This window comes from Pseudomonas sp. 910_23, from assembly GCF_052850795.1.
In genome coordinates, this window is the sequence record NZ_VXCZ01000020.1 from 1 (window position 1) to 112171 (window position 112171).

Consider the following 112171-nt stretch of genomic DNA (forward strand, 5'->3'; position numbering starts at 1 on the left):
GTCCACTCTATCCGCGCACGGCTGGCATCCCTCAATCGCCCGACAAAATTGCACAGTTATTTCCGAGCCAGAGCACTAGAATAGCCACCTAACTATTTTAGAGTCAGAGCCCTATCTATGCCCGATCCGGTTGATGCCGTTGAGGTGTCGGATTTACCACTGGACGACCTGGTGGCATGCCATGAGTGCGATTTGCTGATGCGCAAGCCAGCGCTCGCCCCTGGCGAAAAAGCCCAGTGCCCACGCTGTGGCTACGAGTTGTATGCTCACCGCCACAATGTGGTCGAGCGGAGCCTTGCTTTAGTACTTGCGGCCCTGCTGCTTTACATCCCGGCGAACTTTTTGCCCATCATGCAGCTCAATCTACTCGGGCAGTCCTCGGAGGACACCGTATGGAGCGGCGTTGTTGGCTTATTCGATACCGGTATGCAAGGCGTTGCTGCCGTTGTGTTCTTGTGCAGCATGGGGATCCCCTTGCTAAAGCTGCTCTGCCAATTGGCAGTGTTGCTCAGCATCCGCTGGAACATCGGTCGCAGTTACGGGCTGTTGTTGTACCGCATCTACCACCATATGAAGGATTGGGGGATGCTGGAGGTCTACTTGATGGGCGTACTGGTGGCAATCGTAAAGCTCGCCGACATGGCCTCCATCACGATCGGCCTGGGTCTGGTCTGCTTCGTCAGTTTATTAATGGTTCAAGTTCTGCTTGAGGTGGTCATGTCACCCCACCAGATCTGGCAAGCACTGTCAGGAGAGGATGACCATGCGGGCGATTGATGCAGGCATTCTGATTTGTACCGAATGCCATGAATTGAACAAGCAAGAAGCGGATACCGACGAGCAACTCTGTACCCGTTGCGGCGCGTTGATCCATGCGCGTCGCCCCAATAGCCTCACCCGTACCTGGGCATTGCTGATCACCGCAGCAATCTTGTATATCCCCGCCAACCTGTTGCCCATCATGACCGTCAACTCCCTCGGCCAAGGCGACCCGAGTACCATCATGGCGGGTGTGATCCAGCTGGTGCAGCACGGCATGTTTCCTATCGCCGCCGTGGTGTTCATCGCCAGTATTCTGGTGCCTACATTCAAGTTGGTAGGCATCGGCCTGTTGCTGTTTTCGGTGCAGCGTCACCAACCGCTGTCTGCGCAACAACGCATTGTGATGTACCGTTTTATCGAATTCATTGGCCGCTGGTCCATGCTGGATATCTTCGTGATCGCCATCCTGGTGGCGGTCGTTAACTTTGGGCGACTTGCCAGTGTCGAGGCCAATCTCGGTGCTGCAGCGTTCGCCAGTGTGGTGATCTTGACGATGCTTGCCGCAGTAACTTTCGATCCCCGACTGATTTGGGATAACACGGAGTCGGACGACGACCATGAGTGATTTGCCTAAAGCTAAAACCCGCCCGGCCTCCAATTGGTCGGCTATTTGGGTGTTGCCCCTGATTGCCCTGATCATCGGTGGCTGGCTGGGGTGGCGCGCCTACTCCCAGCAAGGTCTTGAGATTCAGGTTCGCTTTGAGAGCGGCGAGGGTATTCAAGTCAACAAGACTGAAGTGGTCTACAAAGGCATGACCGTCGGCAAGGTCAAGACCCTGGCCCTGGATGACGAAGGCAGCAATCGCGGGGTGATCGCCACCATCGAGATGAACAAGGATGTAGAGCAGTATCTGAGGACCAACACCCGCTTCTGGTTGGTCAAGCCCAGCGTCAGCCTCGCCGGCATCACTGGCCTGGAGACCCTGGTTTCGGGTAACTACATCGCCGCCAGCCCGGGCGATGGTGAGCCCACGCGCAAGTTCAAGGCGCTGTCTGAAGAACCACCGTTATCCGACGCCAAGCCGGGCCTGCACCTGACGCTCAAGGCCGACCGCCTGGGCTCGCTGAACCGTGGCAGTCCGGTGTTCTACAAGCAGATTCAGGTCGGCCAGGTCAAAAGCTATCTGTTGTCCGAAGACCAGAGCATCGTCGAGATCAAGGTTTATATCGAGCCGACCTACGCCAGCCTGGTGCGCAAGCACACGCGTTTCTGGAACGCCAGCGGCATCAGTATCGACGCCAACCTCTCCGGGGTGAAGGTGCGCAGCGAATCGCTTTCCAGCATTGTGGCCGGTGGTATCGCCTTCGCCACACCGGAGAATCGCCAAGACAGCCCACCCACCGACCCGAGCCTGCCTTTTCGCCTGTACGAGGACTTCGATGCCGCCGCAGCCGGCATCAAGGTCAAGGTCAAACTCACCGATTTCGAAGGCCTCCAGGCCGGGCGTACCCCGGTCATGTACAAAGGCATCCAGGTTGGTAGCCTGAAAACCCTGAAGATCGACCCGGACCTGTCCAGCGCCAGCGCCGAGTTGACCCTTGATCCTTTGGCCGAAGACTACCTGGTCCAGGACACGCAATTCTGGGTGGTCAAGCCGTCCATCTCCCTGGCAGGCATCACCGGCCTGGAAGCACTGGTCAAAGGTAACTACATCGCGATCCGCCCGGGTGACAAAGGCACCCCGCCACAACGTGAGTATGTGGCCCGCGCCAAGGCGCCGCCGTTAGACCTGCGCTCCCCCGGCCTGCACATGGTGCTGCTCACCGACAACCTGGGCTCGCTGGATGTCGGCAGCCCGATTCTGTACAAACAGGTCAAGGTGGGTTCGGTGCAGAGCTACCAGTTTTCACGCAAGAAGAAGCAACTCGTGATCGGCGTTCATATCGAGAAAGAGTATGAAGGCCTGGTCAACGGCTCGACACGTTTCTGGAACGCCAGCGGTGTCACTCTCACTGGTGGGCTCACCGGTGGCATCCAGGTCAAAAGCGAATCCCTGGCCAGCCTGATGGCCGGCGGTATCGCCTTCGAAACACCGGAGCCCAACGTTCCCCTGAAGCACCGTATCCCGCGCTTCCGTTTGTTCGCCGACCGTGACGCCGCGAATCAGCATGGCACCCTGGTGACGATCAAGGTCGATCGTGCCGACGGCCTGCGCCCCGGTACAGCCGTACGCTTCAAAGGCCTCGATGTTGGCAAGGTCGAGAGCGTCGACCTCAGCGCCGACATGCAGTCCGTATTGCTGCGCGCCCGTATTACTCAGGTGGCTGATCGTATCGCCCGCGCAGGCAGCCAGTTCTGGGTGGTCAAGCCGGAGCTGGGCCTGATGAAGACCTCCAATCTTGAAACCCTGGTCACCGGGCAATACATCGAGGTGCAGCCTGCGGTGAAAAATGCCGGGCCGCAAAAAAACTTTGTTGCACTGGATCAGCCACCGGAGACTGTCCAGCAGGAGCAAGGCCTGAGCCTGACACTCAGCGCCGCTCGCCGTGGTTCGCTCAAAGAAGGCGTGCCGGTCACTTACCGTGAAGTCACCGTGGGCAAGGTCACCGGCTATGAACTGGGCCAGACCGCCGACCGTGTGTTGGTGCATATCCTGATCGAGCCCAAGTACGCACCCCTGGTACGCAGTGGCAGTCGCTTCTGGAACACCAGCGGCTTCGGTCTCGACTTCGGCCTGTTCAAGGGCGCGACGGTGCGCACCGAGTCCCTGGAGACCTTGGTGGCCGGCGGTATCGCCTTTGCCACGCCGGATGGTGAACGCATGGGCAACCCGGCACGGCCACAGCAGACCTTCCCGTTGTTCGATAAGTTTGAAGATGAGTGGCTGACCTGGGCGCCCAAGATTCCACTCGGTAAATAAACCGATGCGCGGCCTTCGCGAGCAAGCCCGGCTCCCACAGGGACATGCATTTTCAGCAAGTATGCATTCCAACTGTGGGAGCCGGGCTTGCCCGCGATGAGGCCCACAAACACACCGCAAATCCCAAGCCGAAAAAAAGGCCGCGATCCAAAAGATCGCGGCCTTTTTGCATGTCAGCGCAACGCGTCAGACCTCATCCAGCTCCGGCTCATCGGCTTGCACATTTATCGTCGCCTTCACCACATCGTGGCGACGGATGTATTTCCAGTCCGCCTCATCAATGTAGATTCCGTTCGGCCCGCTGCCGCCTTCCAGGTCGATCGCCACCTGGGCGGAGACCTGCGGCTTCACACTGGCCAGGATCGGCACGAAGCCCAGTTGCAAGCTGGTTTCCAGCAAGGCAGCCTGGTTCTTCTCATCAATGTCTGCAGCCTCATCGAGGTAATACGGCAAACGCACACGGCCGGCCTGGTCACGGTCCATCAAGTGCAACAACAAGTACATGTTGGTCAGCGCCTTGATGGTCATGGTGGTGCCGTTGGACGCGGCGCCATCGATGTCGGTATGAATCACCGGCTGACCGTGCACCTTGGTGATCTCGAACGCCAGTTCGAACAAGTCCTTGAGGCCCAGCTGGTTATGGTTGGCCGCAACGAGGCGCGCCAGGTATTCCTTGGCCTCTTCGTTCTTGTTGTCCTGCTCGGCGCTCTGGCTGAGGTCGAACACCGACAGCGTTTCGCCTTCTTCATACTGGCCAGCACTGTGGATGATCTGGTCGATATGCTTGAGGGCTTCCTTGTTCGGCGCCAGCACGATGCGAAAGCTCTGCAGGTTGGAGACCTGGCGTTTGTTGATCTCGCGGTTGAACAACGCCAACTGGTGTTCAAGGCTGTCGTAGTCGCTACGGATATTGCGCAGGGTACGGGCGATATCGGTCACCGCTGCTCGGCGTGCCTTGCCCAGCGTCAACGCTTCGTCGGTGCGGTGCGCATAGGCGTTGATCAGCAGCTGCAGGCGACGCTCCATGTCATCTTCGCTGTCGAACTTGGCCACACCCTTGAGGCGCACCTGGGCGTACAGGGCTTCGATCTGGCCGTCGGCGCGCAGCAAGCCCTGCCAGCTATCCTGGTAGTCATTGAGCAGTGGCAGCAAGTTGTCCATGGAGTCGTCGACCGGGTCCATGAACGGCGTGCCGAACGGCAGGTCCGCCGGCAACAGCTGACGACGACGCAACGCATCATCCAGCGTGCGTTGCTTGGCTTCCATATCGCCGATCTGGCGGCCGACCAGTTGCAGCTTGGCCGACAATTGCTGGACTCGCTCGGTAAAGGCATCGCTGGAGCGCTTCAGCTCGTCCTGGGCGGCTTCCATCTGCGCCAGGTTTTCCAGCTTCTCGCCTTCTTCTGCACTCAGGGTCTGGGTGCGGCGGAAATCTTCCAATGCCTTCTGAGCATCCAGCACCTGCTGATACAGCGCTTCGGTCTGGGTCTTGCTCGCCGCGCGGTCGGACGCTACGGCCTGCTGGGTTTTGAGTTGCTTGAGTTCTTTTTCCAGGCGCTCCTTCTGGTCGCGCAATGCGGCGCGGTCGGCCAGGGCCTGCAACGCAGGCGGCTCGATGTGCGAGATGTCGATGGACAGCCCCGGCACTTCAAAGCGCTCGCCTTTGAAGCCATCGAGAATCTGCTCCAGGGATTTGACCCACTGGCCGTCCTCATCCAGCGTGATGCCGTGCTCACCCAGAGGCAGGCTGAACAACGAGCTGTTGAACAGGCGCATCAGACGTTCGACATCCTGTTGCGAGAACTCCTCGCGCAGCTTGGCATAGCTGTTGTTGTCGGCGTGATCGAGTTGCTGCCTGACCGACTTCAAGCGCTTTTCCAGGTCGCGCAGACGCTCGTCCAGGTCCTCGGCGCTGAACTGTCGCGACTGCGCCAATGCGCCCGCCAGTTCATCGTGTGCGTCCTTGGCGGCGAGCAACTGTTGCTCCAGCACCTTGACGTCATCCACCAGGGCAAAGCGATGCTTGAGTACCGACAGCTCGCCCAGCCAACGCTGGATACCGCTGATCTCCCGCTCCAGACGCATCAGTTCCTGAGTACCGCCACGCTGGTCGTTCTGCAGCGCGTCCTGCTCGTTGCGGTAGTGCTCGGCCTGGATGGTCAGCTCTTCCTTGCGCGCACTGGCGTAGTCCGACCAGGTGCCCAGCAACGAATCCAGCAGCGGTGACAGGCGATGCAGTTTGCCGCGCAAGGCGTCGCGTTGTTTCACGCCATTGGCCAGCGCCTCGACCAACGGCCCGGCAGCCACCAGCGAGTTGTAGTCCTGCTCCATGCGTCGCACATCACGAAAGGCTTCTTCGCACGCAGCGATGTAGTCGACACTGCCTGAACGCAAGCTGTGTTCGAACGCATCGAGGAACAGTTGCTTGAGCTTGGCCGCGGTGATTTCGCGCATGTGCAGCAGGTTGATAAACAACGCACGGAACGTCTTCAAGCTCTGTTCGCTGGTGGAGCGCAGCGGGATCAGGGTCAGGTCCAGCGGGATCGACGTATGGCCGCCCACCAGCAAGCGCCGCAGTTCATCAGGCTTGAGTTCGTAGGCTTTGAGGCCCTCGCGCTCAAGGTTGGTAAACAGCTCTTTCTGACGCAGACAGGTGTCGTTTTTCTGGTAGTGAGCCAGGTCCAGCTTGCCCGCATAGGCAAAGAACTGGTGACCGAAACCGCCGCCCGGCCCGCGTCCGACCACGCCGATGACGTGCGGGCCGTGGGGCAAGGAGACTTCTACCAGGATGTAGCTGGTATCGGTGGCAAAGTAGAAGCGCCGCGATTGTTCCAGCGTGTACTTGCCGAAACTCATGTCCGACATGCGCGCCAGGATCGGGAACTGCAAGGCGTTGATGGATGCGGATTTACCCAGGTTGTTCGCGCCGTACACCGACAGCGGCTCTTCCAGCGGGAACAAGCCCAGGCTGTAACCGGCGGTGTTCAATAGGGCGAAGCGGCGGATGCCGTAACGTTCCTTACTCATACGTCGGTTTCCTGTTCTTCGGCAATGGCTCGGGCCAGGGCGTCTTCTTCGCTTTCCTCATCGAAGGCGCTAAGGTCCAGCGGGTCATCGGTCTTCAGCAGTTTTTCATCGCTGTCTTCGTCGATGATCACTGGCACCGGCAGCGGCAATACGCTGTGCACGCTGGCGGCGAGGTCGCGGTCCTGTTGCACCGACAGGCACACGTCGAGGAAACGGTGCATTGGTGGCAGGAAGCGGTAGATACCGTTGTCTTCGCTGGCAAAACCGAGTTGGGTCATGCGACGCATGATTTTTTCTTCGAGCTCTTCCTGGGTCTGCACTTCGGCCTGGATAAACAGGTCGCGGTACTTCTCCAGCAACGAAGGCAATTCGTCGCGCCCCAGGCTGCCGCCGTCGAGCACGGCAACCGGGTCGCGGCCCTGGTCGGCCAGGTGCTCGACGAGAATGAAGGTAAACAAGGCCAGGCGCTGGGCGGTCTTGTTGACCTGCGCGGCAGCCACGGCGGTGTCCGGGACGAAGTAGTAGAAACCGCGGGTATCGCATACCAGCTCAAAGCCCAAGGCCTTGAACAGCGTGCGGTACTGGTCCTGGAAGTTCGACAGCTGCGCGTACAGCTCCGGGTCGCGGCGGCTGACGTGGTAACCCTTGAACAGCTCGCGAAAGATCGGCGCCAGCTGGGACAGTTCGGATAGATCAAGATGCATAAGGGGTGCTCGCAGAATTCTCGGTGGCGTCAACGCCGGCCGGGAGCAGGGCGAAGGAGCGCAGGCTGACCTGATGCTCGTGGGTGTGGTAATCGCGACGTTCCAGGCGCTCGCGCTTGAAGCGTTTTTCCCGGGACAGGCGTGAGAACCAGTACAGCAATTCGTCGGTGGCGCCGTCCGGCTCCTGCTCCAGCAGCCAGGTCATCAGGTCCGGCATCGGCAGGGCGTCTTCGCAGCGTTCGAGCATTTCCTTGACCGTACGCGGCGCGCGCGGGGCTTCGCCCTTGTGGGATTTGTGCGCCTTGGGGAATCGCGCCGGTTTCGGCTCGAAATTGGCCAGGGCATACACATAAGCCTCGACCTGGCTGGCGCTGCCCAGGAAGGTGCTTTGCGGTCGGGTGAACATCGGCATCGCCGCTTGCGGCACCGCGTCCAGGCCTTTACGGCGAATCGCCGACAAGGCTAGCGCCGCGCCGCGAGTCACTGCGTTATGCCGGCGTGCTTCTTCGCGCAGCGGCAACAGCAGCTCGCGCGCATGGCGCAAGGTCAACTGGGCGCTGGTCTGCATTTCGAGGATGCGCGCGTGGGTGCGCAGCAGCATGTCGTCGTCCACCAGGTGGCCAAGACGCTGTTGCTCGGTGAGCATGCGCAGCAGCACGTTTTCCACCTTGCGCACGCCTTGCTCGAAGGCGCCGTCAGCGTTCACCAACTGAATCATCGGCTCGACGTATTCGTCCCAGGTTGCCAACACCTCGGCGTAGCGCTGGCGCAACGGGATCTGGCGGTCGCTGGTCTTGGCGCGATCGGCCACGGCGGCGAGGGCCTGTTCGTCGTTGGCAAGTTTTTTCAGCACGTCGCGCACGCGCATATCCAGCAAGCGCAGTTGCCGGGCCAGGTCATGGCCGTCGCGGATGTCGAAGGCGTCCTGGATATAACCGGCCAGGCGCTCGAGGTGGCGCAGGTAGGCTTCGATTTCCAGGCACAGGCCAAGCCGGTGCTCCTTGCGAAGATAAGCGAGGAAGTCGTGGATCTGCGCGTTGAGCTCGAAACGGTTCGGGCTCTTGGCGACAGGTACCAGGATATCCAGGCGAATCCACACGTCCAGCAGGCTGGTAATGTCCTGGGGCGTGCTGTCCAGTTGTTGGGCGGCCAATTGTGCGCGCAGCTCGCTCAGGCTCAGGGTGCCTTGGTCGAAGTGTTCGCACAGAGGCTCAAGTAAGGCCCAGTGTTCGGCGAGGGCGCGCAGGACGCGCTTGGGTTCGATCATGGGAATGGCCGGCTGGTTGGCGATTAAAAGTCGCGATTGTACTGCATCAGGCGCGGGATTTATCCACAGCCGGTCAGTGCGCAGTGGGCGATTGTTGCCGAACAGCGGTAGAATCCCCGCTCTTTACTTATCCACAAGTGGCCGAGCTGTGCTTATCGAGTCCCGACGTCGCGCTTACTTGACCGCCATGCAGGTGGTCAACTGGCTGCCCCGCACCGAACTGCCGTTTGCCGCGCCGTCGCGGCCCGAGTTGTTGCAGGCGCTTGAGCCCTATGAGGCGTTCGAGTCGTCGGGGGAAGAGGCGGCCGCGCCCGTGGCGGTGGTCAAGCCCCCAGTCGAAACACGCCCGGCGGTCGAACGGGCAAAGATCGAAGTGCCACGCCCTGCGCCGGTGACCAAGGCTGCCAAGGTGGTGGAGGAGGCCGCGCCGGTGGTCAAGGCACCGGTAGTGCCGCCGCCCCGCTTTGCCCTGCAGTTGCTGCGGGCCGGGTGTTGCCTGTTGCTGGTGGAACTGCCCACCGGCGAGCGCTTCCAGTCGCGCGACCCGGCCTACCTGCTGCTCAAGGACATGCTGCGCGCCGCCGGCCTGCCCGACAGCCCGCAAATCATCGGTGAGCCGGTGCGCTGGCCGCTGCTGATACGCGGCACCATGGACCAGGGCCCGGAAGCTGCGCGGGATTTTGTCCAGGGCTTTGTCTCGGCGCGTCTGGAAGACGAACCCTGCGTGTGCCTGTGGCTGATCGGCTTGCCTGCCGTGCGGTTTGCCGGTGAAGCCAATGCCGAGGCCTGGTACCGCGAACTGCACGTCGACAGCCTGGGTTCGGTATGGGCCCTGCCGGGTCTGGAATTATTAATGGAAGAGCCACAGCGTAAGGCTGATGTCTGGCAAGCCATGCGCCGGCTGATGGCGCGCTGGAAAACAACTGATGAGTGAGGCTTTATCCTTCCGCCCGATGACCGAGGCCGACCTGGACGCGGTGCTGAAAATCGAATACGCGGCGTTCAGCCACCCCTGGACCCGTGGGATCTTTCTCGATGGGCTGGGCAAGTACCAGATCTGGCTGATGTTCGAAGGCGAGCAGCAGGTGGGCCATGGGGTGGTGCAGATCATTCTCGATGAGGCGCATTTGCTGAACATTACCGTCAAGCCGGAAAACCAGGGCCGCGGATTGGGTTTGGCGCTGCTGGAACACCTGATGTCCCGTGCCTACGCTGCCAACGCGCGGGAATGCTTCCTGGAAGTGCGGGACAGCAATACCGGGGCTTTTCGGTTATATGAGCGCTATGGCTTTAATGAAATCGGCCGACGTCGGGATTACTACCCTGCTGTGGGTGGTCGCGAAGACGCGGTCGTCATGGCCTGCACCCTCGTCGACTAAATACCGGAACCAATGTGGGAGGGAGCAAGCCCCCTCCCACATTTTGAGCTGCGTTGTGTCAGCGTTTGCCGTTGAGCGGGTCCAGATCGGCCAGTTCGGCCTCATCCAGGCCATTTCCGCCACCAATATCCTCTTCACCAACAACACTCAGATCGTAGTCCGCCGGGCTGTCTTCTCCTTCCTCCCGAGCATCTCTGGCACCGTCCTCGTGAATCAGCGTTTCCGGGCTCATATCGTCATCGGTTGATTCATGATCAGCGGTCGAGGCCCCGGTCATCCCGGCCTCTCGTACCCGTTCGTCGGGCATCAGCTGCTCGCGCTCGCCATGCGGGATTTCATCGCCAATTTCCGCTGTCTGGTCTTCCTGGTCAAAATCCAGCTCGCGCATCGAACCCATGCGGTCTTCATTATCATCAATGGGTTCCGGCTGGGTTGCGCCGTAGGGACGTCGTGATTCAGTCATGGCCAATCCTCATACTGTGGGGCTTATAGTGTGTGGACAGGCGTGGCTCCCTAAAGATTCAAGCTAATTAACACTCGGCGTGACCTGGACGAGGGGTTGTCAGTCACAAAACTGCGCATCATTCCTGAGGCTTTCCCTGATGAACGAACTACAAGACCTGCTTGATAACAACGAACGCTGGGCGAATGCGATCAAACAGGAAGATCCCGAATTTTTCGCCAAGCTTGCCCGCCAGCAAACCCCGGAATACCTGTGGATCGGTTGCTCCGACGCGCGGGTGCCGGCCAACGAGATCGTCGGCATGTTGCCCGGTGATCTGTTTGTGCACCGCAACGTGGCTAACGTGGTGCTGCACACCGACCTCAATTGCCTGTCGGTGATCCAGTACGCGGTGGACGTGCTCAAGGTCAAACACATCCTCGTCACCGGCCACTATGGCTGCGGCGGCGTGCGTGCGTCGATGCAGGACCGCCAGTTCGGCCTGATCGACGGCTGGCTGCGCACTATTCGTGATCTCTACTACGAGAACCGCGAACTGTTGGCTCAACTGCCAACTGAAGAAGAACGCGTTGACCGCATGTGTGAACTCAATGTGATCCAGCAGGTGGCCAATGTCGGTCACACCAGCATTGTGCAAAATGCCTGGCATCGTGGGCAGAGCCTGTCGATCCATGGCTGCATCTACGGCATCAAGGACGGTCGCTGGAAGAGCTTGAACACCACCATCAGTGGCTTCGAGCAACTGCCGCCGCAGTACCGCCTGCGTCCGTTGGGCGAAGCCTAGGACCTTTTGTTTTCGCGCCACCAGGCCAGGCCTTGGGCGTTCAACGGCTCTTTGCTGCCGGTGATCCAGCCCCGGCAGTTCAGCTCGCCGCAATGGCAAGCGAACTGCCGGTAAAGCGCGTCTTCAGTAATGGCGTAATCCAGGGTCAGCGGGCTGCCTGCGGTAATGGTGTTCAGGGTCCATAGTTCCATGTACGTGGTGTCCAGGAGCACGTTCGGCTTGCAGGAGTGCCGTATCAGGCCGCAGAACCACCTATCGTACAAGTGAATACGCGGCGACAGTTGCAGCGTATGCGCCCGGCGCTCGCTGACTGCGTAGCCTGAAACCAGAGCGATGCGTACTCGACTGTCAAAGTCGATGCGAGCCTTGATGCCACCCCGCTTGCCATTAGGGTATCGCACGACCTTGAATTGTGCGGTCGAGGGGTAACCCTGTTCCACCTGCAGCGTCTCAAAGGGGTAGAGGCAGTCATTCACTGCCGTTTTAGCCTTATCCATGGCTTGAGTCTTCATCACTCTCCTGAATTGGGCTGCATGGATCTGGGGTGTTCTGACTGCCAGTCTTGCAGCAAGTGGGCGCAAGCCAAGACTCGCCGAAGTTGAAGCCGGTTTCTACTGTCAGATCTGACAGTAGAAACCGCGGGTTCGCGTTAAAGCGCGGGAGAGGTAACAGTGGGGGGCGGCGCGGCGTTTTTCAGCTGCTTCAATTGCGCCTTGATAGGCGGTGTGGCGCACTTGGTATTGGCCTGCTCCGGGGTCAGGTTGCGCACCGAGGTGAAGAACAGCTCACAGGTCTGCTCCTTGCGTGTGACCTGCCAGGTATTCAAGCAGGCTTTGAGCAACACATTCGCATCGCTGGCGGGTTTCTGGCCCATGCCCGCTTGCCAGCAGGCCGCGCTTAAATCCTGCCCCATTACTTTCAATCCGGCCTCGTCGGCCTTTTGTTCATCGCCGTCATAGCTTGCCGGGTCCGCCGCGTACCAGATGTAGCTGGGGTGGTTGGCGCCCAGCACTGACACGCTCGTGCCTGGTGTCGGACTGATCTGGGTCAGCTCCAGCACGCTGACGTTCTGACCGTATTGTTGCTTGAGCCAACTGCGCACCGGCGCGCCGAACGCCACCATCGGCAGCGAGCCGTTGGCGTGCAGGCTCAGTTCCTTGACCATGCGGGTCTGATAGTCGGTGAAGTAGCTGTAGACGTTCTCAAGATCCTTGCCTGCGTTGGACGGTGCGGCGATGGGCGCGATATCGATGATGGTCTGGTAAGCCGGTGTCTCGCTGGCCGGGATGCCGTTGTCGGTAAGCAAGGCCGCCCAGCGGTCAGTGGTGGCCGACTCCAGGTAGTCCTGGGCCTGGGTGAGCGAGTAGTCCGGAGGAAAGTGCAGCAGTTCGATGCTCTTGCGGTTCTCCAGGGCCATGCCCAGCGGCAGGAACAGGTACCAGTTATAAGCCCACTTGCCATCGCTGTTGAGCCGGCTGGCACCCTGATAAGCGAGGTCGGCGGTACTGAGCAAGGTGGTCAAGGATTGGCCGTAGGTGTCCGGTACGCCGCTGAAATTCGCCCAGACCTGGCCATCGTGGGTTTTCACACTGACCCTGGCGCGGCTGTAGCCGTCACGCTGCAGGCTCTGGTTCAAGTAGTGCTCAGCGGTCTGCTCCAGCGTCCATGGCCGAAAGCAGATCACGTTGCAGTTATTGGGAAATGCGAATAACTGGGTGACGCGCTGCGTACTGCCCAGAGGCACCTCGATGTCGGCCTGTACGACCGCACTCACCAGCAGTGCGGCGAGGGTGAAGGACAGCCTGGTCGTTTTAAACATAGTTGGTTCCTTGTCAGCGACGCCCGTCTGCGCGGGATAAAAGCCCACCTGCACACAGTAGCGGCTGACCGGGAAAATCGCGTGTTAAATCGCCAGGCATGTCGTTATTGGATAAGCCTCTACGGGTGAAATTGCAAAGCGTTGGTCAGGTCGCCCATGGGCTTCTGGCCGCGGGCGATCATCGCGTCGTCACGCTGCTTGAGGCCGTCCAGAGTCTCCAATTGGAACACTCGGGTGATCAAACGCAGGATCGATGCAGTGTCGTACACCGTGTGGTCAACCGTGCCTTTGCGCGCAAACGGCGACACCACCAGGGCCGGCACCCGCGTGCCCGGGCCCCAGCGGTCACCCTTGGGCGGCGCGACGTGATCCCACCAGCCGCCGTTTTCATCGACGGTGACCACCACCACCATGTTTTTCCACTGCGGGCTCTCTTGCAGCACTTTCAGGGCGCGGGCGATATGGCGGTCGCCCGAGGCCACATCGGCATAACCGGCGTGCATGTTCAGGTTGCCCTGGGGTTTGTAGAAACTCACGGCCGGCAGCTTGCCGGCCTGGGCATCTGCGAAGAACTTGTTCGTGCTTGATTCATCCCCCAAGCCGCCGTCGCGCAGGCGTTTATCACGTTCCGCACGGTTTTGCGGACCTTGCTGCTTGAAGTAGTTGAACGGCTGGTGGTGGTACTGGAAGTTCGGGATCTTGGGGATCCCGCCCGAATCCTTGAACTGCTCCAGAGTGGCCTGCCACGCGCCGGCATACCAGGCCCAGTCAACGTTCTTTTTCGACAGCTTGTCGCCAATGTGCTCGTGGGTTTGCGGCACCAGCACATTGGGCAGGTCAGGCTTTGAGTAATCCGGGTTTTGCGGGTCGCGAATCCAGGTGGGCCAATACGGCGGGGCCAGGGTGTTTACGGCGTAACCGTCCGGGGTCAGCGCGCTGGGGCCGAACTGCGGCGGGCCGGTCATGGCGCTGGCCGGGGACGCGTCCAGCGGCTTGAGGCGCGTGTCGGTGGGGTCATCACTTTGCAGCGTGGCGATCTGCGCCTTGGCCACCGATTGCGCGGCATTGGGATAAACCGGCGCCGTGGCGCTGATCAGGTAGTGGTGGTTAAGAAACGAGCCGCCAAATGCGCCCTGGAAAAAGTTATCGCAGAGCACAAACTCCCTGGCAACGTCCCACAGGCGCAGAGAATAACGACTTTGGGCGTAATGGCCCATCACCAGGCCCCCGGCATCGCCCCAGGCGACAAAACCGTCGTTCTTGCCGCCGTTGATCTGCATCTGGTTTTGATAGAACACATGCCACAGGTCGCGGGTTACCAAGCTCAATGGCAGGTCTTCGGCGTTCGGGCCCTTGAGGGCAAACGGTGCGTTGGAAAGGTTTTCCTGGAATTGCACACCGCTGGGGTAGGTCACCCCGTCGACCGTTTGCGGGCCTACTTGCAACACACCGCCCCATGTGGGCGGCAGGCTGGCCAGCACACTACCGTCGCGGTCGCGCTGCCGGGTGTCAGTGGCGGATAACGCCGACAGTGGTTTTTCAAGCCCGGGGAAATCGGCAAACAGGTTGTTGAAGCTGCGGTTCTCGGCGTAGATCACCACCACGGTTTTAACCTGGTCGCTCAAGGCCTTGTCCAGTTCCTGGGGCGTGAGCGGCCTGGCTACCGGTGTGCTCGGCGCTTCGCTGGTATGGCCGCAGGCACTCAAAGTCGCGCCTACCCCCAACACCGCCGCACCGCCGAGGAAGCGCCGACGGCTGGTGTCGACCGGCGTTTTGGGGGCGGAGTCGGGGGTAGGGCGGTCGTTGTGCTCGTCACTCATTGCGGGGGGAGTCCTTGGCGAGATGTTGCAAGATATTTCACAGGACGGTAGCAATGGAATGTGACGGAACGAAGACACACATGTGATGTGCGGGGCGTGTCTACACAGAGTAAGCGCTGCTAGACTGGGCTTCTAATGCACACCATCGAGGTGAGTCGTGAAACCTTCAACTGCACTTGATCTACAACGAGCAGCTGTCAGAGAAGTGATAGGACGTTTCCAAATATCAAACCCGAGAGTATTTGGGTCTGTATTAACGGGTACCGACCAAGAAGGCAGTGATCTTGATTTGTTGGTTGATGTGCCACCGGGGACAACTCTTTTTGATCTTGGCGGGTTGCAGGTCGAGCTTGAGGACTTGTTAGGCGTCAATGTCGACCTGTTGACGCCTGGCGACTTGCCTTTGAAATTTCGCGCCAAGGTGTTGGCTGAGGCCCGTCCTGTATGACAGAAAATCGCTTAGGGGATTATCTGGAGCACATAAGGCAAGCTGCCCGTGACGCTATCACTTTTGTAGAGGGCTTGAGCAAAGAAGAGTTTTTGGAGGACCGGCGAACACAACAAGCTGTGGTCATGGCCTGATCATCATTGGTGAAGCGTCGACGAAAATCATGGATCAGCATCCGGACTTCGCGGCACGCCATTCACATATTCCTTGGCGCAATATGCGAGCGATGCGCAACCGAATCGCTCATGGTTACTTCGATATCAACTTGGATGTTGTTTGGGACACGATACAGAGTGCATTACCTGATCTATTGGCACGCCTTCCTGTAAATCCTTGACCGCAGCTTTTCTACCAACAGTTGCGGTCACCCGTTATTCAGGGCATCACAGGCGGCAAATACTTCAACGTCGTCCCCAGCGCCCACAACAAGAACAACACCAGCGGCGTGTGCACCAACAACTGCACAAACGAAAACCCGATCAAGTCCCGCGCCTTCAGCCCCAACACCCCCAGCAGCGGCAGCATATAGAACGGGTTGATCAAGTTCGGCAGTGCCTCGGCGGCGTTGTAGATCTGCACCGCCCAGCCCAGGTGGTATTGCAGGTCATTGGCCACTTGCATCACATAGGGCGCCTCGATAATCCACTTGCCGCCACCCGATGGGATGAAGAAGCCCAGCACCGCCGAATACACGCCCATCAGCAGCGCGTAGGTGTCGTGGGAGGCGATGGAGGTGAAGAACGTCGAGATATGGTGCGCCAGGGTCTGGCCGTCACCGCCCTTGACCACCGTCATCAGTGCGGCAATCGAGCCGTACAGCGGGAACTGGATCAGCACGCCGGTGGTGGTCGGCACCGCACGGGCCACGGCATCGAGGAAGCTGCGCGGGCGCCAGTGCAGCAGGGCGCCGACCATGATGAACAGGAAGTTATAGGTGTTGAGCCCCGAGATGGCGCTGATCGCCGGCTTGGTTGAGAACTCATGGAACAGCCAGCCGGCTGCCAGCAATGCCAGCAATATCGTCAGCAACGGGCTGTGTTCCAGCCATTCGCCAGGACGCGTCGGCGGTTGTGGCTTGGGCAGGTTAAAGGCCGGGTCGACGCCGCAGGCCTTGGCATCCCGGGCACTGTTGGGGCCTGGCGCGGTGGCGTAGGCGATGATCAGCGACACCACGATCAGCGCCAGAAGCAGCACACCGGATTGCCACAGGAAGATCGTTTCGGTGAACGGGATCATCCCGGTGATCGACAGGATCGACGGCGGCAAGCTGGCCGGGTTGGCCTGCAACTGCGCGGCTGACGACGATAGCCCCAACGCCCACACGGCACCGAGGCCCAGGTATGCTGCAGCGCCGGCGGCGCGGTAGTCCATGCGCAAATCGGTACGACGGGCCAACGCCCGCACCAGCAAACCGCCGAACACCAGGGACAAGCCCCAGTTGAGCAACGATGCCACCATGGAAATCAACGCCACCCAGGCTACCGCCGAACGACCGTTCTTGGGGATGCGCGCCAAGCGGTCGATCAACTTCACCGCGGGCGGCGAGCTGGCGACTACATAACCGCCGATCACCACAAACGCCATCTGCATGGTGAACGGGATCAGGCTCCAGAACCCGTCGCCAAATGCCTTGGCCGCTTCGGCGGGCGCTGCGCCCATGCCCAGGGTCGCCACGGCGACGATAATCACCGCGAGAGCGGCAAACACCCAGGAGTCGGGAAACCAGCGCTCGGCAAAATTGGAACAACGCAGGGCAAATCGAGCGTAGCGGCTTTCTTCGATAGCATCGGCCATGAAGCTTTCCTCTTGTATTTATTATGGGGTTTGGCAGTTTTACGGCATGTTCCTCTACCCCCATTGATTTGGGAATGTAGTTATCTTCAACGATCAATGAGTAAAACAAATATATCCGTCGTGATTGCCTTCAATGGGTTCAGCTCATAACCTGCACGCCATTTTGTTTGTCTGCCGAGCCTGCACATGACTGCCACCTTTTCCCCACGGGCGCAGCGTTTTTCCCGCTCCGACTACAAAACCCTGGGCCTGGCCGCCTTGGGTGGAGCCCTGGAAATCTACGACTTCATTATTTTTGTGTTTTTCGCGCTGACCCTCAGCCAATTGTTTTTCCCCCCGGAAATGCCCGAGTGGCTGCGCCTGTTGCAAAGCTTCGGCATCTTCGTTACTGGCTACCTCGCCCGTCCGCTGGGCGGCATCCTGATGGCGCACTTTGCCGACCACCTGGGGCGCAAGCGCGTATTCAGCTTGAGCATCCTGATGATGGCCTTGCCCTGCCTGCTGATCGGCATCATGCCGACCTACGCGCAAATCGGCTATTTCGCACCCTTGATCCTGCTGGCGCTGCGCGTGCTGCAAGGTGCCGCGGTGGGCGGCGAAGTGCCCAGCGCCTGGACCTTCGTTGCCGAGCACGCACCGCGCCATCATCGCGGCTACGCCTTGGGCTTCCTGCAAGCCGGCCTGACCTTCGGTTACCTGCTGGGCGCATTGACCGCGACCTTGCTGGCGCAAGTCTTCACCCCCGCCGAAATCCTCGACTACGCCTGGCGTTTCCCGTTCCTGCTCGGCGGCGTATTCGGCGTGATTGGCGTATGGCTGCGTCGCTGGCTCAGCGAAACCCCGGTGTTCCTTGAAATGCAGGCGCGTCGCCAGGCCGCCGCCGAAATGCCATTGCGCACTGTGCTGCGCGAGCATCGCGCCGTGCTGTTGCCGGCCATGATCCTGACCTGCGTACTCACCTCAGCCGTGGTGGTGCTGGTGGTCATCACCCCGACCATGATGCAGAAAACCTTCGGCATGGGCCCCAGCCATACTTTCGCCCTGAGCGCGTTGGGCATCGTTTTCCTGAATATCGGCTGCGTCCTCGCCGGCTTGCTCGTGGACCGCATCGGCGCCTGGCGCGCGGTGTTGGTCTACAGCCTGTTGCTGCCGGTAGGGATTTTTATCCTGTATGCCAGCCTGATCAGCGGCGGCGTGTGGCTGGGCGCGGCGTACGCGGTGGCAGGCTTGAGCTGCGGGGTGGTGGGCGCGGTGCCGTCAGTGATGGTCGGCCTGTTCCCGGCGCAGGTGCGGGTGTCGGGGATTTCCTTCACCTACAACATTGCCTATGCGCTGTGGGCGAGTACTACGCCGCTGCTGTTGATCGCGCTGATGCCGACCAGCCCGTGGGTCTGCGTGGGGTATTGCGTGGTGATGGGGGCGGTGGGAGTGGCGAGTGTGGCGTTGTTTGGCAAGCGCCACACATTGGCTGCCTGAAAATCGGTTCAGGAGAGCGCCCGCAGCTAACGACGTTCTGGCGTGCAGATGACAATTTTGCAAACCATGCCCGTGGATCTGGCCTATAGCTCTATGATCCGCTTCCTTCCAACCCACAAGGACATCCCATGAGCGCAGGACACAGCCACGCCCAAGTACGCGCCGGCCACGAACGCAAGTTATGGATCGCCCTGGGGCTGACCGGCAGCTTCATGCTGGCCGAAGTCATCGGCGCCTTTATCACCGGCAGCCTGGCACTGTTGTCGGACGCGGCGCACATGATGACCGACGCCCTGGCCCTGGCGATTTCCCTGGTGGCGATCCAGGTCGCCAAGCGCCCGGCAGATCGCAAGCGCACCTTCGGGTATGCGCGGTTCGAGATTCTGGCGGCTGCGTTCAATGCATTGCTGCTGTTCGCCGTGGCGTTCTACATCTTGTACGAGGCTTACCTGCGGCTGCAGACGCCCGCCGAGATCCAGTCCACCGGCATGTTGGTGATTGCGCTGCTGGGGCTGGTCGTCAACCTGATCTCCATGCGCCTGCTCAGCGCGGCCAGCGGCGAGAGCCTTAACGTCAAGGGTGCCTATCTGGAAGTCTGGAGCGACATGCTCGGCTCCGTCGGCGTGATCATTGCCGCGCTGGTGATCATGTTCACCGGCTGGGGGTGGGTCGATTCCGTGGTCGCGGCCGCCATCGGCTTTTGGGTCTTGCCGCGCACCTGGACCCTCCTCAAGGCGAGCATGAATATCCTGCTGCAAGGTGTGCCGGAAGGCGTCGATATCGAGCAGGTGGAGCAGGGCATCCGCAGCGTACCTGGGGTCAGGGACGTGCACGACCTGCACATCTGGGCCCTCACCAGTGGCAAGAATGTGCTGAGTACGCATTTGGTCGCGGATGCATCCCAGGGCACTGAGCAGCAGATCCTCAGCCGAGTGACGGAGTTACTGCACGAGCAATTCGATATTTCCCATGCCACGATCCAGGTCGAGGGCGAGGGTTTTCAGCATGACGATCACGACGACGTGCATGCCTGAGCCTGGCTAACGGATTTGTAATCTTTCACCCACGGCCCTGATAAGTACCGACAGCTACATTGCCCCCGCTGGGACACCTCAGCGACTTCATGGGCGTGGAACTCTCGTTATGGCAATTTCCGTTAGAACACTGTTGGGGGCGGCAGCATTGGCATTGTGGATATCCGCAAACGCCGCCCAGGCACAACCCCTCACCCTCGATGCAGCGCTGCAAACCGCCTTCGCCAACAACCCGGACCTGGCGGCCGCACAATGGGAAATCGACATCGCCCAGGGCGGCCGCCAGCAGGCCGGCTTGATCCCCAACCCGGTGGCCTCCTGGGATGCCGAAGACACCCGCCGCAACAGCCGCACCACCAGTATCAAACTCAGCCAGACCCTGGAACTGGGCGGCAAGCGTGGTGCGCGCGTCGAGGTGGCTACCCGTGCCCAGGATGCCGCCGCGCTGACTCTGGAGCAGCGCCGCAACCTGTTGCGCGCCGAGGTCATCGACAGCTACTACGGCGCCCTGCGCGCCCAGGAGCGCCTCGACCTGGCGCAACGCTCCATGACGCTTGCCGAGCGCGGCCTGGTGGTCGCCAACGGGCGTGTCACCGCCGGCAAGTCGTCGCCGGTGGAAGCCACCCGCGCCCAGGTGCAGGTGTCGGAAATCCGCCTGGAATTGAACCGCGCACAGATTGGCCTCACTGATGCCTACCGTCGCCTGGCCACCAGCACCGGCAGTGCGGCCACCGACTTCCAGGCCGTCGCCACGCCAAACACCTCCGCGCCGGCGTTACCCGCCGCCGCGCCTTTGCTGGCACGTCTTGAGCAAACCGCCGAACTGCGCCTGGCCGAACTCAATATTGTGCAGAACGAAGCCAGCGTGGGCCTGGAAAAAGCCCAGCGCATTCCGGACCTGGATGTGTCCATTGGCAGCCAGTACGACGCCAGCGTGCGCGAGCGGGTCAACCTGGTGGGCGTGTCGATGCCGATCCCGCTGTTCAACCGCAACCAGGGCAACATCCTCGCGGCCACTCGACGCGCCGACCAGGCCCGCGACCTGCGCAACGCCGCCGAGCTGCGCCTACGCACCGAAACCCGCCAGGCCCTGGACCTGTGGCAAACGGCGAACACCGAAGTGCGTGCGTTCAACCAACAGATCCTGCCTGCCGCACAGAGCGCGGTAGACAGCGCCACCCGTGGTTTCGAGATGGGCAAGTTCAACTTTCTCGACGTGCTCGACGCCCAGCGTACCTTGATCGCGGCCCGCACCCAGTACCTCGCGGCGACGGCCCAGGCCACCGACGCCTGGGTGCGTATCGAACGAATTTACGGCGACCTCGCCCGGTTTTGATTTTTCCTGGAGTTCCCTGATGAACAAAAAACATGGCATGGCGCTCGCCGTCGCCTTGGGCCTGCTGCTATCGGGCTTGGCCCACGCCGAGGAAGAAGAAGGCAAACTTGAACTCACCGAGCAGCAGATCCAGGCCGCCGGTATTCAACTGGCCCAGGCGCAACCGCGCTCGATCAGCACGGTGCTGACGCTGCCCGGCGAGGTGCGTTTTGATGAAGACCGTACCTCTCACATCGTGCCCCGGGCTGCGGGCGTGGTGGAAGCGGTGAACGTCAATCTGGGCCAGTCGGTAAAAAAAGGCGAGCTGTTGGCGGTGATCGCCAGCCAGCAGATTTCCGACCAGCGCAGTGAGTTGGCGGCCAGCCAGCGCCGGGTCGAACTGGCGCGTACCACCTTTGAGCGCGAGCGCCGGTTGTGGCAGGACAAAATCTCCGCCGAGCAGGATTACCTGCTGGCGCGGCAAACCCTGCAAGAAGCCGAAATCGCCCTGAACAATGCCCGGCAAAAGATGACCGCCCTCAGCGGCAGCGCAGTTCTGGCCGGTGGCAATCGCTATGAACTGCGGGCGCCGTTCGCCGGGGTGGTGGTGGAAAAACACCTGGGCGTGGGCGAGGTGGTCAGTGAAACCAGCAACGCATTCACGCTCTCGGACCTGTCTCAGGTGTGGGTCACCTTCGGTGTCTTTCCCAAGGACTTGAACAAGGTTCGTGTAGGCAAACCAGTAAAAGTCAGCTCGACGGAAATGGGCACCGAAGTGCTGGGCACCGTGGCGTATGTCGGCAACTTGCTCGGCGAGCAAACGCGTACCGCCACCGTGCGTGTGACGGTGCCCAACCCCGACGACGCCTGGCGTCCTGGTTTATTCGTGGCCGTGCAAGTCGCCACCGATACCTACCAGGCCAAGGTCACCGTACCACAAGCCGCCATCCAGACCGTCGAGGACAAACCCTCGGTGTTCGTGCGCACTGCAGAAGGCTTTATCACCCGCCATCTTGAACTGGGCGTCAGCGAAAACGGCTACGTCGAAGTGCGTCAGGGCCTGGAGGCCGGTGCGCAAGTGGCGACGGCTGGCAGCTTCATCCTCAAGTCCGAACTGGGCAAAGGCTCGGCCGAACACGCCCATTGATCTGCGAGTGATTCCCCATGTTTGAGCGCCTTATCCAATTCGCCATCGAGCAGCGCGTTATCGTGTTGCTGGCGGTGCTGTTGATGGCCGGTGTCGGCATCGCCAGCTATCAGAAACTGCCCATCGACGCGGTGCCCGATATCACCAACGTGCAGGTGCAGATCAACTCGGCGGCCGCCGGTTTTTCGCCGCTGGAAACCGAGCAGCGCATCACCTTTCCCATCGAAACCGCCATGGCCGGTCTGCCCGGCTTGCAGCAGACGCGTTCGCTGTCGCGTTCCGGTTTGTCCCAGGTCACGGTGATTTTCAAGGACGGCACCGACCTGTTTTTTGCCCGCCAACTGGTCAATGAACGTCTGCAAGTGGCCCGCGGGCAATTGCCCGATGGCATCGAAACCGCGATGGGGCCGATTTCCACCGGGCTTGGGGAAATTTTCCTGTGGACCGTGGAAGCTGAGGACGGTGCGCGCAAAGAGGACGGTACGCCTTACACCCCCACCGATTTGCGGGTGATCCAGGACTGGATCATCAAACCGCAGTTGCGCAACGTGCCGGGCGTGGCCGAGATCAATACCATTGGCGGCTTCGCCAAGGAATATCAGATCGCACCGGACCCCAAGCGCCTGGCCGCCTACAACCTGACGCTCAATGACCTGGTTACCGCGCTGGAGCGCAACAACGCCAATGTCGGTGCCGGTTATATCGAGCGCAGCGGCGAACAGTTGTTGATCCGCGCGCCGGGGCAAGTGGCGTCTATCGATGACATCGCCAACATTGTCATCACCACCTCGGACGGCACCCCGATTCGTGTGCGCAACGTGGCCCAGGTCGACATTGGCCGCGAGCTGCGCACCGGCGCCGCCACCGAAAACGGCCGCGAAGTAGTACTGGGCACCGTGTTCATGTTGATCGGTGAGAACAGCCGCAGCGTGTCCCAGGCAGTGGCGAAAAAGCTCGAGGAGATCAACCGTTCACTGCCCGAAGGCGTGGTGGCGGTCACCGTCTACGACCGCACCAACCTGGTGGAAAAAGCCATCGCCACCGTGAAGAAGAACCTCTTCGAAGGTGCGTTGCTGGTGGTGGCGGTGTTGTTCCTGTTCCTGGGCAATATCCGTGCGGCGCTGATCACGGCGATGGTGATTCCGCTGGCGATGCTGTTCACCTTCACCGGCATGTTCACCAACAAAGTCAGCGCCAACCTGATGAGCCTTGGTGCGCTGGACTTCGGCATTATCGTCGACGGTGCGGTGGTGATCGTCGAGAACGCCATCCGTCGTCTGGCCCATGCGCAGCAGCGTTACGGCCGCCTGCTGACCCGCAGTGAGCGCCTGCACGAAGTGTTCGCTGCTGCCAAAGAGGCGCGACGGGCGCTGATCTTCGGGCAACTGATCATCATGGTGGTGTACCTGCCGATCTTTGCTCTTACCGGGGTGGCCGGGAAGATGTTCCACCCGATGGCGTTCACGGTGGTGATTGCCTTGCTCGGCGCGATGATTCTGTCGGTGACCTTCGTACCGGCGGCGATTGCGTTGTTCGTCACCGGCAAGGTCAAGGAAGAAGAAAACTTCGTCATGCGCAGCGCACGCCGGGTGTATGACCCAGTGCTCAATTGGGTGATGACGCGCCGCCCCTTGGTATTTGGCCTGGCGCTGCTGACCATCGTCGTATCGGGCCTGGTCGCCAGCCGTATGGGCAGCGAATTTATCCCCAGCCTCAGCGAGGGCGACTTCGCCCAGCAGGCGCTGCGCGTACCTGGCACCAGCCTGACGCAATCGGTGCAGATGCAGCAGCAATTGGAAAAAACCTTGCTGGCCGAAGTGCCGGAAATCGAGCGGGTATTTGCGCGCACCGGTACGGCGGAAATCGCCTCCGACCCGATGCCGCCGAACATCTCCGACAGCTACGTGATGCTCAAACCCAAGGACCAATGGCCGGACCCGAGCAAGTCACGCGAGGCGATCATTGCCGACATCCAACGCGCCAGCGCGATTGTGCCGGGCAGCGTGTATGAGCTGTCGCAACCGATCCAGCTGCGTTTCAACGAGCTGATTTCCGGGGTGCGCAGCGATGTGGCGGTGAAGGTGTTTGGCGATGATATGGCGGTGCTCAACACCACTGCCGGGGAAATCGCCGAGACCTTGCAAAAGCTCAACGGCGCCTCGGAAGTGAAGGTGGAACAGACCTCCGGCCTGCCGGTGCTGACCATCAATATCGATCGCGACAAGGCCGCTCGCTTTGGCCTGAATGTGGGCGATGTGCAGGACACCATCGCTGTCGCCGTCGGTGGGCGTCAGGCCGGTACGTTGTACGAAGGTGATCGGCGTTTCGACATGGTCGTGCGCTTGTCCGACGCACTGCGCACAGACATCGAAGGCTTGTCACGGTTATTGATTCCGGTGCCGGCGCTGGCCGGTAGTACCTCGGGACAACTGGGCTTTATCGCCTTGTCCCAGGTCGCCAGCCTCGACCTGGTGCTGGGCCCCAACCAGATCAGTCGCGAGAATGGCAAGCGCCTGGTGATCGTCAGCGCCAACGTGCGTGGGCGTGATATCGGCTCGTTTGTCGAGGAAGCCGAAGCGGCCATTGCCACTCAGGTGAAAGTGCCCGCCGGTTACTGGACCACCTGGGGCGGGCAATTCGAGCAGTTGAAAGAAGCCTCCGAGCGCCTGCGTATCGTGGTGCCGGTGGCGTTGCTGCTGGTGTTCGGCCTGCTGTTCATGATGTTCAACAACCTCAAGGATGGCTTGCTGGTGTTCACCGGGATTCCGTTCGCGTTGACTGGTGGAATCATGGCGCTGTGGCTGCGGGATATTCCGCTATCGATTTCGGCGGGGGTGGGCTTTATCGCTTTGTCGGGTGTGGCGGTGCTGAACGGCCTGGTGATGATCGCCTTTATCCGCAACCTGCGCGAAGAAGGGCGCTCGTTAGCGGTGGCGATCCACGAAGGCGCGCTGACCCGCTTGCGCCCGGTGCTGATGACTGCGCTGGTGGCGTCCCTCGGGTTTATCCCCATGGCACTCGCCACTGGCACCGGCGCCGAAGTACAACGCCCGTTGGCGACGGTGGTGATTGGCGGGATTATTTCCTCGACCTTGCTGACGTTGCTGGTGCTACCGGCGTTGTACCAATGGGCTCATCGCCGTGAAGAAGAGGCCGAATAACAATCTTGAATGCACCACACAACCAATGTGGGAGGGGCGGTGCGACGATTCGACTTGCTCCCGATAGCGGCAGGTCAGTTGATACATGTGTTGACTGACACACTGCCATCGGGGGCGAGCCCCCTCCCACATGAGATCTCTGTTGTTTGCAAAGGAAACACCAGGCTAAACCGTGTGAAACGCCCAGGTTGGCTGGTGACATGAGCATGCCCCTGATGCAAATGCATGATCGATTTCACTATGGCCAACCCCAGCCCGTTGCCGCCTTCGGCGCGGGTACGACTGCTGTCGGCGCGGTAGAAACGTTCGAACAGGTGCGGCAGGTGGTGCGCGTCGATGCCTCGGCCGGGGTTGCCCACCGACAGCGACACGCTCTGGCCATAGGTTTCCACCAACAGCAGGATGCTCGAACCTTCTGGCGTATGGCGTATGGCATTGGAGAGCAAATTGGAAATCGCCCGCTGGATCATCAGACGATCCCCCGTCACCCAGGCCTCGCCGCGCAGGCTCAGGGTGACTTGCTTGTCTTCGGCACTCAGGGCAAACAGCTCCATCACTCGCTCGGCCTCTTGCCCCAGGGATACGTCGGTGAATGACGCCCGCGCCGCCGGATGGCTGACCTGGGCAAGGAACAGCATGTCGCTGACAATACGCCCCAGGCGCTCAAGCTCTTCGGTGCTGGATTCCAGCACCGCTTTGTATTCCTCCGGCGGTCGCTGGCGCGACAGGGTCAGTTGAGCCTTGCCCATCAGGTTGGTCAGCGGGGCGCGCAGTTCGTGGGCCAGGTCATCGGAGAATTGCGAGAGTTGCTGTACGCCCGCATCCAGGCGGTCGAGCATCACGTTGAAGCCTTGGGCCAGTTCCCCCAGTTCGTGGGGCAAATTGTCGACGGACAAACGGTGTGTCAGGTCCTGGGTGGTGACCTTCGCCGCCACCTGGCTGAATTGCTTCAACGGCGCCAAGCCGCGTTGTACCAACCACCAGGCACCCATGCCGATCAGTATCAACAGCAGCGGCAGCGCAATCAGCGTGGCGCGCAGATAGGCGCTGAGCAGTGCCTGGTCGTCTCTGCGGTCCAGGGACAGCAGCACCCGCACGCGTTCACCGCTGGCCAGGCGCATCAGGCTGGAGGCGCTGAGCACCTGGTTGCCGTCGCTGTCGGTCCAGTTCAGGTAGCCGAGGGTTTCCCGCGGTTTGAAGTCGGTGAGCAACGGCGATTGGGGCTTGGCGCCGATGTTCAGTAACACGCGGGTGTCGGGCGCGGTGCCGACGATAGTCAGGTAGAAATTGTCGTGGCCGATGACCAGGTCCAGCAGCGCATGGGGACGAGCGCGAATGGCCTGGGCGTCGAGCCCCAGGGACAGGCTGTGCTGGAGCTGCTCCATCTTGCTTTCCAGGCCCTTGCGCGCCAGTTTTTCCAGTTCATGGGTGAGGGCCAGGTAGGCCAGGGTGGCCAGCAGCAAGACCAGGCCCGCGCCCATCAGGCTGACGGTCAAACCCAGGCGCATCGACAGGCTGCCGGTTTTCATGGACGCGCCTCCAGCACGTAGCCGACGCCGCGAATGGTGTGGATCAGCTTGACCTCGCTCTGGTCGTCGACCTTGGCGCGCAGGCGGCTGATGGAGACTTCCACCACATTGGTGTCGCAGTCGAAATTCATGTCCCATACCAGCGAAATAATCTGCGTGCGGGTCAGCACTTCACCGCTCTGGCGCATCAGCACCTGCAGCAGGGCGAATTCCTTGGTGGTCAGGTCGATGCGCCGAGTGCCGCGATAGGCGCGGTGGCGACGCGGGTCCAGTTCCAGGTCCGAGACGCGGAACACTTCCGGCTGGGGGATGTGTTCGCTGCGCCGCAACAGGGTGCGCACCCGCGCCAGCAGCTCGGGGAACTCGAACGGCTTGACCAGGTAATCGTCGGCGCCCATGTCCAGGCCCTTGATCTTGTCCGCCAGCCTGCCGCGGGCCGTGAGCATCATCACCCGCTGGTTGCCGTTGCGGCGCAGTTGTTCCAGCACTTGCCAGCCATCCTTGCCCGGCAGGTTGACGTCCAGAATCACCAACTCGTAGGCATGCTGCTCGGCCAGGTGCAGGCCATCAATGCCATTGGCGGCGCAGTCGGCCACGTAGCCGCTTTCGTTCAAACCCTGTCGCAAATAGTCAGCGGTTTTTTGCTCGTCCTCAATCACAAGGATACGCATGGGGGTTACCTCTTGAATGATGGAGAGAAGGCGCCCATGTCCTTATGGCGGCTGTTATCAAAGTGGGAAAAGTCTGAAGGCTAAAGTAGCTTTAGGGTCAACTGCGACCATCGGTCGCACAGCCCGGCGCACAAAAAAAACGCCCCAAGCGGGGCGTTAAAAATTCATCTCTTTCCAAAGGAGCTACACAAAAGCTTCAGAGATGAACGTGCTCGGTAAATAAGTTGGCGCGAGTATAGAAAGTTGAACTTAACGAGAAGCTGAGGCCAATATTACAATTTTGATAACCGGCTATTTGTGAACAGATGTTAGTTAATCGCGAGCGAATGTAAGTGTCACAAAACGGCCAGTGGATATTCGGCGATCAAGCGAACTTCTTCCAGATCGGACTCAAAGGCGCTGGAGCGCACGGTGGCCTGGCGCAAGCGCAGGGACAAATCCTTGAAACGCCCACTTTGCACCACGTACTTGGCCTCGATATCCCGTTCCCAACGGCGTTGATCGGTCAGCGGGTTACCCGCCGCATCGCGACGCATGTACACGGCGTTGGCGTTGCTGTAGTCGGCGCCGGTGCCCTTGCCGTAGCGGGTCATGAACGACAGGCCCGGGATGCCGAACGCCTGCATGTCCAGGTCGTAGCGCACCATCCATGAGCGCTCCTTGGGCGAATTGAAGTCGCTGTACTGGATCGAGTTGTTGAGGAAGATCGAATCAGACTGGCGCAGGTAGTCGAAGTCATCGTCGCCATTGTTGCGCTGGTGCGACACGGCCACGCTATGGGCGCCGACCTTGACCCCAAGCCTGGCGCTCCAGATGTTGTTGTCGAATTCGCCGAGCCGTTTGCGGCCTTCGTCCACGGCCTTGTAGTAGTTGAAATCGCCGAACAGTGACACGTCGTCGGTCAGCGCATAGTTGGCGTTGCTGCCCAGGTAGTACTGATCCCAGGCGTCCTTCAAGCGGCTGCTGTAGAGGCTCAAGCCAAGGTGGCTGTTGAGTTGGTAGTCCCCGCCGAAGTAGGCGATCCAAGGCGAGTCGACCTTGCCCGCATAGAACGTCGCGAAGCCTTTGTTCATCCCGCTTTCATTGGGCTGGCTCATGCCGCTCAAGCGTCCGCCTTGCAAGCTCAGGCCATTCAGGCTGGTGTTTTGTACGGTGAAACCGCGAAAGCTTTGGGGCAATACCCGTGAATCGCCGTACGCCACTACGGGCGTCAGCGGGAATACGTCGCCGGCCTTGATCACGGTGTCCAATACACGCAGTTTCGCCGCTCCGCCGAGTTTGCTGTAGCGGTTTTCGGGCTGATTGGTGCTGTCCACCGGCAATACGCCGAACGAGCCCTTGCCGCCACTACGGCCTGCACCGGAGTCGAGCTTGAGCCCCAGCATGGCGAACGCGTCCAGGCCAAACCCCACGGTGCCTTGGGTAAAGCCGGATTCGAACCGGCTGATCAGCCCCTGCGCCCAGGCTTCGGAATAGCCGTTACCGGTGGGGCTGGATTGGCCCTTGCGATCGTCGCGATTGAAGTAAAAATTGCGCGCCAGTACGTTCAGGCTACTGCCTTCGATAAAACCGTCGGGCTTTTCCTGCCCTGCCGCCACGGCCAGGGGCAACGCGGCCATCAGTGAAAAGGGAAGGGTGTAGTGACGAATATTCATGATGCGCTCCTCGGTGATGGCAGTTATCGGCTTCTTATAGAGGCAGGCGTTCTTATTGATCTGGCCCAGGCTGATAGTTGCAAACGGCGTATAACAGGCGCATTGCATGAAGATTACGATTCTGGAAACTAACGGCCATCTAACAAATACGTAATGTTCTGGTGAACCTGGTGTCAGGGTTCGTTGGTTAGTCTCGACACTTAACTTTTAGTCGAGGACTTGGTCATGAACTTCCATACAGTGGGTTTGGGCGTATTAACGGCGGTCTTGTCGTTCGGTGCACTGGCCGAAGGCGGAGGGGATCGCACCTTTGCCCTGATGATGGAGCGCAACGAGAAAGCCATGGCCGCCTATGCGATCAAAAAAGGCAAGGCAGTGCCTCAGGTGCAGACCTATCGCTACGGCATGGATCTGGATGTCGCCAAGGTGGTCAACGTGACGCCGCCGATCCGCTCGTGCAACGCCGTGCCGTCGCGCATGACCTATGAAGACTCCAGCGGCAAGCTCAATACCCTGGAATATCAAGTGATGGGTGTGTGCCGATTCAATGGGGGCTGATGGCGCTGAAAATATAGTTCGACTTGGGCTGCAAGCTCTCTTTAGAAAATTGCGCCAGCGCCGATGCAGATTAGGACGCCCACCCCATTTGCCTAATGGTGCCCCATGTTCAATACCCGCCTGAAGCAGGAGCTGACCGCTCTGCGCGAAGAATTGTCGAGCTTGCTACAGGTGAAAGAGAGCCTGGAAAGCGAAATGCTCGTCCTGACGCTGGACGCCGAGGGCCGGGTGGAGTGGGCGAATGCCAACTTCCTGCAGGAACTGGCTTATTCATTGAGTGAGATTGTGGGGCGTGCAATCGAAGACTTGGTACCGGCCCATGTGCGCCAGGATGAGTTTCAGTTGCGCTTCAAGCACGCCCTGGCCCGCGGCGAACACTTCGCCGGCGCCGTGCGCCTTATGCGTGGCAATGGCAAGGAAGCGTGGTTGCGCTCGATCGTGCAGCCGGTGCGCAGTTCACAGGGGCATATCAAGCATTTTTCGATGTTCTCCAGCGACCTCACCCGCACCATCGAGAGTTCGCGTGAGCATGAAAACCTGATCACCGCGCTGATGCGTTCCACCGCGTTGATCGAGTTCGACCTGGACGGAAACGTGCTCACCGCCAATGACCGCTTCCTCAGCAGCATGGGGTACAGCCTGGCGCAGATCCAGGGTAAACATCACCGTATGTTCTGCGAACCGCAGGAATACAACAGCGCCGAGTACCAGCAGTTCTGGAAGCGCTTGAACGCCGGTGAGTTCGTGGCGGCGCGCTTCAAGCGCGTGGACAGCCACGGTCGCCTGGTGTGGTTGGAAGCCACCTATAACCCTGTGCTGGACGCCAACGAACGGCTGTACAAAGTGGTCAAGTTCGCCACGGTGATCACCGACCAGGTTAACCGCGAGCAAGCGGTGGCCGAGGCCGCCAACATTGCCTACAGCACCTCCTTGCAAACTGATGACAGCGCCCAGCGCGGCACCACCGTGGTCACCCAGGCGGTGGACGTGATGCGCGACCTGGCCCAACACATGCAACAGGCTGGCGAAGGTATCGAGGCGCTGAATGCCCAGTCCCAGGTGATCGGCAGCATCGTCAAGACCATCAGTGGCATCGCCGAGCAGACCAACCTGCTTGCGCTCAACGCGGCCATCGAAGCAGCGCGTGCCGGTGAGCAGGGGCGTGGCTTTGCGGTGGTGGCCGATGAAGTGCGGCAACTGGCTTCACGCACCAGCAAAGCCACCGAGGAAATCGTCGGCGTAGTGCGCCAGAACCAGGACATGGCCCGCGATGCGGTTGCGCTGATGGCCGACGGTCGCCTGCAAGCCGAGCAAGGCCTGGCCCTGGCGGCCGAGGCGGGTACGGTGATTGTGGAAATTCAGGACGGTGCGCAAAAAGTGGTGAGTGCGGTCGGGCAGTTCGCCAATCAGTTGTCGAGCTGACGGGTTGGCTCAAGAGCATGATCCAGCGCTGAACTCGGTTTTGAACACAGCAGAGCTCAATGTGGGAGGGGGCTTGCTCCCGATGGAGGTAGGTCAGTCACAGATGTATTAATGACACTCCCTCATCGGGAGCAAGCCCCCTCCCACATTGTTTTGTAGTGTTTTCAGGTGCGCGGCATGCACTCGATAGTGCGGTTTACCACGGTCTTGGCCATCTCCAGCAAATGCCACGCGGCATGGATTCTGGCGCGGTCGTGGGGTTGCAGGTGATCGCAACAGTCCCACACGGTGGCAGAGGCGCTGTGGATCAGATGGGAAATATAGAGTTGAGCGTCTTCGAAGCTGAGGTCTTCGTTGACGACGAGGCAGTCCATGGGTGGATCGGGAAGTGCTTTGGTCATGGTGTAACTCCTATTGGGCATGGGAGCGACCACCAACGCTGCTAAACGTAGGGTGGCAGCTGTACGCGGGTTAGCAGACCGGTCAATAGGAAAACCAGCGCACCCGAAGGTGCCCCGCGCACAGCCACCATAAATGCAGATGTGGACCGTGTGCCTATTGAACTCAGGCTGCTAAACCCGATCACTGAAATCCAGCGACGGACCGAAGACTAGCCATCGATTCCAACAGGCACAAGGCGGCAGGGATTGTCTCGGAAACGTCCTGCAATTTAAAGGGACACAGCTTGCTGGCCCTTTACAAACCATGACCAAATGCCAGCAACACCACTACATTCAAAATGTGGGAGGGGGCTTGCTCCCGATAATGGTGTGTCAGTCAATATATTTGTCGCTGATACACCGCTATCGGGAGCAAGCCCCCTCCCACATTGAATGCATTCCAAGTCTTGGATCAGCGTCCGAGCATCTTTACCCAACGCGACGGCGGCATGCCGTAGGTGCTGCGAAATTGCCGGGTCATGTGGCTTTGGTCGGTGAAGCCTGCGGTCATGGCCGCATCCACCAACGATTGGCCCTGGGCCAACAAGTGGCGCACCAGGTCCAGCCTGCGCATGGTCAGGTAGCGGTAGGGGCTGGTGCCGAACAACAAGCGAAAATCCCGCGATAACGCCCAGCGGTCGCGGTCGGCATGGTCGGCTATTTCATCCAGGGTGATGCTGCGGCCCAGGGCGCTGTGGATAAATTCACGGGCGCGTTCGGCGGCCACGTAGTTGAAGGATTTACGGCTGACGACGGCACCGGATGCCTCGCTCAGCGCCTGGGCCAGGTCGAACATGGCGTCCTGCTCTTGCATCGGGTCAATCGGGCAATCCAGGCTTTGCAACAACACTTCGCTGGCGCGGTGCAGCCGAGGGTCGGTGGACAGGCCGCCGGGAATGAAAGGCAAGGGTTTGCCGCCGAGGATCTGCTGGATTAGCGCCGGCTCCACATAAATCATCCGGTACTTGAAGCCTTCATCGCTGCCGGCACGGCCGTCGTGGGTTTCGTCCGGGTGAATCACCATGGTGGTGCCAGGCATGCTGTGGGTCATGCCACCGCGATAATGAAAACTCTGCACGCCGAACAACGTGCGCCCGATGGCGTAGGTGTCATGGCGATGGGGGTCGAATGCGAAACCGGCAAAGTACGCCTCGATACGGTCCAGGCCACTGGCGTGCGGGGCGCGGTGCAGCCAGTCGAGGGAGTGGGTGGGTTTGCCCATGGTGACTTGTCACAGAAGGAGGTGGGAACACGTTAACCGAGTCTGCCGCGGTTGTCTGCCTGGGGTCTTGTACGATTGTGCAGGCGTTGGGCGGGGCCTATGATCGCTGTTCGTCTACTGCGCTGGTGAACCCTCCATGGATGTTTTCAACCCTGCCTATGTGGCGCCGCTGGTCTCGCTCGCGCTGCTGTGGACGATCGCCGTGGTGACCCCCGGCCCCAACTTCTTCAATACGGCGCAGTTGGCCGCCAGTTGTTCGCGACGTCACGGTGTAGTGGCGTCGGCGGGCGTAGCGACGGGCACGATTATTTGGGGGCTGGCAGGTGGCCTGGGTATCAAGTCGCTGTTTACCGCCGCGCCCATGTTGTACCTGGCGTTCAAGATCATCGGCGGTTGCTACCTGATCTACCTTGGGCTAAAGCTGTTCAAGCGCTCGGCGCCGACAACGGGGCAGGCGGTGTTGCCCGATGAGCCGCGACGCTCGTTGTTTTCCGCATGGCGTTTCGGTTTTCTCGGCAATTTGTCCAACCCCAAGGCCGCTCTGTTCGTCGCCACGGCCTTCGCCTCGACCATGCCGCCCTCACCCTCGCCGACGTTGCTGACCTTGGCGGTCATCACCATGGCTACGTTGTCGTTCAGTTGGTATTCCAGCGTAGCCTTGGTGTTTTCCAGCGAGCGCATGGCCAACCTCTACAGTCGTTCGCGCAAGTGGCTCGACCGCTTTGCCGGCAGTTGCTATCTGTTGTTCGGGGCGCATCTGGTGGCGAACCGCTGACTACCCGTGGTAAGAAGCCTTACTTTCAACAGTGAGGCCAGGTCATGAGCAAGGTGCGGGTAGGTATTATTTTTGGTGGCCGTTCGGCTGAGCATGAGGTCTCGCTGCAATCGGCGCGCAACATCGTCGATGCCCTCGACCGTTCGCGCTACGAGCCCATCCTGATCGGTATCGACAAGGCCGGTCACTGGCACCTCAACGACACGTCGAACTTCCTGATCAACCAGGAAAACCCGGCGCTGATCGCCCTGAACCAATCCAACCGTGAATTGGCGGTGGTGCCGGGCAAGGCCAGCCAGCAAGTGGTGGAAACCTCCGGGCAGGGCTTGCTGGAACACATCGATGTGATCTTCCCCATTGTCCATGGCACCCTCGGCGAAGACGGTTGCCTGCAAGGTTTGCTGCGTATGGCCGACTTGCCTTTCGTCGGCTCCGACGTGCTCGGCTCGGCCGTGTGCATGGACAAAGACATCAGCAAGCGCCTGCTGCGTGACGCCGGTATTGCCGTCACGCCGTTCATCACCCTCACCCGTGGCAACGCGGCGCGCACTTCCTTTGAAGCGGCGGCGAACAAGCTCGGCGTGCCGATGTTCGTCAAGCCCGCCAACCAGGGCTCCTCAGTGGGCGTGAGCAAAGTCGGCAGCGAAGCTGAGTACCACGCTGCGGTTGAGCTGGCGTTGGGTTTTGATGAGAAAGTGTTGGTGGAGTCCGCCGTCCAGGGCCGTGAAATCGAATGCGCCGTGTTGGGCAATGACCACCCCATCGCCAGCGGTTGTGGCGAGATCGTGGTGAGCAACGGCTTTTATTCCTACGACAGCAAATACATCGACGATCAGGCCGCCCAAGTGGTGGTGCCTGCGGCTATCAGCCGTGAAGCCAGCGAGCGAATTCGCAGCTTGGCCGTTGACGCCTTTGAGGTGTTGGGTTGCGCAGGGCTGGCGCGGGTGGATGTGTTCCTGACGAATGAGGGCGAAGTCCTGATCAACGAGATCAACTCACTGCCTGGTTTTACCCGCATCAGCATGTACCCCAAGCTGTGGCAGGCGGCGGGCATGAGCTACAGCGAGTTGGTGAGCCGGTTGATTGAGTTGGCGTTGGAGCGACATGCGGGACGCAAGGGGTTGAAGAGCAATCGCTGATCGTTAGCGTGTACGAGCAATCCACGAATAGATCAACGTCTTCGGCTCCTCCAAGTGATGCGTCCTCCTGCGATAGCTGGCAAACGTCGGCGACGTGCAATAAGTGCACACGTCACTCACCTCGATCTGCTCGCGCTTGACCCCCGCCGCTTGCAGCAACAGCAGCCCATACCCGCTCAAGTCAAACCAGGCACTTCCCGCTTGCCTGGCGTGGGGCGGTGTAATGTGCGGAGCTTGTAGCGGTGTCGGTTGCTCAATGCTCCAGGGCGCCTGGCTGTCCTCCCATAGGTGGCCTTGATCCGCTTGGAACTGGGCAATGAACGTTTCACTCACCTCATAGCAGCAAGGCTTGATCGACGGCCCAATTGCCACCCGCAACTGGGCCGCGCTAATGCCTTCATCGATAAAACGCTGCACGGCATTGCCGATAATCCCGCGTTGCAGGCCCTTCCAGCCGCCATGAATGGCGGCCACTAAATCACCGCCTGCGATCAGGATGGGCAAACAGTCGGCCGTAATGACCGCAATTGGCTGCCGGCTCCGGGTGAACACCCCGTCAGCCTCAATCGTGTTGGCCGGCTGACCCGGCTGCCACTCGATCACTGACGCGCTGTGCACCTGTTTGCAAATAAACACGTCATCGGGGCGCAGCGGATCGTCAATCGAGCAAAAACCGTGATCCACGCCGGGGAGGGCATTGAGGTTATGGGCTTTGTTCACCGTGCATTCTCCTTTGATCAAAACACCCTAGTCGCCCAACGCCTCGCCTTCACGCCGAGGGTCGGCGCCGCCGCTCAGCGACACCTTGCCCTGGGCATCCCGCGTGCGCACGATGGCCTGTACGCCGCTGGTCATATCGATCTCGCTCAGGGCATGGCCCTTGTCCTTGAGCGCTTGTTTGAGCGCTGGGCTGAACAGGCCGGTTTCCAACTCAGTTGCGCCATTGCGGCTGCCGAAATTCGGCAGGCTGATGGCCGCTTGCGGGTCGAGCTTCCAGTCGAGCATGGCCACCAGGGATTTGGTCACGTACTCGATGATCTGCGAACCGCCCGGGGAGCCCACGGTGGCCAGCAACTCACCACTGTTGCGATCGAACACCAGGGTTGGAGCCATGGCCGAGCGCGGGCGCTTGCCGGGTTGCACGCGGTTGGCCACAGGCTGGCCGTTTTCTTCGGGGATGAACGAGAAATCGGTCATCTGGTTGTTGAGCAAAAAGCCCTGGACCATCACGTGGGAGCCGAACGCCGCTTCCACGGTGGTGGTCATCGACACCGCGCCACCCTGGTCGTCCACCGCCACCACTTGCGAGGTGGAGATGCGCAGCGGCGAGCGATCCGGTGCATACGCCACTTGAACGCCCTCCGGTTGGCCAGGCTTGGCGACCCCCATGCTGCGCTCGCCGATCAGCGCGGCGCGCCGGGCCAGGTAGTTGGGTGCAACAAGGCCGGCAACCGGCACGGGGGTGAAGTCTGCATCGGCCACATACAGGGCGCGATCGGCAAAGGCCAGGCGCCCGGCTTCGGCGATCAGGTGCACGGCCTCGGGTGTCGGTTCAAGCCCGGCCGGCGAAGTACTCTTGTTCGGGGTCATCGGCGCGATCGCCAGGCGCGGGTCGCGGGTCTGCAGCGCCTGCAAGGTGCCAAGGATCTGCGCCACGGCAATCCCGCCAGAGGAGGGCGGCGGCATCCCGCAGATTTTCCATTGTTTGTAGTCGGTGCACAGTGGGGCGCGCTCCTTGGCGCTGTAGCCCTTGAGGTCGGCTACGGACAAGCTGCCGGCATTGTGATTGCCCTGCACCTTGCGTGCGATCTCATCGGCAATCGCCCCGTGGTACAGCGCATCCGGCCCTTCCTTGGCGATGCGCTTGAATACCGCGGCCAGCGCCGGGTTTTTCAACAGCGTGCCGGTGGCTTTGGGCGAGCCATCGGCATTCAGGAAGTACGCCGCCATCTCGGGCGATTGCACAATAAAGCGATCCGCCGCGATCAAGCTATGCAAGCGCGGTGAAATGGCAAAGCCCTGCTCCGACAGGCGGATCGCCGGCTCGAACAGCTTGGCCCATTGCAGATGGCCGCTCTTCTTGTGCGCCATTTCCAGTGCGCGTAATACACCCGGCGTGCCGACAGAGCGCCCGCCAATTTGCGCATCGGTGAACGCCATCGGCGTGCCGTCGGCCTTCAGGAACAAGCGCTCGGTCGCCCCCGCCGGTGCGGTCTCGCGGCCATCGTAGGCCTGCACGTTTTTGCCATCCCATAGCATGATGAACGCACCGCCACCAATGCCGGAAGACTGTGGCTCTACCAGGGTCAGCACCGCTTGCATCGCAATCGCCGCGTCGATGGCCGAACCGCCTTGGCGCAACATCTCGCGTCCGGCTTCGGCAGCCAACGGGTTGGCAGCGGCGGCCATATGGTGCTCGGCGTGGCGGGTACTCAGGTCAGTGCGATAGCCCGAACCCAACTCCGGTGCCGGTGGCTGTTCGGTGACAGACGTGTGGCAGGCCGCAAGGGCCAGGGCTGCTGCGATGACCGTCAACTGACGGCGGGAAGTCAAAAGCACGCGCTGAACTCCGTTCATTTTGAGAATGATCTGTTGTCCTTCGGGAATTGCGTTTTACAGATAAATCGTGCCTTGCATATACAGCACCGCCTTGCCGGAGATAATCACGCGGTCGCCCTTGAGTTCACAGCGCAACTGGCCCTTGCGCTGGCCGCCTTGCTCGGCGGTCAGCTGCAACTTGCCCAGGCGCTCGGCCCAGAACGGTGCCAGCGAGGTGTGCGCCGAGCCGGTGACCGGGTCTTCATTGACCCCCACATTCGGGCCGAACCAGCGTGAGACAAAATCAAACTGTGTGCTTTTGGCGGTGACTGCAATCCCACGTTTGGACAGGCCCTTGAGTCGTGCGAAATCCGGTGTCAGTGCCGCCACCTGCGCTTCATTTTCCACCAGCACGATGTAGTCATCGGTGCCAGACACCTCAGCAGTTTCAATGCCCAGTGCGCTCAACATTCCAGCCGGTGGCTCGCAGCGTTGCGGCTGTTTGGCCGGGAAATCCATCGCCAGTTCATCGCCATTGCGCGTCACCCGCAACTCGCCGCTACGCGTGGCAAAGCGCAGCACTTGCGGCGCATCGGCCAGCATATGAATCAATACCCAGGCCGCCGCCAAGGTGGCATGGCCGCACAGGTCTACCTCGACTTCGGGGGTGAGCCAGCGCAGCTCGTAGAACTCGCCACGGGGTACAAAAAACGCGGTTTCCGAGAGGTTGTTTTCAGCCGCGATACTCTGCAGTTGCTCGTCGGGCAACCATTCGGTGAGCGGGCACACCGCCGCCGGGTTGCCGCCGAAGGGGTATTGGCTGAAAGCGTCGACTTGGTAGATGTCCAGTTTCATCGGGGCACTCCGCATTTTAGGGAGGCTGGACACTAACAGTGGGGGTGGGGGGCGTCAAAATACAGTTGGGGAGTTTTTTACGCGCACAAAAAAACGGCCTACCTTTCGGTAAGCCGTTTTTAGTACTTGGTGGCTACACAGGGACTTGAACCCCGGACCCCAGCATTATGAATGCTATGCTCTAACCAACTGAGCTATGTAGCCAAGTGGCGCGCATTATTCGCTCGGAACGGCAATGCGTCAAGTCTTTTTGTTGAGTTTTTTTCTACGCTTTCAACCGTTTAACCGAAAACGCTGCTTTGGGTGACAGGCGGCAGGGAGGCTCGCTGGCGGATGCGCTCTGTAGCGGGGGGCAGATGCAGAGCATTGGCGTCTATCAGGCCAAGTCTGACAGTGTTGGGCAGATATCCCTGTCGCCCAACGCTTGCCCGGCTAATTCAGCTTAGCGATGCAGGGGGGTGTGGGTCACGCGCTTGAGCTGTTCGCGTGCCCGTGACAGGCGCGAGCGCACGGTGCCGATAGGGATGTCCAGTACGTCGGCGGTGTCCTGATAGCTACCGTCGGTTTCCAGTGAAGCGTACAGCGTCTTGCGCATCTCGGTCGGCAAGTGATCGATAGCGCTCAGGGTATTTTCCAGGCGCCGGTTGATCTCAAACTCCCAATCCAGACTGTGGGTGTCTTCCTGGCCATGCCACAGCGACTCATCGAATTCGCAATGTGCGGGTTTGGCATACAGGCGCCGAAAGTGATTGCGGATCAGGTTCTGCGCGATGCCGCACATCCAGGTGCTGAGCGTTGCGGTGCCGCTGAAACGTTCGCGATTACGCCAGGCTTCCAGGTAGGTCAATTGCAAAAGATCATCCGCATCTTCCGGGTTAAGCACGCGTTTATGAATAAAGCGGCGAAGCTTTTTCTGTTGATCGTCCGTCAGATGAAGCATGAATTGAGGCGAATTGCCACCAAGGTGAACTAAGGCTTCAATAGGAATATTCATGATTTTTTCCTTAAGGTAGACGCAGTCGAAACGTATCGACAGGAACCCGATTGCACTGCTTGTGCCAAACAGAAAAAATCACGTAACTACTTAATTTATATATATAAATATCTTGAATTGATGCTTTTTTACGCAGGCTTTTGCACGTGAGGATTAGAGGTCCGTGCAAGTATTTTCAAACGTGCCGTCGTCTCGAATTTCAATGGAACCGTATGGGGAGGCTTTGCCACACAGAGACACACTCTTCCTGAACTGGCCTGTCCATGAAAGTCGAATCGCGCAACGATGTGCCAACGGTCCAACGCCTGGATCAACCTGTTATCAGCAATACTGCCGTGCCTGCGCCTGCGAAGGGTGTTGATGAACTGGCCCAACTGTTCAATCAGGAAGTAGAGCTCAATAAACTTCCGCTGGCCCAGCGGCAGATGGCCCAGCGCGTGCCTGCTGCGGAACAACTGGTGCAGCTTTATGACCAGTTAGGGCATCCGGCCCAGGCGAGCATGGCCTCGGTTTCTCGCCGCATCAGGATGCAGTTACTGCAAAACGCCAGCGTCGACAAATTGCTCGACCTCACAGGCGGCGACCCGGCGCGTGCGTTCGTGGTCCTCAAGCACGTGGCAGGCCAGGCGGACGCTGAACTGCGTAAATCCGAGGCTGCCTTGGCCCGCGCAGCCATTGCCAAATTCGAGGCGCGTTTCAAGGGAGAAATCCAGGCTGGCCTGAACATTGCCGTAGCATTGCAAGCAGCCGGCGCGGACCCGCAGGAACGCCAGGCGCTCCGCGCGCTCTACTATGCCAGCGTGGTCACGCGCCAATCGCTGGCGACCATGATGCAAGCTCTGCTGGGCGTATACGGCGGCGAGCGCTTCTATGAAGGGCTCAATGTGATGCGTAAAGCCTTGGCAGACGATATCGCGGCCCGGGTGTCATCGATGCCCACCCCACTGTTGCGCTCTGTGCTGCTGGGCCTGCGAAGTTGCGGGCAGTTGGGCACCGTATTGGCCGATTGCCTGGCGTTCAACCTGCGACTGGGCATCGATCATGACGCCGTTTCCCTGCTGCAGCGCCTGCTTGGATACGCCGATAGCGGCATCGCCGCCGATGAAATCCTGCGGTTGGGGAATGAGATGGGGAGTGGATCACCCTCCAGGCAACTGGCCGCTCTCAACGCGCTTTACCCTCTTATCCGGCAGTTACCGTTGGCATTATGGTCTGACAGTAGAGTCCGCGAGGAAACCTTGTTCAGGTTTGTAGCGGTGATGGACGAGCTGAACCGGATCGACGGTGGTACCCAGCGTTTTCCTGAGTTGGCCGGGGTTATGACGTGACCCTGCTGTCGACCATCAACGGCTTGCTGCTCAAAGTGGCACAGCGCGCAGAAGTGCTGGGCGCCGTGGTGGTCATGGCCATTGTCTTTATCTTTATCGTGCCACTGCCGACCTGGCTGGTAGATATTCTGATTGCGCTCAATATCTGCATATCTTGCCTGTTGATCGTACTGGCGCTTTATCTACCAGGCCCTCTGGCGTTCTCATCGTTCCCATCGATCCTGTTGCTGACCACCATGTTTCGTTTGGCGCTGTCGATTGCGACCACGCGCTTGATCCTGCTGGAACAGGACGCCGGTGACATCGTCGAGGCCTTCGGCAATTTCGTGGTGGGGGGAAACCTGGCGGTAGGGATGGTGATCTTTCTGATCCTGACCCTGGTCAACTTCCTGGTGATCACCAAGGGCTCGGAGCGGGTCGCCGAGGTGGCGGCGCGGTTCAGCCTGGATGCGATGCCGGGCAAACAGATGTCTATCGATAGCGATCTGCGTGCAGGGCTGATTGACGGCATGCAAGCGAGGGACAAGCGTGAGCAGTTGTCGCGTGAGAGCCAACTGTTCGGGGCCATGGATGGGGCCATGAAGTTCGTCAAGGGCGACGCTATCGCCGGCTTGATCATCGTCGTGGTCAACCTGTTGGGCGGCTTCTCCACAGGAATGTTCCAGCACGGCTTGAGCGCAGGCGATTCGATGGCGTTGTATTCGGTACTGACGATCGGCGATGGCCTGATTGCACAGATTCCGGCGCTGCTGATCTCTTTGACTGCGGGCATGATCATCACCCGTGTTGCGCCGGATGGACGCAAAGGCGTCAGTAACATGGGCGTCGAAATTGCCCGGCAAATGACCAGCGAGCCCAAGAGTTGGGTGATAGCCTCGGTGGGAATGCTTGCGTTTGCCGCGGTCCCTGGCATGCCTACCCTGGTATTTATCCTGATCGCGCTGATCACCGGCAGCGTGGGTTACTACCTGGTGCGCCAGCGCCAACACCAGGCAGAGCCTTCCAACGAGGCCGCCGAAGTCGTTCGCCCTGAAGAGAACGGTAAAGAGGACTTGCGCGGCTTTGACCCGTCGCGCCCTTACCTGTTGCAGTTTTCCCCTGTTCTGCGTGGCACGCCTGAAGTGACGAATCTGATTCACGGGATTCGCCAGGCGCGAAATTCGCTGGTCGCCAATATTGGCCTGACATTGCCGCCGTTCGAAGTCGAGCTCGATGACTCCCTGGCCCCCGATGAGATGCGCTTTTGTGTGCATGAAGTCCCCATGGTCAGGGCGTCAGTGGTCAATCATATGGCCGTTGAGCGCATGGCGCTTGAGGTTGAGCCAGAGCACGCCATCGCCGGGTTGGCTGAGCGCGATGAACAGGATTGGCTCTGGTTGGCCCCTGACGATCCGCTGCTTGATGATCCGCAACTGGAGCGCTTCACCGCCACGAGCCTGATCCTGGAGCGTATGCGAAAGGCGATGATGCTCAGCGGGCCACAGTTCCTGGGGATTCAGGAGAGCAAGTCGATCCTGAGTTGGCTTGAGCATAATCAGCCGGAACTGGTGCAGGAACTGCAGCGCATCATGCCGCTGTCGCGTTTTTCTGCGGTGTTGCAGCGCCTGGCCAGTGAAGGTGTCCCCCTGCGGGCGGTGCGCCTGATTGTCGAATCGCTGATCGAGTACGGACAGCATGAGCGTGAGCCGGAAGCCCTGGCCGACTATGCACGCATTGCTCTCAAGGCGCAGATCTATCACCAGTACAGCGAGGCCGACGGCCTGCACGCCTGGCTGTTGTCTGCGCAAAGCGAAAACATCCTGCGCGAAGCCCTGCGCCAGACCCAGACCGGGGTGTTCTTTGCGTTGGACCAGGATCACAGCGCGGCGTTTATCAACCTGCTCAATCAGGCCTTTACCTTGAGGGCCAAGAGCAAAAGCGTGATGTTGGTGGCGCAGGACTTGCGCAGCCCCTTGCGGACTTTATTGCTCGAAGAGTTCAACCATGTACCGGTGCTGTCTTTCGCTGAGTTGGGGAGCACATCCAAGGTCAAGGTGTTGGGGCGCATTGACCTCGGTCAGGAAGCATTGATGCGTGGCGCAGCGGCATGATTTCGCAGCCATGGACAGTACGAAGGAGGGCTCGATGATGTATGAGTTACGCGTGCTTGATGGGCTGCGCCAGGGCGCTGCGTTGCCGTTGTTCGGCGAGCGATGGAGCATCGGTGCCCAGCCGGACGCTGACCTGGTGCTGAGCGATCCAGGGGTCGCCGAGCATCATGCCCTGCTGCAGTTTTGCGACGTTAACTGGTCGGTGCAGGCCCAGGCGCAGTTGGTGTACGGGGCTGATGGCCAGGCCCTGGCGCAGATCCCGAGCCTGGCGTTGAACGTGCCCTTTCTGGTGGGTAGCGTGAGATTGTGCGTCGCCTTGGCAGATCATCCATGGCCTGAGCCTGTGCCTGAGGCCCCGGTATCTGCGGCATTGCCATCACCGGAACAACCTGTGCAGACACTGCCGTTATCGTCGATATCACCCTCGCAGCAAAAGCGGTTGATCAGCCTGATGCTGGTGGTGGCGGTAGTCATCGCAGTGGTGGGCATGGTTTCGACAGGGGAGCATGACGCGCAGGCTTCCCTGATGCCATCGGTGATTGGCAAACACGAATTGGCCTCACCGTTTGATGTGCGTCAGCAGTTGTTGAAAATGCTCGGCGAGCGTGAGCTGAGCCAACGGATCGACCTGCAAGTCATCAACGGTCAAGTCGTGCTCAACGGCGATGTTTCCCAGGACGATGTGGAGCTGGTGTCGCGGATGCTCAGCCGCTTTGGTGAGCAATTCGACAGTATGGTGCCGGTGATCAGTCGTGTACGTGTGCGAGATGACGCCTTGCCGTTCAGGATCGTGCAAATTGTCGGCGGACCTAACGGTCATGTGGTTCTGGAAGAGGGTAGCCGGCTCTTTTTGGGGGATCAGGTGGACGGCTTGCGCCTGGTGCTGATCGACAACAGCAAAGTGGTTTTTGATGGCGCACAGCGTTACGAGGTGCACTGGTGAGTACCTCCGAGCAAGCGCGTCTGGACGCCTGGCAGCAACGCCAGGCCCAGGCGCTCGGCAGCTTTGCGCCGGTGTCCATGCGCGGGCGAATCCAGCGCGTCAACGGCATGCTGCTGCAGTGCCGGCTGCCTCAGGCGCGTATCGGTGATTTGTGCCAGGTGGAAAAAGGTCCGGGTGACTGCATGCTCGCTGAAATCATTGGTTTTGATCAGCAGGATGCGGTGCTCAGTGCCCTTGGGAACCTGGAAGGCGTGCGCGTGGGGGCGCCTGTCGAGCGCCTGGGCGTGTCGCATAGAGTGCAAGTCAGCGAGGCGCTCCTGGGCCAGGTTCTGGACGGTTTCGGAAGGCCGATTACGGGCCAGGGTGCCAGCGCATTTGTCGAATCCGAACTGCCGGATACCAGCCCGGTGTTATGTGAAGCGCCCTTGCCCACCGAGCGGCCGCGTATCAACCGTGCGCTGGCCACCGGGGTGCGGTCCATCGATGGATTGATGACGCTCGGTGAAGGCCAGCGTGTCGGTCTGTTCGCCGGGGCCGGTTGTGGCAAAACCACCTTGTTGGCCGAGATCGCCCGTAACGTCGAATGCGATGTCATCGTGTTCGGCTTGATCGGCGAGCGGGGGCGCGAGCTGCGTGAGTTTCTCGACCATGAACTCGATGAGCAACTGCGCTCTAAAGCGGTACTGGTGTGTGCCACGTCTGATCGCTCCAGCATGGAGCGTGCCCGCGCCGCTTTTACCGCCACGGCACTGGCTGAAGGTTTTCGGCGCAAGGGCCAGCGGGTGTTGCTGCTGATCGATTCCCTGACCCGTTTCGCCAGGGCCCAGCGTGAAATCGGCCTGGCTGCCGGCGAACCCCTGGGGCGCGGAGGCCTGCCGCCTTCGGTGTACAGCTTGCTGCCGCGCTTGGTGGAGCGCGCCGGGTTGACCCGTGACGGCGTGATCACAGCGATCTACACAGTGCTGATTGAGCAGGACTCCATGAACGATCCGGTGGCCGATGAAGTACGTTCATTGCTCGACGGCCATATCGTGCTGTCGCGCAAATTGGCTGAGCGTGGGCACTATCCGGCGGTGGATGTGTTGGCGAGCCTTTCACGAATATTGAGCAACGTTGCGGCGCCAGAGGATATTCAGGCGGGCACGGCGTTGCGACGGTTGTTATCGGCGTACCAGCAGATCGAGTTGATGCTCAAGCTGGGCGAGTACCAGCCTGGCAGCGATGCGTTGACGGACCTGGCCGTGAACAGTCGCCAGGCGGTGGACGGTTTCCTGCGCCAGGATTTGCGTGAGCCGACACCGATGGCCGTCACGCTGGAGCAACTCAAGGAGCTGACGACCTATGTCCCCTTCTGATGTGCTGCACGGTGAAGTGCAGATGCTGCGTTGCCTGCGCAGGCACAGGGCTGATCGTGCCGAACGTGCCCTGCGTGAGGCCAAGCGTGCGCAGCAGGCCCTGCTCGCGCATATCCAGCAGGCCCAGGATGCACTTGAACACACTCGGCAGGAGCAAGCCCGGCAAAGTGCTGAGTTGCTCAGTCAGCACCAGGGCCAGCTCTTGACCTTGGCGGGCCTGAAATCCTGGAACGCACAGGAGCGCTCCTTATCCGCCAGTACCCAGCGCGAAGAGGGGCAGCTTGAGGCGCTGCGCAACCAACGGCAAGAAAAGGAACACCACGTTGGCAGTGCCCAGAGGCAAGCCACCGAATGCCTGCGGCAGGTGGAAAAGTTACAGGAGCTATCACTTTTGCTTGCACAGGAGCCGACATGACCCAGGTTGCGAATAAACCCACCGAACGCCCCCCCCTGCGTGAGCCCCGCGAAGAGCGTGACTCGGGAGCAGCGGGCATGGTTGCGTGGGAACAAGGGCGACTGTTTACGCGGTTGTTTGCGGGTGATGGGGAGGGCGCAGGGACGAGCGCCTCCTTGTCGCGAAAAAAATCTGCGGCCGGTATTGCCATGATCGAGGCGCTGGCCGAACAACTGACGCCTCGTGTGTTGGCCGGTTCGCAGTGGCCGTTGCAGGCAGTGTTGTACTTGCCACGCCTGGGACGGATCAACGCCAGCGTGCGCCGAGAGCAGAGCGGCTGGGCCATTGAATTGGAAGCGGAACACGACGCCACGGCCCGCTGGCTCAGCGGCGTACGGCAACAGTGTGAGGACCGTTTTACGCAAGCGTTGGGTCTGCCGGTCAGCCTGCTTCTGCCAAGCGTCGGCAACCCATGATCGTACCGCTACTGACATTACCTTCGATCAAGAGCGACGGGGTTGCCGCGCGCCGCCAACTGGGCCGCGGCCTGTACCTGCCGTTCCATGTTGCGGGTCAGGCCGGTGAATTGCGGCTTGAGCCTGGACGTGCGCCTGTTGGCGGTGACGTGGTGTGCTTCGACACGCAGTGCGGTGTGCTGGCGCTCGCTAAGGCGGGGCCGTTGCTTAGCCTGCTGGGTGAATGTCCGGTGACCCTTGCAGGGGCCGACAACGAACCGGATTCCTGGTTCTGGACGTTGTTTCAGTATTACCTGAGCCCCGAAGTGCGAGCGCTGTTGGGTTATGTGCGATTGCTACACACCGGGCGACCAAAAGGCTTTGGCTGTCGCCTCACCGTGACCCTGGGGGCATCGTGGGTTGAGGGTTATGTGTGGTTGAGCCCCGAAAGCTTTTTGGCGTTGTACGAGGCGGGGGCCTGGCGGGCCACGGCTGCGCCGCTGCCGTTGTCGTTTCAACTGGCAATTGCCGTGACCCTTGGGCGGTTGCGGTTACCGATTGTACAGGCCGGCAGTCTGCGAGCTGGCGATGTGCTGGTGCTTGAACAGACCTTTTTTCAGGCCCGGGGCAGCGGCTATGTGTCGGTCGGCAGAGAGCGCCTGCATGGCGGCATTGACGATGACACAGGGTGGTTACGTTTCACTCTTACTTCTATCGAGGACGTGTCTGTGGACGAAGATTTAGATGTACCTCATCACGCGGGGCATGAAGACGATGAACCCGTAATGGACGTATTCGGCCCCGAGCCGTTCGATGAATTGAGCATGACGCTGAGCGTACGCTGCGGAACACTGAACCTGACCCTGGGGGAGTTGCGTAACCTCGTGCCCGGCTCGGTACTGGGCATTACCGGCTTCGCCCCAGGCATGGCGGGTCTGTTTTATGGCGATCGGCCCATCGGCCAGGGGCAGTTGGTGGAAGTTGACGGGCGCCTTGGGTTGCAGTTGTCCCGAGTGGTGTTCGGTCGATGATACTTCAAGGGCTGGACCCGATCGTCCTGGCGATATTTCTGGGCGCGCTGTCGTTGATGCCCATGCTGTTGGTGGTCTGCACAGCCTTCTTGAAAATCGTGATTGTGCTGATGATTACCCGCAATGCCATCGGCGTACAGCAAGTACCTCCGAGCATGGCCATCAACGGAATCGCTCTGGCGGCTACCTTGTTCATCATGGCGCCGGTGGGGTACGAAATCGCCGAGAATATCAAGGCGTCGCCTCTGGACATGAGCAACGTGCAAACGTTTCTGCATACCGGCAATGAGGCCATCAACCCCTTGCGTGCATTCATGTTGCGTAATGTGGACCCGGATGTGCTGACCCATCTGCTGGACAATACCGCACGTCTGTGGCCTGCGAAAATGGCTCAGGAGGTACAGCGTGAGGATCTTATCCTGCTGATCCCGGCCTTTGTGCTTTCGCAATTGCAGGCGGGGTTCGAGATCGGTTTCCTGATCTACATTCCCTTCATTGTGATCGACCTTATTGTTTCCAACCTGTTGCTGGCGTTGGGTATGCAGATGGTCTCGCCGATGACCATTTCCCTGCCGCTCAAGCTGCTGCTGTTTGTGCTGGTGTCTGGCTGGTCGCGGTTGCTCGACAGTCTGTTCCTTTCCTATCTCTGAGTGGCGTATGGAACCTATCGTGCTGTTCAAGCAGGGCATGTTGCTGGTGGTTGTACTGTCTGCACCGCCGCTGATCGTGGCGGTGGTGGTGGGGGTGCTGACCTCTTTGGTACAAGCGCTGATGCAGATCCAGGACCAGACATTACCCTTTGGTATCAAACTGGTGGCGGTGGGTGTCACATTGATCCTCACGGGCCGATGGATTGGCGTGGAGTTGATCCAGCTGATCAACCTGACGTTTGAAATGATCGGCCGTTCGGCCCTGAACTAAGGCGTTGCCTGTGCTGCTTTATCTTGAGTATCTCCCCAGCCTGTTGATCGGCATGGCGCGTATCTACCCCTGTGGCATCCTGGTAGCGGCGTTTTGTTTTCAACATGTGCGCGGCCTGCCCCGGCACACCATCGTGATGGTCATGGCGTTGTTGCCCGCTCCAGGTATTCATGCTGCTTTGGCAGGGCAGGACTATTCAGCATTGATGCTCGGTGCGCTGATGCTCAAGGAGGTAGCGTTGGGGTTGCTGCTGGGGGTGTTGTTGGCGATGCCGTTCTGGATGTTCGAGTCGGTGGGAGCGCTGCTGGACAACCAGCGTGGAGCCTTGGCCGGTGGCCAACTTAACCCGTCACTGGGGCCGGACGCGACGCCGATCGGGCACATGTTCAAGCAACTGGCGATTTACTTGCTGATGGCCATGCTGGGGTTGGGCGCGCTCACCCAGGTGATCTGGGACAGTTACCTGATCTGGCCACCCACCGTGTGGTTTCCGCTTCCAGCAGCTAATGGCATGAGCGTATTTGTTGGGCTGCTCAGTGACACATTCATGCACATGATGCTTTATGCCGCGCCCTTTATTGCCGTGCTGTTGCTGTTGGAGTTCGGTATCGCGTTACTGGGGGTCTACAGCCAGCAATTGCAAGTGAGTACCTTGGCGCCGCCGGTCAAGTGCCTGGCGGGAATCGGTATTTTGTTGCTGTACTTCGCACTGTTACAGGATCTTATTGTCGGGCGTATGAGTCAGTTGGGTGACCTTAAGCACTACCTGGGGCTTTTGTTCAAGGTCTCGGCGCCGTGAGTGATTCGGGGGAAAAAAAGCACCCGGCGTCCGCCAAGAAGCTGCGTGACCAACGTAAGAAAGGTCAGGTTGCGCAGAGCCAGGATGTGAGCAAGCTGCTGGCGCTGACGGCTATCAGTGAGGTCGCTTTGTTCACTGCCGAAACCAGCTTGCAGCGCTTTCAGCAACTGCTGGTGTTGCCGATATCACGCTTGGGCCAGCCGTTTGCGCGGGTGCTGGAAGAAGTGCTGGTGGAGGGCCTGGTGATGTTTTTCTCGTTCTCTCTGTTGATGGCCGGGCTTGCGATTGCCGCGAAGCTGATTGCCAGTTGGATGCAGTTCGGCCTGCTGTTCGCGCCGGACACGCTGAAGATGGATTTCAATCGCCTCAACCCTATCAGCCAGATCAAGCAGATGTTCTCTGCCCAGTCGTTAATGAATCTGCTGATGAGCATCGCCAAGGCGTTCCTACTGGGCCTGATTGTGTACGTGGTGGTCTGGCCCGCGTTGGGGGCGTTGATTAACCTTGCCAACAGCGACCTGCAGAGTTATCTGCTGGCGCTGATCGCGTTGTTCCGTCACCTGCTGCATGCCTGCCTGGGGCTGTTGCTGGTGTTGGCGCTGATTGATCTGACTTTGCAAAAGCACTTCTTCGCCAAGCGTATGCGCATGACACAGGTTGAGGTCGTCAAAGAGTACAAGGACATGGAGGGCGACCCGCATGTGAAAGGCCAGCGCCGCCAGTTGGCGCAGGAATTGGCGCAAGAGGAGCCGAAGGTCAAGCTGCCCAAGCTGGAAGAAGCCGACATGTTGGTGGTCAACCCGACGCACTTTGCAGTCGCGCTGTACTACCGCCCAGGCGAGACGCCTTTGCCCCTGCTGATCAGCAAGGGCACGGACGACGAAGCGCGAAAACTGATCGCGCGCGCAAAGGTCGCCGAGGTCCCGGTGATTCAATGTGTGTGGCTGGCCCGCACGATCTATACCAAGCAGCTGGGTGCAAGCATTCCTCGCGAGACCTTGCAGGCCGTAGCGTTGATCTACCGCACCTTGCGCGAGCTGGATGACGAAGCCAAGCGCGAAACGCTGGAATTGCCTGAGCTTGATCAGCGCTGATCAGCGACTGGAGCCTGGGTCCAGAGCGCTGAGATTGGCTAGCGAGAGCATCCTGCTGAGGATCCTGCCCGGATTGCAGTGGGAGGTGGGCAATGCGTGCCAGATCACCAAGGCGCCCTGGGTATCGAGATAGATAAAACAGCCATCAAACACCTGTGCCTGCTCAAAGCGGCGCTGCAATACGCGTTGTAGTTGCCCGGCTTGCAACGCTTCGCGAATGATGTGCAAGGCCAGTCCAGGGTGATTACCCGCGTTGAGCGCGCGCACCTCGATGCCCCGAGTGAGAACCTGGTGAGTGGCAGCGCCGCTCACCAGGTTCTCCAGAAATACCTGGCGTGGTTCGTCGGGTATTTCCTTGATGCTCATCGTTCCAGCGATATCGTCTGGTAATCCGCTCGCTCCCCGGAAGGGCCGGGCTCGACGCGCATGTGAGATGGCCACCAGATCACCATCTTTTGTGCGGTCGATTGGGGACGTGAGCAGGAGTCGCCTTTGCACGTGGGGGTGCAAGCGCTGACAAGCAGCGCCGCACCGATCAGAGTGACGCACAACAATTGATGTTTCATGGGCGAACCTTTTGAGATGGCGTAATCAAGGTGGGGCGCGGTACGCTGAGGTGTTCATCCTTCACCACCGGACGCATGGCAATAAATACCTCGGCTTCCTCTCCCGGTTTCAACCAGGCGTGTGGCCACACGGTGACGGCAAGCGTTTGCGAGTTGCTGCATTCTTTTTCATCGATGCGCACATTGCGGTTGAACTGGTTGCGTAGTACTACGACTGCAACGTTGTACTCAGGGCCTGCATACCATTGGCTGCGCTCGGTACTCAGTGCGAGCAGGTCGCGGGTGCTGCACAGCGTGTTCAACCCCACGGGCATTGGCGCCAACTTGAAGGCCTTGGGCACTTGCCCAGTCACCAGGTGCGCCAGGGTACTGATCACGTCGCTACGCTTGATCACCGGCTGGTGAGGGGCGTTACGCCTGGCCAGCGGTGCCAGCGCCGCCTGCAATTGGGCCTGATCTGCCTGGGGTAAATAGCGAGACGGATCGGCCTGGTCGCCGATGACGCGCGGCGTGATGATAAACAGGCGTTCACGCCGATTGTTCTGCCTTTCGCTGGAAGAGAACAGCGCCTTGCCCAGCAGCGGGATATCACCCAGCAGTGGCACCTTGCTTTGCCTGTCGGTGCTTTCCGTGACGTGGAAGCCGCCTACAACCATAGAGCGCTTTTCCGCCATGACGGCCTGGGTGCTGACGTTACCGCGGCGAACATCCAGGTCCCTGAGGTTACGGTTGGGGTTGGATTCGTCGAACGTGCCGTCCTCGATATCCACGACCAAGTGAATCTGATGGCTGCCGCGGCTGGTGATGACGCGGGGTATGACCTGAACGCTGGTCCCCACGGTGACCGGCAAGATGGTTGCGTTCTGCCGACCAGGTGTCAGGTATTGAGTGCGGTTGAAGTCGATCACCGCCGGCTGGTTTTCCAGGGTGAGCACGGACGGGTTGGAAACCATCGTCGCCAGCCCCTTGGCTTCCAGGGCGCGTATGTCGGCATAGAACCGTTCGCGATTCTCAAGCGACAACTGTTGGGATGACGAACCTGCACGGAACCGGCTGTTCTGAAACCCCCAGTTCACGCCGAACTCATCCAACTGCGTACGCTCGATATCCAGAATGATCGTGTCGATCTCCACCAGTTTGCGCGCCACATCGAGTTGAGCGATCAACTCGCGGTACATGGCCTGGCGCTCTGGCAGGTCATAGATCAGGACTGCGTTATTGCGAATGTCGGCTTCGACGCGAATCCGGCTGCTGGGTATCGGTGCACGCGGGGGGAGTGTGGCGCCAATATCCAATGGCATGGTGTTGCTGTTTGTACCGAGTATCTGCCCCAGCATGGGATTGCTCAAGCGGGGAACATTCGGCGCAATAGGCGAGGGCTGTGAGGAAGGGCGCTGGCTCAGCACCGAGGAGATCGGATTTGAACGGGGCTCCAGCAGCCCTTGCACAATGCTGGAAACACCGGCAATGGTCAGCTTCTGGCCGCGGTAATCCACTTGACGATCAGCGGCATTGGCGAACTTCAGCGGGAAGCTCAGCACCGTCTGTTTTTCATCCACGGTGCGGCGTTGGCTGCTGAACTGCTTGATTTGTTCGATATAGCGCCGAGGTCCGGAGACGAGCACGACGCCATCCTCGGGCAACTCACCCCAGCCGAAGCGACTATCGAGCAGGCCAATATCAGTGAGGGCCTGCTTGAGGTCGGCAATGGTCTCAGAGGAAACCTCCAGGCGCGCGGACTCCTGCTGGTCCAGGGTGCTGATGTAGAGTGTGTTGTTGTACAGATACCATTGGAAGCGATGTTCTACTCCCAGCCGGTCGAGCAAGGATTGTGGGGTATTGGCGCGTATCTTGCCGTTGACGGTGCCCTCCAGCAGGCCCTCGATTTGCAGTTGCGTACCGAAGGTTTGGGCGAAGTCGTCGAGCACGTCCCGAACTGGCTTATGCTCGGCTTCATAAGCGTAGGCGGTGTTCTTCCATTCGGCGGGGATCGCCGCCACCGCGCTTTGAGTTGAAACCAGCAGCCAGGAAAACAGGAACACATTCCGCCAATGGGCTCTTTTGAATGAAGCATCAGGCGAGTCAAGGCACAAGCGGCCGCCCTTATGGGTCTTGTTAGGCATAGACAGTTCTCTGATTAGTACGCGCGTGAACGTAGCGGGGTGGGTTTGAGGTTTTGGGCTGGACGAGCAAGACGCGCAACGATGGCGCGCCATGTGTCACGTTGGTTCAGCAGGGTCTCGAGGCAATTCAGTACGTGGGCTTCACCACGGTCGGTGCGCAGACGTTGAATCAGCCATAGCGCACCTGTGTCAGCTTTTTGAGCCAATGCACCCTGAAAATGGTTCAAGCTGGCAGCACCCAGGCGCAGCCAGCCTTGCAAGGCTGAGTTATCTGTCACCGCTGAGGTCAGTTGAACACCCAATAAAACGGCGTCGCCCTGACGTCGCAAGGTGACTTCGTCGTCACCTTCAAATATGGCGATTTTTTCCTCCCTGCCGCTCAACCAGTCACCCACGAACGCTTTCATTTACTGAAAACTTTCAATGGTTGTTTTGAGCATCTGATTGACTGTTTTACCGTGCTCACTATAAAGCGCAAAGGTGACCTCTCTGCGCGTTACTAAATTGTGAAACCGCTCGCTGTCTTCGGCCGCCAGACTTTCTTCAAAGCCGGACTTGAACTCTTTGTATGTAGAAGTTTTATTTCTGGCAATCGAATGAGTCAGCTCTTTGAAAAAATCCATGATTTCCCTCTGATAGCTATGTTGATGGGTGAATTTAAACAGTTAGTTCTGAGTGGAGAATATAAATAAAGTCTCTGTGCTCGTAGGATTAGATCTCGATCGAGTACTCTTTGCCCTGATTGAAAAAAGTGTCGAGCATGGCATTCCAGCTGATACGGAAGTCCCCCTCATCTGTTTTCAATACGAGTGTTTGAGGATGAACCGTGTCGTCGGCGTTTAACTTCCAGAATCTGCTCTTGTGACGGGCAAGGCCCTGCCTTATCTCCTCAAGATCATGGGGATGACAGAGCAACGTCGCACTGACTTCCTGAACTTGGCTATCCAGCAATTTTTTCAACAGCGCTGCGAGCCGTTGCGGGGCAGTTGTCTCGTCGAGCAGACAGCGAATGGCTTGGTTGGTGATGGCGGTCGCGTAGTGTTCAAGGTTGTCGCACATCGATTGACGTTCGCGTTCCCATTGCTTGAGTTGAGCGTCGGCGCGTTGCCAGATTTCCAGTGAGGCTTGTTCAAGCATGGCCTCGCATTTTTTTTCGGTCATACGTATCAATTCGTCGGCCTGGGCATTGGCGTGGCTCAAGAGATGGTTGGCCTGTTCCCAATTGGCTAGCTCTTCGCGCGGGATAAGGTTGGCTCGCGTGCCGGACGCGTCCTTGCGTAACTCAATAGTATGTCGGCATAACATCGCTGCTTTCCTCATCCTTGCGAGACAGGGGCATGTTGTCGCTCGCCATGCTTGCGACGCGCCAGACGACGGCCTGCCAGAGGGTGTTCAATCGGCTGCTCGCACTTTCGAGTGGGGCGTCTGCTGTTTCAGCCTCGCTCACACGTGTACGGGGGAAACGCAATCGAAGGCGCTGCCAGGTAGCGGGCTCAACCCAGCTATGAAGTAGTCGCAGCGGATCGGAATGTGGGGGCAGCATGGAAGGGTGCAGCGCCATGGAGAGGCGCATGCACCACTCATGATGATCTTCACTCAAGGGTGATGCTGCCTGGGGATTGAACGTGTGGTTGGCCAATGCCAGCGCCAGGTTGAGTTGGTCCGTGGAGGCCAGGGCCAACCGAAGCACAGTGGCATGAGGTGCAGCCGGCAAGCAGGCGACAAAACCCGTAAGGTCTTCTGGCGCTGACCGACCGCTATAAAAAAGCCTTTCAATCGCACGATACTTGTCGCCTCTCCAGTCTTCGTGGGCCTGTTTCCAGGGAAAAGCCCACCATTGAGCCCAGGCCAGTTGCTCACGCATCAGATGATCGGGTCTAGGTGCCATGCGTTGGCCCCGTTGAGTTTCCTGTAAGCGCGGGCTCCAGATGAGGACGCTTGCGCCGCGCTTGCAGGAAGATCATGGCTGCCACGGTCGAAGCCAGACCGAGCAGCAAGATCATGATGCTGGATCGCCAGAATCCGAGATCGTCGCCGGGCACCAGGAAGGGGCCGAAATACACCAGGCGTTGTTGTTCCTGATAAGTGGAGGCCGGTACAAACACCACGGTGAGTTTTTGCGGGTTATCCACTGCGGTGGTCATCCCCGGGATACTGCTCGCCACCATTCTGCGGACCCGGGCGCGAATGTTGTCGGGGTCCAGGCGTGGATCATGCTTGATGAATACGGAAGCGGATGCGGGTTGGACCGGCTCTCCTGGCGCTATGCGTTCAGGCAATACCACATGCACACGTGCGACGATCACGCCGTCGATCTTGGATAACGTGGTTTCAAGCTCTTGAGATAAGGCATAGATGTAGCGGGCACGCTCTTCCAGAGGGGTGGAAATTACCCCTTCCTTGCGAAAGGTATCCCCCATAGTGGTCCGGGCGAGCCGGGGAAGGCCGGCGGCTTCCAAGGTACGTACGGCGCGCCCGATGTCGCTTGTATTAACCGTTACGACGACCCCGTCTTTGGCCGGTACCTTTTGCGCGCGAATATGTTTATCAGCCAATTCGGCTACAACCTCATTGGCTTCTTGTTCGGACAGTTGGCGATGCAGTTCTACCCGGTCACCACATCCGCTCAATATAAAAGTCATACTCAAAACTAAAGCGACAAGCAGAGAGTTATTCATGCTCAAGACTGCATGTTGCTGATCTTGTCAATGCACTGCGTTGTCTTGGCAAGACATTTCACCATCAGTTGTGTTGTAAGTTGCGCGTTATGTAACTCGCGTGGGTAATTTCCTATGGCCTCAACATCAATCCCCTTTTTGGTTGAGCGGATTATTTTTGCGAAGCCATCTCTTGAGTTGCTCAGGTGCTTTGATGCTTCTGTCAAAAGGAGTGAGCCTTCAGGCTTGGCAGAGATTGTGCTTGTGGGATGGGAACCTTCGAACAGTGACGTGAAAAAACTAACGTCCGTACCGCCTGCCGATTGTTCCTGTGGCTTACGGTCGTGTTCGGTATTGCTGCTTTTCTGTGAAAAGCGGTCGTTTATTATTTGCATGGAGTGTCTACTCATTCAGGGTGGACAGCGGCTCTAGAGCACTAAAATGGTCTGTCGGGCCGGTTGGATGATTACCTTTCGGGCTGCAAAGCCTGAAAGGTAATCGATCACCTCGCGATTATTGGCCTGAGCCCGACCGGATCAGTGCTTGAATATTTTTTACTTCAGCACTCTTCCAGCCATTTTTTATTGCATCAGCCTTCATTTTCTCGAAGATAGCTTCGGCTGAGCCCTCGTTCGCGCCTCCAACTCCATCCATACTCCCTGAATATGTCTGCGGTATAGAGCCTGTACCACTTCCTGCGCCAACATTCATATAGAAATCCTACTATGGGTTTTTTGGGTCTTTATTTTTCCATCGGTCAAATCACGGCAGCATCTACGTGTTACAGAGATTTGCTTCTGGCAACAACTGTGTGGCCCGTATTAGTAATGCGTTCCAGATGTTTCCAGGTCGCGATGTAACTAATTGTTTTCTTGAGTGGTTGTTTGATCAGGTCTTTGGCGATACAGGGTTTTTATGGCCTGCTTGTTAGCTGTGAGAGGAATGATTGAGCTTATGCCAGTGATATCTTCAAGTGTTTCATCCTGTAATACAGCGTGCGCTTAGCGACCCCCAGTTCAATTGCTACGGTATCTACACAGTGGTGGTGGCGGTACATGGATTCTTCAATCAATGCTTTTTCAATTTGTTGGAGGCGTGTCTTCAGGTCCGTCTGAAGTGGTTGCTGTCTGCAGGCGGGAGTTGAGAGCGGCGGGAGGCCCAAGACGAACCGTTTCGCCGTCGAACGTAGTTCGCGCACATTACCCAGCCAGGAGTGACAGAGCAGTTGATGCAGCAGGCTGTCAGGAGGCGATGGGGCACTGCATTTGAACTGCTCCGCTTCTTCCTGAACCATTTCCAGAAACAACGGGATGATGCGTTCGCGCCGATCTCGCAGGGCGGGGAGCTCGATGTTGACCACATTCAAACGAAAGTAGAGGTCACGCCTGAAGGCGCCTTGTTCGACCATGATTTGCAGCGACTGCTGGGCTGATGCGATGACGCGCATGTCCACGGAGATCAGCCGAGTCGAGCCCAGGCGTTCCACCCCACGGCACTCCAGCACGCGCAGGAGCTTGGCTTGCAGGTTCAGGGGCATGCTGTCGATCTCATCCAGGTATAGGGTACCCAGGTGGGCTGCTTCGACGAATCCAGCCCTTGATTGTATTGCCCCTGTATAAGCCCCGCTGTTGACACCGAACAACTGGCTTTCCGCGAGGCTTTCTGGGATTGCCGCACAGTTCACGGCAACAAAATTACCGCGTCGCCCCGATAAACGATGAATCCGCTGTGCAAGAGTGTCTTTTCCGGTGCCGGTTTCTCCCAGCAACAGAATGTCAACGTTGAGCGCGGCAGTGTTGTTAAGCGTGGTTTCAATTTCCGGACCTTCGATGAGTGAAACGTCTGTTTTATTATCCTTCTGGACGTAGGTCGACATGAATTGATACTCCCTGTTCGCTATTACTTCACTGTTGCAAATACGGTGTGCAAGCGCCATTTCAGTAGAGCGTAGATTATAAAAGTTGTCACTCGGTGTAGAGAGGTTTAAGCGGAGGAGTGATGTAGGAAAATGATGGTAAGTTAAGGCTTGTTGGTCGCAGGAATAAGTGCGGGGTTAATCGGTCGATTGGTAAGTAGGAATATTCTGAGAGTCTGTTTTTTTTGGGGATACAAGTCTTTTTTCATAAGCGCTCGCCCACAAAAAAGCCGATGCAATGCATCGGCTTTTTCTGGTCCCGCAGTCAATACCGCGGATGGTACTTACACGTTAAAACGGAAGTGCATTACATCGCCATCCTTGACGACGTATTCCTTGCCTTCCAGGCGCCATTTACCGGCTTCCTTGGTACCGGCTTCACCCTTGTACTGAATGAAGTCGTTGTAGGCGATCACTTCGGCGCGGATGAAGCCCTTTTCGAAGTCGGTGTGGATCACGCCGGCAGCTTGTGGCGCGGTAGCGCCAACCTTGACGGTCCAGGCGCGAACTTCTTCGACACCGGCGGTGAAGTAGGTCTGCAGGTTGAGCATCTCGTAGCCGGCGCGGATCACACGGTTCAGGCCAGGCTCTTCAAGGCCCAGGGCCTCAAGAAACATATCTTTTTCTTCGCCGTCATCGAGCTCGGCGATTTCAGCTTCGATCTTGTTGCATACCGGAACAACAATGGCGCCTTCTTCCTCGGCAATGGCCTTGACCACGTCGAGCAGCGGGTTGTTCTCGAAGCCGTCTTCTGCGACGTTGGCGATGTACATCACAGGCTTGGTGGTCAGCAGGTGGAAGCCCTTGATCACAGCCTTCTCATCGGTGCCCATGCTCTTCATCAGGCTGCGTGCCGGCTTGCCTTCGGTGAAGTGAGCGATCAACTGCTCCAGCAGGCCTTTCTGGACCACTGCGTCCTTGTCTCCGCCTTTGGCGTTACGCGCGACTTTCTGCAGTTGCTTTTCGCAGCTGTCGAGGTCGGCGAAGATCAGTTCCAGGTCAATGATTTCGATGTCGCGCTTGGGGTCGACGCTGTTGGAGACGTGGATCACGTTCTCGTCTTCAAAGCAGCGGACCACATGGGCAATGGCATCGGTTTCACGGATGTTGGCCAGGAACTTGTTGCCCAGGCCTTCGCCTTTGGATGCGCCAGCGACCAGGCCCGCGATGTCGACGAATTCCATGGTGGTCGGCAGGATGCGCTTGGGGTTGACGATCGCTGCCAGTGCCTCCAGGCGTGGGTCCGGCATCGGCACGATGCCGCTGTTGGGTTCGATGGTGCAGAAGGGGAAGTTCTCCGCCGCAATACCGGACTTGGTCAGGGCGTTGAACAGGGTGGATTTGCCGACGTTGGGCAGGCCGACGATGCCGCAATTGAATCCCATGGTGTTTCCCCTCGGGTAAAAGTCAGGCCTTCTGGCTGTGCAGGTTTTTCATCGCGCGGTTCCATTCCCCGGCGAAGATATCCGGCAGCACGCCGAGGGCAAAATCGATGCTGGCATCGAGTTTTTCCTGTTCGGCGCGTGGCGCACGACCCAGGACGAAATTTGAAACCATACTGGCAACGCCTGGGTGGCCAATGCCGAGCCGCAGACGGTAAAAGGTATTCTGATTGCCCAGCTGCGCGATGATGTCGCGCAGGCCATTGTGCCCGCCGTGTCCGCCGCCTTGCTTGAGCTTGGCAACGCCGGGTGGCAGGTCCAGTTCGTCATGGGCCACCAGGATTTCTTCGGGTTTGATCCGGAAGAAGCCCGCAAGCGCCGCGACAGCCTGGCCGCTGCGGTTCATGTAGGTGGTGGGAATCAGTAGACGAATATCCTGACCCTGGTGCGAAAAGCGCCCGGTCAGGCCGAAATATTTGCGATCGGCCACAAGGTTGATGCCTTGGGCATGGGCGATGCGCTCAACAAAAAGGGCCCCCGCGTTATGCCGGGTCTGTTCGTATTCGGCGCCTGGATTTCCCAGGCCAACGATCAGTTTAATGGCAGTCACGACAGGGGCCCTTCCTTTGGAGTTGTGGATAACATCGCTACACCAGCGTGCGGCGAAAGTGGACGACAGGAGCTCACTTATCCAGAGATAAACTTCGCGTTGTTGCCCGCTTTCTCGCTACGTTTCGGTCCGCGATGTTCCCTCAAGCTCCTTCGTTGCAGAGTGTATTACTCGGCAGCGGTTTCGCCGGCTTCATCTTCTGCTACAACACGTGGCGCGTGGACGTTGGCAACAGCCTTGTCGTCGTTGTGAGCCAGTGCAACGAACTCAACGCCTTTAGGGGCCTTGAGGTCGGACAGGTGGATGATGGTGCCGATTTCAGCAGCCGACAGGTCGACTTCGATGAACTCAGGCAGGTCTTTCGGCAGGCAGCTTACTTCCAGCTCGGTAGTGGTGTGAGAAACAACGCCACCTTTCTTGACTGGAGCTTCTTCGCCAACAAAGTGCACAGGCACGATAGCGGTCAGTTTCTGACCGGCTACGACGCGTACGAAGTCAGCGTGCAGTACGTGGCCCTTGGAAGGGTGGCGCTGCAGGGCCTTGATGATAACGTTCTGCTTTTTGCCGCCAACGTTCAGTTCGATAACGTGGCTGTAGGCAGCGTCGTTTTCGAGCAGTTTGGCAACTTCTTTGGCCAGCATGCTGATGGATTCAGGGGCTTTGTCGCCACCGTAAACTACAGCTGGAACCAGGCTTGCGAGACGACGCAGGCGGCGGCTCGCACCTTTCCCCAGGTCGGAACGCACTTCAGCATTCAGAGTAAAATCGTTCATGTTGTATCTCCAAAATAACCACATTCGCCCCAGCGTTTGCGACCAGCGCTAAAGGCGATATGGGCAAAAAAGCCCCGCCCCAACAGTATGTTGGGGCGGGGCGCTTTTCGTCAGTGAGGTGCTCCGAAGGTTTGACCCTTAACGGAACATCGCGCTGATCGATTCTTCATTGCTGATGCGGCGAACCGCTTCGGCAACTACCGGTGCGATATCCAGTTGACGGATACGCGAACAGGCTTGAGCAGCAGCGGACAACGGGATGGTGTTAGTCACCACCAGTTCGTCCAGCATGGAGTTCTCGATGTTCTCGATCGCTCGGCCCGACAGCACAGGGTGTGTGCAGTAGGCGAAGACTTTTGCAGCACCGTGCTCTTTCAGGGCTTTCGCCGCGTGGCACAGGGTGCCGGCGGTGTCGACCATGTCATCAACCAGAATACAGGTACGCCCTTCGACATCACCGATGATATGCATCACTTCAGAGTGATTGGCTTTTTCACGGCGTTTATCGATGATCCCGAGGTCCACGCCCAGGGATTTGGCAACGGCCCGTGCACGCACGACGCCACCAATGTCCGGGGACACGATCATCAGGTTTTCAAAGCGCTGGTCTTCGATGTCATCCACCAGAACGGGGGAGCCGTAGATGTTATCTACCGGAATATCGAAGAAACCCTGGATTTGGTCAGCGTGCAGGTCAACCGTGAGAACACGGTCGATGCCTACCACGGTCAGCATGTCAGCAACGACTTTCGCGCTGATAGCCACACGTGCGGAACGCGGACGGCGATCCTGACGGGCATAACCAAAGTAAGGGATTACAGCTGTGATTCGAGTCGCTGAGGAGCGGCGGAAGGCATCAGCCATCACGACGAGTTCCATCAGGTTATCGTTGGTCGGAGCGCAGGTCGGCTGAATAATGAAGACGTCTTTACCGCGGACATTTTCATTGATCTCGGCTGTGATTTCGCCGTCGGAAAACTTACCGACAGAGATGTCACCGAGAGGGATATGCAGCTGACGTACGACACGTCGAGCCAGATCGGGGTTGGCATTCCCCGTAAAGACCATCATCTTGGACACGCGCAGTACCTAGAGGCTGAGGGTAACCTGGATGAGTATTAGAAAATGGCAGGGGCGGCTGGATTCGAACCAACGCATGGCAGGATCAAAACCTGCTGCCTTACCGCTTGGCGACGCCCCTGTATCTGTTGCAACGAGTGCCTAACACTCGATTCCTTTTAGAGCAGACTTTGCAGCTTGCGATGCAACATCGAAACGTTGCTTCCCTTTGCTACAAACCCTGTAAGGGTCTCTGTAAGAAGGGCCGAGACTTTATCAGCTTCAGCTTTGCTTGGGAAGCCCCCAAACACACAACTTCCAGTTCCGGTTAATTTTGCTTCGGTAAATTTACCTAACAAATTCAAAGCGTTACGTACCTCTGGATAACGCCTTGCTACAACCGGTAAGCAGTCATTTCGACTGTTTCCCTTGGGAACGGGGCGCACTTTAATGGGAGAAGAGTTACGTGTCAACAACGGATCTGAAAAAATTTCTGCTGTACTTACAGATACTTGCGGCACAAGCACGACATACCAGGGTTCTTCGGGCTCTACAGGGGTAAGTTTCTCCCCTACGCCCTCAGCAAACGCGGCGTGGCCGCGCACGAAAACCGGGACGTCCGCGCCCAGCGTCAGGCCCAGCACAGCCAGGCGATCGTGGTCCCAGCCCAGTTGCCACAAGTGGTTCAGCCCCAGCAACGTCGTTGCAGCATTCGAACTCCCGCCCCCGATACCTCCGCCCATGGGCAGGATTTTGTCGATCCAGATATCTATCCCGAGCGGGCAGCCGGATTGTTGCTGAAGTTTTTTTGCCGCCTTCACGATCAGATTGCTGTCGTGGGGCACGCCTTCGAATTCGGTGTGCAGCTGGATCACGCCATCGTCGCGTACGGCGAAGGTCAGCTCATCGCCATAGTCGAGGAACTGAAAGAGGGTCTGCAGCTCGTGATAGCCATCTTCACGGCGACCAAGAATATGCAGCATCAGATTGAGTTTCGCAGGCGAGGGCAGGGTCAGGCGTTCTGTCACGTTATTGCCCCAACTTGCGCGGTTGCCAGTCCTTGATCACCAGCGTGACATCAAGGTCGGTGCCGTGCAGCTTGATGCGCTCGGGCAGCCAATAACCGTTCTGTTGCACGTAGCTCAGGTACTCCACCTGCCAGCCGTCCTGCTCCAGGGAGGCAAGGCGACTGTCGCCATTGAGGCTCAGGCGACTTTTGCTCTCGGGCGCCGGAAGACCGCGCACCCACCAGACCAAATGCGAGACAGGCAGCTTCCAGCCGATCTGCTGCTCCAGCAGTTCCTCCGGGGAGGTCGCTTCATAGCGGCCCTGGTTGGCCACTTCCAGGCTCACCTGCCCCGGCCGGCCCGTCAGGCGAGCCGCCCCTCGGCCCAGCGGGCCCGAGAGGCGAATGTCGTAATAATCCTGGCGTTGCAGCCAGAACAGGGTGCCGCTGCCGGAATCTTTCGGCGCGCGAACCCCGACCTTGCCCTCGATCTGCCAGCCGTCGATGCTGCGGAGCTGATCCTTGTGTTGTTGCCATTGCGCCGGGTTGCCCTGGCCTTCAACGGATTCACGGGTGCCTACGCCCGCGCAACCGGCGAGCAGGGCGATAAAACTGAAGACGATAATGTGGCGCAAGAACATAAGCTTAAAGGGTCTCGGATCCGGTCAGGCGCTTGATGGTGCCGCGCAGGATTGGGCTTTCGGGTTGTTCCTTGAGGAATTTTTCCCAGATTTGTCGTGCTTCGCGTTGCTTGCCCTTGGCCCAGAGCACTTCGCCCAGGTGCGCGGCAACTTCTTGATCGGGAAACCTCTCCAGTGCCTGGCGCAGCAAGCGCTCGGCCTCGTCGAGGTTGCCCAGGCGGTAATTCACCCAACCCAGGCTGTCGAGTACAGCCGGGTCTTCAGGGTTGAGCGCATGGGCCTGTTCGATCAGTACCTTGGCTTCGGCGTAACGCGTGGTGCGGTCGGACAAGGTATAACCCAAGGCGTTGAGTGCCATGGCGTTATCCGGGTCGCGCTTGATGATCAGGCGCAGGTCCTTTTCCAGTTGGGCCAGGTCATCGCGTTTTTCTGCCTGCATGGCGCGGGTGTACAGCAGGTTCAAATCGTCGGGATATTGCAACAAAGCTTGTTGCAGCAGCTTCCAGGCGCGTTCGCCCTGCTTGTTGGCCGATAAGGTCTCGGCCTGGATCAAGTACAGCTGGATGGCGTAGTCCGGCTCGGCATCGCGGGCCGCCGCCAGGCGTTTTTCCGCTTCGTCGGTACGGCCATTGCTCATCAGGATGTCGGCCTGGCGCAACTGGGCGGGCAGGTAGTCATTGCCGGGGCCGACCTGGGCGTACTCGAGCAGGGCGGCCTGCGGGTCGTTGCGTTCTTCAGCGATGCGGCCCAGGTTCAGGTGCGCCGAGTCGACATGGCTGTCACGTTCAATCAACTGTTCCAGGTAGCCCTTGGCCTCATCCCAGGCTTTGGCTTCCAGGCACACCAGGGCCAGCGAATAGCGCAGTTCGTCGTCGTCGGGGTATTGCTGGACCAGGTTGGCGAACTGCACTTTGGCGTCTTCCATGCGGTCCTGCTCAACCAGCATTCGCGCATAAGTCAGGCGCAGGCGCTTGTCGTCCGGGTATTTCTTGATGCTTTTTTCCAGCAGAGGAATCGCTTCCTTGCCGCGGTTGAGGTTCTGCAGCAGGCGTGCTCGCAGCAGGATCGGCGCGATCTCGCCGTCTTCCGGCGGGTTCTGTTCAAGCAATTTGAGTGCGGCGTCGGCTTCGTCATCCTGTTGCAGCAGCAAGGCTTTGCCGAAAATCAACTGGCTGTTCTTCGGATGCTTTTGCAGCAGGCGGTCGAAGCTCTTCATCAGGCCATTGCGGGTGTCCTGATCGGTGTCGGCGGCCGACAGCGCCAGGAAGTCGAAATGCGTGTCGCCCTTGCCCTGCAGGACTTTCTCCATATAGACCATAGAGTCGTCATAGCGGCCCGCGCGCGCCAGTTGCACGGCGGCGGCGCGCTGGGCTTCCAGATCATCGGGGGCATTTTTTGCCCAGATCAGCGACGTATCCAGCGCAGCCTGGTCGGCGCCCAGGTATTCGGCGATGCGAAACGCCCGCTCGGAAATGCCCGGATCCTGGGTGTTGATGGCCTGGGTCACGTAATTATCCAGCGCAATATCGAAACGATTACGCTGGCCGGCCAGTTCCGCGGTCAGCAGGCTGTAGATCGTTTCTTCACTGAACGAGGAATAAACCTTGGGCTTTTCAGGGGCGGGGGAGGTGTCTTCTACCGGCGGCGTAGCCTCCGGCGACACGGGGGCCATGGCCTGGCAGCCGCTGAGAAAGACAAAAGCAAGGAGCAACGCGGAAGATCTATTCATATAGGAAGAGGACGACTAACCTGCGGTCGGATCATCATGACACAAGCCTTCGGCCAAACATAACCGAGTCTCAGTGGAGGCCTTTATAGGCATAACGCATTAGGACAATAGACGACGGTGGTTGTTCTGGATCTTTCGAAGTAGGACAATTGTCGGCTTCCCGACATCATCAGCGATATTGAATGGCCTTCCTCGCACTCGGTATTAACCACAAGACTGCCTCCGTAGACGTGCGCGAGCGCGTGGCGTTTACGCCAGAGCAGTTGGTTGAGGCCTTGCAGCAGCTCTGCCGGCTCACCGACAGCCGCGAAGCTGCGATCCTTTCGACCTGCAATCGCAGCGAGCTCTATATAGAGCAGGAACATCTTTCAGCGGATGTGGTACTGCGCTGGCTGGCCGATTATCACCATTTGAGCCTCGATGACCTGCGCGCCAGTGCCTATGTGCATGAAGAGGATGCGGCAGTTCGTCACATGATGCGTGTGGCGGCCGGTCTCGACTCGCTGGTGTTGGGCGAACCGCAAATTCTTGGCCAGATGAAGTCTGCCTATGCCGTAGCGCGTGAGGCCGGCACGGTCGGTCCGCTGCTGGGTCGCCTGTTCCAGGCCACCTTCAATTCGGCCAAGCAGGTGCGTACCGACACGGCTATCGGCGAAAACCCGGTGTCGGTGGCCTTTGCCGCTGTCAGCCTGGCCAAGCAGATTTTCAGCGACTTGCAGCGCAGCCAGGCGCTGCTGATAGGTGCCGGTGAAACCATTACCCTGGTAGCCCGGCACCTGCACGATTTAGGCGTGAAGCGCATCGTTGTCGCCAACCGCACGCTCGAACGGGCGAGTATCCTCGCCGAACAGTTCGGTGCCCATGCCGTGCTGTTGTCAGACATCCCGGCTGAACTGGTACGCAGTGATATCGTTATCAGCTCCACCGCCAGTCAGTTGCCGATCCTCGGCAAAGGTGCGGTCGAGAGCGCGTTGAAACTGCGCAAGCACAAGCCGATCTTCATGGTGGATATCGCCGTTCCCCGGGATATCGAACCCGAAGTCGGCGAGTTGGACGACGTTTACCTCTATAGCGTCGACGATCTACATGAAGTGGTCGCCGAGAACCTCAAGAGCCGCCAGGGTGCCGCCCAGGCCGCTGAGGAGATGGTCAGCACCGGTGCTGAAGATTTCATGGTGCGCCTGCGTGAATTGGCGGCGGTGGATGTGCTCAAGGCGTATCGTCAGCAGGGCGAACGCCTGCGTGATGAAGAGTTGCTCAAGGCCCAGCGCCTGCTCGCCAACGGCAGCAGCGCCGAAGAGGTGCTGATGCAATTGGCCCGTGGCCTGACCAACAAACTGCTCCATGCACCCAGCGTTCAGTTGAAAAAGCTTACCGCCGAAGGCCGCCTCGATGCGCTGGCCATGGCTCAGGAACTCTTTGCCCTCGGTGAGGGCGCGTCAGACAGCTCTTCGGATAAAAAACCGCAATGAAAGCTTCACTGCTCAATAAACTGGACGTGCTCCAGGACCGTTTCGAAGAACTGACCGCCTTGCTCGGCGACGGCGAGGTCATTTCTGATCAGGCCAAGTTTCGCGCTTATTCCAAGGAGTACGCCGAAGTTGAGCCGATTGTAGCCACCTACAAACATCTCACCAAAGTGCAGGCTGACCTCGAAGGCGCTCAGGCGCTGCTCAAGGACAATGACCCGGACATGCGTGAAATGGCCGTGGAAGAAGTCCGCGAGGCCAAGGAAAAACTAGCCGAACTGGAAGGCGACCTGCAACGCATGTTGCTGCCCAAGGACCCCAACGACGGGCGCAACGTGTTCCTCGAAATCCGCGCCGGTACCGGTGGCGACGAGGCGGCGATTTTCTCCGGCGACCTGTTCCGCATGTATTCGCGCTACGCCGAACGACGCGGCTGGCGGGTCGAGATCCTGTCCGAGAACGAAGGTGAACACGGTGGCTATAAAGAAGTCATTGCTCGGGTCGAAGGTGACAACGTCTACGGCAAGCTGAAGTTCGAATCCGGCGCCCACCGTGTGCAGCGTGTCCCTGCGACTGAGTCCCAGGGCCGTATCCATACCTCGGCGTGCACCGTAGCGGTGTTGCCTGAGCCGGACGAGCAGGAGGCCATCGAGATCAACCCCGCGGACTTGCGTGTCGACACCTACCGCTCGTCGGGCGCCGGTGGCCAGCACGTCAACAAGACCGACTCGGCGATTCGGATTACCCACTTGCCGTCGGGCATCGTGGTGGAATGCCAGGAAGAACGTTCCCAGCACAAGAACCGGGCGCGGGCCATGTCCTGGCTGTCGGCCAAATTGAACGACCAGCAAACCAGCGCCGCCGCCAACGCGATTGCCAGCGAGCGTAAGCTGCTGGTGGGCTCGGGCGATCGCTCCGAGCGCATCCGAACTTACAACTTTGCCCAAGGCCGGGTGACCGACCATCGGGTCAATCTCACCCTTTATTCCCTGGACGAGATTCTCGCTGGCGGCGTGGATGCGGTGATCGAGCCGTTGCTCGCCGAATATCAGGCGGATCAACTGGCCGCGATAGGTGAATAAATGACCATCATAGCCAGCCTGCTGCGCGCGGCCGACCTGCCCGATTCGCCCACCGCGCGCCTGGATGTGGAACTGCTGCTGGCCGCCGCCCTGGGCAAGTCCCGCAGCTACCTGCACACCTGGCCGGAAAAGATCGTCAGCAGCGAAGACGCCCTGACCTTTGCCGACTACCTGCAGCGCCGCCGCAGCGGCGAGCCGGTGGCCTATATCCTCGGCCAGCAAGGCTTCTGGAAGCTGGATCTGGAAGTCGCGCCGCACACGCTGATTCCGCGTCCGGAAACCGAATTGCTGGTGGAAGCCGCTCTGGAACTGCTGCCTGCTACCCCGGCCAAAGTCCTGGACCTGGGCACCGGCAGTGGCGCCATTGCCTTGGCGTTGGCCAGCGAACGCCCGGCCTGGCAAGTCACCGCCGTTGATCGCGTGCTCGAAGCGGTGGCCCTGGCCGAGCGCAACCGCCAGCGTCTGCACCTCAATAACGCGACGGTGCTGAACAGCCATTGGTTCAGCGCCCTGCAAGGCGATCGCTTTGACTTGATCATCAGCAACCCGCCCTACATTGCCGACAACGATCCGCATCTGGTGGCGGGGGATGTTCGGTTTGAACCGGCGAGCGCCCTGGTGGCCGGGCCTGATGGCCTGGACGATTTGCGCCTGATCATCGATCAATCACCGGCCCATCTGAATGCCGGTGGCTGGCTGTTGCTTGAGCACGGCTACGACCAGGCCTTGGCTGTGCGTGACTTGTTGCTGAGCCAAGGCTTTGAAGGCGTACACAGTCGTATCGATCTTGGCGGTCACGAACGCATCACCCTGGGGCACCGACCTTGCTGACCGATCAGGAGCTGTTGCGTTATAGCCGGCAGATTCTGTTGCAGCATGTCGACATCGAAGGGCAGTTGCGCCTGAAACAGAGCCGCGCGTTGATCGTCGGCCTCGGTGGCCTGGGCGCTCCGGTTGCGCTCTACCTCGCCGCTGCCGGTGTAGGTGAGCTGCACCTGGCGGATTTTGACACGGTCGATTTGACCAACCTGCAACGTCAGATCATCCATGACACCCACAGCGTAGGGCAGACCAAGGTTGATTCGGCCATGCGTCGCCTGAACGCGCTCAACCCTGAAATCACCCTGACCGCCCATCGCGTGGCGCTGGATGCTGACTCGCTGGTCTCTGCAATCGGCGCGGTGGATGTGGTGCTCGATTGCAGCGACAACTTCTCTACCCGCGAAGCGGTGAATGCGGCCTGCGTCGTCGCGGGCAAGCCATTGATCAGTGGCGCGGCCATTCGCCTTGAGGGGCAATTGTCGGTGTTCGACCCGCGTCGCGCCGACAGCCCGTGCTATCACTGTTTATACGGGCACGGCAGCGACACCGAACTGACCTGCAGCGAAGCCGGTGTGGTCGGGCCGTTGGTGGGGCTGGTCGGTAGCCTGCAAGCGCTGGAAGCCTTGAAGCTGCTGGCAGGTTTCGGTGAGCCGCTGGTGGGTCGCCTGTTGCTGATCGACGCCTTGACCACGCGTTTTCGCGAATTGCGCGTCAAGCGCGACCCGGGTTGCAGCGTGTGTGGAACCCTGCATGGTTAAGGGCGCGCCCATCGGTGTGTTCGACTCCGGCGTCGGCGGCCTGACGGTGCTGGAAGAAATCCAGCAGTTATTGCCCCATGAATCGCTGCTGTATGTGGCCGACTGCGGGCATATCCCCTATGGAGAGAAAACGCCCACTTTCATCCTTGAGCGTTCTCGAACCGTCGCCGAGTTTTTCCGCGAGCGCGGCGCCAAGGCATTTGTGATCGCGTGTAACACCGCAACGGTCGCCGCCGTTGCCGATTTGCGCCAGGACTACCCAGATTGGCCCTTGGTCGGCATGGAGCCTGCGGTCAAGCCCGCTGCTGCCGCTACCCGCAGCGGCGTGGTGGGTGTGCTCGCCACCACCGGCACGCTGCAAAGCGCCAAATTCGCGGCCTTGCTCGACCGCTTCGCCACTGATGTACGAGTGGTGACCCAACCCTGTCCGGGCCTGGTGGAGCTGATTGAAGCCGGTGACCTGAACAGCCCGGCTTTGCACATACTGTTGCAGGGCTATATCGAGCCACTGCTCAGCGCCGGTTGCGACACCATCATCCTGGGTTGCACCCACTATCCCTTCCTCAAGCCGCTCCTGGCGCAGATGCTGCCCCCCAGTATTATCTTGATCGACACCGGCGCCGCCGTGGCGCGCCAGCTCAAGCGTTTGCTGGATGAGCGCGACCTGCTGGCAGCTGGCAATCCCGACACTGCACAGTTCTGGACCAGCGGCGATCTGACCCACCTAAGAAATATCCTACCGACACTTTGGAAACATCCCGGAATTGTGCGAAGCTTTGGCTCGTGAAAATTTCGTGAAATGGTGCTGATAAAAGCTGAACTTCCGGCTCTACGTCAGCTTCTATAGCCAGTTAGCCTGTTTAAAACTATATAACTTCGTTCGGAAGGATGTTTCTTATGAAGCGCTTGTTCTGTTTGGCTGCGATTGCGGCCGCTGTGTTGGGACACTCTGTTTCAGCCCAGGCCGCCGGCCTGGAGTTCGGGTTGGGGAGTACCAGTGATTCGACGTTGACCTATCGACTGGGCCTGACTTCGGATTGGGATAAAAGCTGGATGCAAAGCGATGTTGGCCGTCTGACCGGCTACTGGAGCGGCGCCTACACGTATTGGGAAGGTGATGACCGGGCAGGTGCCAGCAGCCTGTCGTTCTCGCCGGTGTTTGTGTATGAGTTTGCCGGCCAGTCGGTCAAGCCCTACATCGAAGCCGGTATCGGCGTGGCGGTGTTCTCCCGTACCCGGCTGGAAGACAACAACATCGGCCAAGCCTTTCAGTTCGAAGACCGCCTGGGTTTCGGCCTGCGGTTTACCGGTGGGCATGAAGTGGGCATTCGCGCCACGCACTATTCCAACGCCGGCATCAGCAGCAATAACGATGGGGTAGAGAGCTACTCGTTGCACTACACCATGCCGTTGTAATTCAACAACAACGAAGCCCCCCTGTGGGAGCGGGCTTGCTCGCGAAAGCGGTGTATCAGCTAGCACATGCATAGACTGACCCACCGCCTTCGCGAGCAAGCCTGCTCCCACATTTAGATCTTTGCTCATCGCAGGATCAGCGGTAGACCGTCGCGATGCCTTCCCGCTCTTCAAGACACTCCGGCGCACCCATCTCAAACTCCCGGCAAATCAGCGGTCGAAGCGCGTAAATCGTGCACATCATCGTGTCCCGGTCCAGTGCGGCGCACCAGCCGTCGTCCAGGCGCAGCATCACTTCGCCGCCCCACTCATCGGTATCGATAAAGCGCTGCGGCACGCCGGTGTCGGTGATCAGCATGACTTCCAGCTGACAGCAGCAGGCCGCGCACGTCGAGCAGGTGACGGCCGGTTCAGTGATTTGGATATGGGGGATGGTGGTCATAGCCGCGCAGTGTAAGGCAAGTGCGTTAAACGTGTATGAATGCTCGGACAAGCGTCAGTGTTCGAGCTTGCGCGCGAGCCCGTGCAGCAAAGGGAACAGCATGGCCCATAACAGCGCCAGACCGATCAGAGTCGCTGCTGTGCCGTAGCCAAAACCCACGCCGGCCAATTGGCTGCCGGCGTAATAAGACAAAGGCCCACCCACTGCGCCCAACAGGCCGGCCAGCCACCAGGGCCGTGCACTCCAGGCCAGGCAATGGCGCAGGGTCGTGGCCAGCAGCGCCCACAGTACGATCAACCAGAATGGAATCAACGGCCCGGGCTCGCTGAAGTGGAAAACGCCCAGGGTGCGCAACAGCGTGTCCAGCAGTGTGCCCGCCAGTGTCACGTTGAGCACGAGCAGGCCGTCATCCGCCGGTGAACTTATCCACAGCAGATGCACGCCCAGTGCCGCCAAACCCACCAGCAGCCATGGGCTGTCGCCGCCGAGTACGCAGGCAAACCAGCCGCATTGGAACAGCACCGCATTGGCCAGGGTTTTAAGCACTGAAGCGCCCAAGCAATGGCGGGTTGATCGCCGCGGGTTTGGCCAGCAGCAGTTGTGCGGTACCAATGGTGCGTTCCATAAACCCGCCTTCGCAATAGCACAGGTAGAACTCCCACAAACGCAGGAAATATTCGTCGTAGCCCAATTCCATGAGACGGCCATGGGCGCGGCGGAAGTTTTCATGCCACAGGCGCAGGGTACGGGCGTAGTGCAGGCCGAAGTCTTCCATGTGCAGCAGGTTCATGTCGGTGTCGCGGCTGACGATGTGCAGCATGTTCTGGACACAGGGCAGGGCGCCACCGGGGAAAATGTAGCGCTGGATGAAGTCGACGCTGCGCTTGGCCTGCTCAAAGCGCTGTTCGCGAATGGTGATGGCTTGCAGCAGCATCAGGCCGTTGGGCTTGAGCAAGTGCGCACATTGTTTGAAATAGGTCGGCAGGAACCGATGGCCCACCGCTTCGATCATCTCGATCGACACCAGCTTGTCATACTCGCCAGTGAGGTCGCGGTAATCGCTGAGCAGCAAGGTCACTTGATCTTGCAGGCCCTGCGCCTGGATGCGTTTTTCGGTGTAGGCGAATTGTTCCTTGGACAGGGTCGTGGTGGTGACCTTGCAGCCGTAATGCTGCGCCGCATACAACGCCATGCTGCCCCAGCCGGTGCCGATTTCCAGCAGATGGTCGCTGGGCTTGAGCGCCAGTTTCTGGCAGATGCGCTCCAGCTTGTTCAGTTGCGCTTGTTCCAGGCTGTCGTCGGGTGTCAAAAACTGCCCCGACGAGTACATCATGGTCGGGTCGAGAAACTCTTCGAACAGGTCGTTGCCCAGGTCGTAATGGGCGGCGATGTTTTTCTGCGAGCCCTTGCGTGTATTGCGGTTGAGCCAGTGCAGGCCTTGGGTGAACGGGCGGGCCATGCGTGCCAGGCCACCTTCCATGGCGTCGAGTACTTCCAGGTTGCTGACCATCACCCGGACCACGGCGGTGAGGTCGGGACTGGTCCAGTAACCATGGATAAACGCCTCGCCGGCGCCGATCGAACCATTGGCGGCCACCATGCCCCATACCGCCGAGTCGAGAATCTGAATTTCGCCTAACAGGTGCGCTTCCCGTGCGCCGAACACTTGTCGCTCGCCGTCTTCGATCACCACCAACTGGCCGTGACGCAGTTGGCTGAGCTGGCGCAGCACCGCCTTGCGCAACAGCGCAGCGGTCATGCCATTGACGTTCAGGCGGTTAGCCTTGACCGATAAACTAGGGTGTTTCATGGCGGCGATCCTTGGTGTACCCGACGGCGGTGCGAGAGGCGCCATCGGCGGCCCGGTGGGAAAAAATCGGTGTGCGCTTGAGCAGCAGGCGCAAGGCTTGCCAGTAGATTGCCAGGCAGGTCTTGGCGGTCATCCAGGGGAAACGCCACAAATAGTGATGCAGGCTTGCGCGGCTGAGTGAGTGTTTTTCCAGGCTCAAGGTGGCGTCGAAAACCTTTTGCGTGCCCTGCCAGTCGGCCATGTGCACGCCGAGCCGGGCAGATGGAGGGCTGAAACTCATGCGGTATTCCAGGTCGCGCGGTAAGAAGGGCGACACATGGAACCCCTTGGCCACGGCGAAGTGCTGATGCTCATCGGCGTCGAGGGGCTGGGCCGGCAGCACGTAGTGATAGCGCTCGCGCCATGGCGTGTTGGTCACTTCACACAGAATCGCGGCCAACTGCCCGTCGGCCTCGAAGCAGTAGAAGAAACTCACCGGGTTAAACGCCAGGCCCCAACTGCGGGCCTGGGTCAGCAGGCAGATAGCGCCCTGGGGTGTTCGCCCCAGAGCTTTGCCGACTTCGTGGCGCACGGCATCGCTCAAACTCATGCCGTGGCGCGTGAGTTCACGCAGGTAGTCCTGCTGGCGAAAGCCGAAAGGCGCCAGGCGACCAGTGCCGGCCAGGGGTGAAAGCCCGAGTACTGCATCCTGTTCGCTGAGGTCCAGATACAGCAGGCCGATGCGGTAGCGAAAGGCGTGGGCCCTGGGCGTAAACCGGCGATGGGCGATCCAGCCGCTGTACAGGGCGCTGTTCACAGGCTTTCCCCGAACGCCTGGGCCACGCGCAGGGCACTGACCACGCCGTCCTCGTGGAAGCCGTTGGCCCAGTACGCGCCGCAGTAGAAGGTGTTGCGGGTGCCGTGCAATTCTTCCCAGCGTGCTTGAGCGGCCACGGCGGCCAGGCTGTACTGCGGATGGGCGTAGGTGTAGCGCGCGAGGATCTTCAACGGGTTGATCACTTGCGTCTGGTTGAGGCTGACACAAAACGTGGTGTCGCTGTCGATGCCCTGCAGGATGTTCATGTCGTAGGTGACGGCGGCCTGATTCTGCGAGTGGCCGGTCAACCGGTAATTCCAACTGGCCCAGGCCAGCTCGCGGTCAGGCAGCAAGCGCGTGTCGGTGTGCAGCACTACGTCGTTGTCGGCGTAGGGTAGGGCGCCGAGGATCTCTTGTTCGGCCTGGCTCGGGTCGTCAAGCAATGCCAGGGCCTGATCACTGTGGCAGGCCAATACCACCCGGTCGAAGGTTTCGCTGCCGTACGGGCTGTGGATAACCACGCCATTGTCGGTGCGTTGCACTTTATGCACAGGGCAACCGAGGCGCACACGCTCGCGAAAACTGCGGGTCAGCGGTTCGATGTAGCTGCTTGAACCGCCTTCGATCACGCACCATTGCGGCCGGTTGTTGACCGACAACAAGCCGTGGTTCTTGAAGAAGCGCACGAAGAATTGCAGTGGGAAACCGAGCATGTCCGAAAGGGACATTGACCATATCGCAGCCCCCATTGGCACGATGTAGTGGCGGATAAACCTTTGGCCGTAACCGCCGGCTGCGAGGTAGTCACCGAGGGTCATCTCGGCACTGATACGCTGCTCTTGCAGGTCCAAAGGCGCTTGGCGGTTGAAGCGCAGGATATCGCGCAACATGCCCCAGAACCCGGGCGACAGAATATTGCGGCGTTGGGCAAACAAGCTGTTGAGGTTGTTGCCGTTGTACTCGAACCCGCTGCTTTGGTCACACACCGAAAAGCTCATTTCGGTGGGTTTGAACGTCACGCCGATCTGGCCCAGCAACTGGATGAAGTTGGGGTAGGTCCAGTCGTTGAACACAATAAAGCCGGTGTCCACGGCATAGCGTTCGCCCTCTACGGTAACGTGGACTGTGTGCGTGTGCCCGCCGATGCGGTCGCCCGCTTCGAACACCGTGATGTCGTGGCGGCGGCTGAGCAGGTAGGCGCTGGTCAGCCCGGCGATACCGCTGCCGACAATGGCGATCTTCACGGAATGTCCTTTTTCGGTGGCGGGCTGCGCAACATGCGCTTGCCGATGATCAATTGCGCGCGGTTAGGCAACTTCGACAGCGGCCACAGGGTGGCAATGAACATGGCCGGGAAGGCAATTTCCAGCGGGCGTTTCTCCAGTTTCGCAAAGATGTGCCGCGCCGCCTTGTCGGCGGACCAGCTCAGGGGCATCGGGAAGTCATTGCGTTCGGTCAGCGGTGTGTCAACAAAGCCTGGGCTGATCACGGTGACGTCGATGTTTTCCGGTGACAGGCTGATGCGCAGGGACTCGAACAGGTAACGCAGGCCGGCCTTGGATGCGCCATAGGCTTCGGCGCGTGGCATCGGCAGGTAAGTCACCGCGCTGGCCACGCCCACCAGGTGCGGGGTACGCCCGGCGCGCAACAGCGGCAGCGCGGCCTCGATGCAATAACTGCTGGCCAACAGATTGGTACGCACCACATGTTCGATGATCGAAGCGTCAAATTGCCGGGCGTCGACATATTCACAGGTGCCGGCATTGAGGATCACCGTGTCCAACTCACCCCAGACCTGGGCGATGTGTTCACCGATCTCGCGCACGGTCTGGCTGTCGGTCAGGTCGCCGGCCACCACCAGCACTTGCCCCGGATAACGATGGGCGAGTGCTTCCAGCGGGCCTTTGGTGCGGGAACTGAGGGCCACATGGGCGCCACTGTTGAGCAGCTCTACGGCCAATGCGGCGCCGATGCCACTGCTGGCGCCGGTCAGCCAATAACGGCGGGGCGATGCAAGGCTCATCCCATTCTCCTTTTCAGCCAACTGATGACGCGGCCGAGAATCGGCACATGTTCATAAAGCAGTGCGCCCGCATCGAAGTAATCGCGATGCCGGTAGACCTTGTCGCGCCACATCAAGTGGGAACAGCCCTCTATCCGGATCATCTTGCCTGCGGCCAGGCGCGGATGACGAAAACTCATGATCCAGCGCAGGTAGCCTTCGCCTTCGGCCGTCTGGTCGATACCCTGAAACTCGAAATCCAGTTGGCTGACGTTGCTGTATAGCTGAGCGAAATAACGCTGCAGTTCGGGCAGCCCATGGACTTCATGCAGCGGGTCGGCAAATACAATGTCATCACTGTACAAACTGCCAAGCAGGTGCAGGTTGTGCTTGTCCAGCGTAGTGAAGGCTTCGGCGAAGCGGCGCAGGAAGTCACTCATGATCAGCCATCTCCTGACGTGAAGGCAGGCGGCGAAAGGCAGCCAATGCGCGTTCCCGAGAGGCTTTGAGGTCGACGATGGCGCAGGGGTAATCCGCCACGCCAAACAAACCGCCAGCCGCTGCCGGGTTATGCACTTCTTTTTTATTCAGCGTGGCCAGTTCCGGCAGCCAGCGCTTGATGAAAATGCCGTCGCCGTCGAATTTCTCCGATTGGCTCAACGGGCTGAAAATCCGGAAGTACGGTGCCGAGTCGGTACCGGTCGATGAGCTCCACTGCCAACCGCCATTATTGGCCGCCAGGTCACCGTCGATCAGGTGGCGCATAAAAAAGCGCTCGCCTTCGCGCCAGTCGATCAGCAGGTTCTTGGTCAGGAACATCGCCACCACCATGCGCAGGCGGTTGTGCATCCAGCCGGTTTCCAGCAATTGGCGCATGGCCGCGTCGATGATCGGCAAACCCGTGCGCGCCTGTTGCCAGGCCGCGAGGTCTTCGGGGGCATTGCGCCAGGCCAGCGCTTCGGTTTCCGGGCGAAAGGCGCGGTGGCGGGACACCCGTGGGTAGCCGACCAGAATGTGTTTATAGAACTCGCGCCATAGCAGCTCGTTGATCCAGGTGATGGCGCCGATGTCGCCGCTTTCGAACTCGCCCTGATTGGTTTGCAGCGCAGCGTGCAGGCACTGGCGCGGCGAAACCACACCGGCGGCGAGGTAGGCGGAGAGCTGGCTGGTACCGGGTTTGGCTGGGAAGTCGCGCTCGTCCTTGTAATAGCTGATCTGCTCGTCGGTGAAGGCGTCGAGGCGGCGGCGCGCCTCGTCTTCACCGGCTGGCCACAGGGCGCGCAAAGTTTCGCTGGGCGACTCGAAACCGTCGACCGTGGTCGGCACCGGATCGCTTCTCACGTCGAGCCTGGCCTGAGCTTTCGGCGTTGCCACCTGGCGCGGCAGGGCGCTGTGCAGGCGGTTGTAGCAAACCTTGCGAAACTGGCTGAACACTTGGAAATAGGTGCCGGTCTTGGTCAGTACGCTACCGGGTTGGAAAAACAGTTGGTCCAGGTAGCTGTGAAACGCGATTCCCTGCGTTTGCAGCGTCTCTGCCACGCCAGCATCACGCTGGCTCTCGTGGATGCCGTATTCCTCGTTGACGTGCACAGACTCCACCGACAGTTCCCGGCACAGTTCGCTCAGTGCAGCGGGCGCCTGGTCCCAGGTCGCGGCGTAGCGGATCAATAAAGGGATGTTCAGTTCGCCCAGCGCCTGGCTCAAGTGCTGCAGGTTGCGCAGCCAGAAATCGATTTTGCACGGCGCGTCATCGTGGGCCAGCCACTGCTGGGGAGTGATCAGGTAAATGGCCGCGACGGGGCCACGCTGGCACGCAGCAGCAAGGGCCGTGTTGTCGTGCAGGCGCAAGTCGGTGCGCAGCCAGATCAGATGCATTTAGACGATTCCACGCTGGATCAATAATTGGTGGGCCGACAACGGGTCTTGCGCCATGAACAACTCAGAGATGTCGCGGGTGAGTACGGACAACTCGGCGTTGTGAATGCGCACCGTCGGGCCGGCAATCACTATTGGGCAACTGACGTCGCCCAATAGTTTTGTCAGTGTCGACAAATGGAGGGTCTTGCTCGAATACAACAGCACGGCGCGTGGTTGCAGGTGTTCCACCGCGAGGGCCAGTTCGCCGGCAGGCAGCGGCCAATCGAATACTTCCACCGGGCAGTCGGCGCTGCTCGCCAGCCAGGCGCTGAGCCACAGGTGCGGTTCCAGCGGTAAGTCGGAATGGTTGACCAGCAGCAGCGGCGCGCCGTGGAGTTGGCGATTGTTGTGATAAATCCGCGCGCCGAACTTGCTGCGCAGCCACGACAGGAAAAACGCCCGCTCCATCTGCGCGCCGAACTGGCCCTGCCACCGTTGTTCCAGCTCCTTGAGCAGCGGCAGCATCAATTGCTCGCACAAGGTGCGTGGCGGGTAGAGCGCCATGGCCTGGTTGAAGGCGTCATCGACCCGGCGTTCGGCCAGTTCGCTGATGGCATCCACCAAATGCTGGCGCAGGGCGTGCCACTCGTTTTCCATGGGCGCGGGGCTGGCCTGGGCTGAGTCGATCAAGCCTTTCACCTGACTGACCGGCACGCCTCGATTGAGCCAGGTGAGGATGGCGTGGATGCGTTGTACATGTTCAGCACTGAACAGCCGGTGCCCCTTGGGCGTGCGCTGGGGCACGATTAGGCCGTAGCGGCGCTCCCAGGCGCGCAGGGTCACGGCGTTGACGCCGGTCTGGCGCGCCACTTCGCGGATTGGCAACCAGCCGTTTTCAAGGGCCAGGGCAATGTCTTCGCCGGGTTCGTCAAGCAGGGCAGCTTTCATGGGTTATATCGCATTACGCAGGCTGAGGTTTTCCGGGTGCGGTTGCAGGTAGGCCTGCTGCGCGATGTAACGGTCCGGATGTTGGCGAAAGTGATGTTTGAGCAGGGTGAGTGGCACTACCAGCGGCACGATGCCTTGACGGTACTGGCCGATCACGGTTTGCATTTCCTGTTTGTCATCGGCGCTGATGACCTGCTTGAGGTAGCCGCTGATGTGTTGCAGCACATTGCTGTGCGTGCCGCGGGTGGCGCACTTCTTCAGGCCCGTCATCAGCTCGCCGAAGTAGCCGTGGGCCAGAGCCTGGAGATCGACGTCCTTGCCCATGCTGCCGAGCAAATGGCCCAGGCTTTTGTAATGCGCCGGGCTGTGGGCCATCAGCAGGTACTTGTAGCGCGAGTGAAACGTCAGCAAGCCGTGGCGGGTGAGCCCCTCAGCCAGCAGTTGTTGCCAGCTGGCATACACGAATACGCGGGTCAGGAAGTTTTCCCGCAACACAGGGTCGTTCAGCCGGCCGTCTTCTTCTACCGGCAGGTTAGGGTGACGCGCACAAAACGCCTGGGCGTAAATGCCGCGGCCGCCACCGTCAACGGGCGTGCCGTTGGCGCGGTACACCTTGACCCGCTCCAGGCCGCACGATGGCGACTTCTGCATGAAGATATAACCGCACAGGTCTGTGTGTGCCTGGGCCATTTGCTGGCCGTAGTCGTGCAGTGGCTGCGTGACGTTGAGTTCACGGTTTACCGTGCCAACGGCTTGCGGCTGCGCAGGGTCGCCTACCAGCCGGATTGGCTCGCGGGGGATGCCCATGCCGATGGCAACTTCCGGGCACAACGGCACGAAGTCGAAGTAGTCGCTGAGTGTCTGGGTGCACAGCAGCGACTGTTTATGCCCACCGTTAAAGCGCACGTTTTCGCCAAGGAGGCAGGCGCTGATGGCGATCTTCGGTTTTGTACTACTCGACATACCCAAAACCTCTGCAATAATCCTGTACAACTTATAAAGTTTGTACAACTACGTCTCATCATAGATTCGATGTTGTACAAGTCAAATAGTTTGTATAGGTTTTTTGCAGCGTTACTTCCAGCCGATTTTCCAGCACTCGGCGTTTTGCAGGGTCTGCCATGGCAGGCGTTCGGCACGGTGGGTCAGCACCGCTTGCAGCTCGATTTCCAGCACCGTGCCTTCGTCATCACGAAACAACTCGGTGACCAAAAAGTGTTTTTCCTTGTTGCGTGGCTGTGCTGCCGTCCATTTCGACAGCAGCAGCTTGCTGGGGTTGAGGCGGTTCATTGCAGGTGTGCGATCAAGCGTCGTGCCGCTTCCTGGCCACTGAGCCAGGCGCCTTCCACCCGGCCCGAAAGGCACCAGTCGCCGCAGACGAACAGGCCCAGGTCGGCATCGGCCAGTACGCCGAACTCATGGCTGCCCGACGGGCGAGCGTAGAGCCAGCGGTGTGCCAGGCTGAATGACGGCGCGGGCATGGCGCTGTGCAGCAGTTCGGCGAAGGCGCCGTGCAAGTGCTCGATTACCGCTTCCTTGGGCAGGTCCAGGTGCGCCTTGCTCCAGGCGCTGGTGGCGTGCAGCACCCAGGTGTCGAGGGTGGTGTCGCGCCCCGGTTTGCTGCGGTTGCGCGCCAGCCAGTCAAGAGGGCTGTCTTGCACGAAGCAGCCCTCCATCGGTGTATCCAGGGGCTTGTCGAAGGCCAGCGCAATGGCCCAGGTCGGGTCCATTTTCACCCCGGCGGCGGCACTTGCCAGCTTGGGGGCAGCGGCCAGCAGGGCAGTGGCCTGAGGGGCCGGTGTGGCGATGATCACATGGCTGAAGGGGCCGTGACTCTCACCGTCGGCGTCGAGCAGGTTCCAGTGCTGTGTGCCCTGGAACACCTCGGTGATGCGGCAACCGAACTCCACCGGCAGGTCATCGAGCAGTGCGCGGGTGATCGCGCTCATGCGCGGTGTACCGACCCAGCGGATCTGTTCATCGGGGGAAGGCGTCAGTTGGCCGGACTTGAAGTTGTACAGCTGGGGCTTCCACTGTTCGGCCCAGCCATTGCTTTGCCAGCGCTGCACTTCGTTGACGAAGCGCCTGTCGCGGGCAGTGAAGTATTGCGCGCCCATGTCCAGCGCGCCGGCATCGCTGCGCTTGCTGGACATGCGGCCACCGCTGCCGCGGCTTTTATCGAAGAGTTGTACGGTGTGGCCCGCGTCTTTTAACGCTCGGGCGGCGGAGAGACCGGCTATGCCGGTGCCGATGATCGCGATGGGGACAGTCATGGGAGGCCTCGTTTTACCGTTGGGTACAGACTACGCCGACACCAATAGCTGTACAATATTGTTTTTTGGTATAAGTTTTGGCGTGCCTGATTGTGTGGCGTGACCTATGGTTAAGCTCAGGCTTGAACGCGCGTCACGCTCGATTATCAAATTGATCCCTGCTTATAAAATAGACCAGTGAGCGGCGGCGAACGTTACATGAGGAGAGTCCCATGCATATTTTGCTGACCGGCGGTACCGGCCTGATTGGCCGTCAACTTTGCCAACACTGGCTCGCCCAGGGTCATCGCCTGACGGTGTGGAGCCGGCAACCGGAAACGGTCGCCAGGGTCTGCGGCGCACAGGTGCTTGGGGTGGCTCGCCTGCAAGAGGTGATTGGCGCGGTGGACGCGGTGGTCAACCTTGCGGGTGCACCCATCGCTGACCGGCCCTGGACCCACAAGCGCAAGGCATTGCTGTGGAGCAGCCGCATCAACCTCACCGAAACCCTGCTGGCCTGGATCGACAGCCTGGAGCAGAAACCGGCGGTACTGATCTCCGGCTCCGCAGTGGGCTGGTATGGCGACGGCGGCGAGCGCGAATTGACCGAAGCCAGCGGGCCAGTGCTGGACGATTTCCCCAGCCAGTTGTGTATTGCCTGGGAAGAAACCGCCCAACGTGGCGAAGCCCTGGGCGTTCGCGTGGTGCTGGTGCGCACCGGCCTGGTGCTGTCGGCGCAGGGCGGCTTTTTGTCGCGCCTGTTGCTGCCCTTCAAACTGGCGCTGGGCGGGCCGATCGGTAACGGTCGGCAGTGGATGCCATGGGTGCTTATCAAGGATCAAATCGCCCTGATTGATTTTCTTCTGCACAAGACTGACGCCAGCGGTCCTTATAATGCTTGCGCGCCACACCCGGTGCGTAATCGCGAGTTTGCCAAGACCCTCGGCCAGGTGTTGCACCGCCCGGCGTTCATGCCGATGCCGGCGTTTGCGCTGAAGGTTGGCCTGGGCGAATTGTCTGGTTTGTTGCTGGGCGGGCAGAAAGCCTTGCCTGAACGGCTGCTGGCGGCGGGTTTCACTTTCCAGTTCACTGAGTTGCGTGCGGCTCTGGACGACCTGTCCAGCCGCCTCTAAAGATAGGATGTTGCATGACCGATCACGCGTTGTTACTGGTCAACCTGGGTTCGCCAAAGTCCACTTCGGTGGCTGATGTGCGCAGCTACCTCAATCAGTTCCTGATGGACCCTTATGTGATCGACCTGCCATGGCCGGTGCGGCGTTTGCTGGTGTCGCTGATCCTGATCAAGCGCCCTGAGCAGTCAGCCCATGCTTATGCGTCGATCTGGTGGGATGAGGGCTCGCCGTTGGTGGTCTTGAGCCGTCGTCTGCAACAGCAGATGACTGCGCAGTGGACCCAGGGCCCTGTGGAACTGGCAATGCGTTATGGCGAGCCGTCGCTGGAAACCGCCCTGACACGGCTGGCCGCCCAGGGTATCGGCAAGGTGACACTGGCGCCGCTGTATCCGCAATTTGCCGACAGCACCGTGACCACGGTGATAGAAGAAGCCAGGCGCGTGGTGCGCGACAAGAAACTCGCTATCCAGTTTTCGATCCTGCAGCCTTTTTACGACCAGCCCGAGTACCTCGATGCTCTGGTAACCAGCGCACGCACTTACCTGGAGCAGGATTTCGATCACTTGCTGCTCAGTTTCCATGGTCTGCCCGAGCGCCATCTGAAAAAGCTCGACCCTACCGGCGGGCATTGCTTCAAGGATGCCGACTGCTGCAAGAACGCATCGCCAGAGGTGCTCGCCACCTGCTATCGCGCCCAATGCTTCAGCGTCGCCCGGGATTTTGCCGCGCGTGCCGGTTTGCCCGATGGCAAGTGGTCGGTGGCGTTTCAATCGCGCCTTGGCCGGGCCAAGTGGATCGAGCCCTACACCGAGGCCCGCCTGGAGGCGCTGGCCCAGCAGGGCGTGAAGAAGCTGCTGGTGATGTGCCCGGCGTTTGTCGCCGACTGCATCGAGACCCTGGAAGAAATTGGTGATCGCGGGCGGGAGCAGTTCCGCGAGGCGGGGGGCGAGGAGTTGGTGTTGGTGCCGTGCTTGAATGATGACCCGCAATGGGCGGCGGCGCTCAATACCCTGTGCGAACGAGCGCCCGTTGCCTTGTAGTCAAGCCTTGCGGTGACTCAAATGTGGGAGGGGGCTTGCTCCCGATGGCGGTGGATCAGTGACAGATATACTGCCTGATACTCTGCTATCGGGAGCAAGCCCCCTCCCACATTCAGTTCCATGCTCGTCAGAGATTGAGGGTCAGGCTGACGGTGAGGTTGCGCGGTTCACCGGGGTTGGTCCAATAGCGGCTGTAGGAGCGCTCGTAGTACTTCTCATCGAACAGGTTATTCAGGTTCAGCCCCACGGTGACATTCTTCGTGGCCTTGTAGTGGGCCAGTAAATCCACGGTGTGGTAGGCCGGCAGTTCGAAGCCTGTGCCCGCCTCGCCGGAACGGTCACCCACATAAGTAAACGCCGCCCCCAGGTCTGAACCGCGCAACGCCCCATCCTGGAATTCATAAACGCCCAACAGACTGCCGCTGCGCTTGGCGACCCCGAGAATGCGACTGCCCGTGGGGATGGCTTTGTCGCCCTTGGTCACTTCGGCGTCGATGTAGGCCAGGGCGCCAATCACGCGTATGGCGTCGGTCACTTGCCCGGTCACTTGCAGGTCAAACCCCTGGCTGCGCGCCTTGCCAATGGCGCGGTCGGTGTTGGTCGCCGGGTCCAGGGTGAGGACGTTTTCCTTTTCGATATGGAAGGCCGCGAGCGTCGCGCTGAGGCGCTCGTCAAACATCTCGCTCTTGATACCCACCTCATAGCCCACGCCTTCTTCTGGCTTGAAGGATTTGCCGCCGGCATCCAGGCCGCTGTTCGGCTTGAACGAGGTGGATGCGTTGGCAAATACCCCGACTTGCGGTGTCAGCTGATAGAGCAGGCCGGCGCGTTGGGTCAGGGCGTCGTGGGTCTGGCGGCTTTTGGCGTGGTTGCGGGCGAAGTTCTCGGTGCTCTGTTCGAAGTGCTCGAAGCGCGCACCGATCATGCCTCGCAGGCGGTCGGTGAAGATGATCTGGTCTTGCAGGTTCAGCGCGTGGCTTTTGGTCTGTTCGAAGAAGTCGGTGCCGGAGCGTGCGCCATTGGGTTTGGCCTGGCCATAGACAGGTTCATAGATGTCGATAGGGTAGTCACCGCCAATCGCCGTCACACGCTCCTTTTTGCGGTAGTCCTCGTATTCGGTGCCGATCAGCAGTTCATGCTGCCAGCTGCCGATATCGAACAGCCCGCGCAGTTCCAGCTGGGTGATGCTGTCATGCCAACCGGTCGAGCGTTCACGGTAGCGACGGTTGACGGTGTGACCATCCCCATTCAGCGCACGGCTTTCCGACGCATCGCCCCACAGGCTGCCCTGCTTGTAGTGGCTGGCCAGGCGCAGCTTCCAGGCGTCGTTGAGGTGGTGTTCCAGTGCGGCCTGGATGCGGTTGTTGTGGTTGCGAATATTGCCGTCGTTGGGCTCGCCCAGAAAGGTGGAATGGGACATGCCAGTATCGGCGACGATGCCCCGGTCGAAGGTGGAGCTGTGGCGCACGAATTCGCTTTCGACCAGCAACTGAGTGTCCGGGGTCAACTGCCAACTGAACGACGGCGCGACGAACACTCGTTTAGCGTCCACGTGATCGCGGAAACTGTGCTTGTCTTCAACCGCCAGATTCACCCGTGACAAGACGCGCCCCTCGCTGTCCAGCGGCGTATTCACATCCAGCGCAGTGCGGTAGCGGTCCCAACTACCAGCACTGGTTTGCAAGGTGGTGAACGCTTCGGGCTGGGGTTTCTTGGTGACGATGTTCACCGTGCCGCCAGGATCGCCACGCCCATACAAGCTGGCGGCGGGGCCTTTGAGAACTTCAATGCGTTCGATATTTGCCGCGTCCGGCGTACTGGGGTAACCGCGGTTGGCGCTGAAACCGTCCTGGTAGAACTCAGACGTGGTGAAGCCGCGCACGCTGTATTCGTAGAGGGTCAGGCCACCGAAGTTGTTTTGCTTGGATACGCCGCCGGCAAATTCCAGGGCGCGCTCCACGCTGGTACTGCCCAGGTCCTTGAGCACCGTGGCGGGGATCACGCTGATCGATTGCGGTATGTCGCGAAGGGCGGTATCCGTTTTGGTGGCACTGGCAGAGCGGGTGGCGCGATAGCCTTGGACCGGGCCTGTGGCGGACTCATACGCCTCGGAGGTTACGCTGATGGTGTCCAGTTCCAGGGTGTTTTCTTCGGCGTAGGCAGGGTCGAGCAGCAAACCCAAGGCCAGGCCGGCCAAGGGCACAAACTTTCGAGACGGCATGATAGAGCGTTCCAATAGCGATATTGAAACAATATAACATGCCCAATGAGAATGAGTCGCCGCAAAAATGGCCCTGCAAGTGCCCGCGGACGGGCACTTGGGCGCATCGTCTACTGCTCTTCTTTTATCGGTGCGGTCGCCGGTGGCGGACGCAGGCCGATTTCCGCCGAGAGCTTGATCTCCTTGCCGTTACGCATGACCAGGATCGCCACCTTGTCGGTCGGCTTTATCCGCGCTACCTGGTTCATCGACTTGCGGCCATCACCGGCCGGTGCACCGTCGATGCTGAGGATTACATCGCCCAACTCCAGGCCGGCTTTCTGTGCCGGGCCATCGCGGAAGATCCCGGCGACCACGATGCCTGGGCGTCCGGTCAGGCCAAACGACTCGGCCAGTTCCTTGGTCAAGGGTTGCACTTCGATGCCCAGCCAGCCGCGAATGACCTGGCCGTGTTCGATGATCGACTTCATCACTTCCATCGCCAGCTTCACCGGGATCGCAAAACCGATGCCTTGGGAGCCGCCGGACTTGGAGAAAATCGCCGTGTTGATGCCGGTCAGGTTGCCATTGGCATCCACCAGCGCACCGCCGGAATTGCCCGGGTTGATGGCTGCGTCGGTCTGGATGAAATCTTCGTAGCTATTAAGGCCCAACTGGTTGCGCCCGGTGGCGCTGATGATGCCCATGGTGACTGTCTGGCCCACGCCGAACGGGTTGCCGATAGCCAGTGCTACGTCACCCACGCGCAACCCGTCGGAGCGACCGAGGGTGATCGATGGCAGGTTCTTCAAATCGATTTTCAGTACTGCGAGGTCGGTTTCCGGGTCGCTGCCCACCACACGGGCCAGGGTTTCGCGGCCATCACGCAGGGCGACCACGATCTGGTCGGCGCCGGTAGTCACGTGATTATTGGTGAGGATGTAGCCTTCGGGGCTCATGATTACCCCGGAACCCAGGCTCGACTCCATGCGGCGCTGCTTGGGGCCGTTGTCACCGAAATAGCGGCGAAACTGCGGGTCCTCGAACAGCGGGTGCGCCGGTTTGTTGATGACCTTGGTGGTGTACAGGTTGACCACCGCAGGGGCCGCAATGGTGACCGCGTCGGCATAGGTGACCGGGCCCTGCACCACCGTGTTGGTTTGCGGTGCTTGTTGCAGGTTCACATCCAGGGTAGGCAGGCCCACCCATTGGGGATAACGCTGAATAATCAGCATCGCGATCAGCACGCCAGCCAACAATGGCCATCCAAAAAAACGCAGTGCCTTGAGCATCAAGTAAGTCCTGACAGGTTGCAGGGGGCGGGCGAGCGCCCATAATGTCGCGCATTATACGAGGCTGCGATGCCTGCGAACCGGATATTTAGGAGTCTTTTATGGCCGTCCCCCTTACCACCCTCGTCGAGGAAGCCGACCGCTACCTTGGCAGTGCCAAAATTGCCGATTATTGCCCCAATGGCTTGCAGGTCGAGGGCCGTCCGCAGGTGATGCGCATCGTCAGCGGTGTGACCGCAAGCCAGGCGCTGCTGGACGCCGCCGTCGAAGCCGGGGCCGATCTGGTGCTGGTGCATCATGGTTATTTCTGGAAGGGCGAGAGCCCATGTATCACCGGCATGAAGCAGCGCCGCCTGAAAACGCTGCTCAAGCACGACATCAGCCTGTTGGCCTATCACCTGCCATTGGACCTGCACCCTGAGGTGGGCAATAACGTGCAGCTGGCCAAACAACTGGACATCACGGTTGAAGGCCCGTTGGACCCGAGCAACCCCAAGGTGGTCGGCTTGGTGGGGTCGCTGGCCGAACCTTTGTCACCGCGTGATTTCGCCCGCCGTGTGCAGGATGCAATGGGGCGCGAACCGCTGTTGGTCGAAGGCAGCCAGATGATCCGCCGCGTCGGCTGGTGCACCGGAGGTGGCCAGGGCTATATCGACCAGGCGATTGCCGCCGGGGTCGACCTGTACCTGAGCGGCGAGGCATCCGAGCAGACCTTCCACAGCGCCCGTGAAAACGACGTCAGCTTCATTGCTGCCGGTCATCACGCCACCGAGCGCTATGGGGTGCAGGCGTTGGGCGATTACCTGGCGCGACGCTTTGCCCTGGAGCATTTATTTATCGACTGCCCGAACCCGATCTGAGCCTTAGAGCGCGACTGAATGTGGGAGGGGGCTTGCTCCCGATGGCGATGGATCATTGAAATATGTACTAACTGACACACTGCTATCGGGAGCAAGCCCCCTCCCACACTTGAGCCTATTTGCGGCCAAACTGGTCGGTATATTCATATACCGTTTCGATCTAGATGGCGCCCTGAATAGAAGAAGGTGCTGTGCTAGCATGCCCCGCTCGAACACGGCCCGCCTGGCCGTCCATAAGATCGTTTTTCCGTGAGTAACCATGGTCGACAAACTGACGCATCTGAAACAGCTGGAGGCGGAAAGCATCCACATCATCCGCGAGGTCGCCGCCGAGTTCGACAACCCGGTGATGCTCTACTCGATCGGTAAAGACTCTGCCGTGATGTTGCATCTGGCACGCAAGGCTTTCTTCCCGGGCAAGCTGCCGTTCCCAGTGATGCACGTCGACACGCGCTGGAAATTCCAGGAAATGTACAAGTTCCGCGACAAAATGGTCGAAGAGCTTGGCCTGGACCTGATCACTCACGTCAACCCGGATGGCGTGGCGCAGGGTATCAACCCCTTCACCCACGGCAGCGCCAAGCACACCGATATCATGAAGACCGAGGGCCTCAAGCAAGCCCTGGACAAGCATGGTTTCGATGCAGCGTTCGGCGGCGCCCGTCGCGATGAAGAGAAGTCCCGTGCCAAAGAGCGCGTGTACTCGTTCCGCGACAGCAAGCACCGCTGGGACCCGAAGAACCAACGTCCGGAGCTGTGGAACGTTTACAACGGCAACGTCAACAAGGGCGAGTCGATTCGCGTGTTCCCGTTGTCCAACTGGACCGAGTTGGATATCTGGCAGTACATCTACCTGGAAGGCATCCCGATCGTGCCGCTGTACTTCGCCGCCGAGCGCGAAGTGATCGAGAAGAACGGCACGTTGATCATGATCGACGACGACCGCATCCTCGAACACCTGTCCGACGAAGACAAAGCCCGCATCGTCAAAAAGAAAGTCCGTTTCCGTACCCTTGGCTGCTACCCGTTGACGGGCGCGGTGGAGTCCGAAGCCGAGACGCTGACGGACATCATTCAGGAAATGCTCCTGACGCGAACTTCCGAGCGCCAGGGCCGGGTCATCGACCACGATGGCGCAGGCTCCATGGAAGATAAAAAACGTCAAGGCTATTTCTAAGGGGCTGTCATGTCGCATCAATCTGATTTGATCAGCGAGGACATCCTCGCCTACCTGGGCCAGCACGAGCGCAAAGAGATGTTGCGCTTCCTGACCTGCGGCAACGTCGACGACGGCAAGAGCACCCTGATCGGGCGCCTGCTGCACGACTCCAAGATGATCTACGAAGATCACCTGGAAGCCATCACCCGCGATTCGAAGAAGTCCGGCACCACCGGCGATGACATCGACCTGGCCTTGCTGGTCGACGGCCTGCAGGCCGAGCGTGAGCAGGGCATCACCATCGATGTTGCCTACCGCTACTTCTCCACCGCCAAGCGCAAGTTCATCATCGCCGACACCCCCGGCCATGAGCAGTACACCCGCAACATGGCCACCGGTGCGTCCACCTGTGACCTGGCGATTATCCTGATCGACGCCCGCTATGGCGTGCAGACCCAGACCCGTCGCCACAGCTTTATCGCCTCGTTGCTGGGCATCAAGCACATCGTGGTGGCCGTCAACAAGATGGACATCAACGGCTTTGACCAAAGCGTATTCGAGTCGATCAAGGCCGATTACCTGAAGTTCGCCGAAGGCATCGCGTTCAAGCCAAGTACCCTGGCCTTCGTGCCGATGTCGGCGCTCAAGGGCGACAACGTGGTGAACAAGAGCGAGCGTTCGCCCTGGTACACCGGCCAGTCGCTGATGGAGATCCTCGAGACCGTCGAGATCGCCAACGACCGCAACTACACCGACCTGCGTTTCCCGGTGCAGTACGTCAACCGCCCGAACCTGAACTTCCGTGGTTTTGCCGGCACTCTTGCCAGCGGCATCGTGCACAAAGGCGACGAAGTCGTGGTGCTGCCGTCACGCAAACGCAGCCGGGTCAAATCCATCGTCACCTTCGAAGGTGAGCTGGAGCACGCCGGCCCAGGCCAGGCCGTAACCCTGACCATGGAAGACGAGATCGATATCTCCCGTGGCGACCTATTGGTGCATGCCGACAATGTGCCGCAAGTGACCGATGCGTTCGACGCCATGCTCGTGTGGATGGCTGAAGAACCGATGCTGCCGGGCAAGAAATACGACATCAAGCGCGCTACCAGCTACGTGCCGGGCTCTATCACCAGCATCGTGCATCGCGTGGACGTGAACACCCTGGCCGAAGGTCCGGCGAGTTCGCTGCAGCTCAACGAAATTGGCCGGGTCAAGGTCAGCCTTGATGCCGCCATTGCGTTGGATGGCTATGGCAGCAATCGCACCACCGGTGCCTTTATCGTCATCGACCGCCTGACCAATGGCACCGTGGCCGCGGGCATGATCATCGCGCCACCGACCAGCCAGGGCGGTGCAGCGCAGCACGACAAATTGGCACACGTTGCCACTGAAGAGCGTGCCCTGCGTTTCGGCCAGCAACCGGCCACCGTGTTGTTCAGCGGCTTGTCGGGTGCCGGCAAGAGCACGTTGGCCTATGCGGTTGAGCGCAAGCTGTTCGACATGGGGCGTGCGGTGTTCGTGCTGGACGGCCAGAACCTGCGGCATGACCTGAACAAAGGCTTGCCTCAGGACCGTGCCGGGCGTACCGAGAACTGGCGCCGTGCGGCTCACGTGGCGCGTCAGTTCAACGAAGCCGGTTTGCTGACCCTTGCGGCTTTTGTCGCGCCGGATGCCGAAGGCCGTGAGCAGGCCAAGGCGCTGATTGGCAGTGACCGCCTGCTGACCGTCTATGTGCAGGCGTCGCCGCTGGTATGTGCCGAGCGTGATCCGCAAGGTTTGTACGCGGCCGGTGGGGATAATATCCCTGGCGAGTCCTTCCCGTACGACGTGCCGTTGAATGCCGACCTGGTGATCGATACCCAGGCCTTGTCGCTGGAAGACAGCGTCAAGCAAGTGCTGGAGTTGTTGCGTCAGCGCGGCGCGATCTAGGCTTTATTGCCGCACAAAAAAGCCCGCCACCGAGTGATCGGTGGCGGGCTTTTTACACATTCTCAAATGTGGACTCGGTCAATGTGGGAGCTGGCTTGCCTGCGATGGCGGACTGTCAGTTTATTTATCCTTAGCTGATCCACCGCTATCGCAGGCAAGCCAGCTCCCACATTGAATTGCATCCACATGCTGATCAGCGGCTGGCTGGAAAGTCTTTGTGCAACTGCTCCAGCAACGCATCCTTGTCTTCCCACAACCGGTTGATCCAGCCCTGGAACGCTAACCGGTACTCCCCATCCTGCTCATAATTCTTGCCAATGAATTCAGCCGGGATCTGCACCTCTTCAAAATGCACCACCACCTCCTTCACATTGCCGCACAGCAAATCCCAATAGCCTGGGCGCCCGGCAGGGTAATGGATGGTCACATTCACCAATGATTTGAGCTGCTCGCCCATGGCATCCAGCACAAACGCAATGCCGCCCGCCTTGGGTTTAAGCAGGTAGCGAAACGGTGACTGTTGCTGCGCATGCTTGCCCGGCGTAAACCGTGTGCCCTCGGCAAAGTTGAAAATGCCCACCGGATTGTCGCGAAACTTCGCACAGGTCTTGCGGGTGGTTTCCAGGTCCTTGCCTTTCTTTTCCGGGTGCTTCTCAAGATAAGCCTTGCTGTAGCGCTTCATGAACGGAAAGCCCAGTGCCCACCACGCCAGACCAATCACCGGCACCCAGATCAGCTCTTGCTTGAGGAAAAACTTCAGCGGGCGAATGCGCCGATTGAGCACGTATTGCAGCACCATGATATCGACCCAGCTCTGGTGGTTGCTGGTCACCAGATACGAATGCTGATAGTCCAGGCCTTCAAGGCCGCTCAGGTGCCAGCGTGTGCGGCGCACCAGGTTCATCCAGCCTTTGTTGTTGGTCACCCAGGCTTCGTGGGTGTGGTTCATCAGCCATTCGCTGAAGCGCTTGGCGAAGGGCAGTGCCTTGAACAGTGCGACAATAAACAGGAACGAGCACAGCAGGATCGTGTTCAGCGCCAGCAACAGCGAAGCGATCACCCCGCGTACGGCGGCAGGTAGAAAATCCAGCATTTAGATATCCATAGGTCGGTTGGCGGCTTGGATCGCAGTCAGCGCAATGGTGTACACGATGTCGTCTACCTGGGCGCCGCGCGGCAGGTCGTTGACCGGTTTGCGCAGGCCCTGGAGCATCGGCCCCAGGCTCACGCAATCGGCGCTGCGTTGCACGGCTTTGTAAGTGGTGTTGCCGGTGTTCAGGTCGGGGAACACGAACACCGTGGCCTTGCCCGCCACCTGGCTATTGGGCGCCAATTGCCGGGCCACGCTTTCATTGGCGGCGGCGTCGTATTGCAGCGGTCCGTCGATCAGCAGCGAGCCTTGCTGTTCGTGGGCGAGCAGGGTGGCTTCGCGGACTTTTTCCACTTCCTCGCCGCTGGCCGAATCACCGCTGGAATAGCTGATCATTGCCACCCGTGGCGTGATGCCGAACGCGGCGGCGGAATCGGCGCTTTGCAAGGCGATTTCCGCCAGTTCCGCGGCGCTTGGGTGTGGGTTCATCACACAGTCGCCGTACACCAGCACCTGCTCGGGGAACAGCATGAAGAACACCGACGACACCAGGGTGCAGCCCGGCGCGGTCTTGATCAGTTGCAGGGCCGGGCGAATGGTATTGGCGGTGGAGTGGATGACGCCGGAGACCAGGCCGTCCACTTCGTCCAGGGCGAGCATCATGGTGGCGATCACCACTGTGTCTTCCAGTTGTTGCTCGGCCATTGGTGCGTTGAGGCTCTTGGTCTTGCGCAAGGCAACCATCGGCTCGACATAGCGCTGGCGAATCAGGTCCGGGTCAAGAATCTCCAGGCCCTCGGGTAGCTCGATACCCTGGGCACGGGCGACCGCTTCGACATCCGCCGGTTTGGCCAACAGCACGCAGCGGGCAATGCCTCGGGCCTGGCAGATGGCGGCGGCCTGCACCGTCAGCGGCTCGCTGCCCTCGGGCAACACGATGCGCTTGTTGGCGGCCTGGGCCCGTTGGATCAACTGGTAGCGGAACACCGCCGGCGACAGGCGCATCTCCCTGGGCGTGCCACACCGTTGGTGCAGCCAGCGTGCGTCGAGGTGGCTGGCGACGAAGTCGGTGATGATCTCCGCGCGCTCACGGTCATCGATGGGGATTTCCTTGTTGAGGCTATTGAGCTGGTTGGCGGTGTCGTAGGAGCCGGTGCTCACCGACAGCACTGGCAACCCGGCCTGGAAGGCGCCGCGGCACAGATCCATGATGCGCGGGTCGGGCAGGGTGTCGCTGGTCAGCAGCAGGCCGGCCAGCGGCACGCCGTTGATCGCGGCCAGGCTGACGGCGAGGATGATGTCGTCGCGATCGCCGGGGGTAACCACCAGGACGCCGGGCTTGAGCAGCTCTACGGTGTTGCGCATGGTACGGGCGCAAATGATGATCTTGGTCATGCGCCGGGTTTCATAGTCACCGGCGTTGAGGACCTGCGCACCCATCAGGTCGGCCACATCGCGGGTGCGCGGGGCATTGAGTTCGGGCTGGTAGGGGATGCAGCCAAGCAGGCGGAAATCGCCGCTGCGCAACAACGGCGAGTGCTCTTTAAGGCGCGCCGAGAATGCCTCCATGCTTTCGTCGGTGCGCACTTTGTTGAGGATCACGCCCAATACTTTCGGGTCTTTGGGGCCGCCGAACAGTTGGGCCTGCAATTCCACCCGGCCAGAAAGCTCGGTGAGCACTTCGTTCTCCGGCGCCGAGACCAGGATCACTTCCGCATCCAGGCTCTTGGCCAGGTGCAGGTTGACCCGCGCGGCGTAGCTGGCGCTGCGGGTCGGCACCATGCCTTCGACGATCAGCACGTCTTTGCCTACGGCGGCCTGCTGATACAGGGTGATGATTTCTTCAAGCAGCTCATCGAGTTGGCCGTCGCCGAGCATTCGCTCCACATGGGCCAGGCCCAGGGGTTGTGGTGGCTTCAGGCCGTGGGTACGTGCCACCAGCTCAGTGGAGCGCTCCGGACCGGTATCGCCCGGGTGTGGCTGGGCAATCGGTTTGAAGAAGCCGACTTTAAGGCCGGCCCGTTCCAGGGTGCGCACCAGCCCAAGGCTGATGGAGGTCAGACCCACACCAAAATCGGTGGGCGCGATAAAAAAAGTCTGCATGCGAATTCTCTGGAGGTGCATGGCTTGGGTGGCGCCCTATGCATGGGCGCCTACCGCGAATCAGGCGTCAAGGTTATCGTTATTCGCGCACTTGCGCACACCAGCCGCACGCAAAGGGTTGGCCTATTTTTTCAAGGCGTTGCGCGGGGTCGACGACCCAGGCGCGCGACTGCCACGGCGGCTGGTGGCGCAGGTGCTGGGTGTGGCCGCAGGACAGCTCGGCAACCCAGTGCCGGTCGTCATCCTGGTGGAATCCGGTGATCGTCGAGACCGTTGGTCGGCCCCGTCTGTCCGGGTTCTGTTCGCTTTCGGGCAAATCCTTGTTTAGACTTGTCCGTTCTTCATTCTTATGCAAAAGGTCTCGCCCCATGACGATCGCCGCTAACAAGGCTGTCTCCATCGACTATACCCTGACCAACGACGCTGGTGAGGTCATCGACAGCTCAGCCGGCGGCGCGCCGCTGGTCTACCTGCAAGGCGCAGGTAACATCATCCCAGGCCTGGAAAAGGCCCTGGAAGGCAAGGCAGTCGGTGACGAACTGACCGTAGCCGTAGAACCTGAAGATGCCTACGGCGAATACTCCGCCGAGCTGGTCAGCACTTTGAGCCGCAGCATGTTCGAAGGCGTTGACGAGCTGGAAGTGGGCATGCAGTTCCACGCTTCCGCGCCGGACGGCCAAATGCAGATCGTCACCATCCGTGACCTGGACGGCGATGATGTGACGGTCGACGGCAACCACCCTCTGGCTGGCCAGCGCCTGAACTTCCAAGTGAAAATCGTTGCCATCCGCGATGCTTCCCAGGAAGAAGTGGCTCACGGCCACGTCCACGGTGAAGGCGGTCACCACCATTGATTGTGGTTTGATCAATCGGTAGCAAAAACGCCCCGACTGGTTCGGGGCGTTTTTTTTTGCGTTTTAATGTGGGAGGGGGCTTGCTCCCGATAGCGGTGTATCAGTACCAGATATTCTGACTGACACTCCGCCATCGGGAGCAAGCCCCCTCCCACAAGGGAAGTTGTGATGAATCTTTGGGCAAACAAAAATGCCCCGGACCTTTCGGTACGGGGCATTTCTTAACTGTTACGCAGCCTGGGCTGCGTGGCAGTTGTTACCACTTAGGCTGCAGCAGGAACGCTCAGAGCCTTGATGTGGCCATTCAGGCGGCTCTTATGGCGAGCGGCCTTGTTCTTGTGGATGATGCCTTTATCGGCCATACGGTCGATAACTGGCACGGCCAGAACGTAAGCAGCTTGAGCTTTTTCAGCGTCTTTGGTGTCGATGGCTTTAACTACATTCTTGATGTAGGTACGAACCATGGAACGCAGGCTGGCGTTGTGGCTGCGACGCTTCTCAGCCTGTTTTGCACGTTTTTTGGCGGAAGGTGTGTTGGCCACCGTCGAGCTCCTCGAAAGACTTTTTAGGAAATAGCAAACAAAATAGGCCGCGAATCATGCCGATGACTTGATGGGTTGTCAAGGGCGGCTGATGCGAACTGCTGAGTGGTCGATCTGAAGAGGCGGGTGATTTATTTCCGGCGCTTGACCTGTAAACTCGCGAGCTTTGGCTCTGTGCTGTTGCAGGCGCGCAGTATCGCATAAGTGGGCGCTTTGTTCGCCTGCTCTTTATCTATAGGCGCAAACTCTTTCAATGAATCTGCTCAAATCGTTGGCTGCGGTCAGCTCTATCACGATGATCTCCCGGGTTTTGGGGTTTGTGCGTGACACTCTGCTGGCGCGCATCTTTGGCGCCAGTATGGCCACGGATGCCTTCTTTATTGCCTTCAAACTCCCCAACCTGCTGCGACGGATCTTTGCCGAAGGCGCGTTCTCCCAGGCGTTCGTGCCGATTCTGGCCGAATACAAGACCCAGCATGGCGAGGAGGCGACTCGTACGTTCATCGCCTACGTCTCGGGTTTGCTGACGCTGGTACTGATGCTGGTAACCATCGTCGGGATGCTCGCCGCGCCCTGGGTGATCTGGGCCACGGCGCCCGGTTTTGCCAATACGCCGGAAAAGTTTGCGCTCACCACTGATCTGCTGCGGGTGACCTTTCCTTATATATTGCTGATTTCCCTGTCTTCGCTCGCCGGGGCGATCCTCAATACCTGGAATCGTTTCTCGGTACCGGCCTTTGTGCCGACCTTGCTGAACGTCAGCATGATTATTTTTGCGCTGTTCCTTACGCCGTATTTCGATCCGCCCGTCATGGCCCTGGGCTGGGCGGTCCTGGCCGGCGGCCTGGCGCAGTTGCTGTACCAACTGCCGCACCTGAAAAAAATCGGCATGCTCGTACTGCCACGCCTGAACCTCAAGGACACCGGCGTCTGGCGCGTGATGCGCAATATGCTGCCGGCGATACTCGGGGTATCGGTCAGTCAGATTTCCCTGATCATCAACACCGCGTTCGCCTCGTTGCTGGTATCCGGCTCGGTATCGTGGATGTACTACGCCGACCGCTTGATGGAGTTGCCATCCGGTGTGCTTGGTGTGGCATTGGGCACGATCCTGCTGCCTACCCTGGCACGCACCTATGCCAGCAAGGATCGTCAGGAGTATTCGCGCATTCTCGATTGGGGCCTGCGTCTGTGCTTTCTGTTGGTGTTGCCATGCGCACTGGCCCTGGGAATCCTGGCCGAGCCGCTGACGGTCTCGCTGTTTCAATACGGGCAATTCGATGCGCACGACGCGTTGATGACCCAGCACGCACTGGTTGCCTACTCTGTCGGTCTGCTCGGCATTATTGTGATCAAAGTGCTGGCACCGGGCTTCTACGCACAGCAGAACATCCGTACGCCGGTGAAAATCGCGATTTTCACGCTGATTGTCACGCAACTGCTCAACCTGGTATTTATCGGTCCTTTGGCCCATGCCGGGCTGGCGCTGGCGATCAGTGCCGGAGCTTGTATCAATGCCGGCCTGCTGTTTTATCAACTGCGCAAACAGCAGATGTATCAACCACAGCCGGGTTGGGGGATGTTTACCCTCAAGTTGCTCGTGGCGGTGGCTGCGATGTCCGCCGTGCTGGTGGGCTTGATGCACGTGATGCCGGCCTGGGGCGATGGCGATATGCTGGAGCGCTTTATGCGCCTGGGCGTGTTGGTGGTCGCGGGCGTAGCGGTGTACTTCGGGATGTTGCTGTTGCAGGGCTTCCGCCTGCGCGATTTCAATCGCAAGTCGCTGGGATAGAGACTTCGCCGCGATAAAACGATTGTTTTATCGATTCGACCCATTTGGCCTGCGCTGTTGCCTGTCGTCCGGGGCCGGGTGTGGTTATAATCGACCACTTTATGAGCAAGAAGCGCGTTATGCAGCTGGTTCGAGGTCTCCACAACCTGCGCCCCGAGCATCGGGGCTGCGTCGCCACTATTGGCAACTTTGACGGTGTTCACCGTGGCCACCAGGCTATCCTGGCAAGGCTGCGCGAGCGTGCGGTCGAGTTGGGTGTGCCCAGCTGCGTGGTGATTTTCGAGCCACAACCGCGGGAGTTCTTTACCCCGGAAACAGCGCCGGCCCGTTTGGCGCGCTTGCGCGACAAGCTGCAACTGCTGGCGGAGGAGGGCGTGGACCGCGTCCTCTGCCTGGCTTTCAACCAGCGTTTGCGCAGCCTCAGCGCCGCCGAGTTCGTCGACCGCATCCTGGTCGATGGCCTGGGTGTACAACACCTGGAGGTTGGTGACGACTTCCATTTCGGTTGCGATCGGGTCGGGGATTTCGATTTCCTGCAACATGCCGGCGTCAACCAGGGCTTTACCGTTGAAGCCGCCCAAACCGTCGAACTGGACGGCCTGCGTGTGAGCAGCACCCAGGTGCGTAACGCCTTGGCTGCCGCCGACTTCGACCTGGCCGAGCGTTTGCTCGGTCGCCCGTTCCGCATTGCCGGGCGGGTACTGCACGGCCAGAAGCTGGCGCGCCAATTGGGCACGCCAACTGCCAACGTGCAACTCAAGCGCCGCCGAGTGCCGCTGACTGGGGTTTACCTGGTGAGCGTCGACATCGACGGCCAATCGTGGCCGGGAGTCGCCAATATAGGCGTCAGGCCCACGGTTGCAGGTGATGGCAAGGCCCACCTGGAAGTTCACCTTTTGGATTTTGCCGGTGATTTATACGACCGGCGTTTGACGGTGGTTTTCCACCAGAAGCTGCGTGAAGAGCAGCGTTTCGCCTCCCTGGAGGCGTTGAAAACGGCGATCAATGCGGATGTCGCCGCCGCCCGTGCACTAGCCGCACCTAGCGCCCATCGCTAACCGAAGAGCCTTAAATGACCGACTATAAAGCCACGCTAAACCTTCCGGACACCGCCTTCCCAATGAAGGCCGGCCTGCCACAGCGCGAACCGCAGATCCTGCAGCGCTGGAACAGTATTGGCCTGTACGGAAAGTTGCGCGAAATTGGCAAGGATCGTCCGAAATTCGTCCTGCACGACGGCCCTCCTTATGCCAACGGCACGATTCATATCGGTCATGCGCTGAACAAGATTCTCAAGGACATGATCCTGCGCTCCAAAACCCTGTCGGGCTTTGACGCGCCGTACGTTCCGGGCTGGGACTGCCATGGCCTGCCGATCGAGCACAAAGTCGAAGTGACCTACGGCAAGAACCTGGGCGCGGACAAGACCCGCGAACTCTGCCGTGCCTACGCCACCGAGCAGATCGAAGGGCAGAAGTCCGAATTCATTCGCCTGGGCGTGCTGGGCGAGTGGGACAACCCCTACAAGACCATGAACTTCAAGAACGAGGCCGGTGAAATCCGTGCCTTGGCTGAAATCGTCAAGGGCGGCTTCGTGTTCAAGGGTCTCAAGCCCGTGAACTGGTGCTTTGACTGCGGTTCGGCCCTGGCCGAAGCGGAAGTCGAATACGAAGACAAAAAGTCGTCGACCATCGACGTGGCCTTCCCGATTGCCGATGACGCCAAGCTGGCCGAGGCATTCGGCCTGGCAAGCCTGGCCAAGCCGGCTGCCATCGTGATCTGGACCACCACCCCGTGGACCATCCCGGCCAACCAGGCGCTGAACGTGCACCCGGAATTCACCTACGCTCTGGTGGATGTCGGTGATCGCCTGTTGGTGCTGGCCGAAGAAATGGTCGAGTCGTGCCTTGCCCGCTACGAGTTGCAAGGCTCGGTGATCGCCACCGCCACCGGCTCCGCGCTGGAGCTGATCAACTTCCGTCACCCGTTCTATGACCGTCTGTCGCCAGTGTACCTGGCTGACTACGTCGAGCTGGGTTCGGGTACCGGCATTGTCCACTGCTCGCCTGCCTATGGCGTGGACGACTTCGTGATCTGCAAGAAGTACGGCATGGTCAACGACGACATCATCAACCCGGTGCAGAGCAACGGCGTATACGTGCCTTCGCTCGAGTTCTTCGGTGGCCAGTTCATCTTCAAGGCTGACCAGCCGATCATCGAAAAGCTGCGTGAAGTCGGTGCGTTGATGCAAACCGCCGCCATCCAGCACAGCTACATGCATTGCTGGCGTCACAAGACCCCGCTGATCTACCGCGCTACGGCGCAATGGTTTATCGGCATGGACAAAGAGCCGACCAGCGGCGACACCTTGCGTGTACGCTCGCTCAAGGCCATCGAAGACACCAAGTTCGTCCCGTCCTGGGGTCAGGCGCGCCTGCACTCGATGATCGCCAACCGTCCGGACTGGTGCATCTCCCGCCAGCGCAACTGGGGCGTGCCGATCCCGTTCTTCCTGAACAAGGAAAGCGGTGAGCTGCATCCGCGCACCGTCGAGCTGATGGAAGTCGTGGCCCAGCGTGTCGAGCAGGAAGGCATCGAAGCCTGGTTCAAGCTGGACGCTGCCGAGCTGCTGGGCGACGAAGCGCCGCTGTACGACAAGATCAGCGACACCCTCGACGTGTGGTTCGATTCGGGCACCACTCACTGGCATGTGCTGCGTGGTTCGCACCCGATGGGCCACGAGACCGGCCCGCGTGCCGACCTGTACCTGGAAGGTTCGGACCAACACCGTGGCTGGTTCCACTCGTCGTTGCTCACCGGTTGCGCCATCGACAACCATGCGCCGTACCGCGAGCTGCTGACCCACGGCTTCACCGTCGACGAGACGGGCCGCAAGATGTCCAAATCGCTGAAGAACGTGATCGAGCCGAAAAAGATCAACGACACCTTGGGCGCCGACATCATGCGCCTGTGGGTGGCTTCCACCGATTACTCGGGTGAAATCGCCGTCTCGGACCAGATCCTGGCCCGCAGCGCCGACGCCTACCGCCGTATCCGCAATACCGCGCGATTCATGCTGTCGAACCTGACCGGCTTCAACCCGGCCAGCGACCTGCTGCCGGCCGAAGACATGCTCGCCCTCGACCGTTGGGCTGTGGACCGTACCTTGTTGCTGCAGCGCGAGTTGCAGGAACACTACGGCGAATACCGCTTCTGGAACGTCTACTCCAAGATCCACAACTTCTGCGTGCAGGAGCTGGGTGGTTTCTACCTCGACATCATCAAGGACCGCCAGTACACCACTGGCGCCAACAGCAAGGCGCGCCGTTCGGCGCAGACCGCGCTGTACCACATCAGCGAAGCGCTGGTGCGCTGGATCGCACCGATTCTGGCATTCACCGCTGACGAACTGTGGGAGTACCTGCCGGGCGAGCGTAACGAGTCCGTCATGCTCAACACCTGGTACGAAGGCCTGACCGAACTGCCGGCTGACTTCGAACTGGGCCGCGAGTACTGGGAAGGCGTGATGGCCGTCAAGGTTGCGGTGAACAAGGAACTGGAAGTCCAGCGTGCGGCCAAGGCCGTGGGTGGCAACCTGCAAGCCGAAGTCACCCTGTTTGCCGAAGACGGCCTGACCGCCGACCTGGCGAAGCTGAGCAACGAGCTGCGCTTCGTGCTGATCACCTCTACTGCGAGCCTGGCGCCGTTTACCCAGGCTCCGGCAGATGCGGTGGCTACCGAAGTGCCTGGCCTTAAGCTCAAAGTGGTCAAGTCGGCCTTCCCCAAGTGCGCTCGTTGCTGGCACTGCCGTGAAGACGTCGGCGTGAACCCTGAGCACCCGGAAATCTGCGGTCGTTGTGTCGACAACATCAGCGGTGAAGGCGAGGTTCGCCACTATGCCTAATGCAGACAGTCGTTTCGGACGTCTGGGCTGGCTCGTACTGAGCCTGCTGGTCCTGGTCATTGACCAGGTCAGCAAGGCTCACTTCGAGGGCTCCCTGGAAATGTTCCAGCAAATCGTGGTGATCCCGGATTATTTCAGCTGGACCCTGGCCTACAACACTGGCGCCGCCTTCAGCTTCCTCGCTGACGGCGGTGGCTGGCAGCGCTGGCTGTTTGCTGTGATCGCCGTGGTGGTAAGTGCCGTACTGGTGGTGTGGCTCAAGCGCCTGGGCCGCGACGACACCTGGCTGGCCATCGCGCTGGCCCTGGTGTTGGGTGGCGCGCTGGGCAACCTGTATGACCGCATCGCCCTGGGCCATGTGATCGACTTTATCCTGGTGCATTGGCAGAACCGCCACTACTTCCCGGCGTTCAACTTTGCCGACAGTGCTATCACCGTCGGCGCAATCATGCTGGCGCTGGATATGTTCAAGAGCAAGAAAACCGGAGAAACCGTCAATGACTGATCAGGTATTGGCTGAGCAACGCATCGGCCAGAACACGGAAGTCACTTTGCATTTCGCACTGCGCCTGGAGAATGGCGACACGGTCGACAGCACGTTCGACAAGGCCCCCGCGACCTTCAAGGTCGGCGACGGCAACCTGCTGCCGGGTTTCGAAGCGGCACTGTTCGGTTTCAAGGCCGGTGACAAGCGCACCCTGCAAATCCTGCCGGAAAACGCCTTTGGCCAGCCCAACCCGCAAAACGTGCAGATCATCCCCCGTTCGCAGTTCCAGAACATGGACCTGTCGGAAGGCTTGCTGGTGATCTTCAATGATGCGGCGAACACTGAATTGCCTGGCGTGGTGAAAGCATTTGATGACGCGCAAGTGACCATCGACTTCAATCACCCGTTGGCCGGCAAGACGTTGACCTTTGACGTCGAGATTATCGACGTCAAAGCGCTGTAACCGACCGTACGCGGTCTAAAATGTGGGAGGGGGCTTGCTCCCGATAGCGGTGTATCAGCTAAATGTGCAGACTGATATACCTATATCGGGAGCAAGCCCCCTCCCACCTTTGATCTCCATTGTCGGTTGAGTCAGTGTCAAATTGACTCAATATGGCTGCAATACACGAGGCACAGCATGCAAATCAAACTCGCCAACCCCCGTGGCTTCTGCGCCGGCGTGGACCGGGCGATCGAAATCGTCAATCGCGCCCTGGAAGTCTTCGGGCCGCCGATTTATGTGCGCCATGAAGTCGTCCATAACAAATTTGTGGTCGAAGACTTGCGCGCGCGCGGGGCGATCTTTGTCGAAGAACTCGATCAGGTGCCCGACGACGTGATCGTCATCTTCAGTGCCCACGGTGTTTCCCAGGCTGTACGTACCGAAGCGGCGGGCCGTGGCCTCAAGGTATTCGATGCCACCTGCCCACTGGTGACCAAGGTGCATATCGAAGTGGCGCGCTACAGCCGCGACGGTCGTGAGTGCATCCTGATTGGCCACGCCGGTCACCCGGAGGTAGAAGGCACCATGGGCCAATACGACGCCAGCAACGGCGGTGCTATCTACCTGGTCGAGGACGAGAAAGACGTCGCCAACTTGCAGGTGCACAATCCGGAACGCCTGGCCTTCGTGACCCAGACCACCTTGTCCATGGACGACACCAGCCGCGTAATCGATGCCCTGCGCACGCGGTTCCCGGCCATTGGCGGCCCGCGCAAGGATGACATCTGCTACGCCACGCAAAACCGCCAGGATGCGGTCAAGCAACTGGCAAATGAGTGTGACGTAGTGCTGGTGGTCGGCAGCCCTAACAGCTCCAACTCCAACCGCCTGCGTGAGCTGGCCGAGCGCATGGCTACGCCGGCGTACCTGATCGACGGTGCCGAAGACATGCAGCGCAGTTGGTTCGATGGTGTCGAGCGTATCGGCATCACGGCAGGCGCCTCCGCACCGGAAGTGCTGGTACGCGGCGTGATCCAGCAGTTGCAGGCCTGGGGCGCTACTGGCGCCGATGAGCTGGCAGGTCGTGAAGAGAACATCACGTTCTCGATGCCGAAGGAACTGCGGGTCCGCTCGCTGCTCTGACGCCAACAATGCCGGCATCGGCTCGGCATAATGCCTGCTCGGTCTTGTCACTGCGCAGGCTGATGCGTCCGCTGGGGGCCAGCACGATCTGATACAGGCTCTGTGCCTGGCTCGTGTCGCACACATGCACGGTGCCGGCACGGAAGCCTCCGCCGGCGAAAACCGGTTCTCCCAAGCCGCTGAAACGCACCTGGTCCGTGACCGGGCCATTGCCTGCCACTGGCACGCGACCATCACCCTGGCGCTCCAGCAGCACCGGGTTGTCGTCGTCCTGATGGCCGCGTCCACTGACATCCAGTATCACCCGCCACCCCAGGCTCCAGTCCCTGTCGTTTGCATGAATGACCACCGCCTGATTGCGCGTGATGGCCTCCATGCGTGCGTAACGCAGTCCGGCGGCAAGTGATTGGGCCACGCTTTGTCGTTGCTGCGATTCAAGCAAACCTTTGAAACCGGGTACGGCCAATTGCGCGAGGAAGCTGGTGACGATCAGCCCCAGCAGCATTTCAATCAGGGTGAACCCTCGTTGTGTCATGTGCGTTCCCTCCGTGGACGCGAGTGAATCTTCGAGTTGCAGACCTAGGTATAGCGCCTGGCCGCGAATGCTGGGTGATGGCCTTTATGTCCAAAGTATTTCCCTTTGTTCCGGCAGCAGCGCTGCTCGAAATCCGCCGCTAGTCTTGGATCGCACAGCAGGGTTTGCCTGCTTTTTTCCGGCCTTCGACATGGATGACGACGGTAATGCCTGCCCGCCCGAATCGATTTTTTCTGCGCTCCGCGCATCGGCACCAATCCGGCATGACGCTGATCGAGGTGCTGATAGCGCTGTTGATCCTGGCTGTCGGCCTGATGGGCGCTGCAATGCTTCAGCTCAACGCGCTCAAGTACACCGACAGCGCCAGGATGATCAGCCAAGCCAGCTTTATCGCCTACGACATGCTCGACCGAATTCGCGCCAATGCTGGTGCGGATTACACGTGGGGGAGGGACGAGTCGGGGCCGCCCAACACTTCGGCCGCCAGTGTGCGCGACCTGGACCTGCACGATTTCGAGGCCAATATCATTGGTTTTGCTGGCAAGAATGCCAAGGGATCCGTGGCGGTAAGCGGGCATGAGGTCACCATCAGCATCAGTTGGGAGGATCGCCGCTCAGCAGGCACCCCAGGAGCACGGGAAACCTTCACGCTGACCAGCCGAGTCACCAGTGAGCAGGGAGCCTTGCAATGAATCGTCATGCCCGAGGTTTCAGCCTGGTGGAGTTGTTGCTGGCACTCGCCGTCGGGCTGGTGCTGGTGTTGGGGGTGAGTCAGGTGCTCATAAGTTCACGATTGACTCACGACAGCCAGCAGGCCGCCATGGTGCTGCAGGATGATGCGCGGCTTGCCCTGGGCAAGATCACACAGGACATTCGTCAGGCAGGCATGTTGGGATGTTTGGCCGCGACCGTTATCGACAACGCCCCGGCTGCCTTCGATCGACCGATAAGCTGGGACGCGTCGGGAAGTTCAAGGTCGCTGACGTTGGTCACCGCGTACGTCGGTAACGGCGCTGGCAAGCCCGATTGGACGGTGTTGTCCGACTGCAAGGAGGCGGCCCAGGCGTATGAGGGGGCAGCACCTGCTGCCGCCCCTGGCCTGATCCGCTTTGGCATACGCCAGCTTACCTACACCTATGAATCGGGCCAGTTGAAGGTCAGTACTCCGGCAGCGCCGGCAAAGGCGGTACTGATTGATAACGTGGGGGCATTCGACATCAGTTTTGGCTTGGCGGCTGAACCTGCATCAACGGTTGTGGTGCGTTACGACAGCCATCCAGCTGACAGTTCTTTGATACGTAGTGTGCGTATCTCCATGACTCTGCAAGACCCAACTGGGCGGGTTAAGGACCAGACCTACAGTGTCGTTGCGGCGCTGCGAAATCGGTTGGGTTAGGGGCGATGTCGATGCTTGGCGGTATTCGGGTACGGCAGAACGGGATGGTGCTGCTGATCAGTCTGGTATTCCTGCTGTTGTTATCGCAGGTGGGGCTGTCGTCGATACAGGGGGCGGTCGCCCAGCAAAAAGTCGCGAGTAGCCTGTGGCAGCGTAATCAATCCTTTCAGTCTGCTGAGAGCGGTTTGCGGCTGGGGGAGTCGGTTGTGCAGAGGGGCGGCCCTGCGATGCCTGTGTGCAACTCGGTTATTACGTGTGTACCGCCCAATGAAGCATTTTCCTTGACTGGCGCAGGGGCAAACCCTGTCTCAGCGGTCACCTGGTTGGCCTTGAGGGGTGGGTTTTATGGCGTTCAATCCCTGGGGGAAGGAGCAGGGCTGGCTCATTTGCCGCCCGATACACGGGCAGCGCTCTTTCGCATCACTGCCGTGGGCCTTACAGGCCAATCGCGCACGGTGCTGGAGTCGGTTTATGCACGGGTGGAGGAGGGCGGCAACGTCAGGTTTCGACGGATTTCATGGCGGCAACTTCAATAAGGAGCAATGGGATGGGCATGGATAGCCAGGGCTTTACCCTGATGGAGTTATTGATCGCCGTGGCGATCGTTGTGTTGTTGGCCGGCATTGCGTATCCCGGGTACATCGGCCAGGTAAAAAAGGTGTATCGCGCGCAAATCGTCGCGTTGCTGAGCGAGCAAGCCCAGCACATGGAGCGCGCATATACCAGAAACGGCACTTTTATTGATGCGGGCGGCGCCATTGCGGGTAACGATCACTATAGAATCAGTGTGATTTTAAACCCCCAGGATTTCGACTTGCTCGCTACGCCTGCCGTGGACTCAGTCATGGCGGACGACGCGTGTGCAGCTTTCAGCTTGAGCAGCACCGGTATGCGAAGCAACCCGGGAGCGGCGCCTGAAATGTCGCGCAAAGTCTGCTGGGGGCAGTGATGAGAGTGCTTGAAGAGTGGGCGCCGGGCGCGCCTTTCCCTGTTTATCGGCGGGATCAGATGATGGCAAAGCAACAGCAAGTGGTGATTGTCGGCGGCGGAGTAATCGGGCTGTTGACGGCGTACAACCTTGCCAGAGAAGGGCGGGCAGTCATGCTGCTGGAGCGTGCGGGGCTTGGGCAGGAATCTTCCTGGGCGGGTGGCGGAATTGTCTCGCCGTTGTATCCATGGCGTTATAGCTCGGCCGTGACTGCCTTGGCCCATTGGTCCCAGGATTTCTATCCGCAGTTGGCACAGCGCTTGTTTGCCGCAACCGGTGTCGATCCCGAGGTTCATACCACGGGTTTGTACTGGCTTGACCTGGATGATGAGGCTGATGCATTGGCCTGGGCTGCGCGTGAAGGGCGGCCATTGAGCAAGGTGGACGTGTCCCAGGCTCATGATGCCGTGCCGGCGCTGGGAGGCGGCTACTCCCGGGCGATCTACATGGCCGATGTGGCCAATGTGCGCAACCCTCGCCTGGTCAAATCCTTGAAGGCGGCGCTGCTGGCGTTGCCGGATGTGACGATTCACGAGCACTGCGAAGTGTCGGGTTTTGTGCAGAACAACAATCGCGTGGTGGGGGTGAACACTGCTACGGGACCGGTTTTTGCCGATCAGGTGGTGCTCGCCGCCGGGGCCTGGAGCGGGCAGTTGCTGAGCACACTGGGCATGGCGCTTCCCGTGGAGCCGGTCAAAGGCCAAATGATCCTGTACAAGTGCACGTCCGACTTTTTATCCAGCATGGTCTTGGCCAAGGGGCGCTATGCAATCCCCCGCCGCGATGGGCACATTCTGATTGGAAGCACATTGGAACATGAGGGGTTCGACAAGACGCCGACCGAAACTGCGTTGGCGAGCCTCAAGGCGTCTGCGGTTGAACTGATCCCCGCCTTGGCGGACGCCGAGGTGGTCGGGCATTGGGCGGGGTTGCGGCCCGGTTCGCCGGAAGGTATCCCCTATATCGGAGAGGTTCCCGGCTTTCAGGGCTTGTGGCTCAATTGCGGGCATTACCGCAATGGCCTGGTACTCGCACCGGCTTCCTGCCAGTTGTTCGCCGACTTGCTGTTGGGGCGGGCTCCGATCATTGATCCGGCGCCTTATGCCCCGGCAGGTCGCCTCAACGCTGGATAGACTTCGGCCCTTGTTCCAGGTGCGCCTGGGTGCAGTACCACTCCTGGCGCGAACTCAGTGCGCGATCCTGCGGCAGGTGCACGCCGCAGTGGGCGCATCGCACCATCAGCGCTGCGTTCGGCTCGGCAGGTCGTTGCTGGCGGGCTGCAGGGTTTTTGAATTTGCGCCAGAACCATACCGCGGCAGCAATGACGGCAATCCAGAACAGTAGACGAAGCATGATGGGCAGTTTCTCGACAAGGAATGCGCCAGTTTAGCCAAGCTGGCCACAGGCGCACAGCGCAATAAATACTCGCTCATAAAAAAGGGAGCTCCTTCAGAGCTCCCTTTTGCGTTGCGTCGAACAATCAGTCGAACACACCGAAGGTCATGTAGCTGAACCACGAACGGTCTTCGTTGTTGCCAAGGGCCTGCGGCTCCTCTTCTTCGATAACGTCGCCGTTCTCGTCGTGAGGCTTGAGGTCCGAAGGGATGGCATCCTTGGCGTCCTGGTACTGCTTGATCACGTCCTGGTTGGCGCGGGTTTCACCCGGCGGCAGTGGCGGACGAGACTCGATCAGGCCCAAAGTGTACTTGCTCAGCCACGAACGGTTGTCGGCTTCGGCAACCTGAGGCACGAACTGGCCATCTTTCAGGCTTGGGTGATCTGGGTAGTTGAGCTTCAGGGTTTCCAGGCTGGTGGTCGCCAGGGTGTCCAGGTGCAGACGCTGGTAAGCCTCGGTCATCACCGCCAGGCCGTCGCCCACGGATGGGGTTTCCTGGAAGTTCTCCACAACATAGCGGCCACGGTTGGCGGCAGCTACGTAGGCCTGACGGGTCAGGTAGTAGTGGGCCACGTGGATTTCGTAGGAGGCCAGCAGGTTGCGCAGGTAGATCATGCGCTGCTTGGCGTCCGGCGCGTAGCGGCTGTTGGGGTAGCGGCTGGTCAGCTGGGCGAACTCGTTGTAGGAGTCGCGTGCAGCGCCCGGGTCACGCTTGGTCATGTCCAGCGGCAGGAAGCGCGCCAGCAGGCCAACGTCCTGGTCGAACGAGGTCAGGCCCTTCATGTAGTAGGCGTAGTCCACGTTCGGGTGCTGTGGGTGCAGGCGGATAAAACGCTCGGCGGCGGACTTGGCAGCTTCCGGCTCGGCGTTCTTGTAGTTGGCGTAGATCAGCTCCAACTGGGCCTGGTCGGCATAGCGGCCGAATGGGTAGCGCGACTCCAATGCCTTCAGCTTCGCTGTGGCGCTGGTGTAGCTATTATTGTCCAGGTCTGTCTGAGCTTGCTGGTACAGCTCGACTTCGCTCAGGTTTTCGTCGACGACGTCCTTTGTTGACGAGCAAGCAGCAGTCATGGCGAGGATGGCGATCAGCAGCAGGTGTTTCACTTGCATGGCGGCTTGCGTCCCTATGACGGCCGCTGTCTTGGGCGGGGCCGTCCTGTTATGATGAGCGCCCCGTTGAAAGCCTCGGGGCAAAAGACGCCGTATTTAACCACAAGCGCGCAGCCGAAACCAAAGGCTGTGCCACGCCTAGTCTGAGCATGTCCGATAAAATTGAACTTCGCGCAGAGGTGCCGTCCGAATTGGGCGGCCAACGCCTCGATCAAGTCGCCGCACAATTATTCGCTGAGCACTCGCGCTCGCGCCTTTCCGCCTGGATCAAAGACGGCCGCCTGACTGTGGATGGAGCGGTTATCCGCCCGCGAGACATAGTTCATGGCGGTGCGATTCTTGAGCTGACTGCCGAGCAGGAAGCCCAGGGAGAATGGGTCGCCCAGGACATCGAGCTGGATATCGTCTATGAAGACGACGACATCCTGGTCATCAACAAACCCGCTGGCCTGGTGGTTCACCCGGCTGCCGGGCACGCTGATGGCACTTTGCTCAATGCCCTGTTGCACCACGTCCCGGACATCATCAATGTCCCGCGCTGCGGCATCGTGCACCGTCTGGACAAGGACACCACCGGTTTGATGGTGGTGGCCAAGACCATTCAGGCGCAGACGCAACTGGTTACTCAGTTGCAGAGTCGCAGCGTCAGCCGGATCTACGAGTGCATCGTGATCGGTGTGGTGGTGGCCGGGGGCAAGATCAACGCCCCGATTGGTCGCCATGGCCAGCAGCGCCAGCGTATGGCGGTGATGGAAGGTGGCAAGCAAGCCGTCAGCCACTACCGTGTGCTGGAGCGTTTCCGCTCCCACACCCATGTGCGGGTCAAGCTGGAAACCGGGCGCACCCACCAGATTCGCGTGCACATGGCGCATATCAACTTCCCGTTGGTCGGCGATCCTGCCTACGGTGGGCGCTTCCGTATTCCGCCGGCGGCAAGCCAGACAATGGTCGAATCGCTGAAGTCCTTCCCGCGCCAGGCACTGCACGCACGCTTCCTGGAACTGGATCATCCGACGAGCGGTAAGCGCATGAGTTGGGAATCGCCACTTCCAGACGACCTGGTCTGGTTGTTGTCGCTGCTCAAGCAGGATCGTGAGGCGTTTATCGGATGAGTGACTGGCTGATTCCTGACTGGCCCGCGCCGTCTCAGGTCAAAGCCTGCGTCACGACTCGTGCGGGCGGCGTCAGTCTGGCGCCGTTCGACAGCCTTAACCTGGGCGATCATGTCGATGACAGCCTTGAGGCCGTCCTTGAAAATCGCCGTCGCCTGAGTAACGCCTTCGATATCCAGCCTGCCTGGTTGCGCCAAGTCCACGGTACTCACGTGGTTGAGGCCGATCCAGGCCGTACGGTCGAAGCAGATGGCAGTTGGACCAGTACCGCTGGCATCGCCTGCACATCCATGACCGCCGATTGCCTGCCTGCGCTGTTCTGTAATCGGGCGGGCACCCGGGTTGCCGCCGCCCATGCCGGTTGGCGTGGCTTGGCGGCTGGCGTGCTGGAGGCCGCATTCGAAAGCATGGATACCGCTGCCGAAGACGTTCTGGTCTGGCTCGGCCCTGCTATTGGCCCTCAAGCCTTCGAGGTTGGCCCGGAGGTGCGTGAAGCGTTCATGCAGCAACTGCCGGCCACCGCTGAAGCCTTTGTTCCCAGCCCCAATCCCGGCAAGTTCATGGCCGACATCTACCAGCTGGCGCGCCTGCGTCTGGCAGCAAACGGTGTCACCGCTGTATATGGTGGTGGTTTTTGCACCGTGACCGATACACGCTTCTTTTCTTATCGCCGCAGCCCGCGTACGGGCCGATTCGCCTCCCTTATCTGGCTTGAACGCTAGACTGTCCTGACCTGTATCAACAGTCCGCCGCTTGAAACCCCCAGAATCCACCCCATCTATAAGGGTATCTGGCAGGTTTCTTCATTCAGGATGTGTTTGTTCATAGCTCCGGCCTGCTCAAAAGGAAGGTGACTAATGCGTATTGATCGTTTAACCAGCAAATTGCAGTTGGCCTTATCGGACTCCCAATCCCTGGCGGTCGGCCTCGACCATCCGGCGATTGAGCCGGCACACTTGATGCAGGCGCTCCTGGAGCAACAAGGTGGTTCTATCAAACCCTTGTTGATGCAGGTGGGCTTTGACATCAACAGCCTGCGCAAGGAGTTGAGCAAAGAGCTCGACCAACTGCCGAAAATTCAAAACCCTACCGGCGACGTGAATATGTCCCAGGACCTGGCGCGCCTGCTCAATCAGGCGGACCGCCTGGCCCAGCAGAAGGGTGACCAGTTCATCTCCAGCGAACTGGTGCTGCTCGCCGCCATGGACGACAACAGCAAGCTCGGCAAATTGTTGCTGGGGCAGGGCGTGAGCAAGAAAGCCCTGGAAAACGCTATCAACAACCTGCGTGGCGGCGAGGCCGTGAACGACCCCAACCATGAGGAGTCGCGCCAGGCCCTGGACAAATACACCGTCGACCTGACCAAGCGTGCAGAAGAAGGCAAGCTCGACCCGGTGATTGGTCGTGACGATGAGATTCGTCGCACCATCCAGGTCTTGCAGCGTCGCACCAAGAACAACCCGGTGCTGATCGGTGAGCCTGGCGTGGGTAAAACCGCGATTGCCGAAGGCCTGGCCCAGCGCATCATTAATGGTGAAGTGCCGGACGGCTTAAAAGGCAAACGCCTGTTGTCCCTGGACATGGGGGCCCTGATCGCCGGTGCCAAGTTCCGTGGTGAGTTCGAAGAACGACTGAAATCCCTGCTTAATGAATTGTCGAAGCAGGAAGGCCAGATCATTCTGTTTATCGACGAACTGCACACCATGGTCGGCGCCGGTAAAGGCGAAGGCTCGATGGATGCTGGCAACATGCTCAAGCCGGCCTTGGCGCGGGGCGAGTTGCATTGCGTCGGTGCGACCACGCTCAACGAATACCGTCAGTACATTGAAAAGGATGCGGCCCTTGAGCGGCGTTTCCAGAAAGTGCTGGTGGAAGAGCCAAGCGAAGAAGACACCATCGCGATCCTGCGGGGCCTGAAAGAACGCTATGAGGTCCACCATAAAGTGGCGATCACTGATGGCGCGATCATTGCGGCGGCCAAGCTGAGCCATCGCTACATCACCGATCGTCAGTTGCCGGACAAGGCCATCGACTTGATCGACGAAGCGGCCAGCCGCATTCGCATGGAGATTGACTCCAAGCCGGAAGTGCTCGACCGCCTGGATCGGCGCCTGATTCAACTGAAAGTCGAATCCCAGGCGTTGAAGAAAGAAGAGGACGAGGCAGCGAAGAAACGCCTGGAAAAACTTCAGGAAGAAATCGTCCGTCTGGAGCGTGAGTATTCGGACCTCGAAGAAATCTGGACCTCGGAAAAAGCCGAAGTACAGGGTTCGGCGCAGATCCAGCAGAAAATCGAGCAGTCCCGTCAGGAACTGGAAGCCGCGCGTCGTAAAGGCGATCTGAGCCGCATGGCTGAGTTGCAATATGGTGTGATTCCGGACCTGGAACGCAGCCTGCAGATGGTCGACCAGCACGGCAAGCCTGAGAACCAGTTGCTGCGCAGCAAGGTGACCGAGGAGGAGATCGCCGAAGTGGTCTCCAAGTGGACCGGCATTCCAGTCTCGAAAATGCTCGAAGGCGAGCGCGACAAACTGCTGAAAATGGAAAGTTTGTTGCACCAGCGCGTCATCGGTCAGGAAGAGGCGGTGGTGGCGGTATCCAATGCGGTACGGCGTTCCCGTGCCGGCTTGTCCGACCCGAACCGTCCAAGCGGCTCGTTCATGTTCCTCGGCCCGACCGGCGTAGGTAAGACTGAGCTGTGCAAGGCCCTGGCCGAGTTCCTCTTTGATACTGAAGAGGCCATGGTGCGCATTGATATGTCCGAGTTCATGGAGAAACACTCGGTGGCTCGCCTGATCGGCGCACCACCAGGCTATGTGGGCTACGAGGAGGGCGGTTACCTGACCGAAGCCGTTCGACGCAAGCCTTACTCGGTGATCCTGCTGGATGAGGTCGAGAAGGCGCACCCGGATGTGTTCAACATTTTGCTGCAGGTGCTGGAAGATGGTCGCTTGACGGACAGCCACGGGCGTACGGTGGACTTTCGCAATACGGTGATCGTGATGACCTCCAACCTGGGCTCGGCACAGATCCAGGAACTGGTGGGGGATCGCGAGGCCCAGCGCGCAGCGGTGATGGACGCCTTGACCACCCACTTCCGCCCGGAATTCATCAACCGGGTGGATGAAGTGGTGATCTTCGAGCCTCTGGCACGGGATCAGATTGCGGGTATCACCGAAATCCAGTTGGGCCGCCTGCGCAGTCGCCTGGCTGAGCGTGAGCTCGACCTTGAGCTGAGCGGCGAGGCGTTGGACAAGCTGATCGCAGTGGGTTACGACCCGGTGTATGGCGCACGGCCATTGAAGCGTGCGATCCAGCGCTGGATCGAGAACCCGCTGGCACAATTGATCCTGTCGGGCAGCTTTATGCCGGGCACTCGCGTCACGGCAACGGTGAAAGACGACGAAATCGTCTTCCACTGAGGCCAGCACCCGGTGTAATAACGAGAGGCCTCGCATTGCGAGGCCTTTTTTTTCGATAGGGCGTTGAACTGTAAGGCAAAGGCTTGTAAAGTGCGCCCCGCAGCAACGTCAGCCCACGGGTTTCTTCTCCCCAAGAAGAAATCAGAAAGAAGCGCAAATCATTGTCTTAAAAGCAATTTAAAGGGTTGACAGGGGTTTTTAAGATTGTAGAATAGCGCGCCTCAGAGACGCTAACGTAGCGATACGGACAGGGTCGAAGAGAAGGTTACATAGCAGTAAATTTGAAATATGTAGTTCCGTGATAGCTCAGTCGGTAGAGCAAATGACTGTTAATCATTGGGTCCCAGGTTCGAGTCCTGGTCACGGAGCCAATTTCAAATCGGGGTATAGCGCAGTCCGGTAGCGCGCCTGCTTTGGGAGCAGGATGTCGGGAGTTCGAATCCCCCTACCCCGACCATATTTGGGTCGTTAGCTCAGTTGGTAGAGCAGTTGGCTTTTAACCAATTGGTCGTAGGTTCGAATCCCACACGACCCACCATTTTTGAGACCAGTTCAGGCTGGAATCGAATCTTAAGATCAGAGGCCAAAAGCGCTGATC

The 112171-nt window shown here is 59.7% G+C and carries 109 protein-coding genes, 5 tRNA genes and 2 pseudogenes; 58 read left to right on the forward strand and 58 right to left on the reverse strand.

All coding sequences use genetic code 11. From position 1 onward, the window contains the following. The first annotated feature begins 117 nt into the window (after window positions 1–117). From FW800_RS21675 to FW800_RS21685, 3 genes are read left to right on the forward strand one after another with little or no spacing between them, the layout of a single operon-like run. Window positions 118–777, forward strand: coding sequence for a paraquat-inducible protein A (locus tag FW800_RS21675; protein ID WP_032878058.1), 660 nt, complete (start codon window positions 118–120; stop codon window positions 775–777). Continuing rightward, entirely contained in the window at window positions 764–1387 is a 624-nt protein-coding gene (locus FW800_RS21680) for a paraquat-inducible protein A (RefSeq protein ID WP_032878056.1), read from the forward strand. Before FW800_RS21675 ends, FW800_RS21680 begins: the two co-directional genes overlap by 14 nt. Next, window positions 1380–3683, forward strand: a complete 2304-nt coding sequence (locus FW800_RS21685; RefSeq protein WP_446438437.1) for an MlaD family protein — start codon at window positions 1380–1382, stop codon at window positions 3681–3683. The genes FW800_RS21680 and FW800_RS21685 overlap by 8 nt, the downstream gene beginning before the upstream one ends. Before the next feature lie 186 nt (window positions 3684–3869). Here FW800_RS21685 and mksF read toward each other — a convergent pair whose 3' ends face one another. Genes mksF through mksB form a run of 3 tightly spaced genes read right to left on the reverse strand, consistent with a single transcriptional unit; the run spans window position 3870 to window position 8681 of the window. Next, entirely contained in the window at window positions 3870–6710 is a 2841-nt protein-coding gene (gene mksF, locus FW800_RS21690; protein ID WP_446438438.1) for an Mks condensin complex protein MksF, read from the reverse strand. Beyond that, window positions 6707–7414, reverse strand: a complete 708-nt coding sequence (mksE, locus tag FW800_RS21695; protein WP_032878054.1) for an Mks condensin complex protein MksE — start codon at window positions 7412–7414, stop codon at window positions 6707–6709. The genes mksF and mksE overlap by 4 nt, the downstream gene beginning before the upstream one ends. After that, a complete protein-coding gene (gene mksB, locus FW800_RS21700; protein ID WP_005784507.1) occupies window positions 7404–8681 on the reverse strand; it encodes an Mks condensin complex protein MksB in 1278 nt (425 codons plus the stop codon). The genes mksE and mksB overlap by 11 nt, the downstream gene beginning before the upstream one ends. Before the next feature lie 187 nt (window positions 8682–8868). Here mksB and FW800_RS21705 point away from each other — a divergent pair, with 187 nt between their 5' ends. Both FW800_RS21705 and rimI read left to right on the forward strand, forming a co-directional pair. Further along, on the forward strand, window positions 8869–9615 hold the full coding sequence (locus FW800_RS21705) for an energy transducer TonB (protein WP_446438488.1): 747 nt from the start codon (window positions 8869–8871) through the stop codon (window positions 9613–9615). After that, the gene (gene rimI / locus FW800_RS21710) at window positions 9608–10060 is read left to right on the forward strand and encodes a ribosomal protein S18-alanine N-acetyltransferase (protein WP_003188286.1); all 453 of its coding nucleotides are present in this window, start codon (window positions 9608–9610) and stop codon (window positions 10058–10060) included. Before FW800_RS21705 ends, rimI begins: the two co-directional genes overlap by 8 nt. Before the next feature lie 58 nt (window positions 10061–10118). Here rimI and FW800_RS21715 read toward each other — a convergent pair whose 3' ends face one another. Continuing rightward, entirely contained in the window at window positions 10119–10523 is a 405-nt protein-coding gene (locus FW800_RS21715) for a serine kinase/phosphatase (protein ID WP_446438439.1), read from the reverse strand. 139 nt (window positions 10524–10662) lie between these two features. On the opposite strand from FW800_RS21715, the gene can reads away from it, so the two are divergent. After that, entirely contained in the window at window positions 10663–11307 is a 645-nt protein-coding gene (gene can, locus FW800_RS21720) for a carbonate dehydratase (RefSeq protein WP_446438440.1), read from the forward strand. On the opposite strand, the gene FW800_RS21725 is transcribed toward can, so the two are convergent. The 3 genes from FW800_RS21725 to acpA all read right to left on the reverse strand — a co-directional run bounded on the left by FW800_RS21725 (window position 11304) and on the right by acpA (window position 14946). Further along, window positions 11304–11819 (reverse strand): SET domain-containing protein-lysine N-methyltransferase, encoded by a 516-nt coding sequence (locus FW800_RS21725; protein WP_446438441.1) that lies wholly within the window; start codon window positions 11817–11819, stop codon window positions 11304–11306. The two genes, can and FW800_RS21725, sit on opposite strands and share 4 nt — an antisense overlap. 137 nt (window positions 11820–11956) lie before the next feature. Then, window positions 11957–13126 (reverse strand): hypothetical protein, encoded by a 1170-nt coding sequence (locus FW800_RS21730; RefSeq protein ID WP_446438442.1) that lies wholly within the window; start codon window positions 13124–13126, stop codon window positions 11957–11959. A gap of 119 nt (window positions 13127–13245) precedes the next feature. Then, window positions 13246–14946: an acid phosphatase gene (acpA, locus tag FW800_RS21735; RefSeq protein WP_032878048.1), complete on the reverse strand. Its 1701-nt coding sequence runs from the start codon at window positions 14944–14946 to the stop codon at window positions 13246–13248. Window positions 14947–15103: 157 nt separating this feature from the next. Here acpA and FW800_RS21740 point away from each other — a divergent pair, with 157 nt between their 5' ends. Together FW800_RS21740 and FW800_RS21745 are read left to right on the forward strand one after the other, a co-directional pair. Further along, window positions 15104–15394 (forward strand): nucleotidyltransferase family protein, encoded by a 291-nt coding sequence (locus FW800_RS21740; protein ID WP_078820214.1) that lies wholly within the window; start codon window positions 15104–15106, stop codon window positions 15392–15394. A gap of 163 nt (window positions 15395–15557) precedes the next feature. Continuing rightward, window positions 15558–15731 carry a HepT-like ribonuclease domain-containing protein gene (locus FW800_RS21745; protein ID WP_446438443.1) on the forward strand — a complete coding sequence of 58 codons (174 nt, stop codon included), beginning with the start codon at window positions 15558–15560 and terminating at the stop codon, window positions 15729–15731. 38 nt (window positions 15732–15769) lie between these two features. Here the strand turns inward: FW800_RS21745 and FW800_RS21750 are convergent, their stop codons facing one another. After that, window positions 15770–17188 (reverse strand): short-chain fatty acid transporter, encoded by a 1419-nt coding sequence (locus FW800_RS21750; RefSeq protein WP_032878044.1) that lies wholly within the window; start codon window positions 17186–17188, stop codon window positions 15770–15772. A 186-nt stretch (window positions 17189–17374) separates the two neighbouring features. On the opposite strand from FW800_RS21750, the gene FW800_RS21755 reads away from it, so the two are divergent. The 5 genes from FW800_RS21755 to FW800_RS21775 all read left to right on the forward strand — a co-directional run bounded on the left by FW800_RS21755 (window position 17375) and on the right by FW800_RS21775 (window position 25321). Further along, entirely contained in the window at window positions 17375–18664 is a 1290-nt protein-coding gene (locus FW800_RS21755; protein WP_446438444.1) for an MFS transporter, read from the forward strand. 128 nt (window positions 18665–18792) lie between these two features. Then, window positions 18793–19698 carry a cation diffusion facilitator family transporter gene (locus FW800_RS21760; RefSeq protein ID WP_248131917.1) on the forward strand — a complete coding sequence of 302 codons (906 nt, stop codon included), beginning with the start codon at window positions 18793–18795 and terminating at the stop codon, window positions 19696–19698. Between the two features lie 109 nt (window positions 19699–19807). Then, window positions 19808–21034: a TolC family protein gene (locus FW800_RS21765; RefSeq protein WP_446438445.1), complete on the forward strand. Its 1227-nt coding sequence runs from the start codon at window positions 19808–19810 to the stop codon at window positions 21032–21034. A 19-nt stretch (window positions 21035–21053) separates the two neighbouring features. Continuing rightward, window positions 21054–22160, forward strand: coding sequence for an efflux RND transporter periplasmic adaptor subunit (locus tag FW800_RS21770; protein WP_446438446.1), 1107 nt, complete (start codon window positions 21054–21056; stop codon window positions 22158–22160). Window positions 22161–22177: 17 nt separating this feature from the next. Then, window positions 22178–25321: a CusA/CzcA family heavy metal efflux RND transporter gene (locus FW800_RS21775; RefSeq protein ID WP_446438447.1), complete on the forward strand. Its 3144-nt coding sequence runs from the start codon at window positions 22178–22180 to the stop codon at window positions 25319–25321. 74 nt (window positions 25322–25395) lie between these two features. Here the strand turns inward: FW800_RS21775 and FW800_RS21780 are convergent, their stop codons facing one another. The 3 genes from FW800_RS21780 to FW800_RS21790 form a co-directional block, all read right to left on the reverse strand. After that, complete coding sequence (locus FW800_RS21780; RefSeq protein WP_103734681.1) at window positions 25396–26850, reverse strand: heavy metal sensor histidine kinase; 1455 nt, start codon at window positions 26848–26850, stop codon at window positions 25396–25398. Then, window positions 26847–27521, reverse strand: a complete 675-nt coding sequence (locus FW800_RS21785; RefSeq protein ID WP_005784544.1) for a heavy metal response regulator transcription factor — start codon at window positions 27519–27521, stop codon at window positions 26847–26849. The genes FW800_RS21780 and FW800_RS21785 overlap by 4 nt, the downstream gene beginning before the upstream one ends. A 335-nt stretch (window positions 27522–27856) precedes the next feature. Next, window positions 27857–29176, reverse strand: coding sequence for an OprD family porin (locus FW800_RS21790; RefSeq protein WP_446438448.1), 1320 nt, complete (start codon window positions 29174–29176; stop codon window positions 27857–27859). Window positions 29177–29401: 225 nt separating this feature from the next. Between FW800_RS21790 and FW800_RS21795 the strand changes: the two genes are divergently transcribed. From FW800_RS21795 to FW800_RS21805, 3 genes and pseudogenes are all read left to right on the forward strand, one after another. Next, window positions 29402–29734, forward strand: coding sequence for a DUF2790 domain-containing protein (locus tag FW800_RS21795; protein ID WP_446438449.1), 333 nt, complete (start codon window positions 29402–29404; stop codon window positions 29732–29734). A 195-nt stretch (window positions 29735–29929) separates the two neighbouring features. Continuing rightward, window positions 29930–30616: pseudogene (locus FW800_RS21800) on the forward strand (PAS domain-containing protein); the annotation flags it as partial. Between the two features lie 108 nt (window positions 30617–30724). Next, a pseudogene (locus FW800_RS21805) lies at window positions 30725–31156 on the forward strand (methyl-accepting chemotaxis protein); the annotation flags it as partial. Window positions 31157–31320: 164 nt separating this feature from the next. On the opposite strand, the gene FW800_RS21810 reads toward FW800_RS21805, so the two are convergent. Together FW800_RS21810 and FW800_RS21815 are read right to left on the reverse strand one after the other, a co-directional pair. Beyond that, complete coding sequence (locus FW800_RS21810) at window positions 31321–31557, reverse strand: hypothetical protein (protein WP_122733193.1); 237 nt, start codon at window positions 31555–31557, stop codon at window positions 31321–31323. A 451-nt stretch (window positions 31558–32008) separates the two neighbouring features. Continuing rightward, complete coding sequence (locus tag FW800_RS21815; RefSeq protein WP_446438450.1) at window positions 32009–32818, reverse strand: AraC family transcriptional regulator; 810 nt, start codon at window positions 32816–32818, stop codon at window positions 32009–32011. Window positions 32819–32954: 136 nt separating this feature from the next. Here FW800_RS21815 and FW800_RS21820 point away from each other — a divergent pair, with 136 nt between their 5' ends. Together FW800_RS21820 and ddlA are read left to right on the forward strand one after the other, a co-directional pair. Beyond that, complete coding sequence (locus FW800_RS21820; protein ID WP_446438451.1) at window positions 32955–33593, forward strand: LysE family translocator; 639 nt, start codon at window positions 32955–32957, stop codon at window positions 33591–33593. Window positions 33594–33637: 44 nt separating this feature from the next. Next, window positions 33638–34732 (forward strand): D-alanine--D-alanine ligase, encoded by a 1095-nt coding sequence (ddlA, locus tag FW800_RS21825; RefSeq protein ID WP_446438452.1) that lies wholly within the window; start codon window positions 33638–33640, stop codon window positions 34730–34732. Window positions 34733–34735: 3 nt separating this feature from the next. Here ddlA and FW800_RS21830 read toward each other — a convergent pair whose 3' ends face one another. From FW800_RS21830 to FW800_RS21850, 5 genes are all read right to left on the reverse strand, one after another. Next, window positions 34736–35452, reverse strand: a complete 717-nt coding sequence (locus FW800_RS21830; protein ID WP_446438453.1) for a polyphenol oxidase family protein — start codon at window positions 35450–35452, stop codon at window positions 34736–34738. Between the two features lie 27 nt (window positions 35453–35479). Then, the gene (ggt, locus tag FW800_RS21835; RefSeq protein ID WP_446438454.1) at window positions 35480–37309 is read right to left on the reverse strand and encodes a gamma-glutamyltransferase; all 1830 of its coding nucleotides are present in this window, start codon (window positions 37307–37309) and stop codon (window positions 35480–35482) included. A 36-nt stretch (window positions 37310–37345) separates the two neighbouring features. Next, window positions 37346–38125: a PhzF family phenazine biosynthesis protein gene (locus tag FW800_RS21840; protein ID WP_446438455.1), complete on the reverse strand. Its 780-nt coding sequence runs from the start codon at window positions 38123–38125 to the stop codon at window positions 37346–37348. A gap of 127 nt (window positions 38126–38252) precedes the next feature. Then, a tRNA-Met gene (locus FW800_RS21845) sits at window positions 38253–38329 on the reverse strand. Between the two features lie 238 nt (window positions 38330–38567). Beyond that, complete coding sequence (locus tag FW800_RS21850) at window positions 38568–39119, reverse strand: RNA polymerase sigma factor (protein ID WP_078820225.1); 552 nt, start codon at window positions 39117–39119, stop codon at window positions 38568–38570. 263 nt (window positions 39120–39382) lie between these two features. Here FW800_RS21850 and FW800_RS21855 point away from each other — a divergent pair, with 263 nt between their 5' ends. Genes FW800_RS21855 through sctU form a run of 11 tightly spaced genes read left to right on the forward strand, consistent with a single transcriptional unit; the run spans window position 39383 to window position 49529 of the window. Then, a complete protein-coding gene (locus FW800_RS21855; RefSeq protein ID WP_078820226.1) occupies window positions 39383–40447 on the forward strand; it encodes a TyeA family type III secretion system gatekeeper subunit in 1065 nt (354 codons plus the stop codon). Then, window positions 40444–42537 (forward strand): type III secretion system export apparatus subunit SctV, encoded by a 2094-nt coding sequence (sctV, locus tag FW800_RS21860; protein WP_446438456.1) that lies wholly within the window; start codon window positions 40444–40446, stop codon window positions 42535–42537. The genes FW800_RS21855 and sctV overlap by 4 nt, the downstream gene beginning before the upstream one ends. Window positions 42538–42574: 37 nt before the next feature. Further along, window positions 42575–43480 carry an FHA domain-containing protein gene (locus FW800_RS21865; protein WP_032881120.1) on the forward strand — a complete coding sequence of 302 codons (906 nt, stop codon included), beginning with the start codon at window positions 42575–42577 and terminating at the stop codon, window positions 43478–43480. Then, the gene (locus tag FW800_RS21870; protein ID WP_005784571.1) at window positions 43477–44835 is read left to right on the forward strand and encodes a FliI/YscN family ATPase; all 1359 of its coding nucleotides are present in this window, start codon (window positions 43477–43479) and stop codon (window positions 44833–44835) included. The genes FW800_RS21865 and FW800_RS21870 overlap by 4 nt, the downstream gene beginning before the upstream one ends. Continuing rightward, a complete protein-coding gene (gene sctO / locus FW800_RS21875; RefSeq protein WP_032878023.1) occupies window positions 44822–45250 on the forward strand; it encodes a type III secretion system stalk subunit SctO in 429 nt (142 codons plus the stop codon). The genes FW800_RS21870 and sctO overlap by 14 nt, the downstream gene beginning before the upstream one ends. Next, window positions 45247–45705: a type III secretion system HrpP C-terminal domain-containing protein gene (locus FW800_RS21880; protein ID WP_078820228.1), complete on the forward strand. Its 459-nt coding sequence runs from the start codon at window positions 45247–45249 to the stop codon at window positions 45703–45705. Before sctO ends, FW800_RS21880 begins: the two co-directional genes overlap by 4 nt. Further along, window positions 45702–46715: a FliM/FliN family flagellar motor switch protein gene (locus FW800_RS21885; protein WP_446438457.1), complete on the forward strand. Its 1014-nt coding sequence runs from the start codon at window positions 45702–45704 to the stop codon at window positions 46713–46715. The genes FW800_RS21880 and FW800_RS21885 overlap by 4 nt, the downstream gene beginning before the upstream one ends. Next, entirely contained in the window at window positions 46712–47365 is a 654-nt protein-coding gene (sctR, locus tag FW800_RS21890; protein ID WP_078820229.1) for a type III secretion system export apparatus subunit SctR, read from the forward strand. The genes FW800_RS21885 and sctR overlap by 4 nt, the downstream gene beginning before the upstream one ends. 7 nt (window positions 47366–47372) lie before the next feature. Further along, window positions 47373–47636: a type III secretion system export apparatus subunit SctS gene (gene sctS, locus FW800_RS21895; protein ID WP_014716816.1), complete on the forward strand. Its 264-nt coding sequence runs from the start codon at window positions 47373–47375 to the stop codon at window positions 47634–47636. 10 nt (window positions 47637–47646) lie between these two features. Next, window positions 47647–48435, forward strand: coding sequence for a type III secretion system export apparatus subunit SctT (sctT, locus tag FW800_RS21900; RefSeq protein ID WP_148853429.1), 789 nt, complete (start codon window positions 47647–47649; stop codon window positions 48433–48435). Beyond that, complete coding sequence (gene sctU / locus FW800_RS21905; protein WP_032878016.1) at window positions 48432–49529, forward strand: type III secretion system export apparatus subunit SctU; 1098 nt, start codon at window positions 48432–48434, stop codon at window positions 49527–49529. Before sctT ends, sctU begins: the two co-directional genes overlap by 4 nt. Here sctU and FW800_RS21910 read toward each other — a convergent pair whose 3' ends face one another. The 19 genes from FW800_RS21910 to FW800_RS22000 form a co-directional block, all read right to left on the reverse strand. Continuing rightward, window positions 49530–49895, reverse strand: coding sequence for a transcriptional regulator (locus FW800_RS21910; protein WP_078820231.1), 366 nt, complete (start codon window positions 49893–49895; stop codon window positions 49530–49532). Next, window positions 49892–50095, reverse strand: coding sequence for an HrpT family type III secretion system protein (hrpT, locus tag FW800_RS21915; protein WP_078820232.1), 204 nt, complete (start codon window positions 50093–50095; stop codon window positions 49892–49894). Before hrpT ends, FW800_RS21910 begins: the two co-directional genes overlap by 4 nt. Continuing rightward, window positions 50092–52218 (reverse strand): type III secretion system outer membrane ring subunit SctC, encoded by a 2127-nt coding sequence (gene sctC / locus FW800_RS21920; RefSeq protein WP_032878014.1) that lies wholly within the window; start codon window positions 52216–52218, stop codon window positions 50092–50094. Before sctC ends, hrpT begins: the two co-directional genes overlap by 4 nt. Before the next feature lie 14 nt (window positions 52219–52232). Next, the gene (locus tag FW800_RS21925; protein WP_446438458.1) at window positions 52233–52625 is read right to left on the reverse strand and encodes a type III secretion protein; all 393 of its coding nucleotides are present in this window, start codon (window positions 52623–52625) and stop codon (window positions 52233–52235) included. Beyond that, complete coding sequence (locus tag FW800_RS21930) at window positions 52626–52841, reverse strand: hypothetical protein (protein ID WP_032878012.1); 216 nt, start codon at window positions 52839–52841, stop codon at window positions 52626–52628. It abuts the gene before it with no gap. A gap of 88 nt (window positions 52842–52929) precedes the next feature. Beyond that, window positions 52930–53523 carry a type III secretion system stator protein SctL gene (gene sctL, locus FW800_RS21935; protein WP_446438459.1) on the reverse strand — a complete coding sequence of 198 codons (594 nt, stop codon included), beginning with the start codon at window positions 53521–53523 and terminating at the stop codon, window positions 52930–52932. After that, on the reverse strand, window positions 53501–54082 hold the full coding sequence (locus FW800_RS21940) for a type III secretion protein (protein WP_228309320.1): 582 nt from the start codon (window positions 54080–54082) through the stop codon (window positions 53501–53503). The genes sctL and FW800_RS21940 overlap by 23 nt, the downstream gene beginning before the upstream one ends. Window positions 54083–54095: 13 nt before the next feature. Then, window positions 54096–54896, reverse strand: a complete 801-nt coding sequence (gene sctJ / locus FW800_RS21945; RefSeq protein WP_446438460.1) for a type III secretion system inner membrane ring lipoprotein SctJ — start codon at window positions 54894–54896, stop codon at window positions 54096–54098. 2 nt (window positions 54897–54898) lie between these two features. Further along, complete coding sequence (locus tag FW800_RS21950; protein ID WP_032878008.1) at window positions 54899–55270, reverse strand: hypothetical protein; 372 nt, start codon at window positions 55268–55270, stop codon at window positions 54899–54901. Between the two features lie 118 nt (window positions 55271–55388). Further along, window positions 55389–55586, reverse strand: a complete 198-nt coding sequence (locus tag FW800_RS21955) for a type III secretion protein (protein ID WP_081883306.1) — start codon at window positions 55584–55586, stop codon at window positions 55389–55391. A gap of 241 nt (window positions 55587–55827) precedes the next feature. Then, window positions 55828–56751 (reverse strand): sigma 54-interacting transcriptional regulator, encoded by a 924-nt coding sequence (locus FW800_RS21960; RefSeq protein WP_032878007.1) that lies wholly within the window; start codon window positions 56749–56751, stop codon window positions 55828–55830. 323 nt (window positions 56752–57074) lie between these two features. Next, entirely contained in the window at window positions 57075–58175 is a 1101-nt protein-coding gene (gene ychF, locus FW800_RS21965) for a redox-regulated ATPase YchF (protein WP_005784608.1), read from the reverse strand. A 22-nt stretch (window positions 58176–58197) separates the two neighbouring features. Beyond that, window positions 58198–58782, reverse strand: coding sequence for an aminoacyl-tRNA hydrolase (gene pth / locus FW800_RS21970; protein ID WP_005784610.1), 585 nt, complete (start codon window positions 58780–58782; stop codon window positions 58198–58200). Between the two features lie 167 nt (window positions 58783–58949). Next, window positions 58950–59555 carry a 50S ribosomal protein L25/general stress protein Ctc gene (locus FW800_RS21975; protein WP_005784612.1) on the reverse strand — a complete coding sequence of 202 codons (606 nt, stop codon included), beginning with the start codon at window positions 59553–59555 and terminating at the stop codon, window positions 58950–58952. 138 nt (window positions 59556–59693) lie between these two features. Then, window positions 59694–60635, reverse strand: coding sequence for a ribose-phosphate pyrophosphokinase (locus tag FW800_RS21980; RefSeq protein ID WP_003208392.1), 942 nt, complete (start codon window positions 60633–60635; stop codon window positions 59694–59696). A 46-nt stretch (window positions 60636–60681) separates the two neighbouring features. Next, window positions 60682–60756 (reverse strand) — tRNA-Gln (locus tag FW800_RS21985). Between the two features lie 37 nt (window positions 60757–60793). Continuing rightward, on the reverse strand, window positions 60794–61642 hold the full coding sequence (gene ispE, locus FW800_RS21990; RefSeq protein ID WP_032878006.1) for a 4-(cytidine 5'-diphospho)-2-C-methyl-D-erythritol kinase: 849 nt from the start codon (window positions 61640–61642) through the stop codon (window positions 60794–60796). Window position 61643: 1 nt separating this feature from the next. Beyond that, a complete protein-coding gene (gene lolB, locus FW800_RS21995; protein WP_446438461.1) occupies window positions 61644–62261 on the reverse strand; it encodes a lipoprotein insertase outer membrane protein LolB in 618 nt (205 codons plus the stop codon). 4 nt (window positions 62262–62265) lie between these two features. Then, window positions 62266–63990 (reverse strand): tetratricopeptide repeat protein, encoded by a 1725-nt coding sequence (locus FW800_RS22000; RefSeq protein ID WP_032878004.1) that lies wholly within the window; start codon window positions 63988–63990, stop codon window positions 62266–62268. 182 nt (window positions 63991–64172) lie between these two features. Here FW800_RS22000 and hemA point away from each other — a divergent pair, with 182 nt between their 5' ends. The 6 genes from hemA to FW800_RS22030 all read left to right on the forward strand — a co-directional run bounded on the left by hemA (window position 64173) and on the right by FW800_RS22030 (window position 69537). After that, window positions 64173–65462 (forward strand): glutamyl-tRNA reductase, encoded by a 1290-nt coding sequence (gene hemA, locus FW800_RS22005; protein ID WP_032878003.1) that lies wholly within the window; start codon window positions 64173–64175, stop codon window positions 65460–65462. After that, window positions 65459–66541, forward strand: coding sequence for a peptide chain release factor 1 (gene prfA / locus FW800_RS22010; RefSeq protein WP_032878002.1), 1083 nt, complete (start codon window positions 65459–65461; stop codon window positions 66539–66541). The genes hemA and prfA overlap by 4 nt, the downstream gene beginning before the upstream one ends. Beyond that, on the forward strand, window positions 66542–67372 hold the full coding sequence (gene prmC, locus FW800_RS22015) for a peptide chain release factor N(5)-glutamine methyltransferase (protein ID WP_078820237.1): 831 nt from the start codon (window positions 66542–66544) through the stop codon (window positions 67370–67372). Continuing rightward, complete coding sequence (locus FW800_RS22020; RefSeq protein ID WP_446438462.1) at window positions 67366–68121, forward strand: molybdopterin-synthase adenylyltransferase MoeB; 756 nt, start codon at window positions 67366–67368, stop codon at window positions 68119–68121. The genes prmC and FW800_RS22020 overlap by 7 nt, the downstream gene beginning before the upstream one ends. Beyond that, the gene (gene murI / locus FW800_RS22025) at window positions 68114–68908 is read left to right on the forward strand and encodes a glutamate racemase (protein ID WP_446438463.1); all 795 of its coding nucleotides are present in this window, start codon (window positions 68114–68116) and stop codon (window positions 68906–68908) included. The genes FW800_RS22020 and murI overlap by 8 nt, the downstream gene beginning before the upstream one ends. 110 nt (window positions 68909–69018) lie before the next feature. Then, complete coding sequence (locus tag FW800_RS22030) at window positions 69019–69537, forward strand: acyloxyacyl hydrolase (protein ID WP_005784623.1); 519 nt, start codon at window positions 69019–69021, stop codon at window positions 69535–69537. Window positions 69538–69673: 136 nt separating this feature from the next. On the opposite strand, the gene FW800_RS22035 is transcribed toward FW800_RS22030, so the two are convergent. From FW800_RS22035 to FW800_RS22090, 12 genes are all read right to left on the reverse strand, one after another. Continuing rightward, a complete protein-coding gene (locus tag FW800_RS22035) occupies window positions 69674–69979 on the reverse strand; it encodes a YkgJ family cysteine cluster protein (RefSeq protein WP_446438464.1) in 306 nt (101 codons plus the stop codon). A gap of 54 nt (window positions 69980–70033) precedes the next feature. Then, window positions 70034–70525 (reverse strand): DUF2878 domain-containing protein, encoded by a 492-nt coding sequence (locus FW800_RS22040; RefSeq protein WP_446438465.1) that lies wholly within the window; start codon window positions 70523–70525, stop codon window positions 70034–70036. Continuing rightward, the gene (locus FW800_RS22045; RefSeq protein WP_446438466.1) at window positions 70518–71789 is read right to left on the reverse strand and encodes a class I SAM-dependent methyltransferase; all 1272 of its coding nucleotides are present in this window, start codon (window positions 71787–71789) and stop codon (window positions 70518–70520) included. The genes FW800_RS22040 and FW800_RS22045 overlap by 8 nt, the downstream gene beginning before the upstream one ends. Further along, complete coding sequence (locus FW800_RS22050) at window positions 71776–72585, reverse strand: DUF1365 domain-containing protein (RefSeq protein ID WP_148853436.1); 810 nt, start codon at window positions 72583–72585, stop codon at window positions 71776–71778. The genes FW800_RS22045 and FW800_RS22050 overlap by 14 nt, the downstream gene beginning before the upstream one ends. Next, on the reverse strand, window positions 72582–73829 hold the full coding sequence (locus tag FW800_RS22055) for an NAD(P)/FAD-dependent oxidoreductase (RefSeq protein ID WP_032877995.1): 1248 nt from the start codon (window positions 73827–73829) through the stop codon (window positions 72582–72584). Before FW800_RS22055 ends, FW800_RS22050 begins: the two co-directional genes overlap by 4 nt. Further along, a complete protein-coding gene (locus FW800_RS22060) occupies window positions 73826–74608 on the reverse strand; it encodes an SDR family NAD(P)-dependent oxidoreductase (protein ID WP_032877994.1) in 783 nt (260 codons plus the stop codon). The genes FW800_RS22055 and FW800_RS22060 overlap by 4 nt, the downstream gene beginning before the upstream one ends. After that, window positions 74605–75027, reverse strand: a complete 423-nt coding sequence (locus FW800_RS22065) for a nuclear transport factor 2 family protein (RefSeq protein ID WP_446438467.1) — start codon at window positions 75025–75027, stop codon at window positions 74605–74607. The genes FW800_RS22060 and FW800_RS22065 overlap by 4 nt, the downstream gene beginning before the upstream one ends. Beyond that, window positions 75020–76462 carry a deoxyribodipyrimidine photo-lyase gene (gene phrB / locus FW800_RS22070; RefSeq protein WP_446438468.1) on the reverse strand — a complete coding sequence of 481 codons (1443 nt, stop codon included), beginning with the start codon at window positions 76460–76462 and terminating at the stop codon, window positions 75020–75022. The genes FW800_RS22065 and phrB overlap by 8 nt, the downstream gene beginning before the upstream one ends. Beyond that, window positions 76463–77392, reverse strand: a complete 930-nt coding sequence (locus FW800_RS22075) for a MerR family transcriptional regulator (protein WP_446438469.1) — start codon at window positions 77390–77392, stop codon at window positions 76463–76465. It lies immediately after the preceding gene. Between the two features lie 3 nt (window positions 77393–77395). Further along, complete coding sequence (locus FW800_RS22080; protein WP_005784633.1) at window positions 77396–78355, reverse strand: YbgA family protein; 960 nt, start codon at window positions 78353–78355, stop codon at window positions 77396–77398. Between the two features lie 111 nt (window positions 78356–78466). Then, window positions 78467–78682: a TIGR02450 family Trp-rich protein gene (locus FW800_RS22085; RefSeq protein ID WP_005784634.1), complete on the reverse strand. Its 216-nt coding sequence runs from the start codon at window positions 78680–78682 to the stop codon at window positions 78467–78469. Then, window positions 78679–79665: an NAD(P)/FAD-dependent oxidoreductase gene (locus FW800_RS22090; RefSeq protein WP_032877989.1), complete on the reverse strand. Its 987-nt coding sequence runs from the start codon at window positions 79663–79665 to the stop codon at window positions 78679–78681. The genes FW800_RS22085 and FW800_RS22090 overlap by 4 nt, the downstream gene beginning before the upstream one ends. 212 nt (window positions 79666–79877) lie before the next feature. Between FW800_RS22090 and FW800_RS22095 the strand changes: the two genes are divergently transcribed. Both FW800_RS22095 and hemH read left to right on the forward strand, forming a co-directional pair. Next, window positions 79878–80777 carry a TIGR01777 family oxidoreductase gene (locus tag FW800_RS22095; RefSeq protein ID WP_446438470.1) on the forward strand — a complete coding sequence of 300 codons (900 nt, stop codon included), beginning with the start codon at window positions 79878–79880 and terminating at the stop codon, window positions 80775–80777. Window positions 80778–80791: 14 nt separating this feature from the next. Further along, window positions 80792–81817 (forward strand): ferrochelatase, encoded by a 1026-nt coding sequence (hemH, locus tag FW800_RS22100; RefSeq protein WP_005784637.1) that lies wholly within the window; start codon window positions 80792–80794, stop codon window positions 81815–81817. 127 nt (window positions 81818–81944) lie between these two features. Here hemH and FW800_RS22105 read toward each other — a convergent pair whose 3' ends face one another. Further along, window positions 81945–84038, reverse strand: a complete 2094-nt coding sequence (locus FW800_RS22105; RefSeq protein ID WP_446438471.1) for a TonB-dependent siderophore receptor — start codon at window positions 84036–84038, stop codon at window positions 81945–81947. Window positions 84039–84148: 110 nt separating this feature from the next. Next, entirely contained in the window at window positions 84149–85309 is a 1161-nt protein-coding gene (gene algW / locus FW800_RS22110) for a Do family serine endopeptidase AlgW (protein ID WP_005784639.1), read from the reverse strand. A gap of 101 nt (window positions 85310–85410) precedes the next feature. On the opposite strand from algW, the gene FW800_RS22115 reads away from it, so the two are divergent. The 3 genes from FW800_RS22115 (at window position 85411) to cysN (ending at window position 89254) form a co-directional block, all read left to right on the forward strand. After that, a complete protein-coding gene (locus FW800_RS22115; protein ID WP_446438472.1) occupies window positions 85411–86169 on the forward strand; it encodes a Nif3-like dinuclear metal center hexameric protein in 759 nt (252 codons plus the stop codon). A 259-nt stretch (window positions 86170–86428) separates the two neighbouring features. Beyond that, the gene (gene cysD, locus FW800_RS22120) at window positions 86429–87346 is read left to right on the forward strand and encodes a sulfate adenylyltransferase subunit CysD (RefSeq protein WP_005784641.1); all 918 of its coding nucleotides are present in this window, start codon (window positions 86429–86431) and stop codon (window positions 87344–87346) included. Between the two features lie 9 nt (window positions 87347–87355). Next, a complete protein-coding gene (gene cysN, locus FW800_RS22125) occupies window positions 87356–89254 on the forward strand; it encodes a sulfate adenylyltransferase subunit CysN (RefSeq protein WP_446438473.1) in 1899 nt (632 codons plus the stop codon). A gap of 193 nt (window positions 89255–89447) precedes the next feature. Here the strand turns inward: cysN and FW800_RS22130 are convergent, their stop codons facing one another. The 3 genes from FW800_RS22130 to FW800_RS22140 form a co-directional block, all read right to left on the reverse strand. Next, window positions 89448–90347 carry an acyltransferase gene (locus FW800_RS22130; RefSeq protein WP_248128572.1) on the reverse strand — a complete coding sequence of 300 codons (900 nt, stop codon included), beginning with the start codon at window positions 90345–90347 and terminating at the stop codon, window positions 89448–89450. Further along, window positions 90348–92447, reverse strand: coding sequence for a phosphate acetyltransferase (pta, locus tag FW800_RS22135; protein ID WP_078820253.1), 2100 nt, complete (start codon window positions 92445–92447; stop codon window positions 90348–90350). It lies immediately after the preceding gene. Window positions 92448–92526: 79 nt separating this feature from the next. After that, window positions 92527–92817 carry a DUF3565 domain-containing protein gene (locus tag FW800_RS22140; protein WP_078820254.1) on the reverse strand — a complete coding sequence of 97 codons (291 nt, stop codon included), beginning with the start codon at window positions 92815–92817 and terminating at the stop codon, window positions 92527–92529. Between FW800_RS22140 and FW800_RS22145 the strand changes: the two genes are divergently transcribed. Continuing rightward, entirely contained in the window at window positions 92816–93301 is a 486-nt protein-coding gene (locus FW800_RS22145) for an FKBP-type peptidyl-prolyl cis-trans isomerase (RefSeq protein WP_003171645.1), read from the forward strand. The genes FW800_RS22140 and FW800_RS22145 overlap by 2 nt on opposite strands. Window positions 93302–93564: 263 nt before the next feature. Here FW800_RS22145 and rpsT read toward each other — a convergent pair whose 3' ends face one another. After that, on the reverse strand, window positions 93565–93843 hold the full coding sequence (gene rpsT, locus FW800_RS22150) for a 30S ribosomal protein S20 (RefSeq protein WP_003188401.1): 279 nt from the start codon (window positions 93841–93843) through the stop codon (window positions 93565–93567). A gap of 253 nt (window positions 93844–94096) precedes the next feature. Between rpsT and murJ the strand changes: the two genes are divergently transcribed. The 6 genes from murJ to ispH all read left to right on the forward strand — a co-directional run bounded on the left by murJ (window position 94097) and on the right by ispH (window position 101614). Continuing rightward, window positions 94097–95635: a murein biosynthesis integral membrane protein MurJ gene (murJ, locus tag FW800_RS22155; RefSeq protein ID WP_078820255.1), complete on the forward strand. Its 1539-nt coding sequence runs from the start codon at window positions 94097–94099 to the stop codon at window positions 95633–95635. Between the two features lie 119 nt (window positions 95636–95754). After that, the gene (ribF, locus tag FW800_RS22160) at window positions 95755–96693 is read left to right on the forward strand and encodes a bifunctional riboflavin kinase/FAD synthetase (protein ID WP_003188404.1); all 939 of its coding nucleotides are present in this window, start codon (window positions 95755–95757) and stop codon (window positions 96691–96693) included. Window positions 96694–96707: 14 nt separating this feature from the next. Continuing rightward, window positions 96708–99539: an isoleucine--tRNA ligase gene (gene ileS / locus FW800_RS22165; RefSeq protein WP_228309331.1), complete on the forward strand. Its 2832-nt coding sequence runs from the start codon at window positions 96708–96710 to the stop codon at window positions 99537–99539. After that, window positions 99532–100044, forward strand: coding sequence for a signal peptidase II (lspA, locus tag FW800_RS22170; RefSeq protein WP_032877979.1), 513 nt, complete (start codon window positions 99532–99534; stop codon window positions 100042–100044). Before ileS ends, lspA begins: the two co-directional genes overlap by 8 nt. Window positions 100045–100051: 7 nt before the next feature. Further along, window positions 100052–100489, forward strand: a complete 438-nt coding sequence (gene fkpB, locus FW800_RS22175; protein WP_177327426.1) for an FKBP-type peptidyl-prolyl cis-trans isomerase — start codon at window positions 100052–100054, stop codon at window positions 100487–100489. A 177-nt stretch (window positions 100490–100666) separates the two neighbouring features. After that, the gene (gene ispH, locus FW800_RS22180; protein WP_005784653.1) at window positions 100667–101614 is read left to right on the forward strand and encodes a 4-hydroxy-3-methylbut-2-enyl diphosphate reductase; all 948 of its coding nucleotides are present in this window, start codon (window positions 100667–100669) and stop codon (window positions 101612–101614) included. On the opposite strand, the gene FW800_RS22185 is transcribed toward ispH, so the two are convergent. Then, window positions 101568–102149, reverse strand: a complete 582-nt coding sequence (locus tag FW800_RS22185) for a GspH/FimT family pseudopilin (RefSeq protein WP_078820257.1) — start codon at window positions 102147–102149, stop codon at window positions 101568–101570. The two genes, ispH and FW800_RS22185, sit on opposite strands and share 47 nt — an antisense overlap. A 206-nt stretch (window positions 102150–102355) precedes the next feature. Here FW800_RS22185 and pilV point away from each other — a divergent pair, with 206 nt between their 5' ends. From pilV to thiO, 5 genes are all read left to right on the forward strand, one after another. Then, entirely contained in the window at window positions 102356–102841 is a 486-nt protein-coding gene (gene pilV / locus FW800_RS22190; protein ID WP_446438474.1) for a type IV pilus modification protein PilV, read from the forward strand. After that, window positions 102838–103545: a prepilin-type N-terminal cleavage/methylation domain-containing protein gene (locus tag FW800_RS22195; RefSeq protein WP_446438475.1), complete on the forward strand. Its 708-nt coding sequence runs from the start codon at window positions 102838–102840 to the stop codon at window positions 103543–103545. The genes pilV and FW800_RS22195 overlap by 4 nt, the downstream gene beginning before the upstream one ends. Before the next feature lie 5 nt (window positions 103546–103550). Next, the gene (locus FW800_RS22200; RefSeq protein ID WP_078820259.1) at window positions 103551–104081 is read left to right on the forward strand and encodes a pilus assembly PilX family protein; all 531 of its coding nucleotides are present in this window, start codon (window positions 103551–103553) and stop codon (window positions 104079–104081) included. An 11-nt stretch (window positions 104082–104092) separates the two neighbouring features. Next, on the forward strand, window positions 104093–104494 hold the full coding sequence (locus tag FW800_RS22205; protein WP_446438476.1) for a type IV pilin protein: 402 nt from the start codon (window positions 104093–104095) through the stop codon (window positions 104492–104494). Between the two features lie 62 nt (window positions 104495–104556). Next, the gene (gene thiO, locus FW800_RS22210) at window positions 104557–105666 is read left to right on the forward strand and encodes a glycine oxidase ThiO (RefSeq protein ID WP_446438477.1); all 1110 of its coding nucleotides are present in this window, start codon (window positions 104557–104559) and stop codon (window positions 105664–105666) included. Here the strand turns inward: thiO and FW800_RS22215 are convergent. Both FW800_RS22215 and FW800_RS22220 read right to left on the reverse strand, forming a co-directional pair. Beyond that, window positions 105653–105886: a PP0621 family protein gene (locus FW800_RS22215; protein ID WP_005784659.1), complete on the reverse strand. Its 234-nt coding sequence runs from the start codon at window positions 105884–105886 to the stop codon at window positions 105653–105655. The genes thiO and FW800_RS22215 overlap by 14 nt on opposite strands. Before the next feature lie 127 nt (window positions 105887–106013). Beyond that, a complete protein-coding gene (locus FW800_RS22220; RefSeq protein WP_005784660.1) occupies window positions 106014–107039 on the reverse strand; it encodes an outer membrane protein assembly factor BamD in 1026 nt (341 codons plus the stop codon). A gap of 149 nt (window positions 107040–107188) precedes the next feature. Between FW800_RS22220 and rluD the strand changes: the two genes are divergently transcribed. From rluD to FW800_RS22250, 6 genes are all read left to right on the forward strand, one after another. Continuing rightward, window positions 107189–108151 (forward strand): 23S rRNA pseudouridine(1911/1915/1917) synthase RluD, encoded by a 963-nt coding sequence (gene rluD, locus FW800_RS22225; protein WP_005784662.1) that lies wholly within the window; start codon window positions 107189–107191, stop codon window positions 108149–108151. After that, complete coding sequence (gene pgeF, locus FW800_RS22230; RefSeq protein ID WP_446438478.1) at window positions 108148–108873, forward strand: peptidoglycan editing factor PgeF; 726 nt, start codon at window positions 108148–108150, stop codon at window positions 108871–108873. The genes rluD and pgeF overlap by 4 nt, the downstream gene beginning before the upstream one ends. A 135-nt stretch (window positions 108874–109008) precedes the next feature. Beyond that, window positions 109009–111573 carry an ATP-dependent chaperone ClpB gene (clpB, locus tag FW800_RS22235; RefSeq protein WP_005784667.1) on the forward strand — a complete coding sequence of 855 codons (2565 nt, stop codon included), beginning with the start codon at window positions 109009–109011 and terminating at the stop codon, window positions 111571–111573. 295 nt (window positions 111574–111868) lie between these two features. Beyond that, a tRNA-Asn gene (locus tag FW800_RS22240) sits at window positions 111869–111944 on the forward strand. Between the two features lie 9 nt (window positions 111945–111953). Further along, window positions 111954–112030: transfer RNA gene (locus FW800_RS22245), tRNA-Pro, on the forward strand. Between the two features lie 5 nt (window positions 112031–112035). Continuing rightward, a tRNA-Lys gene (locus FW800_RS22250) sits at window positions 112036–112111 on the forward strand. The last annotated feature ends 60 nt before the right edge of the window (window positions 112112–112171 follow it).

Excerpts from the sequence above, each read along its gene's own strand:
- FW800_RS21685 (WP_446438437.1), top strand. The coding sequence starts at position 1,380 with ATGAGTGATTTGCCTAAAGCTAAAACCCGCCCGGCCTCCAATTGGTCG.
- FW800_RS21795 (WP_446438449.1), top strand. The coding sequence starts at position 29,402 with ATGAACTTCCATACAGTGGGTTTGGGCGTATTAACGGCGGTCTTGTCG.
- FW800_RS21770 (WP_446438446.1), top strand. The coding sequence starts at position 21,054 with ATGAACAAAAAACATGGCATGGCGCTCGCCGTCGCCTTGGGCCTGCTG.
- FW800_RS21855 (WP_078820226.1), top strand. The coding sequence starts at position 39,383 with ATGAAAGTCGAATCGCGCAACGATGTGCCAACGGTCCAACGCCTGGAT.
- algW (WP_005784639.1), bottom strand. The coding sequence starts at position 85,309 with ATGCTCAAGGCACTGCGTTTTTTTGGATGGCCATTGTTGGCTGGCGTG.
- FW800_RS22065 (WP_446438467.1), bottom strand. The coding sequence starts at position 75,027 with ATGAGTGACTTCCTGCGCCGCTTCGCCGAAGCCTTCACTACGCTGGAC.
- FW800_RS21820 (WP_446438451.1), top strand. The coding sequence starts at position 32,955 with ATGGATGTTTTCAACCCTGCCTATGTGGCGCCGCTGGTCTCGCTCGCG.
- FW800_RS22080 (WP_005784633.1), bottom strand. The coding sequence starts at position 78,355 with ATGTCGAGTAGTACAAAACCGAAGATCGCCATCAGCGCCTGCCTCCTT.
- FW800_RS21925 (WP_446438458.1), bottom strand. The coding sequence starts at position 52,625 with ATGAAAGCGTTCGTGGGTGACTGGTTGAGCGGCAGGGAGGAAAAAATC.
- FW800_RS22075 (WP_446438469.1), bottom strand. The coding sequence starts at position 77,392 with ATGAAAGCTGCCCTGCTTGACGAACCCGGCGAAGACATTGCCCTGGCC.
- thiO (WP_446438477.1), top strand. The coding sequence starts at position 104,557 with ATGGCAAAGCAACAGCAAGTGGTGATTGTCGGCGGCGGAGTAATCGGG.
- FW800_RS21785 (WP_005784544.1), bottom strand. The coding sequence starts at position 27,521 with ATGCGTATCCTTGTGATTGAGGACGAGCAAAAAACCGCTGACTATTTG.
- FW800_RS21750 (WP_032878044.1), bottom strand. The coding sequence starts at position 17,188 with ATGGCCGATGCTATCGAAGAAAGCCGCTACGCTCGATTTGCCCTGCGT.
- FW800_RS22185 (WP_078820257.1), bottom strand. The coding sequence starts at position 102,149 with ATGACACAACGAGGGTTCACCCTGATTGAAATGCTGCTGGGGCTGATC.
- rimI (WP_003188286.1), top strand. The coding sequence starts at position 9,608 with ATGAGTGAGGCTTTATCCTTCCGCCCGATGACCGAGGCCGACCTGGAC.
- acpA (WP_032878048.1), bottom strand. The coding sequence starts at position 14,946 with ATGAGTGACGAGCACAACGACCGCCCTACCCCCGACTCCGCCCCCAAA.
- ileS (WP_228309331.1), top strand. The coding sequence starts at position 96,708 with ATGACCGACTATAAAGCCACGCTAAACCTTCCGGACACCGCCTTCCCA.
- pilV (WP_446438474.1), top strand. The coding sequence starts at position 102,356 with ATGCCTGCCCGCCCGAATCGATTTTTTCTGCGCTCCGCGCATCGGCAC.
- FW800_RS21675 (WP_032878058.1), top strand. The coding sequence starts at position 118 with ATGCCCGATCCGGTTGATGCCGTTGAGGTGTCGGATTTACCACTGGAC.
- FW800_RS22215 (WP_005784659.1), bottom strand. The coding sequence starts at position 105,886 with ATGCTTCGTCTACTGTTCTGGATTGCCGTCATTGCTGCCGCGGTATGG.
- sctC (WP_032878014.1), bottom strand. The coding sequence starts at position 52,218 with ATGCCTAACAAGACCCATAAGGGCGGCCGCTTGTGCCTTGACTCGCCT.
- FW800_RS21810 (WP_122733193.1), bottom strand. The coding sequence starts at position 31,557 with ATGACCAAAGCACTTCCCGATCCACCCATGGACTGCCTCGTCGTCAAC.
- prfA (WP_032878002.1), top strand. The coding sequence starts at position 65,459 with ATGAAAGCTTCACTGCTCAATAAACTGGACGTGCTCCAGGACCGTTTC.
- pgeF (WP_446438478.1), top strand. The coding sequence starts at position 108,148 with ATGAGTGACTGGCTGATTCCTGACTGGCCCGCGCCGTCTCAGGTCAAA.
- sctL (WP_446438459.1), bottom strand. The coding sequence starts at position 53,523 with ATGTTATGCCGACATACTATTGAGTTACGCAAGGACGCGTCCGGCACG.
- FW800_RS21910 (WP_078820231.1), bottom strand. The coding sequence starts at position 49,895 with ATGAGCATCAAGGAAATACCCGACGAACCACGCCAGGTATTTCTGGAG.
- hrpT (WP_078820232.1), bottom strand. The coding sequence starts at position 50,095 with ATGAAACATCAATTGTTGTGCGTCACTCTGATCGGTGCGGCGCTGCTT.
- prmC (WP_078820237.1), top strand. The coding sequence starts at position 66,542 with ATGACCATCATAGCCAGCCTGCTGCGCGCGGCCGACCTGCCCGATTCG.
- FW800_RS21950 (WP_032878008.1), bottom strand. The coding sequence starts at position 55,270 with ATGCAAATAATAAACGACCGCTTTTCACAGAAAAGCAGCAATACCGAA.
- FW800_RS22030 (WP_005784623.1), top strand. The coding sequence starts at position 69,019 with ATGAAGCGCTTGTTCTGTTTGGCTGCGATTGCGGCCGCTGTGTTGGGA.
- FW800_RS21960 (WP_032878007.1), bottom strand. The coding sequence starts at position 56,751 with ATGTCGACCTACGTCCAGAAGGATAATAAAACAGACGTTTCACTCATC.
- FW800_RS22035 (WP_446438464.1), bottom strand. The coding sequence starts at position 69,979 with ATGACCACCATCCCCCATATCCAAATCACTGAACCGGCCGTCACCTGC.
- FW800_RS21955 (WP_081883306.1), bottom strand. The coding sequence starts at position 55,586 with ATGAATGTTGGCGCAGGAAGTGGTACAGGCTCTATACCGCAGACATAT.
- can (WP_446438440.1), top strand. The coding sequence starts at position 10,663 with ATGAACGAACTACAAGACCTGCTTGATAACAACGAACGCTGGGCGAAT.
- FW800_RS21815 (WP_446438450.1), bottom strand. The coding sequence starts at position 32,818 with ATGGGCAAACCCACCCACTCCCTCGACTGGCTGCACCGCGCCCCGCAC.
- FW800_RS22095 (WP_446438470.1), top strand. The coding sequence starts at position 79,878 with ATGCATATTTTGCTGACCGGCGGTACCGGCCTGATTGGCCGTCAACTT.
- FW800_RS21885 (WP_446438457.1), top strand. The coding sequence starts at position 45,702 with ATGATCGTACCGCTACTGACATTACCTTCGATCAAGAGCGACGGGGTT.
- FW800_RS22220 (WP_005784660.1), bottom strand. The coding sequence starts at position 107,039 with ATGCAAGTGAAACACCTGCTGCTGATCGCCATCCTCGCCATGACTGCT.
- FW800_RS21865 (WP_032881120.1), top strand. The coding sequence starts at position 42,575 with ATGTATGAGTTACGCGTGCTTGATGGGCTGCGCCAGGGCGCTGCGTTG.
- lolB (WP_446438461.1), bottom strand. The coding sequence starts at position 62,261 with ATGTTCTTGCGCCACATTATCGTCTTCAGTTTTATCGCCCTGCTCGCC.
- hemH (WP_005784637.1), top strand. The coding sequence starts at position 80,792 with ATGACCGATCACGCGTTGTTACTGGTCAACCTGGGTTCGCCAAAGTCC.
- FW800_RS21975 (WP_005784612.1), bottom strand. The coding sequence starts at position 59,555 with ATGAACGATTTTACTCTGAATGCTGAAGTGCGTTCCGACCTGGGGAAA.
- sctR (WP_078820229.1), top strand. The coding sequence starts at position 46,712 with ATGATACTTCAAGGGCTGGACCCGATCGTCCTGGCGATATTTCTGGGC.
- FW800_RS22145 (WP_003171645.1), top strand. The coding sequence starts at position 92,816 with ATGACGATCGCCGCTAACAAGGCTGTCTCCATCGACTATACCCTGACC.
- FW800_RS21730 (WP_446438442.1), bottom strand. The coding sequence starts at position 13,126 with ATGTTTAAAACGACCAGGCTGTCCTTCACCCTCGCCGCACTGCTGGTG.
- hemA (WP_032878003.1), top strand. The coding sequence starts at position 64,173 with ATGGCCTTCCTCGCACTCGGTATTAACCACAAGACTGCCTCCGTAGAC.
- sctO (WP_032878023.1), top strand. The coding sequence starts at position 44,822 with ATGTCCCCTTCTGATGTGCTGCACGGTGAAGTGCAGATGCTGCGTTGC.
- mksB (WP_005784507.1), bottom strand. The coding sequence starts at position 8,681 with ATGATCGAACCCAAGCGCGTCCTGCGCGCCCTCGCCGAACACTGGGCC.
- FW800_RS22105 (WP_446438471.1), bottom strand. The coding sequence starts at position 84,038 with ATGCCGTCTCGAAAGTTTGTGCCCTTGGCCGGCCTGGCCTTGGGTTTG.
- FW800_RS21930 (WP_032878012.1), bottom strand. The coding sequence starts at position 52,841 with ATGGATTTTTTCAAAGAGCTGACTCATTCGATTGCCAGAAATAAAACT.
- FW800_RS22200 (WP_078820259.1), top strand. The coding sequence starts at position 103,551 with ATGTCGATGCTTGGCGGTATTCGGGTACGGCAGAACGGGATGGTGCTG.
- phrB (WP_446438468.1), bottom strand. The coding sequence starts at position 76,462 with ATGCATCTGATCTGGCTGCGCACCGACTTGCGCCTGCACGACAACACG.
- rluD (WP_005784662.1), top strand. The coding sequence starts at position 107,189 with ATGTCCGATAAAATTGAACTTCGCGCAGAGGTGCCGTCCGAATTGGGC.
- mksF (WP_446438438.1), bottom strand. The coding sequence starts at position 6,710 with ATGAGTAAGGAACGTTACGGCATCCGCCGCTTCGCCCTATTGAACACC.
- FW800_RS21880 (WP_078820228.1), top strand. The coding sequence starts at position 45,247 with ATGACCCAGGTTGCGAATAAACCCACCGAACGCCCCCCCCTGCGTGAG.
- ispH (WP_005784653.1), top strand. The coding sequence starts at position 100,667 with ATGCAAATCAAACTCGCCAACCCCCGTGGCTTCTGCGCCGGCGTGGAC.
- FW800_RS21840 (WP_446438455.1), bottom strand. The coding sequence starts at position 38,125 with ATGAAACTGGACATCTACCAAGTCGACGCTTTCAGCCAATACCCCTTC.
- pta (WP_078820253.1), bottom strand. The coding sequence starts at position 92,447 with ATGCAGACTTTTTTTATCGCGCCCACCGATTTTGGTGTGGGTCTGACC.
- FW800_RS22205 (WP_446438476.1), top strand. The coding sequence starts at position 104,093 with ATGGGCATGGATAGCCAGGGCTTTACCCTGATGGAGTTATTGATCGCC.
- FW800_RS21745 (WP_446438443.1), top strand. The coding sequence starts at position 15,558 with ATGGATCAGCATCCGGACTTCGCGGCACGCCATTCACATATTCCTTGG.
- ychF (WP_005784608.1), bottom strand. The coding sequence starts at position 58,175 with ATGGGATTCAATTGCGGCATCGTCGGCCTGCCCAACGTCGGCAAATCC.
- FW800_RS21940 (WP_228309320.1), bottom strand. The coding sequence starts at position 54,082 with ATGCGTGAGCAACTGGCCTGGGCTCAATGGTGGGCTTTTCCCTGGAAA.
- sctS (WP_014716816.1), top strand. The coding sequence starts at position 47,373 with ATGGAACCTATCGTGCTGTTCAAGCAGGGCATGTTGCTGGTGGTTGTA.
- ribF (WP_003188404.1), top strand. The coding sequence starts at position 95,755 with ATGCAGCTGGTTCGAGGTCTCCACAACCTGCGCCCCGAGCATCGGGGC.
- ggt (WP_446438454.1), bottom strand. The coding sequence starts at position 37,309 with ATGAACGGAGTTCAGCGCGTGCTTTTGACTTCCCGCCGTCAGTTGACG.
- cysD (WP_005784641.1), top strand. The coding sequence starts at position 86,429 with ATGGTCGACAAACTGACGCATCTGAAACAGCTGGAGGCGGAAAGCATC.
- FW800_RS21790 (WP_446438448.1), bottom strand. The coding sequence starts at position 29,176 with ATGAATATTCGTCACTACACCCTTCCCTTTTCACTGATGGCCGCGTTG.
- mksE (WP_032878054.1), bottom strand. The coding sequence starts at position 7,414 with ATGCATCTTGATCTATCCGAACTGTCCCAGCTGGCGCCGATCTTTCGC.
- FW800_RS21755 (WP_446438444.1), top strand. The coding sequence starts at position 17,375 with ATGACTGCCACCTTTTCCCCACGGGCGCAGCGTTTTTCCCGCTCCGAC.
- FW800_RS21775 (WP_446438447.1), top strand. The coding sequence starts at position 22,178 with ATGTTTGAGCGCCTTATCCAATTCGCCATCGAGCAGCGCGTTATCGTG.
- FW800_RS22045 (WP_446438466.1), bottom strand. The coding sequence starts at position 71,789 with ATGAAACACCCTAGTTTATCGGTCAAGGCTAACCGCCTGAACGTCAAT.
- FW800_RS21725 (WP_446438441.1), bottom strand. The coding sequence starts at position 11,819 with ATGAAGACTCAAGCCATGGATAAGGCTAAAACGGCAGTGAATGACTGC.
- FW800_RS21850 (WP_078820225.1), bottom strand. The coding sequence starts at position 39,119 with ATGAATATTCCTATTGAAGCCTTAGTTCACCTTGGTGGCAATTCGCCT.
- FW800_RS21780 (WP_103734681.1), bottom strand. The coding sequence starts at position 26,850 with ATGAAAACCGGCAGCCTGTCGATGCGCCTGGGTTTGACCGTCAGCCTG.
- sctJ (WP_446438460.1), bottom strand. The coding sequence starts at position 54,896 with ATGAATAACTCTCTGCTTGTCGCTTTAGTTTTGAGTATGACTTTTATA.
- FW800_RS22085 (WP_005784634.1), bottom strand. The coding sequence starts at position 78,682 with ATGAACCGCCTCAACCCCAGCAAGCTGCTGCTGTCGAAATGGACGGCA.
- FW800_RS22140 (WP_078820254.1), bottom strand. The coding sequence starts at position 92,817 with ATGGGGCGAGACCTTTTGCATAAGAATGAAGAACGGACAAGTCTAAAC.
- FW800_RS21760 (WP_248131917.1), top strand. The coding sequence starts at position 18,793 with ATGAGCGCAGGACACAGCCACGCCCAAGTACGCGCCGGCCACGAACGC.
- FW800_RS21680 (WP_032878056.1), top strand. The coding sequence starts at position 764 with ATGCGGGCGATTGATGCAGGCATTCTGATTTGTACCGAATGCCATGAA.
- FW800_RS22130 (WP_248128572.1), bottom strand. The coding sequence starts at position 90,347 with ATGCTGGATTTTCTACCTGCCGCCGTACGCGGGGTGATCGCTTCGCTG.
- FW800_RS22115 (WP_446438472.1), top strand. The coding sequence starts at position 85,411 with ATGGCCGTCCCCCTTACCACCCTCGTCGAGGAAGCCGACCGCTACCTT.
- lspA (WP_032877979.1), top strand. The coding sequence starts at position 99,532 with ATGCCTAATGCAGACAGTCGTTTCGGACGTCTGGGCTGGCTCGTACTG.
- clpB (WP_005784667.1), top strand. The coding sequence starts at position 109,009 with ATGCGTATTGATCGTTTAACCAGCAAATTGCAGTTGGCCTTATCGGAC.
- murJ (WP_078820255.1), top strand. The coding sequence starts at position 94,097 with ATGAATCTGCTCAAATCGTTGGCTGCGGTCAGCTCTATCACGATGATC.
- murI (WP_446438463.1), top strand. The coding sequence starts at position 68,114 with ATGGTTAAGGGCGCGCCCATCGGTGTGTTCGACTCCGGCGTCGGCGGC.
- FW800_RS21765 (WP_446438445.1), top strand. The coding sequence starts at position 19,808 with ATGGCAATTTCCGTTAGAACACTGTTGGGGGCGGCAGCATTGGCATTG.
- ddlA (WP_446438452.1), top strand. The coding sequence starts at position 33,638 with ATGAGCAAGGTGCGGGTAGGTATTATTTTTGGTGGCCGTTCGGCTGAG.
- FW800_RS22060 (WP_032877994.1), bottom strand. The coding sequence starts at position 74,608 with ATGAGCCTTGCATCGCCCCGCCGTTATTGGCTGACCGGCGCCAGCAGT.
- FW800_RS21715 (WP_446438439.1), bottom strand. The coding sequence starts at position 10,523 with ATGACTGAATCACGACGTCCCTACGGCGCAACCCAGCCGGAACCCATT.
- FW800_RS22195 (WP_446438475.1), top strand. The coding sequence starts at position 102,838 with ATGAATCGTCATGCCCGAGGTTTCAGCCTGGTGGAGTTGTTGCTGGCA.
- cysN (WP_446438473.1), top strand. The coding sequence starts at position 87,356 with ATGTCGCATCAATCTGATTTGATCAGCGAGGACATCCTCGCCTACCTG.
- FW800_RS21705 (WP_446438488.1), top strand. The coding sequence starts at position 8,869 with ATGCAGGTGGTCAACTGGCTGCCCCGCACCGAACTGCCGTTTGCCGCG.
- FW800_RS22000 (WP_032878004.1), bottom strand. The coding sequence starts at position 63,990 with ATGAATAGATCTTCCGCGTTGCTCCTTGCTTTTGTCTTTCTCAGCGGC.
- FW800_RS22090 (WP_032877989.1), bottom strand. The coding sequence starts at position 79,665 with ATGACTGTCCCCATCGCGATCATCGGCACCGGCATAGCCGGTCTCTCC.